We start from the raw sequence: 115,343 nt of genomic DNA on the forward strand, positions 1-115,343 counted from the left end.
GAGCAGCAACGAAGATTTGTTGATGGAAACTATGTCATCTACTGACTATCAAGACATTAAGCAGCAATCTAATGAGTCGAAAAATGCTCTCCATATCGGTATTGCTAGTCAAGACCATAGAGAGCAGATGAACAAATGGCAATACTCACCGCTACTACGGTTTTTTATTCATATGATGCTCATTACAGATGAAAAGCTATCTATTTTGAGTTAAGTTTCTTACATTAAAATCTTTTAAAATGAGCTTGGTTATCGGAATAAATAGATTTGCTAGTTTAAGGGAAAATATGAGCTTGCTGGATAGTGGTGATTTAGAAGAAAAACAGAAATTAGATAAGAAGCTAACACAGCAAAAAATACTACTGGGTGCTGTTCTTGTAGATGCTTTAGAGAAGGATTCATTAGACGGTTTAAGGGAATATACAGCCGATAATCTGTTGGATTTTTTGAGCAGACAAACGGATAAGGATTTAATGGCAGATTTGGTAAAAGGGCTTGATACTGAGTGAGACACTTAACAAGACGACTGAAGCAATTCAAAGTATTAACATTAACTAGAAAAGTTCAAATAGTCATTCTGCTATTAACTTGGATATCGCTAATAGCTTGGGCAATACTGAGTTGGCAAGGTAGAGACTTCCCTTTAGAGTCTGAGCTTAATTATAGTGAAGGTATTGTAGGTAGTTTGAATGTTGGTGAGGGAAATCACATTTTTATGTTATTAGATCTCAATGACCTTAACCGTAAAGAAGTATATGGGTGCAGCTATTCAGCTTTTGACACTGACTCCTCTTGTTTTGGCAAAAAATATTTAGAACCTATTGAAGGTAAAAAAGCCGTGATAGGGTGGTATATACAGAAAGATTTTCTAGGGTTTCATAATGGAATTAGACAGATGGTAAGTCTTAATGTGGAAGATGTCGAAGCTGAAATTAATGAGGTAATCACTTATCAGGGGACTTTAGACACTATAAAGGGTATGAATACGTATATGAATACGGGTTTTATTATATTTATAGCATTCTTTTATTACTGGGTTTGGCGTTTTATGGATTTTATAGAGTGAAAAGGATACAGTACCCTAGTGAGGACTTGAATCTTTGGCTGTGAGCTAATGGTATTAAGGTTTCAACTTGCTGAGATAGCCACAGTGTACTTCATGATGTACTTACCATAGATATTCTATCTATGATCGGTGCGCTAGTGAGGACTTGAAGAGACCATCCCCAAGTTGTTTAAAATCGTGGCTCATAAATATCGCAACCGTCGTCAGCGCTATGATCTTAGAATGAAGCTGTTTGCTGGTATCATTAATTCCGAGCTTAAATTATGACTTTTGCAAGAGGTCTATTAAGACAGTTAGAGGTGCTCTTGGAGCCGGATGTGTTTATGCCGCAAACCTATAAAGGTGTTTTTACGATTAGTGTGACCGATTATGCGACGCAGGCATTATTACCGCAGTTGTTTAATCTAACGCGCCGTGAAGCGCCTAACTTAAAATTGATAGTGCGAGATTTTGCCTCAGACAATATCAATCAGCTTATTGCGGCAGGCGAACTTGATTTACTACTTACCTTTCCAGAGTTTATCCCTGATAATTTATCTTATGTCACTTTGTTTGAAGAACAACATTTATGCATTACAGGTTATAAAAACGAGTTCGCAACAAAGGTGTTAACACTGGCACAAATTGCAGCACACCCGCAGCTGGTGGTATCGCCTTCGCGTGCCAACTTGCGCGGTTCTCATGATCAGTGGTTTGCCGAAAAAGGGCTTAAGCGAAACATTGTGATGTCAGTGCCTAGCTTTTCAGCTGTGCCAGATATTTTGCATACCACTGACATGATTGCCTTTTATCCCGCGCGACTACTGCCAAACAGTAAAGTTAAAACGCTTAAAGTAGAAGCCCTACCGCCTACCTTTAAGATAATAGCCGCTTGGCATCCACGTACCAATGACAGTGGCATTCACCGCTGGCTAATCGAGCAATTACGAGATTTATAATGGATAGGAGTAGTTAGTATAGTCAATCCCACTTAAAAATGGCGTAGAGAATATTGATCACATTCATTTTTGTCGTTAAATGGTGCTAGCAAATATAGATTTCATTACCCTGTCACGTAACACAAAAAAATAAGGTAAAATGCTCGACCAATCAGCGCCTAGTAAAATAAAATCATAACGACGCCACCTAACTGATCGACATTTTTGAAATAACGATCCATAAAAAATATATAGTTGATCCAATTTAAGAGCGGTACAAGGCAATCGAGTGCAGATGTATCTGTCATACTTCAAGCAAGGTTAACGCTGTAACGCTTTTATAGTGGATTGACTATAGACCATTAAAACCTGTCAAGGAAGCTTATATGAGTAACACTCTCGATACCAGTAATGATAACATTCTCTCCTCCGACAACACTCACTACTTACACCACAACTTTTTTGAGCCAAGTGACAAAAATGTTGCCATCAGCGCGACGCTATTGATTGTGCATGGGATGGCAGAGCACAGTGGTCGCTATGCAGATTTTGCACAGTTCTTGGCGGACAATGGCATCGCTGTCGCAACCTATGATCATCTTGGTCATGGTCAAACCATCAAAACCAAAGCAGATTTAGGGTTTTTTGGTGAAGAGCATCCCGTGCAGTCGCTGCTAAAAGATGTGATTGTCATGGCAGATAGCCTAAAAGTACGTCACCCCGATGTACCGCATTTTTTGATGGGCCACTCCATGGGCTCGTTTATCGTGCGTAACGTACTTAAGCATCATGCGCATAATTTTGCAGGCGCGATATTGATGGGTTCAGCAGACGTCAATCCATTGACCAAAGTTTTGCTACCTATTAATAAAGTATTGGCAAAAGTAGCACCTAGACAGCCGAACACCGTCCTTGCCAATACCATGAATAAGGTGTTGAACAGTCAACTAAAGGATCGCACCGCATCATCGAAGTTTGCTTGGTTGAGTGAAAATACTGCAAATATTGAAGCCTATGAAGCTGATCCAAAGACTGGTTTTGACTTTACCAATAATGGCTTTATGACATTATTTACTTTGATGGATACTGGACTAAACAAAGGCTGGGCTACCACCATTGCCAAAAACTTCCCAATGCTATTTATCAGCGGTGAAGATGATCCTATTGGTAACATGGGACGCGGTATTCGCCGCGTGGTCAAACGCCTACATAAACAAAAATTTAACCACGTTGACATTCAACTGTATCCCAATATGCGCCATGAAGTATTGCACGAAACAGACAATCAAACGGTTTACCAAGACATTTTAGCGTGGATAAAAAATACCACACCAGGCGCTTAAAGCACGATAAACAATTCATCTTGAGCAGTCTTGTGAGCGCTTCTTCTCGAGCACTGCCATAATGACATACTGAACTTGTTTGCTAAAAGTGGTCAAATTAGCGACAATATAGCAAGCAAGTTTTTTGGCCCAGTTATCTTGTACAATCGTCCATATTTTACAAGTATTGTATTTTAAGCCGGTCCGCCCAAGTTATGTCACTATAAATACGAGTCACCTCTCCCTTTTACTTATTTTAGGAATCTTTATGTCATTACAACAAACCATCGAACAAGCTTTTGAAAACCGCAACGAATACAGCCCAAGCAACATGCCACAAGACGTGCGTGACGCGATTGAGCAAGTACTCGAGCAGCTAGATAATGGCAGCCTACGCGTGGCCGAAAAGAAAGATGGCGAATGGGTCGTCAATCAGTGGGCCAAAAAAGCGGTACTACTATCGTTCCGTTTGAACGACAACTACGTTCAAGCAGCGGGCGAGCATGTGCAGTTCTATGACAAAGTGCCAACGAAATTTGCTAACTGGACTGAAGCACAGTTCAAAGAAGCAGGCGTCCGTGTGGTACCACCAGCCGTTGCTCGCAAAGGTTCATATATCGCAGCGGGTGCGGTATTGATGCCTTCTTATGTCAACATTGGCGCGTACGTCGATCAAGGCGCGATGGTTGATACGTGGGCGACCGTTGGCTCATGTGCGCAAATCGGCAAAAACGTGCATCTATCAGGCGGTGTTGGCATCGGCGGTGTTTTAGAGCCATTACAAGCCAACCCAACCATCATCGAAGACAACTGCTTTATCGGTGCGCGCTCTGAAATCGTTGAAGGCGTGATCGTCGAAGAAGGCGCTGTCATCTCTATGGGTGTCTATATCGGTCAATCTACACGCATCTATGACCGTGAGACTGGCGAGATCCATCGCGGCCGTGTACCAGCAGGCTCTGTTGTCGTACCAGGCAGCTTGCCATCAGAAGACGGCACTCACAGCTTGTACGCTGCAATCATCGTGAAAAAGGTAGACGCGCAAACTCGTGCAAAAACCGCTGTGAATGAGCTATTACGTTTAGACTAGTATTTTAATATTTATAGCCTCGTACCCGAACGGTACGGACGTCGATAAATCATAGTTACTAAAGACGCTGAAGAAAACTTCAGCGTCTTTTTTGCACCCTAATGCAGAGCGTTGCGTTATAATCCGTTTTTTGGTTTTGTTTTATCCAAACATAAAACGACAAATACCACACAGCCTGCCTTCTTCTTTATTACGATTGATAACCGCTCCATCGCCTTATCAACCTTTAACTGTATTTGACATATTATGAGTGAATCACTATTGCGCACCGCCGCTATCCCCGTCACTGACCCTGAAGCGGGGTTACGTTTGACTGAGATTTTCTATTCCCTACAAGGTGAGGCCCTGACTTCTGGCTTGCCGACGATATTTGTACGTCTAACGGGCTGTCCGCTGCGCTGCGTCTACTGTGATACCGAATATGCCTTTACGGGCGGCGAGCGTCAGTCATTAGAAACCATCATAGACACGATCAAAAGCTATCCATGTAAGCGCATTTGTCTGACTGGCGGTGAGCCATTAGCACAGCCAAATGCGATTGAGTTGATGAAACGCTTGCTCAGCGATGGCTATGAGATATCCCTTGAGACAGCGGGCGCGCTCTCGGTGCAAAATGTACCACCAGCCGTCAGCAAAGTGATGGATATCAAAACACCAAGCTCAGGCGAAGTGGACAAAAACTTATGGTCAAATCTCGAACATCTCACCGAGCACGATCAGATCAAGTTTGTCATCATGAACCGCACAGATTATGACTGGGCAAAAGAAAAATTAGTCGAGCATAAGTTAAATGAATTGGTCGGTACCGTTTGGTTTTCGCCGATGTTCAACGTGGCAGATGATGTCGATGAAGCGCTCAGCCCTGAGGTACCTGTGTTGGCAAGAGAGCTTGCTGAATGGATGCTGGCAGATGCCTTGCCCGTTCGTTTTCAGCTGCAACTACACAAAATTATTTGGGCAGATGCCAAAGGCAAATAAAAAGACAAACCATACGCTAGTCACTGATAGAACATCCATTTAGAACAATAAATATAAATACAAATACAGGCACGTACTTTCAAGGAGGAAACATGATTCGGCTGATCTTGCTAGGACTACTGTCAGGTGCGTTTTTTAGCTCAACCTTTGTATTAAATGAGCTGATGAGCGCTGCTGGTGGGCATTGGTTTTGGTCAGCGAGCTTGCGCTACGTATTTGTGCTACTACTACTGACGGCAATGATTGCTGTTCAACACGGTATGGGACGCATCGAAGAGCTTTGGGCGATTTTTAGTCAACATATAGGTTTCTGGTGCATTACTGGTAGTATTGGCTTCGGCGTGTTTTATACTGGCATCTGTTATGCAGGTGATCACGCCAGTGGTTGGGTTGTGGCGGCGACCTTTATGTTTACCGTCGTGACCAGTTTGCTTGTCTTACTGGCATTCGGACAACGCTTTGATAAAAAATTCATTTTTTATGCCCTGATTGTTTTTGTTGGCGTGGTACTGGTCAACGTCAGTGAAGGTTTGCACGCGCCTAGTGATGCCAATGCCATACCACTGACGCAAATGCTACTGTATGGCGCGCTGCCAGCACTGATCGCGGCGTTTAGCTATCCTATTGGCAATCAGTTGGTTTGGCAGGCCTCTTACAATGCGAAACAGCCTAAAGCTAGACACCAAGATAGGCATCAAGATAGTGAGCACCACTAGCAGCTGATGCGCGCCGAAACAGCATTATTGGCCAGCGCGCATGATACTGCTGATACGCATAGCGCTGACCGTGATACTGCGAACAACTCCACACTGCAAACCCTGATCAGACGTATTCCTGTTATCGAGACGGATCTGTTACAGAACGCCTTTAACAAAGTGTGGTTGATGACCGTCGGGAGTTTGCCATTTTGGCTCGTTTTAGGCATCATGGTGCGCCCTGAGTTACCTGGCAGCGCGCAGGTATTTAACACGCTACTGGTCGCCTTGTTATCAGGGGTGGCCGCGACCAGTCTGTTTTTATATGCGCGTGAGCACGCGGTGACCTCAAGTGAGGTCGCGGGCGTTGACTCGACCCAAGCCAGTGAAATCATTTTTGCTTTGATTGGTGGTATGATCCTGCTGGGAAATCCACTACCCTCAGCCTTAGGTCTGGTCGGTATTGTACTGATTATCATTGGCTTGATACTGTTTGCAAAAGATGGCTAAATGACGCTCTAACGATGCGCTGAGTTTTTTACATCAGCCAAAAATTCATTATTCAAAACAAAAACTCCATCATTTTGATGTTCAATATTTGGCAATATAACCATGGTTAATGATTTAATTTTTCCTGATATTCTATTATATTTATTGGACATGGTGGGTATCATCGCCTGCGCAATTGCAGGGACATTGCTCGCTCAGCACAAAGGCTTTGATATTGCTGGCTGCATCTTGGTTTCGATGGTCAATGCCATCGGCGGCGGTACGCTACGTGACATGGCACTAGATCGTCACCCACTATTTTGGATGATGGATCTCAACTATGTGATCGTCATTACCGTGACATCCCTTGTATTACAAATATTCTTTCATCTATATCACAAGATCGACAATGCGCTTAAGCTTTTCGATGCCATTGGTCTCGCGGCATTTAGCGTGATTGGCTTTAAGGTCGCATTGACCCAAGACATGTCACCTCTTATTGCTATCATGATGGGCGTCTGGACAGCCATTATTGGTGGGATGCTCCGTGATATTATCTGCAATGAGATACCATTAGTATTGCAGCGTGAGATTTATATCACGGCCAGTATCGCAGGATCTGTGACATATTTATGCCTGCAGTATGTCGGTGTCAGCGCTGGCATCAATGAGTTTATTATGTTGTTTGTCATCTTTGCGGTACGCATGCTGGCGCTCAGATTCGACTGGCATTTGCCCTCTATCCGTTTGGTTGCTTAAATAGCTGATCAAAAATGCAATGCTTTTTGTACATAAAAGCTGACAATCATCAAAAATAGTGAGAATGGCTTATGTTGGCTATCGTATTAGATCCTGCTGTCCTAATCACTACTTTTGATCCGCGCTCTTTGATCTATTTTTTTGATATGATTGGGATTATCGCCTGTAGCGTTTCAGGGACGATACTAGCCAAGCATAAGAACTTTGATGTCTTTGGTTGCTTGCTGGTGTCTATTGTCACAGCCATCGGTGGCGGCACCGTACGCGATGTGATTTTGGATCGTCATCCGCTGTTTTGGATGGTAGATATGAGCTATCTGACACTCATTACGATCTCTTCCCTAGCCATGCAGATATTTTTTCATCCAAACTCAAGACGCGTTGATAAGTTCCTCAAACTGTCCGATACCATCGGTCTATCCGCCTTTACGCTCATCGGTATCAAGGTCGCTGATAGTATGGGTACCAATGTGCCAGTGGCACTGTTGTTGGGGGTGATTACCATCATCGTTGGTGGCATCATTCGCGATATGATTTGTAATGAGATTCCACTGGTATTGCAGCAAGAGATTTATATCACTGCGGCGTTAACTGGGGGTATTCTATATTTTGCTCTAAAGAACTTAGGCGTTACCGATTGGGTTGCTGATATCTCTGCGATGAGTACGATTTTTACCTTGCGTATGCTGGCTATTCGTTATGATTGGCAGTTCCCCACTCTTGAGTGGAAGTACTGATGTTAAGTCAAAAAGTAGCAAATGCTATCAGCACACTCAAACTTGACTGTACTGATAGCATTTAAGCCTTAACCTTGCTCTACCACAGCCAAGTCTTTTACCATCAGCTGTAAGCTTTGTTTGCCATTCCATTCATTGATATCTAGCTGAAATAGTAAATGCACTTTTTTGGCACGGTAATCCCAAGCGTCATTGTCAAAGTTAAAACAGATTGCCTCGATTGGATATTGGACGTCTGGATAACGCAGCGATAGTTTAAGATGCTTGTCTTTTAATATCTTAAAACTCAATACCTCAAACACACCGTCAAATATCGGCGGTGCAAATCCATGACCCCAAATGCTAGCATCTGCTAAATGTTCAGCAAACCACAAGCTAAAATCTCCCGCTTGCAAAGGTCCATCAGTGAATTTCTGCTCTGCAAACACGTCATCATCCATTTGTGCCATCACCTCATTAAAGGCGTCGACAAATGGCTCAAAATTACGACGCTTTAGGGTCAGACCTGCTGCCATCGCGTGACCACCAAAATGACTGATGAGATCAGGCTGACGCTCGGCGACTTGCTCAATCGCATCACGAATATGCACGCCAGCAATTGACCGTGCTGATCCCTTAATCGCATCGTCTTCACCAGTCTGCTCTGTATCTGCTGGCGCAAAAACAATGCTAGGTAGGTAATGACTTTCTTTTAAACGTCCAGCGACAATACCAATCACGCCTTGATGCCAATCATCCTGATACAGAATGATACTACGAGTGTCTGTATGGCTTGTCTTATGAGTAGTGGCGAATTGAGTATTAACTTCTTGAGTAATGAGGTCATCGCCACTGTCGCTTGTATTTTCATCGACCTCAATATCAGTTTCAGTAGCCAATGTCTGTACGATACTATCTGCCTGCGCACGCATCTCGCCTTCTACGTGACGGCGTGTACGGTTTAGTTGCTCAAGCTCTTGCGCCAAACGCTGGGCGGTACTCCAGTCTTCGGTCAATAGGCACTCAATCCCGATACACATATTATCCATACGTCCAGCCGCATTGATACGTGGCCCTAACACAAAGCCAAAATCCTGTGCGTGTAATTGCTTGGGGTCACGGCCTGCTTGCTCAAGTAGCGCCAATATACCCATACAACAGCGACCTTGACGAATAGCAGATAGCCCGTGATGGACCAAGATACGATTGTTTTTATCGAGTACGCCGACATCTGCGATCGTACCAAGCGCTACCAAATCTAAATACTGACTGACCTGCACCGTAGACTTGCCAGCGTCGCGGCGCAGCTTTGCCAATCGTCCGAGCACATAAAACGCGACCCCTACCCCGACCAGTGCTTTACTGGTGAAATTGCAATCAAGCTGATTGGGATTGACGACGGCTTCAGCAGGTGGTGTCTCTTTAGTCGTGAGATGATGGTCGGTGATAATTACCGTAATACCATCCGCTTGGGCACGCGCCACACCTTCATGACTGGAGATACCGTTATCGACCGTCACGATCATGTCCGGCTGAAAGGTTTCGATGCCCAATTCGACAATCTCTGGCGTTAGCCCATAACCGTATTTGAAGCGATCGGGCACCAAAAAATCGACGACTGCCCCCATCTTTGTGAGTGCGCGCATCATCAGCGCGGTACTGGTTGCGCCATCACAGTCAAAGTCACCAACGATCAGGATACGCTGACCGTCATCGATAGCGATGTCCAATAGACGCACGGCTTCAGTGATACCGTGCAGCATGTCAGCAGGCAACAGACCAGACAAACCAGTCTCCAGCTCATCAGGTGCAGTGATACCTCGGCCTGCATATAAGCGAGCAAGCGTCAATGATTGGGCGGCAAGTGGTTGCAACGCGGCGGGCAACTCGTCAATGCGAGTGCTGGTATTACGGGGAGTTAAATTTAGCATGAGCGTATTTTACTGCCTTTAAGGCAGGGTCACAACGACAATTTATAACGTCTCTTTATAGCGTCTCTGTACACTAGCTAATATTGCATTTATTTACCAAAGATGTTGGCTTAAATGGTAATTTGGAAAAAGGATTTATTCAGTGAACACGTATCGCATGTGACTCTTCATTTACAAAAAGGATGCATAGTGACCGTAGTTTTCTGCATTTTGCTACAAAGCAATGATTGTATGGCACCTATAAATTCATAGAATAGTAGACAACTGAGAGACTTGCTAATTATTGACGGTTACATCATCAATATTTTAACTATTTATAAGGATACTTTATGAAAACCACACCAGCTGCTGAAAAATTACCAAATACGATCGATCCTAGCTTAGATCTTGATAAAGTCAAAAAAGAATGCCTCGACATGGTAAAAAAACGCGCCAGAATATCTGCTGGTGTTGCCATTGTTCCTGTACCGTTCTTTGATGTGGCGGTTGATGCTGGCATGCTGACGCAATTGATTCCTGAGATCAGCGAACGTTTTGGTTTGATTGAAGACCGTCAGTCAGCAATCGATCTTCAGTCACGCGAAGTGCATTGGAGCGCTGTCAAAGATCGCACTGTAGATTTTGCAGGATTGATGGCAACACGTGGTATCGTTAAGAAAACCATTCAAGGTTTTGGTGGTCGTATCGCAGCCAAACAAGTCACCAAATTTGTCCCATTAGGCGGTCAACTGGTTGCTGCGACCATGGGTTATACAATTTTTAAGAAAATCGCTACTGACCATATCAACGAATGCTATAAGCTTGCCAAAGACATTCAGCAAAAAGAACATGGTAAAAATGTTTAATAAACATTAGGCAACGCCATATTTACAAAGCCAGCTATGAGATTTTTTAGCTGGCTTTTTTGTGAGTAAGCGCATTGTAGACTGTCTCAGGCGACGGGTTAATGATGCCATTACTATATTTTACTGATAATATACCACTTTAGAGATTATCAAACACTTTCAAGGATTCACTTATGAAAAAACTTTTGGCATCGACCGTTATGCTGGCTACTGTCGCGCTAGCAGGCTGCACCACGACAGGTGCTACAAATGACGGCACAGGCACAGCAATTGGTACCGCAAATGAGATTGGCATGAATGTCTTTAAAGCGGCGATCGACAACCAATGCCGTAGCCAAATTGAAAAACAAACCGCTTGGCGTGTTGCAAGCGTCGCCATGACGGAAGCGCAGCAAGAGTCTGTTAAAAGTAACGTTTGTGGTTGCGTGAGTGAGCAAGCCCCGCAGCAAGTGACCATCGTTGAATTGGGTAATGCCGCTATCGATTCTCAGTATCGCGCTCAACTGGTCACTAGAGTTGTCGCCAAATCGCTTCAAAGCTGCTATGCCAGTTTTGTCAAATAGAGCACAATATTAATAAATAAAAAACGTCACAAAAAAAGGGGTGCGCTACCAATAGCACACCCCTTTTTTTGACGCTTTATACTATCTACCTACTTACTACCTACTTACGTTATCGCATTTGCCTAAAATTTGTTTGAATCAGCTGGGTTTTGGGATAGAGCAGCTGTAAAAGGCAATGTCTGGCTGCGCCGGAAATACTTAGAGGAGCCATCAATAATTTTATCCACCTCTTTTACTAATTCGGTAATAACATCATCATAAACACCATGATACAGCTCTTTTTCAAATGCGGTAAAAGGATGCTTGCGTGACGCTGAACCAACCTCAGTTACCCCTTCCTTGCTATAAAAAATATCTACACGCCCATCACTATTTAACACACAGTTTAATTGACCACCTTCAAGCTCCATCTCTACCCGCTCAGGCATAAAAATATAATCGTCCACGTTGATAAGCTTTTTTTCTACTTCCCGCTTAAAAAACGACTTGATATCAAACATAAGTACTTCCCTAACTTTATAATTATAAAATACAAGAGCATGCCTACTTCTATTGCTGTAATAAAGCTTTTATGTATATGCTGAGTAGATCATGCTTTATGAGGCTATTCTATAAGATAGAGAGCGATTTTTTAAGGTGCGATATGTAAAACTGCGTTTGATGTTGGTAAAAATAAAGAGCTTGCCTCAAGTCTTATCAAGACACTATCCTATTTATAGTGATTAAACCCAACCTTGTTCACGAAATGATTTGAGCACCTCAACGAATACTGCCATCTCATCAGGTCTGCCAAGCGTTATACGATTGAAACCTGTGATGGGCGCAAACTCGCGACCAACCGCAATACCATGCTCGTGCATTCTGTTGACATAGGTTTGTACGTCCCCCTTTACCTCATGAAATATAAAGCTGGCTTGTGAGGGTAGATATTGGTAAGCACCATAAACAATACGCCTAAATTGTGTCGATTCCAAAAACTCCGCTGCATATGGCAAACTACCGAACCCATCATGAGCCAATGCTTTGGAATGCTGTATGAATTATAAGATTGATACCGATATGGTAAGTGGCACTGGGTTCTATTCCAATCTTTGTCAGCGCCCTCTTATCGAATAGACCAAAAAAATGAGGTGCTCAGTGCGCACCCCATTTTTTATATTATTTAATACAGACAATCAGCTCAAATGTGCTTTAAGCTCCAGCACTTTATCGCGGGTCTTCGCCGCCTCTTCAAATTTCAAATCACGCGACATTTGCTGCATTTGCTTCTCAAGACGTTTGATTTCTTTGGCCAATAAATCAGGACTACGCAAGATATTGATATCGACATCAGGCAAATTGCTCTTGACTGGGATAGCCTGATTGTCATTGGCATCTAGGCTTTCGCCTGTATCAATCTTATCAGTGATGCTACGGCGCGCGCCTTTTGGCGTAATATTATGCTCAAGGTTAAAAGCAATCTGTTTGTCGCGGCGACGTTCTGTCTCATCTATCGCCTTCTGCATACTTGGAGTAATGCGATCTGCATAGAGAATGGCCTTGCCGTTCAAATGACGTGCTGCACGACCAATGGTCTGAATAAGTGAACGCTCAGAACGCAAAAACCCTTCTTTATCTGCGTCGAATATCGCCACCAATGAGACCTCAGGCATATCCAAACCTTCGCGCAGCAAGTTAATGCCGACCAACACATCATACTTACCAGTACGTAGCTCATGAATGATCTCCATACGCTCTACCGTGTCGATATCTGAATGCAGATAAGCGACCTTGACACCATATTCTTTTAGATAGCTGGTCAAGTCCTCTGACATGCGCTTAGTCAGGGTGGTAATCAATACGCGCTCGTCTTTTTCACGGCGTTTGGTAATCTCAGACAGCACATCATCGACCTGTGTCAAGACCGGACGTATCTCGATCTCAGGATCAATCAGACCCGTTGGACGTACAACCTGCTCTACCACCTGCTCACTATGTTCAAGCTCATACAGCGCTGGCGTGGCACTGACATAAATGGTTTTGGGCTTAATGCGCTCCCATTCTTCAAACTTCATCGGGCGGTTGTTCATCGCACTTGGCAGACGAAAGCCATAGTTGACCAAGTTCTCTTTGCGTGATCTATCCCCTTTATACATTGCACCGATCTGAGAGACGGTCACGTGTGACTCGTCGATGAACAGCAGAGCATCTTCTGGAATGTAATCAAACAACGTCGGCGGCGCTTCCCCTGATGGACGACCAGAGAGATGCTGTGAGTAGTTTTCGATACCATTACAGTAGCCAAGCTGCTGAATCATCTCAAGATCATACTGGGTACGCTCTTTGAGACGCTGTGCTTCAATCAGCTTGTTGTTTTCGCGAAAATACTCCAAACGCGACTCAAGCTCAGCGCGTATGGTTTCACTGGCCGCTTCTAACTTATTGCGCGGCGTCACATAATGTGATTTTGGATAAATGGTAATACGCGGCACACTACGTACGGTCTTGCCCGTTAACGGATCAAACCACGTGATTTTCTCCACTTCATTGTCAAACAAATGCACACGTACCGCCAGTTGCTCAGACTCAGCAGGATAGATATCTAGCAGTTCACCACGCAAACGATAAGTACCACGGCCAAAATCTAACTCGTTACGGGTGTATTGCATTTCAACCAAACGCTTAATAGTTGCGGTACGGTCTATCTGATCACCAACCACCACATGCAATAGCATTTTTAAATAACTTTCTGGATCACCCAAGCCATAAATACACGATACCGATGCAACGATAATCGCATCACGACGCTCAAGTAGTGCACGAGTGGCAGACAAACGCATCTGATCAATGTGATCATTGATGGCGCTGTCCTTTTCGATAAAGGTATCGCTAGCAGCGACATAGGCCTCTGGCTGATAGTAGTCATAATAACTGACAAAATACTCAACCGCATTGTTTGGGAAAAACGACTTAAACTCGCCATATAGCTGCGCGGCAAGGGTCTTATTATGCGCCATGATGATGGTTGGGCGCTGACATTCAGAGATGACCTTAGCCATGGTATAAGTTTTACCAGAGCCCGTCACACCTAGCAATAGCTGTTCATCCATACCAGAGTCAATACCTTTGACCAGCTTTTCGATGGCTTGCGGCTGATCGCCTGCTGGCTCAAAATCGGTGACCATCTCAAAGGCACGGCTGGATATTTTCGTTCCAGACGCATTGACACCACTGATTTCAGCTTCGCCTTGGAGCTGAGCGGCCAATTGGTTTAACTGACGCGATGAGCGCGGTTCAGGCATTCTCATAGTAATTTTCTTCTTATTAAAGTTTATAACAATATGGAGTCTGAGCAGCGGTTTTTAAAGGCTTTTTAACGGATAATGACGAGTCTTATCTTATACATATTGCCATATCGCGCTACACAAAATATAAGTCTGTAAAGATACTATTTATCGATAAATAAACCTGCCGTTGTTATAAAAAACGCACATAGACTTTGATAAATTTACAAAGATTTTCACGGTTAACAAACCCGTTACACGACCACCTAACAAAGCCTAACACTGAGGGGTTCCAACATCGATTCAAGCTGCTATTATCGATCATGAATTAACAAGCAGGTGACTTATCAGCCGGCAGATAGAGATATTTCTGATATTTATTTTGGATTGATTGTCATCAGGTAAGAGTAAAAGACTAATAACAATACATTGAGATTTTCATTCAATATAATAATTTTAAATAAATAACGGAGTAAAATATGAGAGAACGTTACGCAAGTGGAATTTCAGACGATACCGCAAAACAAATGATTGATTTGTTAAATGCTAACTTGGCAAACGTTATTGATCTAACCCTAGATGGCAAACAGTGTCATTGGAACCTACAAGGTACTGGTTTCATCGGTGTGCATCAGTTGTTAGACGAAACGTCAGATCGTATCCTTGAAGTATCAGATACTATTGCTGAGCGTATTGTGATTTTGGGTGGTCAACCAAACGGTCTGGCAAGTCGTGTGGTAAAAGAGTCTATTCTAGATGACTACCCAACTGATATTACTGAAGTAGATCAACACGTACGCGAGCTAACTAGCCGCTACAAAAAAGTAGCAGAGACATTAAGAGAAGCTATTGCTACTGCTGGCGACGCTGGTGATGAAGATACCGCTGACCTATTCACTGAAGCTAGTCGCATCGTCGATAAAGATGCTTGGTTCATCGGTGCGAATGCGCCAAAGAAATAAGTATCCGTGAATTAATGGGTATTTTAGACTCATAATTGCGAATAAAAAAAGCCGTCATTATTGACGGCTTTTTTGTGCCTTACACTTTTTTGTGTCTTACACAATGAATGACGTATCGAATATTTAACAATCTACCTGCTGCCAATAAATCCGTCCACTGTATTCTCTTTTATTGACTTGCTTTATAGCTCAAATATCTTCTAATTTCAGAATATCAGCATTCGGTGCCGATAGTGTCAAAATTGCCTCTTGGAATACAGGGTTATCTCGGAACAAGTTTTCAATCTCCTCAAACTTTTGAGCGACATGTTCTTCTTTCTGATTGCCTGCGATATCCACTGCGGCGACCATAAAGATCTTTTTAGGACCAACCCACTCTAGGTGTAGATAGGACACACTATCGATATCTGGATGATTGAGCAGTTCGCTCAACACATACTCGTGCATACGGTCAGTGACTCTATACCCCACCAAAAAATCACGGTTACGGCTAATCAAAAATATCGCGACCACCCCCAGTAATAAGCCTACAATGATAGAACCAAGCGCATCCCAATAAGCCTCTCCAGTATAGGCATGCATGCCCATAGCGGCGGCGGCAACCACCAAGCCAATAACGGCAGCTAAATCCTCAAAAAACACACCACGCAAAGTCGGATTAGAGGTATCTACCACATAGCCAAGCGCACTCACATCTAATGCTTCGCCGTGCTTTTTACTCTGTCTATAAGCCTGAACCAGCGAAAACCCCTCAAGCACAAAGGCGACTGCTAAAACGATAAAAGCAATCGTATAATTGGTCTCAGATTCAGTAGCGTTCCACTCCTTAATACCCGTATAAATAGACACAATCGAGCCTGCCGTAAATACACCAAAAGCAGCAATCATTGACCAGACATAGGATTCTTTGCCATAGCCTAATGGATGGCTCTTATCAGCAGGTTTAACAGATTTTTTTTCGGCGACAATGAGCAACGTACCATTGCACGCATCCGCCCATGAATGAGCTGCTTCAGCAATCATGGAAGCAGATCCTGTCAAAAAGGCAGCCACGGTTTTTGCAATCGCGATAATGACATTGGCACCAACGGCAATCAACACCGTAATGAGCGAGCCTGAGTGCTCATCGTTGGTTTCAGGACTTTGGTTAAGGGTATGCTTTAATTTAGGATCATTGAAGGTTGTCAGGTTGCCACCTCCACGCGCACGATGACTCGGCACTTTAGAAGAAGCTGACGAATGATGTTGGGGATTACCAACGGATGGCTTTAGACTCATACTAAACTCACTGGAATAACATGTTGATAGTGAATATATTCACCATGGACGAATGGCTTGAAATACCTATCAGCTTAAAGTAAGCGCTTTACAATATCAGTGTCTTTTTAGTGAGTCGTTGTAGCGTAAGGCCGTTATATCATCAACATCTGATAACCAGATCTAGTGACTCTATTTGGCAATATCTTCAGGCTCGCCAAAATTTTGATTCAAGCTTTCAATATCACAACTGGGACGATGTGCGCTTTCCATACGCAGTTTTTTTCGCTCTATCGCTGCATCTGCTCGGCATTGCTGTAATTTATTTTTGATGACAAGCGGAGGGACAGGAGTTGGCTTGCCATTATCATCGATAGCAACCATTGTAAAATAGCAGCTATTGGTATGGCGCACGGTACGAGCACGCACATCTTCTGCCTCAACACGAATGCCAATCTCCATTGAGGTATTTCCCACATGATTGACACTGGCTGCAAAGGTTACTAATTCGCCCACATAAATAGGCTCACGAAACATAACTTGGTCCACGGACAATGTCACGACATAGCTACCACTATAACGACTGGCACAAGCGTAAGCGACCTGATCGAGCATCTTTAGCAAATCACCGCCATGGACATTACCGATAAAATTTGCCATATCAGGCGTCATCAATATCGACATATATAGTTCATGATTCAGTGGGGCTTTTTTGGCAGTCGAGCTGGTATTGTATTGCGGCATAACGTTCCTTAAATGGTTTGACACTTATTTGTTGTGCCTACCATTTATACAGTAGGACACCAAATAGCGCAAACAGCCCTATGTCTCTAATCGGTCTAGGTTATGTAAATCAAAGCTATATAGGGCCAGCTTTTATGAATAAGGGCGATCTTGGTTAGCTCAACCAATGAAAACGATAAGCCAGCCAAGCGACAATCGCGCTGACTGACCCCGTTAAAACACCGCCCCATACAAAGTCAACGAGCGCTGTATCTAGCGTAAAGCCCTTATATAGTGCCAAGTTAGTAAAGTCATATGTACCGTAGGCCATTAGACCAATCAAACCACCAAGTAAGAAAATATGACCAACTGATGCACCTGCTTTGATTTGTGGATATAGAATCAATATGCAGAGTGCCAAGATATAAAACATATAAAAGATACCAGCTGCCATCATGTTAGGCTCATCCGCCAATAGATGACCGATGCGCGACTCATAAAAAGCCCCTTTCATGGTCGTCAGCCAAACAGCATCCACTCCTAGAAAGATAACCACCGCGGCAAGATAAATAAAAACGTAACCCATGATAATACCCCTTATAAAATGAATAAAAACGGATAAAACTTATAATGTCAGTCGTGGCTGAATAAAATCTAAAAATGCTAAAATACGCGATGATACGGCACTGTTTTTGTAATAGACCGCCTGTATGGATTCGCGATTGTTTGGTGTTACTATAGCCTCAGGCAACACCTCAACCAATCGTCCAGATTTCAAATCGTCACCAATCATAAAATTTGACAGTAAAGCGATACCTTGATGATTTAAACACAGCTGACGCAAAGTCTCGCCGCTACTGCCAGTCATATGAAAGTTCAGTTTCACTGGTGTTTTTAGTGGCCAGCTATTTAGCTTTGACGCATCGTTAAAGCCAATTAATTTATGAGTGCTTAAATCATTAATATGAGCTACTTCATTATGCTGATATAAATATTCAGGACTGACTACTAGCCGCAGCTGACTTTTACCCAATAGACGCGCATGCAAGTTTGAGTCTTTTAAATCGCCAATTCTGATAGCCAGATCCGTCTTATGCTCAAGCAAGTCGATGATATTGTCATGCGAGGTCAAATCAAGCGTAATATGCGGATACTGCTGCACAAACTCACCAACCAAAGGCGTCAGCTGATGCAATACAAACGGACTCGCAGCGTCAATTCGTAGATGCCCACTCGGCGCTTGTTTTAACAGCTTAATTGCCTCTTCACCGGTATATAACGTATTTAAACTCTCACGCGCATATCTAATAAAGACATGTCCTTCCTCCGTCAGCTCTAAGCGCCGTGTCGTTCTATTTAATAGCGTGCATTGCAGCGTATCTTCGAGTCTGGACACCGCACGAGACACTTTAGCGACTTGCTGATTCAGCAAGTTGGCAGCGCCAGTAAAACTGCCCGTATCCACTACGGTCAAAAATATCTCTATATCTTCTGTTTTAGCATGTCCCATCATCATGATGACCTTTACAAAATTAACAAAGGTATTTTGTCATTTGTGCTGTTTTTTGCAAACTATAAATCGGTCAAACTACGCGCATTATTTAATTATTAGGATGTCGTTATGCCACTCGCTTTATGGGCGCTTACTCTAAGCGCATTTGCAATTGGGACAACCGAATTTGTCATTGTTGGATTGGTACCAACTATTGCCACCGATTTGGGCGTGAGCTTGCCTTCAGCAGGGTTGCTCGTCAGCCTATATGCCGTTGGTGTCGCTATCGGTGCCCCTATCCTTACTGCACTCACTGGTCGCTGGAATCGTAAAATAGTACTGATGAGCCTAATGGGTCTGTTTGTCATCGGCAACTTGCTGGCTTGGCAAGCACCCAGTTATGAAACCTTAATACTTGCCCGTATCTTGACTGGTCTGGCACATGGTGTGTTTTTCTCTATTGGTTCCATGATAGCTACTAGCCTTGTCAGTAAAGAAAAAGAAGCCAGTGCAATTGCCATTATGTTTGCCGGACTCACTGTGGCGCTCGTCACTGGCGTCCCCCTTGGTACATGGATTGGACAGCATTTCGGTTGGCGCGCTACGTTTTTGGTCGTCTCAGCACTGGGTTTAATCGCTTCTTAGATTAACACACCAAGTGCAACGCTAATTAATATTATAGAACGCCTGCATAGGCGTTTTAAACCCTAATCGTTTTCTTGGTCTGTTGTTTAGTTTGTTCTCAATGTCCTGTATTTCATTATCTTTTCTTCTATTAAATAAGTAAAGTTACCGTTGTTACAACAATATTAAACCACAACAATGTATGGTTTATCCTTTTTCATTATCAAAGTCCAAATTAGTGTTATTACATGCAGTTCTACATGAGTATGCTCCAAGGGAACCAGCTATTTAACCCTTTGAACCTATTAATAGACTACTTAAAACAGACTGGTATAATGGAACCACTTATACCAGTCTGCTGAACTAACTCTTAATGTATCCAAAGTCATCGTACCTTGCATCATACTCTTTTTATTACATCGTCTACTTTTTACATGCGTTTTAGTATTTTGTAGTAGTCATTACCCTGTTTAAGTGTTTGCGCTGACATACTATAAAAGTGCTAAGCACTATTATCGCTTGGCACTAGTATGCTTCTATCCTACGTGACAACCTCCAAATTACTGACTAAATCATGACTGCTAACAACGTTTTGAACGTCAATAAAGGTACTTTTGCCTAACGCACCAAGGTTGTAGTTTGCAAACTCATGATATAAATTAACCACATCGCCCATAATCAATAGCGCAGGTGTTGGTAATTTTGCCTGAGCTTGCTGCTCGGCAATATTGCCAAGTGTACCGATAAGAAGCTGCTGCGTTGGCAAACTGGCATGACTAATCACAGCAAAAGGTGTATTACTGTCGCGCCCTGCGGCAATTAGCCCTTGAGTCATCTCATCTAGTCGATTCAACCCCATATAAAAGACAACCGTTTGCGTACTGTCTAAGAGTTCATCGTAGTCATTATTAGGTGCGCCCAACTTTTTGCAAGCGGTCACAAATTTTACGGCTTGCGCATGATCACGGTGTGTCAAGGGAATACCTGCTCTACTTGCGGCCGCACTAGCAGCAGTGATACCAGGAATGGATTCAAAATGAATACCATGACGCACCACTTCTTGCAGCTCCTCTCCACCGCGTCCAAATATAAAGGGGTCGCCACCTTTGAGCCTAACGACCGTTTTGCCTGCTAGCGCGTGTTTGACCAGTAGCTCATTGATACCTTCTTGTGGTAGTGCGTGATTGGCACGGCGCTTACCGACAAATATCTTCTCTGCCGTCAGCGCACACATATCTAAGATATCCTCTGAAACTAAACTATCATAGAGCACGACCTCTGCTTTTTGCATTACTCGTAATGCTTTTAACGTGAGTAGCTCAGGATCGCCAGAACCTGCACCAACCAAATGTACCGTGCCCGTTTTCACATTTTTTTCTATACCTGATGGCTCATCGCTCACTCTAATATGACAATTTATATTGGGTAAATTTTGTGAAGTTAATGCGGTAATGAAGGTAGATGAATCAGTCATGGTAATAACTCCTAATAACACTGTTAATAACGCGCAACTCTGCACCTAACAATGGCATACCTAAGAAAAGAAGAGCATATAAAATACGCTGCAAGCCCTATGCCATATTAACGATCAAACTTTGCAACAAGCACTACTTAAGACGCATACCTATCGATCAAGGCATTAATTTGACTCACACATGAACCGCAGTTAGTCCCTGCTCGGCATGCTTTTCCAACCGCGTGGGCACTCATACACTGCTGCTTGGTAATTGTTTCGATAATAATATTCTCTCCAACAGCCATACATGAACATACTAATGCACCTGGATCAACATACCCTGTCGCTGGACGACCTGCCAGCAACCACTTATAGCGTTGATTCTCTGGTATCGCATCAGTACTGGCAAAGCAATTGTTAAGCCAATGCATACTGGGTAGCTGCGCCACTTGCGGCGCAAAACAAATGCTGAGCAGTAGCTGATCGCTTGGTATGTCAGACTTTGACGTACTAATCGATGCCCGATCTATCACTTTATTATTTGCCTCTACCTGCGTCGAGACGAAGCGAAGCTGCTTTACTTGCTTGCTGCAAGTAAAGGCACTATTGATCGATTTATCGGTGAGAGATGCTTGATAGGTATTGATAAAGTTTTGCCAGTACTTAGGGTCAAGCAGTTTATTGATGACTTTGTCTACAGGACTGGCTAAAGTAATCAAGACGCTATTGGTTTGACGACTTAAACTCCATGTCAATGCGGGTAATGAGTTTGATCTTTCAGAAATTGTATTTGTATCAGAAGAAGGTATCAGCACTCCTTGATCCTCAGGCTCTTTCTCAAAATCCAATAAAGTCTCACGCAGATGCACTATTATGGTGTCTTGTAGATCAGGATGCACCAAAATCTTGCCATAAGTTTTCATCGGTACAGGCATCACGCTGATTGCAGAATTTTTTAATTCAGGCTGTCCTGAATGTGGATCAACGACTGTTGGGATCAGCGTGCCTACGCGAGCAAAACGAGCAAAGGCGTTGCTCCAATGCATCGGCATAAAGGCATCGCCTGCACTCATACTGTCGCTGATGGCAACTTGGGCGAGCACCTGACTGTCTGTAGTGGTGCTCGCGACCGTACGCGGCGGCTGGTTCTGTGTTGATAGATTTAGCTTCTCGCTTTTCTCGTAGCTGTTATCATAGCAGGGATGTAGCTGTACATAATCGCCTTGGTCAACACCGAGCTGCTTGGCATCATTTGGATGCACGGTGAGCGTTGGTACAGACTCGTGTTGGTTGAGCTGCGGTGCAAGTCCTGTGCGCGTCATCGTATGCCATTGATCGCGAAGCCTACCTGTAATCAGCCGTAGGTCTAATGCTCCTGAGCTATTCTGATGAAACGTATGACTGCCGTTATTTTTTTTACTATGAGCGCTTTTCGAGCTCAATCGTTGCGTATGCCTATGGGGTATACTGGCGTGACTGGGAGGCGTAATGGCAATAAATTTCGTTTTGCTAGGTGTAATACGTGCGCCGCCCCACTGAAACGGTGTCATGACATCATATGCGTCATGACTGAAAGAGAATACGTTTTTATTTCGCTGCTTAAGATGGTTTGGGCTTTCCTCTATCGACGCTATCGACCCTACTACCATTGGCGAAAGATCTTTTGCTAAATTAAGATGGCGCGGTTGATTGTTTTCTGATAGATCTTGGCTGGTATCATTTCTATAAGCTGTCAGAGCGATATGCTCATTAAATATATCCCTAGGATGCTGATAATCAAACCCTGTCAAACCCATGCGTTTAGCGACTTGCGACAGTATCCACCAGTCAGGCTTTGCTTGTCCGAGTGCAGGCATTAACGCCCGCTGGCGCGAGATGCGGCGCTCCGAATTGGTCACTGTGCCTGATTTCTCCCCCCAACCCTGTGCAGGCAAAACAATATCTGCACACTTAACCGTATCGCTGTCGACGGAGCAGTCAGATACAATCACCAAATCACAGGTAGCCAATGCGCGGCGAAACTTATCAGCCTCAGGCAAGCTGACGACAGGGTTGGTCGCCATAATCCAGATGGCTTTGATACGGCCATCTAGTATGGCATCAGCAGCATCGCAAGCTTTTACCCCAACTTCTGCGGCAAGCGGTTGCGGCGCTTGCCAAAAATCAGCCACCAAATGACGATGCTGCTCGTTGTCTAGGTCTAGATGCGCGGCAAGCAGGTTAGCTAATGCACCGACTTCGCGCCCGCCCATCGCATTTGGCTGACCGGTGAGTGAAAACGGACTTGCACCTACTCGGCCCACTCGCCCAGTATACAAGTGAGTATTGATAATGGCATTGACCTTGTCGGTACCACTTGCAGATTGGTTGACACCCATGCTAAATGCCGTGACGGTTTTATCATTTGCAGCAACCAGCGCATAAAACTCCTGTACCAGATCCGCACTGATACCACATGCCGTCGCCACTTTATCAATCGTCCATGTTTTTGCGGCCTCTAAGGCGGGCTTAACATCATGACACTGCTTAAGATAGTCTTTATCACCACAGCCTTCTTGCTCAAGATAATGCAGCAGTCCGTTATATAAGTGCGTATCCGTGCCAACAGCGATGGGTAAATGCAAATCAGCAAATTCACAAGAATCAGTACGACGCGGATCAATCACGATTAGTTTTTTATTAGGATCACGCTTTTTGGCGGCTAAAAACCGTCCGAATAAGATAGGATGACACCACGCCATATTGGAGCCCACCAGCACCAATAAATCACAAGACTCTAAATCTTCATAATTACTAGGCACTAAGTCTGCACCAAAAGCACGCTTATGCCCTGCAACCGCTGAGGACATACAAAGACGCGAATTGGAATCGATATTATTATTACCAATAAAGCCTTTAATGAACTTATTGGCAACGTAGTAATCCTCAGTAAGCAGCTGCCCTGACACATAAAACATTACGCTGTCACGCCCGTGTGTCACGATAGTGTTATTCAAACGACTGGCAATATCATCCAATACTGCCTCCCACGCGGCAGGCTGCGTATCTGTCGGTTGTCCTTTTGCTATTGTTCGCTGTTTGTTTTGATAATAAGGCTGAGTCAACCTGCGTTCAGTGCCCAATGTTTGTGCCAATGCACTGCCTTTTGAGCAGAGTTTCCCGAAGTTTGCTGGATGCTCAGGATCGCCTGTCACGCTGACTACACCTGCCTCATCGATGTTTGCTAGTACGCCGCAGCCTACGCCGCAGTAAGGACAAGTGGTACGAATAGGACTGATCAAATCCTCAGTGTAAGTTGTAATGCGAGAGGACGGTACGACACTGAGGGCTTGATCGTCATTTAAGATGGTGCTGCTCATGAGGCCTCTCCTATTAGGTGTGCGTCACTTGGCACGGCAGATTCGGGCTCAGCTGCTTCTATTTTCTCTACATCGCAATAGGCTTCGCCAAAGATAAGGTCTTCTTTTATCGAGGATATGTCACTGCCATCAGTGATCAGCTGACTATAAAACCCGCTTTCACTCACATCACCGTATAGTACCGTGCCAATAAGTTTGCTTGCTTTAATATAGAGACAAAGATAATGATCGAGGCTCGTTTGCTGATAAACCACGCGCTCTATCTGTGCCATTTCAATATCATCAAAAGCAATCTGACCTGCTGAAAAAGCGGCGATGCCAGATACTTTTAATTTTAAAGATAAAGGCTTGCTGATAAAGGGATGCCAGTGGTTTTTGTATTCGGTTATTCGTGAGTCACTACTAAGTCTCCTACTACTTGAGACGCTCGACTCTTTTAGGACAGAAACCAAAGTATCCACCTGTTGGTTGACAGGGGCTACCATACCGAACAGCTCACCATCCAGTTCTATACACTCACCAATCGCATAGACATGAGGACAGCTCGTATGCATAAAGTTATCTACAAGGATACCTCGGTTAACCTCAAGACCACTTTGCTGGGCCAGTGTCGTATTGGGGATGACACCAACGGCCATGACAATAAAGTCTGCTGGCAGTGTGCGGCCATCCTTTAACAACAGACCATTAACCTCGTGTTGATCATTGACCGTAATACATTCTGTGTTGGCTAACACCTCCAGCTTGACACTTCGACTGAAGAGCTCTGCTTGTAGCAGATGAGCGGCGGGCATATCAAGCTGTCGGTTGAGAACATGACTATCGACATGAACCACTGTCATATCTGCCCCTTGAGACGCCAAAGCACAAGCGGCTTCCAGACCCAGCACCCCGCCACCAATGACAAGACCCTTTTTTGCTTGGCGCGCGTACTCCGTCAATACCTGCACATCAGCAATCTCTCGAAATACATGAACCCCCTTAGCATCATGATTGGCAAAAGGGATGACGCGAGCTTGTGAGCCAGTAGCAAGCACCAGCTCGGTATAATCCAGGGTTTGTCCATCACTCAATTTGACACGCTGCTGATTGGTTTCGATTGCATCTACCGACGTGCCAGCCAATACCGTGATACCCAATTGCTCATATTCTGCTAGCTCGTATAAATATGTCTCTTCAAAAACCGACTCTCCTGAGAGTACGGGTGACAGCATGATACGGTTGTAGCCCACTTGCGGTTCTTTGCTAATCAGCGTGATGGGTAAATGAGCTGCGCCTTTTTCTTGGCTGCTTTGCTGCTGGGCACGTGCCAGCTCAATGGCAAAACGACTGCCTGCCATCCCAGCGCCTATAATAACGATGCCCGCAGTAGTCTGACGTCTAGAAGAAGAAGCATTGGTAGAGAAAGCAGTATGGTTTGGTTCTGGTGAATCAAGTGACATAGGAAAATCATTCCTTAGCCGCAACACGCAGCGTTGAGTAAAATGGCTTGTCGTACTATTTACGTTTAACAAGGTTTTATGAAAAATAAATCAGCAACGATATGATAATGACAAATTGAATAAAGCAAATGCTGTGCCAAACCAATAAGGGATGACGTATGATCAGCGGTTCAGGGTCTCTGGTATCGTTACTATTATCAGGATTAAAGTCTTGTAAGAACTCGCCAATCGCTTGATACCTTGCCTGCGTACTAGAATGTAGTGCACGCATCAACGCTTGCTGGCTGGTAGCGGGCACTCGGTTTTGACGCAGGCGTTCTGCAGGTACGATCAGTGAGGCGGATGGGTTCATCAACTCTTGCGAGCTAAATGGTAGCTCACCTGTAAGTAACTCATAACCAATCACGGCAATGGAAAACAAATCAGAATGCACGCCTTTTGGGGCATCGGTGTAATATTCTGGTGCAGCGTAGTGCAAATCGCCATTAGGAGGACGCGTACTGTCCTTTAGTATGGAGGAGCTAGCAGAGCCAAAGTCGATTAACTTGACCGCACCTGATTGAGTTAATAATATATTTTCAGGCTTGATATCTTGATGCAGTAGATAATTCCGATGCATCACACGGACCGCCATGCCGATCTTAGTGAGTAAATCGTAAGTTTGCCAAATATCACAAGGGGCTTGACGATCCATAAAAACTCGTAGGCTCTCCCCTTCGATATATTCCGTTAAATGATATAAATAAGTGCTACTGGCAGGCACTGGGTAGTAGCGCAAAAGCCCCGACGCATTAGACGCATTGAAAGTAGCATTCAGTTTTTTAGAGACATCACTGGTTAACAGCGGATCATGGGAGGATACGCTATTGGGGTTCACTTGATTGTAAGCGGGCTCACCAATACGTTTGTGCTTGGACAGGCTCAAACCGATTTTACGTTCCTTTAAAAACTCACGTAGATAATGCCCATCAGCAATGACATTGAGACTTGGCGATTTCAAAACAAATGCATGCTGGTCGTTATCCTCTACTAAATACACCTCACTGCGAGCCGTACGCGCGATGATTTTTTTGACCACAAAATTATCAATCTGTGCCCCTACTGCCAAGCCCGTTGGTAAGCGATAGTGATTGATATCCTGAGCGTGACTACTGTCGCTATCCACACCCTGATCAAGCGCAATGCCGTTATCTGTTTCTCGGTGCGTTTTACTCTTTATGATTTCATCGTTCATACCGAGCATGATTACACTGAGATTATCGTGGCTACCCTCGCTAAAGGCGTGCTCACATAAACGCTGGCTCATCTGAAGATGGTCGATGATTTGATTGGGACATGCCACTGATTGGTGCATGGCCTGTACCGCAGCACACAGCTCAAACTGTAACTCTGCTGGCGTAATTGACTCATAAACCCCATCGGTCATGAGCGCCAAACACTCGTTTTGGTGCAAAGTGAACACAGATTGTTGCAGCTCCACTCGTGTGTCAGCACCGATAGCAGCAGACAGGGCTCCTTTATCCCGTCCGTGGTGGATATGATGGTCTTTGGTCAATAGCACCATACTGTCGATACCGATACGATAGATACGAGAATCGCCCGTATGAAACAGATGAATACGGTCGCCTATGCAGAGCAATCCTGATAAAGTCGATAATAAAGCTGGCAGGCGCTCATACGCTTGCGGGAAATAAAGCGCATCATTGGCTTGGTGCACCGCCTCCTTAATCACGATGGCAACTTGATCGTCATCAAAGCGGTGTAGTAGATTTGGCGATTGCTCTTGAGATTCGTTTGATATCTCATTTGCTTGCACCCTATCTGTCTGTACCATCTCTGCAAGTTTTGAGGTGATATGGTGTGTCACCGTGTTTATCACTGACTGACTGGCTTGTTTGGGAAACTGGCAAGCACTGACTCCATCAGCCATCAGCACCAATAAAGGCGCTGTAAAAGAGGGATGAGCCCCATGAAACGCTGACGATGATAACGATGGAAACCCATAAGGTAGGCAGGTCGTTATGAGTAGGCTATCTTGATTATCAGCTTTGCGTCCTGCCATCGTAAAAAAATCAGGCAGCCACAATGCAACGTCCGCATCATGGCTGCTTACTTGATTTGTTTGTTTAGGCGCTTGTTTGACGCTCTCATGCATAATTTAGCTCACTTGTATTTGAGCAAAGCTGCCATCTGGCATCTCTTCAATGATGACGCCTTCAGGCTCTTTTAATAAAAACAGCGCCAAGAAGCCAACCACAGCCGTTGCAGCAATCACAAAGAAAAACACCTGATACGATACCAGACTCAGTACGGTCAAATAGATCACTGACCCGACGTTACCGTAGGCGCCTGTCATCCCTGCAAACTGCCCGGTCATACTACGTTTAATCAAAGGAATCACAGCAAACACCGCACCCTCACCCGCCTGTACAAAGAAAGAGCAGAACATAGTAATCAACAGCGCAAGCGCGATCGGCCATGAAGAGTCAACGATACCCATCAACAGATAACCAACAGCCAAACCTGCGGTGAGAATCAAAAGAGTGATTTTACGACCGAATTTATCACTCAACCAGCCACCGCCAGGACGCGACATCAGATTCATAAAGGCGTAGCTTGATGCCAAGACACCTGCCATGACAATCGATAAGTTAAAAGTCTCTTGATAAAAAAGCGGCAACATAGATACCACGGCCAACTCTGAGCCAAAAGTCGCAAAGTATAAAATATTCAAAATACCGACTTGCTTAAAGTCATATCGGTGAGCTTTTGGCACAGGTGTGGTAAATACTTCCTTATTAAAACGATAACTACTGATAAATTCATAAACATATAACACCACCAACGCAATATAGACAATGTTGACACTTGCCTGACTCAGCAAACTCACACCAGCTGGTGATAATTTCCACGCCAATAAGCCCAATGCCAAATACATAGGCAGTTTAAATACCATCATGAGCCAGAAGTCACCTGATGAAGTCACCATCATGGCACCCGATTTTTTAGGTTTGAAATATGTGGCGCCCTTAGGGGTATCACGTACCATCTTATAAAAAATCACACTATAGAGCAGCATAACCATCCCTGAGGTAGCCGTTGCATAACGCCAACCTTCCTCACCGCCAAAGACGGCAGCGGCCGCAATAGCGACTGTCGGTAGTAGCAGTGCCGCGGCGGCAGAGCCGAAATTTCCCCAGCCCCCATAGATACCTTCAGCTGTACCCAGCTCATTGGCAGGGAACCAGTCACTCATGAGACGAATGCCAACCACAAACCCTGCACCAACAAAACCCAATAAAAAGCGTGATAGGGCTAGCGTATTGTAGTCTTGTGCAAAAGCGAAGGTGAAACAGGGAATTGCCCCAATGGCTAAAATTGCAGTGTAAACAAGCCGAGGACCAAAGCGATCGGTCAACATACCAATGATGACCCGAGCTGGGATAGTCAAGGCAACATTTAATATCAATAAAGTTTTTACCTGGTCTTTGGTGAGGTTCAAACTCTCTCCAATCGCAGATAAGAATGGTGCATGGTTAAACCACACAAAAAAGGTGAAAAAAAACGCCATCCACCCAAGATGGAGAATTTTGTTTTTACCGCTAAAAGAAAAGATATTCAGGTTGTTTTTATTTGGCACATCAGGTTTCGATAAAGGCATAGACGATTTCCTCAAATGGCTAACATTAAAGTTATAAAAACACGTTATGAGTCAGAAACTTATCAGTTGCGACCATTAAGAGAGTGCAATGGATGTGCCAGCTGCAAATATAAAATTGACATAGATATAAAACATCATCTTTTTTAATAGGGCTACGCTTTGTACCAGATGGCTCTAAAGGCATCCCAATTAAATAATATTGCTTAGATAAAACTAAGTTACCTCTCGATTAAGTAAAGTAAGCGATGCACCTTTAAAGTGACAATCAAAACCAACTTGGTGCATTTTCGCAACTATTTTGGTGCATAGAATATAAATGATAGTTGCTAAAAAGATTATGTTAAGCAACTACTTATAACAGAAAATAGTATCGCCAAAAGTACTGGCATGACCTTATAAACTGGTAAGGCTACATATTTTTTAACTATATAAGGGTTCGATAATTGAATGTCATTGATTGTGTTTGGCACGATTATTGAGGGCTTAATAGTTATAGGCATCTAAGTATTAACGACTATCTATCATTGAACCATCTAAAAATTAACTTGCGACTTTTGGATGGGACATTAGATGAAAGTATTTAAGCAAACCCATTACTGAGGATAGGCATATGAGTAGCACTATAGTAAGTACGATGAATAAAGCTAAATTAGTGGTGATTGGTAACGGTATGGTGGGACATCACTTTATCGAGCGAGCCATAGAGCAAGGCTTACACGATCAGTTTGAGATTCACGTATTTGCTGAAGAGGATCGCCCAGCTTATGACCGGGTGTATCTATCGAGCTATTTTGAACATAAAGATGTGAGTAAACTAAACTTAGTGGACTTGAGCAGGTATGAGGATGCGCAGATTCAGTTGCATCTCAATCAGCGAATCACAAACATCGATGCCGCCAATCAATGTATCAGCACGGAAGACGGTACCCAGATAGACTATGCTGAATTGGTATTAGCAACAGGCTCCTATCCGTTTGTGCCGCCAATTCCAGGGCGCGAGCATCCGCACTGTCATGTCTATCGTACGATTAAAGATTTGGATGATATTCTCAGTACTGCTGAGAAGCCAAAAGTCAAAAAAGGTGTCGTGGTCGGGGGTGGCCTGCTTGGCCTTGAGGCAGCCAAGGCCCTAGTCACACTAGGATTAGAGACTTACGTAGTCGAGTTTGCGCCTCAGCTGATGGGTGTACAGCTCGATGCTGCTGGCGGTGATATTTTAAAGCGTAAAATTGAAGGCCTTGGCGTCAAAGTACTAACAGGTAAAAATACTAAGGCCATTATCGACAATACCCTATCGGATGAAGCATCGTGTCATTTAACCATGCAGTTCGCTGATGATACCTCATTAGATACCGACATGATCGTCTTTAGTGCGGGTATTCGTCCGCAAGATGGCATTATCAAAAGCAACCCTGAATGCGGTATTGAAATCGGCACCCGTGGCGGTATTCTGATTGATGAAGCCTGCCGTACCAATGCCCCGAATGTATATGCCATTGGAGAGTGCGCCGTATGGGACAACACCGTTTTTGGCTTGGTCGCGCCAGGTTATAGCATGGCCAGTATTTGCGCCGCTCAAATTGCAGGCGATCACGCTCAGACCTTTACAGGCGCTGACATGAGCACCAAGCTCAAATTGATGGGTGTAGATGTGGGCAGTATCGGCGATGCGCACGGTGCAACAGAAAACAGTTTGAGCTATTTATACCAAAACCCTGCTGAGGGTATCTATAAAAAACTGGTAACCACAGCGGATAATAAGCGGCTACTGGGCGCTGTATTGGTAGGTGACACTGAGGATTACAACAATCTCTTGCAGCTATTTCTAAACGATATTGACCTGCCTACCCATCCTGAAAGCCTGATCCTACCCAACGTAGAAAAACCCACCATGGGTATCGAGAACCTGCCCGATAGCGCCACGATTTGCTCTTGTTACAACGTCACCAAAGGTGCTATTTGTGCCGCCGTTGAAGACGGTGCCTATACCATGGCAGAGGTAAAATCATGTACCAGTGCCGGTACAGGCTGTGGTGGCTGTGCGCCCATGGTGAAAGACACATTAGGTTATCAACTAACCGCGCTTGGTTTTGAAGTCAATAATGATCTGTGTGAGCATTTTGCTTACTCGCGTCAGGAGTTGTATAGTTTGATTCGAGTACAAGGCATTAAGACATTTGATGCGCTATTAGATGAGCACGGTAGTGGTCATGGCTGCGAGATTTGCAAACCAACCGTTGCCTCTATTTTGGCGTCTTGCTGGAATGATTATGTACTCAAACCAGAACTCACGCCACTGCAAGACAGCAACGATTACTATCTAGGCAATATTCAAAAAGATGGCACTTATTCGGTCGTGCCGCGCGTGCCTGGCGGTGAAATCACTGCGGATAAACTCATCATACTCGGACAAGTCGCCAAAGAGTTCAATCTGTATACCAAAATCACTGGCGGTCAGCGCGTCGACTTATTTGGCGCACGTTTAGACCAACTGCCCGATATCTGGACCCAACTGGTAGATGCTGGGTTTGAGACAGGGCATGCTTACGGTAAATCTCTGCGTACAGTGAAATCTTGTGTGGGCAACAACTGGTGTCGCTACGGTGTCGATGACAGTGTGGGTTTAGCACTTAGACTAGAAGACCGCTACAAAGGAGTACGCTCACCACACAAAATAAAAATGGGCGTATCTGGATGTACCCGTGAGTGCGCTGAAGCGCAAAGCAAAGATTTTGGAATTATTGCCACTGAAAAAGGCTGGAATCTCTTTGTCTGCGGTAATGGTGGCATGACCCCGCGTCATGGCGAGCTATTCGCAACGGATCTTGATGCGGATACAGTTGTCAAATATATCGACCGTATTATCATGTTTTATATCAAGACCGCAGATAAGCTTCAACGTACCTCTAAATGGCGCGAGAGCCTTGAAGGTGGACTTGAGTATCTACAGGCCGTTATTATTGAGGACAGTTTAGGTATCGCTGAGGAGCTAGAGTCACAAATGCAACTACTCATCGACAACTATGTTTGTGAATGGAAAGCCACCATTACTGATAGTGAAAAGCTCAAACGTTTCCGTCATTTTGTTAATAGTGAACAAGGCGATGACAATGTGGTATTCGTCACTGAGCGAGAGCAGATTCGCCCTGCAACCGACATGGAAAAGACGCAAATAAAAGTGACCGAATTGGCGTAATCTTAACGTGTCGGCGTCTATTAATATTAGACGCTAAATAATATTTTTTGTTATTGGTCTCATTTATATTTTACTATTAAGGATCTTCTGATGGCTCAGCTCACTGTGTGCAAAATCAATGATATTATTCCCGAGACAGGTGTCTGTGCGCTCGTAAACGGAAAACAAGTGGCTATTTTTTGCACCAAGCAGGCACAGTTATTTGCGCTTGATAATTATGACCCGTTCAGTCAAGCCAACGTCTTGTCTAGAGGTCTGATTGGCGGCACGACTATTACCAACGAGGATGGCTCTGCTGAAAATGTGCTATATGTCGCCTCACCTATTTATAAGCAGCGCTTTAATCTTGTCACAGGTCAATGCTTAGATGATGAAAACATTATACTCGACACGTATAAAGTCGAGCTTGAGGGGAGCGATGTCATCGTAAAATATAACTAGGTATTTGTGTGTCTGGCACATGCTACCTTCTAGACTATTTAAGCAGCCTTTGGCTTTAAGAGTCGAAGGCCGTTTTATTCTTCATCAAACCTTTTGTCATTCCCTAATAAATTAATGAAACTGATATCTGCTAGGAAGTTATCGATATTAAACAAGACTAGAAAAGCTATTTGTGACCATTTATAGATAAACACTAAAATGATAATGCACATTTATCACATAGGAGTAAGACATCTTGCTTTATTTTCTACAACCAATAACTGCACAGTAGATGTATAACAAAGTCTAAGCGCTTTTATCAGCTTGGGCTCTATGTTGGTCCCCTGTACATACAAAGAAGATCTTGTAGATGCAACCCTCTCATAAAGTTAAGACTTCCTTATCGTATCGAATATTTTAGACCTTCATAATGGAACTACTCATATTATGTCACTGAATGGGTTGTCTCTATTACCGCTTATTTGTATACTTTATTGCTGCCATAGCAGACTTGAACAATATAGTTTTATCATAAAACCAACTCATAACTCGTACTGCGCCCTGATGCTACGGATTTTTGCATCATACCCTTCTCTATTAAATCATTAATATCTCTTAGTGCCGTGTCTATAGAACACTTAGTCATGGTCGCCCATTTTTTAGTGGTGAGTTTGCCATAAAAATCAGTCAGCAAAATATTTAACATCTTCACTTGCCTATTATTTAAAGCATGCTGTCGATGCGTCTGCCAAAAGCCTGCCTTATTGATAATTCTATCCGTGGTTTCTTGAGCTATAATGAGGGATTGCTCTAGCGTTTGCAAAAACCACACCAGCCAATCCGTGATATCTTTATCACCTTTTTGCGTACGTTCTAGTATTTTGTAATAGTCGTTGCGCTGTTTAAGAATTTGCGCTGACATACTATAAAAGCGTTGGGCACTGTTATCGCTTTTTACCAGCATTCGTTCTGTGAGTGCTCGTGCTAGTCGTCCGTTTCCATCATTAAATGGATGCAGAGTCACAAACCATAAATTGAGCAACACCTGCTTTTATGACCAAATCTATATCGTCTTGCTTATTTGACGAAGTATTAAACCATAATAGAAATTTGTCTAGCTCATCTGGCAACCTATCTGCACTGGGGGCAACAAAATGAACCTGCTCACGACCATACTCACCGGACACTACTTGCATTGGTCCTTTACTATCATCACGGATACTGCCTGCTTGAATACGATAAAGCCCACTATATCCATTTGGAAATAATGCTCGATGCCATCCGAGTAGATCATCTAATAATAACGGTTGTTGATAACGATAGGTGGCACTTAGCATCATCTCTACCACTGCATCGATCTCACGAGTAGTGGTTGGCATACTGGCATTATCCAGCCCTAAGTGCCGCGCAACTGAAGAACGAACCTGCTCATCATTTAGCATCTCACCTTCTATCTCAGAAGTTTTGATAATCTCTAAGGTCACCGCATCTAATTGCGCCTCAACATTCAGATCGAACCCTAGTGTTAGTAGCTTTCCTAATAAACGGCCTTGTAATATCCGCACACGACTGACGAGTGGCAATAGCTTCTTGTCCGACCATTGCCATTCAGTCCAATTTGAGTGCTCATGAATATAAGTAGTATGCTTCATACGTTCCCCAGAGATATGCAGAGATTAGAACAGTAATCTCCTTATGTTATGCAGAGAATAAGCAGTAGAAACAATACGTAGAAATTCAAAAACGACAATAGCAGACGTAATAAGAATAGATTCTCAACGAACAAACATAGTTTTTTTGTTCTGAGAATGGCTTGAGTAGAGGTAAAAACACTATGAAAATACAGTGCCCAAATACGAGTTAAATTTTATATAATAGTAATTTACTTCCTATTTTTTTACTAGTTTAATAGACTTCTTGCATAAGTCATCGTCAGCCCTTGTAACTCTGTCAGTGGAAGTCAATGAACTGGTACTTTTGCAAGAGATCTAATAACTATAGGTCAGTAAAATCAGTGTATGTAAGATAACGTCACTTCTTACATTTTCGTCGATCTACCTTGACATGGTAGAGGGTACTGCCTTTCATTCAAAATTTCAGGCAGCACCCTCATACATTTAAGCGTCGGTATGACCTGGTAGTTTACTAGCCAAAACATCTACTTTTTCAATAGACGGTGGCTCTGAAAATAGCTCATCGGCCTGATCCATCAAAGCAGCTGCAACCTTGCCAGATAAATGTGCTTCGCGACCCGCCTCATCAGGAAATGCATCAAAAATACCAAATGTTGTAGGTCCAAGACGTAGGCCAAACCACGCAACTGTCGCAGGTTCTTCCATTACAATAGGTAAACCGCCTTTAAGGAAAGCTTCCACTTCGTCTTCTTTACCCGGTTTAGCTTCAAGACGGACATATAAAGCTGTTTTAAGCATGACTAAAACTCCATAATTATTAGAATGAAAATTGATTTTGACATTCCTAATATATGCATGTCAGACAGTTTTGTTGTATAAAAGTTAAAAAAATTTCCCATAGCTGAGCCAAAATCTGGGTTTTTATTTCGACATAATGCTATTGTTGCAGAATTGCACCATATTCCACATTGTCTTCTAACGCTTTCTCAATCGCTTGCGTCGGACCTTTGATCTTTCTGACGCGTAGAAGAATCTTTTTTTGTCTTCAACCTCATTAGGCATCAGACCTCCTTATTTGCTAGCATTATTACTACAGTACCCATAGTATAAAAAAGCAATATTTTTTATAAACCTTAAAAATTTAGGTAGTGTTTCAAATGCAGTAATAAAATCATCCCATTGATTACTTGAAATTCGGGTATAGTGAATACTCAATTGTTTCAACTAACTACAAACCTGTTACACTTGTGTTTTGAATCTACTTTCTATATTTGAAGTGTCAACAAACTCTATACAAAATCTGAGAAATATATGAGTGCAGAAGCCACATCTATCAACCTTCTATCCCCTGTCATACTGCTCACAGCGGCAGTGATTTCAGTCCCCTTAATCAAGCGCCTAGGATTAAGCTCGGTATTGGGATATTTAATTGCAGGATTAATTATTGGTCCATTTGGACTAGCGTTTTTCTACGATTCTGCGTCTATTCTGCATGTTGCTGAGCTTGGTATTGTGATGTATCTGTTTGTGATTGGACTAGAAATGCGTCCATCGTATTTATGGAGTTTAAGAAAAGAAATTTTTGGATTAGGCACATTACAGATTAGTGCCTGTTCATTGGGGTTAATGGCGGTAGGCTTGGCCTATGGCTATTCTTGGCAGGTGAGTTTTGTATGTGCTGCAGGCTTTGTACTCACCTCGACTGCAATTGTGATGCAACTTTTGGGAGATCGTGGAGACATTGCTCAACCACGAGGACAAAAAATTGTCTCGATCTTGCTGTTTGAAGATTTATTGATTGTCCCTTTATTGGCAATTGTCGCTTTTATCGCACCGAATCATGTTGTTGAAAGTACTTCTGCGCGTTTGCAGAGCATTGGGATTGGTTTAATATCAATTGCAGGTTTAATCGCTGCAGGCTATTGGTTGCTTAACCCTTTATTTCGCTTATTAGCCGCAGCCAAAGCCCGTGAAGTCATGACTGCAGCAGCACTCTTAGTGGTACTCGGCGCAGCATTACTGATGCAAGTTAGTGGCTTATCGATGGCAATGGGGGCATTCCTTGCAGGGGTATTACTCTCCGAATCCACTTTTCGCCATGAGATTGAAGCAGATATTGAACCGTTTCGTGGCATATTGCTCGGATTATTTTTTCTAGGCGTAGGCATGTCATTAGACCTTAACGTCATAAAAAATAACTGGATGTTAATTTTAAGTGCTGTAATTCTGCTGATGTTTGTCAAAGCATCCATCATTTATCTGACTGCACGCCTGGCCGAAAGTTCACACTCTGAAGCACTTGATCGCGCACTACTAATGGCTCAAGGGGGGGGGAGTTTGCTTTTGTACTCTTTGCTGCCGCCTTGAGTGCTCAAATCATTAGTGCTGAGGAAAGCTCAAACCTGACTGCGATTGTAATCTTGTCGATGATTTTGACCCCGATTGTTGGCATTCTATTTAAACGTTTTACCCAAACTACAGAACAAACTTCTTTAGAAAATGTCCGTGTTGCTGAAGGACTTTCTGGAAAAGTACTGATGATTGGTTTCGGTCGTTTTGGACAAGTCTCCAGTCAATTGCTGCTTGCTCGAGGCATTGATGTGTCCATCATTGATAATGATATCGATATGATTCAAAACGCTGAAAGATTTGGATTTAAAATTTATTATGGCGATGGTTCTCGTTTAGATATTTTACATGCCTCTGGAGCAGATACGGCTGAAGCCATTGTTGTTTGCGTAGACCACAAAGAAACGACGAATAAAATTGTAGAGTTGGTGCAAAATGAATTTCCTATGGCCAAGTTACTGGTTCGCTCTTATGACCGTGAGCATGCGCTGCATTTAGTAAAACAAAATGTGGATTACATGATACGCGAAACCTTCGAGTCGGCAATGCTATTTGGCGGTGCAATTTTAGAAGAACTGGGTGTTGACCAGAGTGATGTTAAAGACATTAGCCAAGAAATCCGAGAACTAGACAAAGAACGTTTTGGAACTGAAACTGCAGCAGATGATGTCTATGCTGGTATCGGCTTGCAATATACAGGACCGCGTCCGACTGCACCTTTAATTAAACCAAAGCACACAGGGCAAATTCTAAATGAAGATGGCACTCAGCAATAATTTCACGTATTAAACCCAAATAAAAAAGAGGTCTGTGTAGATCTCTTTTTTGGTAAGCATCTGCTGAACCCTACTTCTTTAGTGAGCGGATAATATTTATTATTCATTATTTAGGAATTATTAAATCCTATAAATATCATTTATTGGATTAATTTACTTTGGTATTGTGCATATCATCCCCCAGTTAAGAATAAGGAACAACTATGAGTAAGATGATGAATGCGCTTATCCTAGAAAATTTTGGTGATCATGAATTTAAACGTGTAGAGCTCCCTATACCTCAGCCAGAGGCTGGGCAAGTTCTAGTACGTATTCATGCGAGTGGTGTAAACCCTATTGATTATAAAATTCGTCTTGGTGAAGCACCATATGCTATGCCAGAGCTTCCTGCCGTGTTGGGAACGGATATGGCTGGGGTTGTAACTGCTGTGGGTGAAGGTGTCACTCACTTCAACGTCGGAGATGAAGTTTACGGTCTGATTGGTGGCGTTCGTGGTCTTCAAGGATCTTTAGCAGAATATGTTGCAGTAGATGCTGATCTGATCGCATTAAAGCCACGCAATATCTCTATGCGCGAGGCAGCAGTACTACCATTGACGTTCCTCACCGCTTGGGAAGGTTTGGTGGATAATGCGAAGGTCCAACCAGGGCAAACTGTACTGGTTCAAGGTGGTGCTGGTGGCGTTGGTTATATGGCGGTTCAGCTTGCAAAAGCACTTGATGTAAATGTTTGGGCGACTGGTCGTACAGCTGATCAATCACTGATTTCAGAACTCGGTGCAACACCTCTCGATTACACAACAGCATCTTCCGATGACATTATTGCTGCAAGCCCTGAGGGTCAAGGTTTTAACATTGTTTATGACACTGTGGGTGGTCCAGTACTCGAAGCGTCACTTTCCATGACGACTCACTATGGCCACATCACCAGCTGTGCTGCATTTGGCAATCATAATTTAGCGAATTCATCTCTACGGAGTGCCACAGTGTCTGGCGTATTCGTCCTAATGCCGACGTTAACAGGCAATCGCCGTGCTCATCATGGTGATGTCCTTAAGACCGCGACTCGTCTCGTTGAGGAAGGTAAACTGCGTGCTATTGTTGATCCTCGTCATTTTACTCTAGACCAAGCGATTGAGGCTCATGATGCTGTTCAAGATCGCTCTGCCAATATTAAGGTAGTTATCGATGTCATTTAACGCACTTCAGGCCAAGACTTGGCGCTTCAATTGTATTGGAGATACAGATGTTCTGACATTAGAAACACTTCCTGTTGCTTTACCAGCCGCAGGAGAAGTTCTAATACAGATTAAAACGATCGGACTCAACCGAGCTGATGTAATGTTTCGGCGTGGTACTTATATTCAAAAGGCCGTATTCCCTTCTCGTCTGGGATATGAGGGAGCAGGCATAGTTCTTGCGGTAGGCGAAGGTGTACGCCAATTTTCTCCAGGAGATGCAGTATCGATTCTTCCGACTGACAATCTAGCCAAATATGGGACATATGCGGACAAGCTTCTGATTCCAGAAAATTTTTTAGTTCACAAACCCGATAGCTTAAGCTGGGAAGAAGCTTCTTCAATCTGGATGCAGTATTTGACGGCTTGGGGTGGTGTAATCCATGCTGGTGGATTATCAAAAGGAAAAACGATCTTGATCACAGCAGCTTCAAGTAGCGTAGGACTAGCTGCGATACAGATAGCTGAAGCAGCGGGTGCTAAGGTCATTGCAAGTACACAGACGATAGAGAAAAAGCAACGTTTACTGGATCTCGGTGTTAAAGATGTTATAGCCAGTGAAGATGAACCAGATTTGTATGAGGCGCTTGTTTCACGTTTGGGTGAAGAACATCTTGATGTCGCCTTCGATGCTGTAGGAGGGCCACATATTGAACAGATTGCAAAAGCGATGTCTGTGGCAGGAACTATGGTTATGCATGGTGCACTTAGCCCGGAGAACACACCATTTCCCCTTAAAATTGCATTACGCAAGAGCTTAACCATGCGAGGTTTTTTGTTCCTTGAGGTTCTCCATGACCCTGTTCTAAGGGAGCAAGCCAGACGATTTATTCTGAGCAGTATAGGTGCAGGATATCTTCGTCCAGTGATCGACCGTTGCTTTAACTTTGAGGACATGCATGACGCTCAGCGCTATCTTGAATCAAATCAGCAAATAGGAAAAATTGTAGTTACTCTAGGGCGTGTTGAACATTCGCAAATAGGCACTGCTGATTGCTAAAATTGTTCCAGACAAGGCACAAAGCGACGATAATGCAGATGCCTTAGCGAGATTTGTAACGCAGTATGGGGCAATTTTAGCATCAGCCCCAACGATAAAAGCAGGGGACAGGACTCTTTTTTGCCGCTTCATCGTTAAAAATAAGCGCTTAGAATGACTAAACTTATTATTTTTAACCTCGAATCGCCTAAAAAATAGTCGCTGTCAGTGCCATGGTCGAATGTTCTACACGCCCTAGATACATGATGGTCTTATCTGATTTAGGTTTCTATATGGCCCAGCACTTCTGCTAAGTAATCAAACAATGCTCGGATTCGCAAAGGTGTCGGGCCCCGCTGTGGACGATATAAATACAGGCGCCAAACGGGAGAGGTTTCCTCATGAAGTATATGAATGAGCTTACCACTCCTAAGCCACGGCAAAACTAGAAATCCAGGCATGTGTCCGAATCCAACGCCAGCGAGAATAGCTTGAAATTCAGCTTCTAGATCATCTGTAATAAAACGAGGCTTTGATGGCGTGAAGCTTCGACTTTCGGTGAATGTCCATGGCCAGTAACGCCCTGTTTTATGATCGAATAGTGCTGTTAGAGGGTATTTATCAAGGTCAATAATTTTTTTGGGCATTCCAACCTTATCAATTAACTCTGGCGTACCCACAGAATAAAATTTCACTTTAGCCAATTCCCTTGCCACATATCGATTGTCCGGCAAAAATCCAAATCTGATCCCGATATCTATCCGCTCATCAATCACATCCGAGTGTGAATCTGTTAGCACACAATCCACGACAATATCTGGATAACGTGTGGCAAATTCTGCTAGTGCAGGTACTACCAATTTACGCCCTAACACAGACGACACAGTAAGGCGGACAGTCCCACTCATTTCATCTCGTTTTTCCTTGGTGTCTTTTACAAGCAAAGCATCAATCGATTCCACCGCAAGACGTGCTTGCTTTGCCAGACGCTCACCATCAGCGGTAATTTTAATTTGTCGAGTACTCCTGTAGAACAGAATCTCTCCGCGCTGCTCTTCTAGCTCTTTTATTGCCCGTGTCACTACCTGTGGGGAAATACCCAGCTGAGTTGCTGCCTCTTTAAAATTTCGAGACTCTGCTGCGACACAAAAGATACGCATCATTTCTAATTTGTTCTGCATGTCCAAACCTGTGTTATGGTAATTATTCCGTAAATAGGAATTCTGAAAGATAATATTATTCATTTATTATACCTAGCAAGGCTGTAATACTTAACCCTCAAATATGATTGACAGATAGGTTAAAGGTTACTTGTATGAATAATATAGAAAATAAAGTTATTGTTATCACTGGTGCAAGTAGTGGTTTAGGTGAAGCTACTGCTCGCTTACTTGCTAAAAAAGGTGCAAAGGTTGTCATTGGTGCTAGACGTACTGAAAAATTAGAGGCTATTGTTCAAGACATTCGTGCTGAAGGTGGTCAAGCTGAATTTATTGGTGTGGATGTAACCAAGCCACATGAAGTGCAAGCACTTATTGAAAAGGCATTAAGCGCATTTGGTCAAATCGATGTATTGGTAAACAATGCTGGATTAATGTCTATTGCACCATTAAGTGAGCTAAAAGTTGATGAATGGGATCGTATGATCGACATTAATATTAAAGGTGTTCTTTATGGAATAGCAGCTGCCCTACCTGTTTTCCAAAAACAAAACTTTGGACACTTTATTAACCTCTCATCTGTTGCAGGGGTAAAAGTATTTAGTCCAGGAGGTACTGTTTATAGCGGTACTAAGTTTGCTGTAAGAGCCATCTCAGACGGCCTTCGTCATGAAGTTGGAGAAACAATTAGAACGACTACTATTGAGCCTGGTGCAATTGAGTCAGAACTAAAATTCGGTTCTTCTCATAAAGAAAGTTCAGAGTTTGTTACTGATTTCTACAAACAAGCCATACCATCTGACTCAGTCGCTCGAGCAATTGCTTATGCAATTGAACAGCCTGCGGATGTAGATATTAATGAAATTGTTTTACGCCCAACGAGCCAAGAGTTTTAATGATTGAATAATATAAAATGGGAGCACTTCGCTCCCATTTTTACTCTATTTTTTTAAAGCTGAGGACAAATCTATGAAAGCCGTATCGTATGTTATAAACAACCATGATGATTTTAAAAATTCATTGGTAGATATTGAAAAAGCGAAGCCTACGCTTAAAGAGCGTGATGTACTGGTAAAAGTTCAGACAATCTCTGTGAATCCAGTTGATACCAAAGTGAGAAAAAATTCGTCTGAAGCAAATAATCGTATTTTAGGTTGGGATGCCGTTGGGGAAATTATTGAAGTTGGCTCAAAAGTTACCTCGTTTAAAGTAGGAGACTCTGTTTGGTATGCTGGCGATTTAACCCGAGATGGTAGTAATGCTGAGTATCAAGCAGTCGATGAACGAATTATCAGTCTTAAACCAACTACAGTATCTAATGCAGAAGCAGCAGCATTGCCATTAACTGCAATAACGGCATGGGAAATGCTGTTTGATCGGCTTCAAATTTCAGAAACAGAAGCTGGCAGTATTTTAATTATTGGTGGTGCAGGCGGTGTAGGATCAATCGCTATCCAACTCCTAAAAGCAAAAACAAATCTGACCGTTATAGCAACAGCGTCACGTGAAGAAACGAAATCTTGGGTGGAATCACTTGGTGCCGACCATGTCATTGATCATAGCAAAGATTTAAATGCACAAATCGAGACACTAGGCATTGCAAAACCAAAATACGTATTCTCTACCAATCATACAGACACCTATATCGAGCAAATAGTTTCTCTGATTGCACCACAAGGCAAGCTTGGATTGATCGATGATCCACAAACCTTTGATATTATGCCGTTTAAGACTAAATCTATTTCTATCCATTGGGAGTTGATGTTCACTCGTTCAATGTATGAAACCGATGATATTGAAAAACAAGGTGATCTGTTGCAACAGGTTGCCCAATTGGTTGACCAGCAAAAAATTAGAAGTACGCTTAACCAAAATCTAGGCAAAATTAACGCTGCAAACTTGGAGAAGGCGCATAAGTTACTTGAATCAGGCAAGTCAAAAGGCAAAATTGTACTAGAAAACTTCTAGGGCGTGTCCCTAATTCAAACGTTTATGACTAAATGGGCTAAAAATGGCTAAATCTTTGGCAAACGGTGTCAAATAGCTGGCCAATATCTTGATATTACCTGCGCTATTTTCCTTGTTTGCCTTTAATTTATCTCATTTTTATCACCATTTTTAAAATAGGGACAAGCCCTAAAACAAATTCAAGGTGAAATAATGACTATTTCAATAGTTGCGAACTTTAAGGCAAAATCAGATCAAAAAGAGACGTTAGAAGCGCTTTTAAAAAGTGTAATAGAGCCTACGCTTCAAGAAGAAGGATGCTTGAAATATGAGCTTTATATTAGCGAAAATGACTCGAGTAGATATTTCTTCTTAGAAGAATGGCGTAGCAGAGAGGATTTAGATATCCATATGGCCACTGATTATATTCAAAGTTTATTTGGTAATGTCCAATCGCTCATTGAATCAAGTGATATTGTAGAAATCAAAAAAATATAGCTGTATATTCAATCCACTATAAAAGCGTTACAGCGTTAACCTTGCTTGAAGTATGACAGATACATCTGCACTCGGCTGCCTTGTACCACTCTCAAATTGGATTAACTATATTTGGACATTATGATGAAGTATTCTTCAAATTAACATAGAGACTTAGCAAGCTAACATAAAAATGGGAGCTATAAGCTCCTATTTTTTGAGTGAAACGCCCCGACTATATCGGAGAGTGGATTGCCTGAGTCAGTCAGCTTTGTCTGACTCACTAAGACTATCATAGTATCGTCTCTCAAACTAAAAAGGCGACACATAACCAATTTTACTATGCAAACGGGTTTTGTTAAACCAATCGACCCATTCAAGGGTTGCCAGTTCAACATCGTTCCCACCAGTCCAGTTTTACTTTAAATAATGAATCACCTCGGTTTTATACAGCCCGTTAACCTTTTCAGCCAACGCATTGTCGTATGAATCACCTTTGGTACCAACAGAGGCAATGACGCCAGAATCCGTCATCCTAGAAGTATAGCGAATGGATAAGTACTGAGTCCCGCGATCACTATGATGAATGACATCTTTAGGATGGTTTCTATCTGCTATTGCTTGATTTAATGCCGCCATTACCATATCAGTATTCATACGATTAGAGACATTCCAGCCCACAATAGCGCGGGCAAACACATCAATGATAAAAGCGGTATAGACCCAGCCGCACGTTGTTTTGATATAAGTAAAGTCAGCAACCCACAACTAGTTAAGACGATAAGCGCTAAAGTTGCGATTGACTAAGTCATCAGCGCGTTTTTGGTCGTCACGGCTGTTGGTGGTAATCTTGCCTTTGCCACGCCAGATGCCTTGTAGGCCATACTGCTTCATTAATCGCTCTACGGTACACCGAGCAACCTTTAACTCGTCAGCTTTCATCTGCTGCCAGACTTTACACGCACCGTAACGGCATTTGCTGTCCTGCCAAATACGTTTAGTCTCATTAAGGTAGAAATCGTCATGCTGACTACGCTGTGAACGTTTTTCAGGCGTTTCTCCTAGCTCTTTAGCCCGCTGATAGATAGGTTTGTCTGCGTCCACCGATACTACTGCTGACATATAAAGGGGAAACCAGCTCGATGCTGGCATAACGGATAAGCCATGCTGCGCCAATAGGATCTGAGATGGGGGTATTCATTATGAGTGGCTCAATCGATTATAGATAAGCCATTTTGCGTAAAAACAATTATGAATGCAATATAATGATTATAATGAGGCATTATTGCATTAAAACGATTTTTATATGACGTTGTGATGCCTTTAGATAAAGCCCAAAGGTCACGTTGAGTCGATATTTAAAACACCTCAGCTATTAACCTGCTTTAAGACACGATAAACGGTAGCTACGCCAACACCAACCGCCTTAGCGATCTCTTCTTTTGTCATATTGTTTTGACTGGCCAATGCTCTAATACGATTGTGTTTTGCGGTATTGGTTTTCTTACCAGTGGGTTTATAGCCACTGTTGGCCAATCCTTGTTTAATGCGCTCTCTACGCTTGTCATTATCAAGCTTTGCCATGGTCGCTAATAAATCGATCAGCATATCGTTAATCACTTTTAGGATCTCACCTGTCATACCGTCACTCATCGTATGAGTGGTTGGTAGATCAGCCACCACCAATCGTAAGCCTTTATCTTTAATACGCTGCTTTAGAATCGCAAAACCATCTTGAGATAGCCTGCTTAATCTATCCACGCTTTCAACCAATAAAATATCGCCTTGCTCGGCGTCCTTTAGCAACTTAGCTAAGATTGGTCTATCGAGCTTTGTACCACTGAAGTGCTCAACGTAATCAACATAGCTATCACCATAGCGGCTACTGAAGGCAACCAAATCTACTAATGCTCTAGTAGTAGCGTCTTGGTCCTTAGTGCTGGCTCTCACATAAATACGAACGGACATAATGCCCCTCTATTACTTAGACTTAATAATTGATGTTCATTGATAATAGCAAGATATTACTATCATTTAAGATCAAAAAAAGTCAAATGATAGATAGGTTATCGTTTAGAGGTTTTATGTTTTGGGTGTAGTGCAATGGGAAGATAGAACTAAGACAATTAAAGAGCTGATTAAAGAACTCCAAAGTTTTGGGTAACAAAACTTGATTGTTATGATAACTAATGATGAAGGTGAAACATTTAACTCGGTAAAGTTGGTTAGCAAAGGGTTTGTAGCTAATAAAGATGATCCTGATAAATATAAGAAAGTTTATTGTGCTTTACACTTCTAAGCTTTAAGACCATCTAAGACAGTTAGTTAGTTTTTTTAATCCCTAAACCCATGAAAATCGGTTGGGGAATGATTTTTTTGCCGTGTGCAGAGAAAAGCAAGTCAAAGATTTTTTTACTAGCTGCTTTAGCGATAACCATTATTTAAGACAATCTCGTTAAAGCAGCTATGACCTAATCTTTAAATGTTAAAAGTAAAGGGTAAATTTGAAAAATTAAGGAGTTAAAATGACTTTACGACATTCTTCTTCACGCTTTTCGAAAATTTCATAACCTTTAGCAGCGTCAGACAAATTCATACGGTGAGTAATAATAGCTTCAGGTGATAAATCACCATTTTCAATATACTCTAATAATTGTGGTAAATACTTGTGTACATGGGTTTGGCCCATTTTGAAAGTAAGCCCTTTATCAAAAGCGTCACCAAATAAGAAACCATGAATGGGTCCTGCATACACACCAGGAACACTAACGACCCCGCCACGACGCACAGCTGCAATACATTGACGTAAAGCTGCACCACTTGACCCTTCAATTTTCAAATTGGTCATTATTGTTTCTAGCATACTGCCCTTGGCTTCAAAGCCAATCGCATCAATAACTCCGTCAACGCCGCGATGTCCTTTGGTCTGTTCAATGATGAATTCAGCAGCATCTACCTTATCGAAATTAACCGGAATAGCCCCGTACGTATCTTTGGCATACTGCAAACGATAGTCATTATGATCTACCACGAAGATCTGCTCAGCGCCTAACATTTTGGCACAAGCGGCTGATAACAACCCCACAGGGCCCGCTCCATAAATAGCTACGGTTGAACCTTTAGTAATATTGGCATTAGTCACGGCCTGCCAAGCAGTTGGTAAAATATCTGATAAAAATAAAACCTTCTCATCTGACAGTGAGCCATTTACTTTGAACGGACCAAAATTACCTTTAGGAACCCGTACAAATTCTGCTTGTCCACCAGGAATCCCACCATATAAATGGCTAAAACCAAATAAAGCAGCCGGTGGCGGAATTATTTTTTTATTAATAGCAGCGCCTGGGCCTGTATTTGTAGTCTCACAAGCGGACATTAGGTCATGCTGACAGAAAAAGCAGTTACCACATGCAATAACAAAAGGAATAACAACTCTATCGCCTTTTTTAACAGCAGTGACTTCAGAGCCTACTTCTTCAACCACACCCATAAACTCATGACCGAAGATATCGCCTTCCTCGGTTGCAGGCATTTTGCCACGATATAAGTGTAAATCTGAGCCACAAATTGCAGTTGCAGTCACACGTAAAATAACATCATCTTTTTCTTGCAGTTTAGGTTCTGGGACATTGTCCACTCGCACATCTTTAGCACCGTGGTAAGTTAAAGCACGCATAATTTCTCCAGTTAAGTAAAGCTTGCAAAATCTCGATAAACAATAATCTGTGATAATACAAGATGAAAGTTATTAGAAACAATGGTTTATGTTATCTAAGTTAAGTATTACTCAATTATATTAGCACCTTGAAAAAAAGATTTATAATCAACGTGTGTTAAAAAGGTTGCGTGTTGTAAGTAAAAAATTGTAGTGGTCAACTAATTTAGGACACTAATAAAATTCAAACATACATCGCCATTCCTTATAACCCTAAGTCGAGAACGGATAATAATTATAAGCGTTGGGGCAACTGTTATGACCGCCAAGATCTTGTAGTGGCATAATTAAATCGGCCCATGTTTAAGAGGTTATACTATCCGAAAGAGGATAATTAGTATGACGACCAAACGCCGCGCATATACCCGAGAATTCAAGTTATAGTAGAACCTCAATAAAATTGATACAGCATAGGAAACGCGCTCGATTCAACGCTACTTTTCTTGCTTGCTGTGACTGCGTCTCCAGAGGCTGCGAAAAATAACGTTGAATCTTATTGTATCGATTTTATAGTAATCTAACTATATGGTATACGATCTAAGCCTATAGATATAAACTCGTTAAGTTAAAAGCCCTGATACGCCAGATATTCAACGATTCAAAGCAATCGGCTGGCGCTCGTACCATTATCGCCATACTGTGGAATGAACATGGATTCGGTTGACGCGCTACCTAGCGTCTAAGTTTATGAAAGGCATGGGACTAATGAGCTGTCAGCTCAAGACGCATAAATAACAGCAAGCTGATCAAGAACACAAAACCCATGACAATATCTTAGATCGCAACTTTAGCCCAAAAGCGCCTAATCAAGTCTGGACAGGTGATGAACCTATGTCGGTATCAAAGGCGGTTGGTGTTACTTGGCTGTCGTTCTAGACCTGTTTGCACGGCGCGTGGTGGGCTTTAGTGTCTCAGACTCTCCTGATAGCTTTTTGACTGCCAAAGCGCTACAGATGGCGTATCAGACTAGACTCAAGCCTAATGGAGTGCTGTTTCACTCTGATCAAGGCACGCATTATACCAGTCAGAAATTCGCTGAGTCAGTCGCAAGTTGTCATGGCATGGTTCAAAGTATGAGCCGAAAGGGAAATTGTTGGGATAACGCCCCAACTGAACGCTTCTTTAGAAGCTTTAAGACGCAGTGGATGCTAAAGGGCGGCTACGAAGAGATTGCTGAAGCATCAAGTGCTATCACTAACTATATTTGGGGCTATTATCAAGCTGTGAGACCGCACAGCTTCAACAACTCGCTAACACCATTAGAGACAGAGAGACGCTACTTTAATCAAAACCTCTTATTAGGTTTCCTAAATTAGTTGACCACTACAGTCTATATCCAAGAAATAGATTTAGAACGGCTTAAAAGTATATTTCCCTAGTATCGACTATATTTATAAACATTTTTTATCCCCTCGTTTTGTGTACTTATAGGTATACTTTGCGAGCGTCATTCGAGGTTTTCAATGCTTAAACAACATAGACAAGCACTGGTAGTTGAAGGCGGCGGCATGCGTGGCGCATTTAGCAGCGGTTTCTTAGACGCCTTTTTACAACAACAATTCAATCCTTTTGATCTTTGTGTGGGCGTCTCTTCAGGTTCAACTAACGTTGCTAACTATTTGGCCGCACAACAAGGCCGCACCCTGCATATTTACTTGGATCATTCCCTTCGATCTGAATTTATTCATTACGGTCGTTTCCTTAGAGGCGGTGACTTACTGGATCTAAAGTGGATGTGGGATATAGTGGAGCAAGAATATCCACTGGATCAGGCACAGTTATTTGCCAATCATGCTGAGTTTTACATGGTGTTAACACATGCTATTTCAGGACAGGCAACCTACATCAAAGCGGCTAAAGACAATATTTTGGATGGATTAAGGGCATCAAGCTCCATCCCAGTGCTGACCCGCCAAGCGGTCGAGATATTTGGTGAGCCTTATTTTGATGGTGGTGTGGCAGATGCTTTGCCCGTACAGTGGGCGGCTGGGCAAGAGAGTATTGATAAGCTCATGGTCATACGTACTCGCCCGCAAAACTACGCTAAAACAAGCAGTAAAGGCGATCAGCTATTGGCTAAATATTATACTAAGCAACGATATGGTTTTGCCCAAAGCTTGTTGACGCGAACCCAACGCTACAACGACTCGGTACAATTTTTACAGACGCCATCATCACAGAAAATTTTAGAGATTTGTCCACCCGACTTAAAAAACATGGCGAGTCGATTGTCCAAAAATAAAGCCAAAATCCGTTATAGCTATGATGTGGGATTAGAAGTTGGACACAAGGCGATTGAAGATTGGCATCAGCTTTAACCTTTTTATCTTGTAAAGAAGAGATATTAAATAGAAAACACGGGCTTCAAATATAAGAAATTGGCTTAAATAATCTTAGATAACCTTTGAATCACAAAGGTTAGTAACTAAGCTAAAATAAGATAAGTAATGATATAATGACCCGATAATTGATACTCTATGAAAGGTTTATACGATGGCTCGTACCGCTAGCGCATTGCACATTTTAGTCAAACAAAAAGAGTTGGCAGAAGATATTATTGCCAAGCTCAAAAAAGGCGCAGCATTTGATGTGCTGGCCAAACGATACTCAACCTGTCCATCAGGCAAAAAAGGCGGTCATTTAGGTGAGTTCGAAAAAGGTCAAATGGTAGGACCTTTTGATAAAATCTGCTTCAACGGTGAGCTTTTCACCCCTCATTTGGTAAAAACCAAATTTGGCTGGCATGTGGTCAAAGTGCTTTACAGAACGTAAGCGTTAGACTGTAAAAACGCAAGTCGCCGCTTTAATGACAAGACGACTGAACCATTCAATTTAGGCTTTTTTCTTAGCAAAAAAGCTTTTTATCAGGTAAAACGGTGCTTTATGTATAACAATTCCTCGACTCGTCTCAATAAATACATCAGCGAAAGTGGGATTTGTTCCAGACGCGATGCTGACCGCTTTGTTGAACAAGGTAATGTATACATCAATGGCAAGCGTGCATCGGTTGGTGATCAAGTGGCTGCTGGAGACGTAGTAAAAGTCAACGGACAGCTGATTGAGCCACGCGAGCCTGATGATTTTATTTTTATTGCCTTAAATAAGCCAGTGGGCATTGTCAGCACCACGGAAAGCTCTGAAAAAAACAACATTGTCGATTTTGTGAGACACTCGGTACGTATTTTCCCGATTGGGCGTTTGGACAAAGACTCTCAAGGATTGATTTTTTTGACCAATAATGGTGATCTGGTCAATAAAGTATTGCGTGCTGGCAATAACCACGAAAAAGAGTATCTCGTGACGGTAAATAAGCCAATCACGGATAGCTTTATTGAGGGTATGGCGAGTGGCGTGCCAATGCTTGGCAAGATGACAAAAAAATGTCCCGTTACTAAGGTAGCACCCAACGTCTTTAACATCACACTCATTCAAGGTTTGAACCGTCAAATCCGCCGTATGTGTGAGCATTTTGGTTATGAGGTCGTCAAGCTTGAGCGTACGCGGATTATGAATGTAAGCCTTAAGGGGCTTCCTGTCGGCGACTGGCGAGACCTGACACCAACAGAGCTGTCTGTCCTGCTTAAAGCTGTCGAAAAATCCTCGTCGCAAGACAATCATTCGGGCAAAAAATCGCGCAATGCACCACGAAAAAAACCGCATACTGACGCTCAATCAAAGTCAAAATCCTCTGCAAAATCAGCAGGTGCTGCAAAGGGGCGCAATAAGTACGCCAAGGATGATGCCAGAAAACCAGCAGGTTCTAAAGGTAGAGATGGGCGTCCTGCCAGTCGTGGCAAGAATGCTGCAGGCAATGGTAAACCTGCCACAAACGGCAGACGTCCTTCAAAAGGTCGAGGGTCTAAGCGATAATAATTGTCTAATTTCATCACATCGCTGTCATAGTGATCAAAACGATGAAGATACGACACTTTAAAAGAATTAGGGCGATATCCGTTGATAGATATCGCTCTTTTTTTCTTTGTTCAATCCAGTTTATGTGCACAAATCTATATACTACTGACCATCGTGTCAGGTGATAAAATCGCTGCAAGTTCCTCATCATTGAGCAGCTTTTCTTGTTTGACCAGCTCCGCCACGCCTGACCCACTCAGCAACGCATTTCCTGCGATACGACTGGCATTTTCATAACCGATATGTGGTACCAGTGCTGTCACGATACCGATACTGTTTTCGACATGCTGCGCACAGCGAGCTTTATTGGCGGTTATACCTTGAATACAGCGCCCATCGAGCATACGAATCGATTTTTCTAACAGGCGCGCATTGTTTAGTAGGTTATAAACAATCAGCGGCTCCATTGCATTGAGCTGCAGTTGCCCTGCTTCTGCTGCCATGGTAATCGTCATGTCCGTCCCCATTACCTGAAACGCAGCTTGGTTCATGGCCTCAGGAATCACAGGATTGACTTTACCCGGTATAATAGACGAGCCAGGTTGCATCGCTGGCAAGTTAATCTCGCCCAAGCCCGTACGCGGTCCACTCGACAGTAGACGTAAATCGTTGCTCAATTTAGACAGCTTAATAGCTAGGCGTTTGAGCGCACTCGAAAACGTAATAAACGCACCCATATCGGCACTGGCGGCGATCAAATCCTCAGAGAGCGTCACTGGCAGACCACTGATATCCGCGAGCTCACTAATCGCTAAGCGGGCATAACCTTTGGGCGCATTGATGCCCGTACCAATCGCCGTACCGCCCAAGTTCAACTCACATAACTGTAAACAAGCATCTTCGATTCGCGCCGTTTCACTGCCTAGATCACTGGCGAAAGCGTTAAACTCTTGCCCCAACGTCATCGGTACTGCGTCTTGCAATTGAGTACGACCCATTTTTAGAATGCTGCTAAATTCTTTACCTTTGATAGCTAAGCTGTTTTGTAGCTTGATAATGGCCTATTGCAGTGGTTTTGCCGCAAATACCATCGCCAAACGTGCCGCGCTTGGATAGACATCATTGGTCGACTGAGAGCGATTGACGTCATTGTTGGGATGGAGATGACTATACTGACCATACTCAAACCCCATCTTTTTTAAGCCAATATTGGCAATCACTTCATTGGCATTCATGTTGGTTGACGTGCCCGCCCCGCCTTGGATGAGATCAACAATAAACTGCTCATGATGCTCGCCTTGTATCAGATCGCTACACGCATCAGTGATGGCGCTAAGCTTCTCTTCACTGAGTAGACCGTGTTGATAATTGGCTTTGGCAGCAGCCGCTTTCACCATTGCCAGTGCTTTGATCAAATCAGGAAAATGGCTAATTGGCATGCCAGTAATATCAAAATTTTGCGCGGCGCGTTGGGTTTGGATTCCGTATAGTGCGGTTGCAGGAACGGCTTGCTCACCCAATAAATCTTTTTCAATGCGAGTATGGGCTTTATTATCGATAAGGTTATCTGTATTTTCCATATTTTTATAACTTCTTAGACATAAGAGAGATTTAAGAAGTAGGCCGACAAAAATGACTCTGTTAAGTGTTTTGTCTTGGCGCTACTCAATATGAGCGCCATCGTAACCGAGAATTTAGTACAAGAAAAACGCAAATATTTCGCTCTCAGCCCCAAAAATTTTGCTGCTTAATAAAAAATATGACAGATTAGGTTGTTCTATAAAAAAGAATGAGCACTTTTACAGTAGTTCTTTTGGAAAAAATTTATATGGCAAGAAAGATTTTATGAGAAAGCTTATTGGTTGAAAAAGTGGATTAATCGCTAATTATACGTGCCGAAAGTAAAAACCTAGCTTCAGTGACAAAGGTTTATAAGACTCTTGACTCACTTACAGCCCCAACACCTGCTTTAGAGCATTGATTTGTGGCTGCTGACGATCGGTATAACGATATGCCAATACAACCTCGCGCACCAAACTGTTATCCCCTAAATGGTGAATTTGAACGGGCGGCGTACTTCTAATCCATAGCCCAGCATACGGAATCAAAGCCACCCCCAGCCCCGACTCCACCATCCGAACGATCGCATCCAGATCATTAATCTCCATGATCGTATTTACCTTGATGTCCTGTTGTTTAAAGAACTTGTTTATCTTTGCGCCTGCTGAGGACTGTAAGGTGTAATGGATAAAAGGATGCTGCTCAAGCGTTTGTCTGAGGCTATGAAAGGGCCATTTTTTAGGGCTAATGAGCACGTAGGGTTCGGTCATAATGGACTGCGTCACAATATCTTTTGGCAAGGCAAATGCTGGCTGTATGGTAATTGCCGCATCTATCTCCCCAACTTCTAGTTTCTCAAATAACTCTACAGCACGCCCGGGGACAATTTCCGTCTGCATTAAGGGGGCAAGTAACGTAATCGCTTTTAGTGCCTCTGGCAAGATACCCACTTGCACGGAATTGATCGAGCCAATCCTAAGCTGCCCGTAATAGCTGGCAATATCGGTATCTGTGGACAACTGCATTGTTGAATAAAGCGCCAAAATCTCTTTGGCGATCGGTAATACGCGCGTGCCTTGCGGATTGAGCGTAATGGCACGAGCAGAGCGGGTAAATAAAGATAACCCTAGATTGTCTTCCAAGGTTTTTATTTGGGCGCTGACCGCAGACTGGGTCAAGTTGATGTGCCGAGCAGCGGCAGCAAAGCTGTCTAACTCGCAAACGGCCACAAAGGTTTTAAGCTCTCTTATCATTGATATCACCACACTTATAAGTTATGTCTGACATTTGAATACGGTCTAATTTATCTCAAAGTGGTTAGTATCTCTTCATTAAAAATGGACCATTACACCAGTACCGTGACTCTCAAGGTCTACTAGTTGACCTTTGTTTACTCCTCTGTTAGATTTTAAAATGATACATAATGTATCATTTTATTTGACCTAAGTTTGATTTAAGTAAGCCGTTATCTCTACGTGATTACCCTATCACTATACTTTTCTCATCACTCTTTTTCATCGTTGGACTGGTGATATTGAGTTCATGCTAAGGATAGCTATTATGAACAACCGTCTATTAGATTTTTCGTGGAGCAGGAGTTACCATCCAAAAACCACTATGAAAAGCATGGACTGTTAAAGGCCTAATTCTATCACCCAAATAAAGATTACAAAAACAGCCCATCGTTTTCATCGATGGATCAATACCTTTTTATAAAATGTCTTTTTATAAGAAGAATAATGAGCCGCAACCATTATAGTTCACCGCCTATTTTCCATGGAAGGAAATCAAAATCATGAGCATTTTTGCTATTTTGTTGTCTTTGTCCCTCTTAATGTATTTTGCCTATCGAGGCGTGAGCGTCTTAGTTTTGGCACCTCTACTCGCTATCTTGGCAGTGGTATTAAGTGGGCAGAGCAGCCAAACGATGGTGATCTATACTGAAGTCTTTATGCAAGGTCTTGGCGGCTTTGCTGTCAAATACTTCCCCCTATTTATCTTGGGGGCTATTTTTGGCAAATTGATGGAAGATTCTGGTTACGCCTGTAGCGTCGCCCGCAATTCTTAACGCACTAGAAAATTACTGGTTGTTATAGTGATGTAATAATAGAAGGTCTAGGATGGTTAGCAGATGTCATTGCTAAAAAATTCGATTATAGTAGATATTCCTTATAATAACTGCTACTTACAGTAGCTACTAATAGCATTCATCCACATAGACTGAGGGATTAAATCATGAAAACATTAGGATTATGTATTGCCGCAGGACTGGGCTTAAGCGCTTGTGCGAGCGGTGGAACGATGGGTAACACCAACCCAAACAACATAGTGACCGAGTACCCTGTTGAGACCGCCATGCTCAATATCTATACCAAACAACGTAGTGAAAATTTGGTTGCCACTATCGGCAATCAAACGGCCTCAGCAGATATTCAAGTCACGCCTAAAGGCAACATGGTTTTCAATAATAAAAAGGTACAAGGTACTGAGATCAACACGATCAATAAAGTGAACAATCAAATCACTAACCATTCAGTCGCTATCAATTACTTCACCTTGAACCCTTTGGTATTTCACGGTTTTACAGACAGCACAGGCAAATACTCAGTCTCAAATCAAACGACCACTATCCCCAAAATGGCGACGGTGGGCGACTCAAACAAATTGATTACTGAAAATGTCTATACGGACAGTCGTATGCGCCAAAAAATCGGCACCTATAACCAAAACTGGTCCCTAACGCGAGACAGCAATCAGACCGCATGGTTCTGTATCGAAACCTCAGACAACATGCTTGCTGGTGGCACCTCTGAAGGCAGCTCAAAAGAATGCTACAAAATCAATGCCAAAGGCGACATACTTGCGAGCAAAGTCACTATCGTACCGCCAGCTGGTAATGGCGGACAGACGATTACGTTTAACAGCCAGTAAGCAGTTCTATGTATCAACCATTTCTTTCATTGGTCGTTCATAGAGTCAGGTGATAAAAAGTATGAAAAAAGGAGCTGAATTATCAGCTCCTTTTTTATAGCTTATTGAGCATAACTTAACCACTGCCCTCGCTAATGGTGAAATGGCCAATGGTTAAATAATATTGACCTCATAACTAAATTTTTCTGCCAATCCATAAGATTCTCTATATTCGATAGGGTCCCCTTCTAGGTTTTTAGCAACGCGGCATACTTTTACCAAGTTTTCTTGTTCGGTATTGTCCAGATAAGGGTCTATATGATTGGAGATAAAAAACAGCATTTCTACGGCAGATGAGACAAACTGACCGCACTTTTTGTAATAAAAAGGATCCTGTGGGCTTTTTCATTGCCTTTATGAGCACGTTGGTGGGTGGCCTAGGTCCCATTCTTAACCCTTTTTATATGAACGCAGGTCTAGAAAAAGAGAATCTTATTGCGACCAAAACGGCGAATTCTTTTTTTGTCGGTATTGTGCAAGTCGTCAGCTACGCCTTTTTTGGCATACTCACAGTCAAGATCTGTGTGTATGGTCTGGTATTAGGACTGGGTGCCGTTATTGGCAACGTCATTGGCAAACACTTTTTGGCTGGCATCAGTATTAGTCAGTTTAGAATAATGCTGCTGATACTAATGGTGATGAGTGGTCTAATAATGATTATAAGAAACATAAACGTACTGTTTTAATAAGCCTATCACTCGATACCGTAATTATGTCACGCAAATTCTTATAAATACGGCTATTTATTCTTTATTAAAGATAATGCTCAATCATATGCTGACTTGATATAGCATCTTAATCAGAATACTTTACATCATCATGCGCCAGCCTCTAAACTTGGCAAAGAAACCCTTCAATCTTTCAGAAAAATTAAAAGTCTCAGCTTCTGGTACTTCTTCAACATGATGACGCGTTGCTAATATCGGCTGCTGTACCAGTCTTTCGTGATGCTCAAACGCGCGGTCCAGACTGATACTCATAATAGAGAAGTTGGTAGGACGTGGCAGACAGCGATATACCTGCCCTTTATTGATGAGATCAATCACCATGTGAGCGTCTTTAAATTCAGTCAACATCAGCACCATCAGATCGGGCTGGATATTTTTTAGAGCGTAGACAATAGGAGTAATATTTTCTTCGTTGAGCGTCGCATCCGTGATGGTGACACCAAACTTCTTTTTTTGTAGTAACTTCGCAGCCTGCTCGAGGTTGCTTGCCCAGCTCACTGTATAAGTACTTTTAAACTGATTTTTTATTTCTTGATAAATACTCTCATCATCATCTAATACCAGTATATTCCTTTTGCTACTAGCATTCATAAAACTCTGAGATTCATCACCTTGCTTCATATTTTGGGTAATATCTTGCGTTTGCTGAGCAATCTCTGTGGCTTTATTTACGATCTTTTTGAGCTCATCATTTTGCCAAGGCTTGGTGATATAACGGTAAATCTCTCCGTCATTGACCGAGTCAATCACCGCATTGAGATCCGCATAGCCTGTTAGCAAGATACGAATGGTATTGGGTGACGCTTCTTTAATATCACGCAAGACTTCCGTCCCTTGCTTATCAGGCATACGTTGGTCACTGATGACCACTTGTACATCGTGCTCGCTGACATATTTCATAAGCTCAGTGGCATCGGTGGTGGTAAATACATCGTGCGACTGGCGAAAATGCATTTTTAGACTGCGTAAAATGCGCGGCTCATCATCGATAAAGGCAATTTTTGGTTTTTGCATGAGGCTCTCTTTAGGTGAGTGGTGAGAAGTATTTCAACCTTCAAATAAGGCTTTGGAGGGTTTATTTTCATAAGTTTTTGACTGTATTGGCAGCATAATGGTAAAAGTTGTGCCCTCGCCGACGATTGAGCTCGCTGCAATACTGCCGCCATGCTGCTCAATAATTTGCGTGCTGATCGCCAGCCCTAAACCCGTTCCATCGCCTGCTTTTTTGGTGGTAAAAAACGGCTCAAAGATACGCTCTAAAGCCTGCTCGTTGATACCGATACCATTATCTGTGACCTGCACCACTACCTGCGACTGCGTCTCATCGACAGCTGATGTGATATGCAACTCGCCTTTTTGATCAGGCGCTATGGCTTGAGCGGCATTATTGAATAAATTTAATAGCACTTGATTGATTTGCGAGGGGTTACATTGAGTCAGCGGCAGTGTCGCTAGGTTGGTCGTAATATCTAGGGTTTTGAGGTTATTGCGCGCCATGACCAGCGAGGTGGTGATACAGTCATTGATATCGACGTCTTTTACTTTTGATTCATCAATTCTAGAAAAGTCGCGCAAACTTACCACCAACTCAGCTATCTGATCGACCCCGTACAAGCTGTCTTTGATCAAATCGGCCAAGTCCTCACTGACTTCATCTTCTTTGATCTCTTCACAGCATTGTAGAGTTTGAGCCGTCAATTGTGCTACTTGCGCTTGGTCAGCACTAGAGTCTTTTAGCGCCTGCAATAGCTGGTCAGTCTGGCTGATCAGCTCATCGAAACGCGTCAAGTTATCACCGACCAGTTCGATATTACTGCGTACATAGCCCAGTGGTGTGTTGACCTCGTGCGCCACGCCTGCCACCATTTGACCCAAGGTTGCCATTTTTTCGGAGCGCACTAATTGTACTTGTGAGGCTTTTAGCTCATCCATCGCTTGCTGTAGATCTTGGGTACGGGCAGCAACTTGTTTTTCTAGATGGACGTTGATCTCGGCAAGCGCGCCTTCGTTTTCGACGACACGATCAATCAGTTGGTTGGTCTGCTCACTGATGATCTGAATTTCGCTCACGCTTGAGCTGGGCAGCTTATGTGCGAGCAGTTTCTGATATTGTTTTTGTTCAATCAAAGCGCCCATCTCAGCCACCAAAAGCGACATACGTTGTAATGGACGAGTAAAATACTGACGGAACACCCATGCCGTTAATAATAAAATAGGGATAAAGCCCAGTAGCATGGCTTGAATCAGCTGGTTCGATAGCGCATTGGCAACACTGAGCAGATCACTATTGGGTTTGACGATCACCATTTTCCAGTAAGTAAATGGCATGCGAAAGACGAAGGCTGTGGCTGGCTGCTGCAAGACAAAATCATTGGGTACGTCGATGGTATCGACCAGATGGCTGTCGACTAAATTGAAAGTTTGATCGATATTTAATAACAGCAACGCCGAGAGTAGCTCAGACTCTTGCTCACTTATTTTGCCCAGATTGGTCGTACTCAAAATACTACGCGCCGCCAAGGTAAAACGGCTTTCATCTTTGGCAGTAGCATCATCAATGAGCGTATCGTTAATGCGACCCAAACTGTCCGCGATAGGCGCAAAACTCGGATTGATAGCCGCCAACTGACTGGCGTTCATCATCTCACCTTGTGGATTGTTGGCGGTGGTTTGAGTGACGAGCGACTGATCAGGAAAAGTTAGGAATCGATTGTCCAAGTCAACCAAAAAGACATAGCCGCCTATTTTTTCTTGCCACCTCTTCATGGCGGCATCAAGATTGTCCAATAATAAGTTAAAACTCACCACGCCATCAAACGCTTGATTAGTACTGTTGTACAATGCTTTAGCACAAGTCATCATCGGCTGATTGCTGGTGGGATCGATGTATGCCCGACTCCAGACGCAGTGATCATGATTGGCGTACAACGCTGGAATATACCACCAGTCTCGATAATAAGCATTGGGCGTTTGACTTACTTGGTCATAGCGCGTCACTGACTGCATGCTGCCTGTCTCATCGCGCGCCCATACAAACGACTGACGCTCTTGACCTTGGGCATACATATTTGGGTCAAACCATACCCCGCCACCCACGATTCTTTGATCCATTTGTTGCATGAGATTGCCAAAGGTTTCTTGGTAAAGTGCATCCTCTTTAGGTAGACCGCCCGCCATCGTACTGCTTGCTTTTGCCAGCCCATCGACATGGTTGATACTCACCATGATACTGTTGATGACTTCGTTACCTGTTTCAACCACAGTCTCTGATGTCATCTCCATAATGCGCGGCTTGCCTTGGGTTTCAATGACCAAGTACACCATGAGGATAATCAGCAAAAAAGCCAACGCTAAAATAATCAGCATACGGGTAGAGATACTACCAAGCCTGCCAGCAACGCTCATACACACACCTTTTATCTACGCATCAACTGCTATCAATGAATCTCTTAATGGATATCAATCTCTGTGACACACAGCAACTATTTATAATGGGCATAAGAATACGGCTCATTTATGAACATATGATGACAAAAAAATACAAGTTGATAGAGGCGGATTAATTTAAAAACCGGTGATAGCACACAAAGGGAATGAGGAGTCAAAATAAGACCCTGACAGATAGAATGCTTATAGGGAGGTAAAAACAGGAAACAAAAAAGCAGCGCATCAAACGATGTGCTGCTTTTTTTTGGTGCGACGGTTGTTGATGGCGTATAGATTGCAAACACTAGATAATAAACCTTACCTGAGCGTCTTTTATATACTCATACTGACCACGCTCTTGATGGTAATACTCACCTAACGCTGCCCATATGTAATCACTCCTCAAACGATGGGTCAGTACGGCGTAGCTTTCTTAATAAGGCAGGCCATGCGATATCACCATTCGCTCCTCTGGTCACCTGCTTCGATGCCGCTTGAATACCAGCCAATATTTGTGCTGGTATCGGCGTCAATGCGCTGCCACCGCTTTGCGCCTTGATTTGAATCTCGCAGGCGTTTTGTAAAATATACATATTCAAAAACGCATCAGCGACGGTGTCGGCACAAGTGAGCAGACCGTGATTGCGCAAGATCATAAAGTTAGCCTTGCCTAAATCAGCGACCAAGCGGACTTTTTCTTCTGGGTTAAGTGCAACGCCCTCGTAATCGTGATATGCCAAGTTAGATAACGGAAATAATGACTGCTGCGAGATGGGTAGTAGGCCTTGCTCTTGCGCCGAGACCGCTACGCCATCGCTAGTATGCAGATGAATCACGCAGTGCGCATCATCACGGGCTTCGTGTACGGCACTATGAATAATAAACCCGGCTGGATTGACATTGAACGCTGATGGCGAGACCTTTTCGCCCGCTTTGTTGACTTTGACTAGGCTGGAAGCGGTGATCTCTTCAAATAGCATGCCATAAGGATTGATTAAAAACTCATCTTCTGTCCCTGGTACGCGGGCTGAGATATGGGTAAATACCAGATCATCCCAGCCATAGGACGCAATCAAGCGATAACAAGCAGCAAGATTTACTCGCATCTGCCACTCTTGTTCGCTCATATTATGGTGTACACTCGATGTTGAATCAGTTTGTGTGGTCGTTTTTATCGCTGTTTGCATTGTATAGTCCTTTACAGTTGTGAATAGTCCGAATAATTACTCTACACCATTCTTCAAACCCAAATCTGTCAAAAACATGACACTTATGAATATCAATCATCATTTAAATAACGACCCTTGGTTTGCTGACTTGCCAACCGACGTGCAAGCGCTACTAGCGTATAACGCTGTGCTAAAGGTATACCAAAAAAGCCAAATGATTCATGCTATTGGTGACAATGATGATGCGGCGCTGCACTTTGTCGTATCGGGTACGATTAGAGTCTGCAATGTGAGCACTAGCGGCAATGCCATGACCCTCGCTCACCTATCTAGTGGCGAGTGGTTTGGTGAGATCTCTATCATAGATGATAATCCTCGCACCCACGATGCATGGACGATTAATAAGGTTACGTTGATTTCTATCCCCAGAAAGGTGGTAATTCAAACGGCGCAACAGTATCCAATTTTATACAAGCACCTCGCGCTCATCACTTGTGCGCGTATTCGTAGAGCCTTTGACTGGATTGATGACGCTACCTCGTTGAGTACATCGGCAAGACTGGCGAGTATGCTTGTAGGGCTGATTGGTAATTATGGCAAGCAGATGGATGGCGATATAAAGATAGATTTGCGCTTATTACAAGAAGAGCTTGGCTTTATGCTCGGTACCACCCGACAAACCATCAATAAAATCATTCAGTCTTGGCAAAAACAGGAATTCATAGATATGCACTATGGTTTTATTACTATAAAGAATCAGTCTGAGTTAAAAGCAATCATGAATCCTGAATAATTTGAATATCTATAAAATCTGTCCGTAAAATTTTATATAAACCACTCAACACCTCGCAAACTAGCATCAGCATCAAAGCTGCCACCTTAACATCTTCTTAACAGCACACTTGTTATGGTAAGGAATGACGTTTCCTACCATTCTGTTGAGAAGTATTTATATGTCCATATCTCAAACCGCCAAAATCGATGCGCCTAAAACCAATAAAAAAAACAGCTATCTGAGTAAGCTCTACGATCATGAGGTAAATCTCAATTATCTTATTATCATTGTTGCCTTATATTTGGTGGTGACTGCCAATATTGGCTTTTTTGAGCAGGTGCTAGATGTCTATCCATTTAGCAAAAACGTCGGCTTTATACTGTCTATTACTGGCTTGTTGTTTGGACTGATGTGGCTGGTATTACAACTGCTTTGCTATCGTCCGATTGCCAAACCAGTATTGATTGCGCTACTGATCACTGCTGCCATCTGCGGTTATTTTACCGATGCTTACGGGACGATATTTGACACCAACATGCTGATCAATAGTCTGGAGACCGATCAAGCAGAGGCGATGGGATTGTTTGCCCCTAGTATGGTCATTCGGGTGCTGCTACTGAGCGTGTTGCCAGCAGTTATCATTAGCAAAATTCGTCTAAAGCGCTTTACTTGGCAACGCAGTATTCTACAAAAGACAGCTACCTTGATATTGTCTATCGCAGTTATCGCGGCGTGTCTTTTACCCTTTGGTGACCAGTACGCCAGCTTCTTTCGTCAGCATAAAGAGGTGCGCTCTTATGCCAACCCAATCACGCCTATTTACTCTACGATCAAACTTGTCGAAAACTATGTCAATGAGCTGCGCCGTCCTGATACTTTCACCCTACATGCGACAGATGCAAAGCGCGTCGCTCCTACCAGTAGCACTACAAACAGCAGCACTGCAAAACCCAAGCTCATGGTGTTCGTCGTTGGTGAAACGGCTCGCGCTGATCACTTTGGTTTAAATGGCTATACACGCAATACCACGCCACTACTCGCAAAACAGTCCAACCTTTATAGTTTTAAAGATGCCGTCTCTTGTGGCACTTCGACTGCCTACTCAGTGCCCTGCATGTTCAGTTATGCAAATCGAGAAAAATATGATATCGATACCGCCAAGTACAATGAAAACGTACTCGATACGCTCAGCAAGCAAGGGGTCAATGTCGTTTGGCGAGACAACAACTCTAGCTCTAAAGGCGTAGCTGATCGTGTCACTTTTGAGGACTTCAAAACGGCTGATACCAATCCGAACTGCGATGTTGAATGCCGAGATATTGGTATGCTTGATGGTTTTGATAAACTGGTTAAGTCAGGCAGCTCACCGAAAGAGACGCCTAAAGACACGCTTATTTTGTTACACCAAATGGGTAATCATGGCCCCGCTTATTACCAGCGCTACCCTAAAGAATTTGAAACGTACAAACCTGTCTGTATGACCAATGAGCTGTCAAAATGTGATACCCAGTCTGTGATCAATGGCTATGACAATGCGATTCTGTACACCGACTACTTTTTGGATAACGTGATCGATACCCTAAAGACTTACGAACAAGATTATGATGTAGTCATGGTGTATATGAGCGATCATGGCGAGAGTCTGGGAGAAAACAATATTTACTTGCATGGTCTGCCCTATAAGTTTGCACCAGATACCCAAAAACACGTACCTGCAGTCATTTGGTCACCAGACAGTAATCACATCGATGCGGACAGTCTCTCTATTATGAGCAGTCAGCCCGTATCACACGATTTTATTACGCCGACGTTGCTTAGCTTTTTTGGCATCACAACCGATGAAGTCAAAGGCGCGCCAACCTTTTTTAAAGTGAATAACTAAATCTGTTTTTATATTGCTCCATCTTTTAGGTAGCCACTATTTTTTAGGTCAACACCATGTATAAGATACTCGTTATTGAAGACAACCCCGATATCGTGGCCAATATTTATGCGTTTTTTGAGCCAAAAGGCTTTGAGCTGGACAACGCACATAATGGCTATAGTGGGCTAACGCTCGCCGCAAGCAATCATTATGACGTCATATTGCTCGATGTCATGCTACCAGGTATGGATGGCACCAAGCTGTGTAAGAAACTCAGAGAAGAACTGCATGACAAAACGCCTGTGCTGATGCTCACTGCGCGCGATACGATTTTGGATAAAGTGGCAGGCTTTGATAGCGGTGCTGATGATTATTTGGTCAAGCCATTTTCATTGATTGAGCTAGAGTGCCGTATCAAAGCACTTATACGTCGTCATGAGGACGATCATTTTGTACACAGTATCGCTGTGGGCGCGCTATCGCTAAATAATAGTGAACATACTATTATGCGCGAAGGAAAGTCGATTAAGCTCACCCCAACTGGATTTAAGATATTACATATCCTGATGAGTGCCGCACCGCGAGTCGTCAGCAAGACAGAACTTGAAGAAAAGGTTTGGGGTCTGGATATACCCAGCAGTGATGCGCTACGCACTCATATTCATAGCGTGCGGGCGCAGGTCGACAAGCCTTTTGACAAAACCATGATAGTAACAGTGCCTGGTGTGGGTTACCAAATTATCGATCCCAATAAATCAGAACACGCGGTAGTATAACTGAGAGAGTAGCACCTCATACTGTCTATCATCGCTCACTATATCAATTACCTCCTTTGATTAAGCATCTCCATATTATGTTCAATATAGACTCGATAGCCAATAAGTTTCGATTATCCTACTTTATATTCGCGCTGTTATTATGCGGGGCTTTTGTCAGTATTTTTCTATACGCGGAGAGCAGAATAGAACAGGAGTTGGTTAAGGGTCGGCTGTTGCAGCAGCTTGATATCAGCCAAGAAAAGTACGGCGATCGCTCTATTTATACTGCCGACCCAGGCATCAAGATCTATCGCTACGATAGTGCCCCTACCAACCTGCAAACAACAGCAACGGCAACGGTGCAAGAGAAGTCTGTCACTATAGACGGTGAGTCTGGCAAAACCCACGGTAACCTTCATTTTTTCGCCTATCAACAAGGCAATCAGACTTACATTTTGACGTACTTGGAAGGGGTTGAGATGGTGATGAGCCACTACCCTGTACTAGAAATCTTCGAAAACTTAGAAGATATCTTTGCAGACACACTAAGAGTGGCGGTCATTTTGAGTTTGCTTATTGCCGCCATATTCTCTCATTTATCCTCTAAACAAATCATCAAGCCTTTACTCGATTTAAAAAAAGCCGTCGAAACGGATCATAGCAACCTAACGGAACTCACGCACTTGCCCTCTGAGGTGGGCGTATTGGCGCGAGCTATCGATGAAAAAAACCATAAACTTGAGCAGTATCTAAAGCGCGAGCAACTGTTTACTGGTGATGTCAGCCATGAGCTGCGCACGCCCTTAACCATCATCATGGGTGCCTTCGAAGTGCTAGCTTCGCAATTACCAGCAGACAGTCATCTAAACGAGTTTACCAATCGGATTGGCACTACCGCCCGTGAGACCTCTGAGATTATCACCGCCCTGCTCTTACTTTCGCGCGCCCCTGAAAAGCTAGATGCACCGCAAACTTCTATCAATAGCATTGCCTTAGCCGAGGTGCAGCGATTGACCTATTTGCTGCGCTATAAAACGGTCACGTGTGAAATAGTCGCTGAGCAAGAATATAGCGCCTATGTGCGTCCTGAGCTATTAAAAATGGCACTGGGCAATTTGATAAAAAATGCGTTTCAGTATACCGATGATGGCGAAGTCACCATCACTATCGATGACGAAAAAATCATGGTAACTGATACTGGTCTTGGTATTCCTGAGGCGATGATGCCGCTGCTGTATGAGCGCTTTGAGCGCCTAACTCATGACTATCAAGACGAGGGTACAGGCATAGCCTTGTCACCAGAAAATGATATCAATCACAAGGTTGAAGGCTCAGGTTTGGGACTGAGTATCGTACAACGCATCATGTCTCATATGGGCTGGCAGCTGACTCATCAAGCCAATCCGTCTGGCGGCAGCACTTTTATTATTTATTATAAATAACCGTACTTTGCTTACTATCACCACAATTTCTATTTAACCATTGCCCACTGAACTGGCGGGCAATGCCATTTGTGCCATTTGTCCGAATCATTCTTTATTCTCATTCCTGCTTACGCTCTTAACGTTTTCTTAATCTCGCTCGTCTTATACTTAGGATATATCGACTTTGCTTGACTGTTTTTTTGGTCACGCAAAACCGAAAGCGCATCTTGATATTAATAGATCATTAAGAATTCTATATGAATAAAATTACTCCTATTAATCTTGAAGACGAGTCAGCCGAGCATTGCTCTATCAAGCAGGCAGCACATCACAGTGCGCTCACGCCTGATAGCTTTGCAGAAAGCGCAAAAGGCAAAACGGGCTTTTACCGAATTATAAAAGCTGCTGGCTATTCAATGGACGGATTTAAGGCAGCATACAAATTTGAGGCGGCTTTTCGACAAGTCGTGTGGCTCAATGTTGTCCTGCTTGCCGCTGTCATTATGATGCCTTTTACGCTTGGTATAAAAATGATGCTAGTGCTCGCGTCTTTTTTATCTTTAATTGTTGAGCTGATTAACACGGGTATCGAAGCTTGCGTCGACCACACATCAACCGCCAAGCATCCACTCGCAAAAATCGCAAAAGATGTTGGCTCGGCGGCGCAGTTCGTGTCGTTATGTCTATTAACAATTTTATGGCTCATGGCGTTGTCTGTCTTTTTATAAAGACATCTATCACAGGCACTGATCAATAATCAAGCTAGAAGCTATCCTATTTATTATACGTTCTTACTTACTATACATTGCCAGAGGTATCCATGACTTTAGAAAACCACTCAATGGCTTGGGACTGGCTAAAATTACTGTGTTTGACCATCCTCGCTACGTTGGTGTTTGAACATAGTCAGTTAGACATACGCATCAGTGAGCTTTTTTATAGCCATGGACACTGGCTACTAGAAAAAGGTGCGCAGCCTTATGCGTTTATCTTTTATGATTTGCCCAAAGCCCTACTGATCCTACTGGCGGTCTACCTCATAGCAGTGTTAATTATAAAATATAGACAGCCTTTGCCGGATCTTGCCTCACAGCATCGCTGTAAATTCGATAAATTTCTGTTTCCTTTACCAATTCGGGAGATCGGCTATCTACTGCTGGTATTAGCGATTGTACCGGCTACCATTACCACATTAAAAGGCGTCACCCATGTGAGCTGCCCGAATGACTTGGCAATTTTTGGCGGTGAGTTGCCTTATCTAAATCTGTGGCAAAACATGGTTGCCGCAACGCCTGCCAGATGCTTCCCAGCGGCTCACGCCAGCGCAGGATTCTCCTTATATGGATTGGCTTTTTTGCCAACACTCAAAAAGCACCGTTATCAAATACTAAAAATAGTTACGCTCTTAGGCTGGAGCATGGGGCTGTATAAGATGCTATTTGGCGATCATTTTTTTAGTCATACTTTGGTCTCGATGCTGCTATCACTGACGATAGCGTGTGCGCTTGCGACGCTATTCTTTAAAGATTCGATAAAGGCAAAAGCCAAAAGCGCCAGTAAAAAATATGCCGACACAGCCACTAGCTTGCTTGGTACTGAAACCTCAAGCACTTAGAATGATAGTTATCACGTTGCGTTATTTTGCTAGACACGACTGGCGAACTGCAGGCATATTAGGATGAGGGATTAAGGATGATTTATCAGCACTATAAGGACGTTATGAAACCACTTTGTGCCGTTATGCCAGCATTGACATTGACATTGATATTTGGACTTAGCGTACTCTCTACCGCTGCGATGGCAGAGACGGTCAGTTTGCCAATGGACACTTTGCCTAACAGAATAACCCTACCAAATGTCAGCCCAGTCAATAGTGCGCTTGCCAACCGCGGCGCGTACCGCCGACTGTATGGCCTGCCACCGTGAAGACTATAGTGGCGGCATGCCGATTGATACGCCGATTGGCAATATCTACTCGACCAATATCACACCATCGACGCGCTATGGTATTGGCAACTATACTGAGGCCGATTTTAAAAAAGCCTTGCGCAAAGGTCGTGCGCCAAATCATCAGATCTATCCTGCGATGCCTTACCCGTCCTATCATGGCCTGACAGATGACGATGTCAGTGCATTATTTGCTTATTTTCAGACCGTCCCTATCGTAGACAAACCCCCTGAAAAAAACTACTCATTTGCCTTTCCCGTTGAATATCCGTAGCTTAATGCTGGCGTGGAATGTCATCAACGTGCCCTCTACTGAAAACCGCGCAGGACTCAAAAAACTCTATGACGACTCTTGTGCAGGTTGCTATATGCAAAAAGGTGACGGTGCATACGGCGCTGGCTACTATCCGCCGCTGGCCAACAACAGTAAAATGCAATTGAAGTACTATATTATTAGCGTAATAATCAATGGCCTGCGCGGGATGCCATCGTTCCATAGCATGATGAATGATGCGCAAATAGGCGCTGTCACCCAATACGTGCATAGTGATTTGAACAATTTCACTGACACGGTCACGACTGCTAATGTGGCGCAGCTACGCCATGACTTTCCACCAGGGTCAGACCCGAGCGAGTAGAAGACGCTCGCTATCTTATAACGTACCCAAGCGCTTACATAGCGTTTTAGATACGCTTGGGCGGTACAGAATAGGTGCCGACGACATGAGCCACGACATCGTCTGAGCCTTCTGAATACAGAGATACCTCGCCCACTATCAAGGCTCGCCCTACTTTGAGTAAGGTGCATTCAGCGATAATACGTGCATCTGCTGATGGTTTACGCAAAAAATTGATAGTCAGACTCGTCGTCACTGTCAATGGCACGATACCGATTTTCCCGAGTATCGCAACATAGATGGCGACGTCAGCGACGGCCATCATGACAGGTCCTGACACTGTGCCACCAGGGCGTAGCTCATCGATGCCAATCTCGTGTGATAAAGTCGCACCATTTTCACTGACTGCTTCGACGATACATTTGGTTTGTGGAAACTCTAACGCCATAAAGGCGCTGATTTCTTCTTTGGTTGCAGACATAACGCTTCCTTGAATTAAATTAAACTTTCCTTGTTATTTATTACTTCACTGAATACATTCCTTTAATGTATTACTGGCGTACCTTCTGTACTAAAGGCAAATCCTTTATTACTAAAATTCCCAATCATGACCGCTTCGATAACTGGTCTGACAGTTTCATCGACACCTTCGACCTCGATAATGAAGTTAGCACCCGACCCGCCTTTATCTTCTTCTTTTTCGACGATGTAGTTGAGCGTGGCCATCGCTGATAGCTCGATGGGTTTGCTTAGGTACGACTTTACCAATGCCCCATCCGTATCATAATAATCAATTTTATTAATATACAGTGATTTTTTCAGCGTGGTATTGCGCACACTCAGCGTTGCTGACAGTAGTACTTTGCGATTGTCTTTATCGGTATAGATGTCAGAGTAAATCGGTACATAAAAGGTTTCTTTATAGCTGAACTGACTGCGATCTACATCGGAGGTCACCTCTAACGCTTCAATCGGATCTTGTTGGTGCTCGGACAAGGTGACGTTTGGATCTTGCGCAGACGGATCACAGCCTGACAGCAACACGATAACAGCGACCAATAGAACGGATATACTACGCTTATTCATAAACTTCCCCTGTCCCTTTTCATGTCACTGCGATTGCAAGCCGTTATTTGATTTTCACACCCACACTACGTAAGAACTGGTTGATGTGTTTGTTTGCGCCATAAATGACCAATACATCACGGTCTTGCAATATTTGATCAGGCGTGGCCAGACCTTGCACGCTAGGTTTGGTCTGGGTACGACCAAAGCTGTCTTCATAATACTCATAGCGCAAGGTACTAAGCAATCGGATATTGAATTTTTGCTCCAACCGCAACTCCTCAACCGTCTTGCCGATCAACACATTTGGAATTTTAATCTCAACCATACTAAAGTTATCGCTTAACTCAAACGAATCAACAAAATGGCTTAGTGACAGTCGTTTGGCCCAGCGATTGGCTGCTTCTTTTTCAGGATAAATAATGTCATCGACACCAATGGCCTGCAAAACTTTTTTATGCAGCGGATTGATGCTACGGCTGATCAAACGTTTTGCTTTTAACGTCTTGAACAGCGCCGTTGCCATCACGTTGGCGCCTTGATCCTCTCCAATAGCGACAATGACGGTGTCGGTATCGACAATCGGCAATCCGCTCACGGTATACTCATCCGTGGCATCCATACAGAGCGTATGAGAGATGACCTCCTTATAGGCTTCTACTCGTTGCATGCTGCTGTCAATGGCAATCACTTCGTGACCTTGGCGGGTCAATGCTGCTCCCAGTGACGCACCAAAATTCCCCAACCCTACGATGATATATTTCATAACCTTAATGACCTTTTTTAGTATCTTTTACTCTAAGTTTCCCTGTTTTTGCACATAAAACCGTCTATTTATCACAAGTTAGTTAATCGTGATTTCCTCAGTCGGATAGCGATAATTGCGTTGGCGCATGTTTTTGAGTAGCGCAATAAATATCGTCAGCATACTGACCCGTCCAACAAACATGATGACCGACACCACCACTTTACTAAAATCCGATAAGTCTGCTGTCAGGTTTAAACTTAGCCCCACCGTGCTATAAGCTGAGAAACATTCAAATACCACTTTGATCAAATCAAGCTCTGGCTGATCATAACTAATCAGCGTCACACCCGTACCGATGACCAATAATGACAACCACATAATAGAGAACGCGCGGCGGACTGAAATCTCCGCAATCTGACGCTTGAAGACTTCTATCTTTGTTTGCCCACGGGCTAGACTCAGTGTATTTAATAGCGCAATCGCAAAGGTACTGGTCTTGATACCACCACCCGTTGAGTTGGGCGACGCCCCAATCCACATCAAAAATATCGTTAGCATGACCGTTGGAAAAGTCAGCTCACCCATATCAATGACATTGAACCCTGCGGTTCGCGGCGTGGCAGCCGTAAAAAACCCTGTGATAAGCTTGTCAAAGAAACCGGTATGGTCAGCGAGTACATTGTTGTATTCAAATACCATCACCCCAACCAGACCAGTCAACAATAACGCCCCAGTCGTAATCAAGGTAATACGGCTGTTGATATTCAGCAACCAAGGCTGATAAATATGGTGCCGGTCATTGCGATATATCAGTCGCTCAGCGCGATGACGCAAATACCGCAGCACATTGACCACAATGGTGAAGCCCATACCGCCAAAGATAAAGGTCATCGCAATGATAAGCTGCAATGGATAATTAAAACGTAGCGAATCGTCATACATGCCAGCACTAAAGGTAGAAAACCCAGCATTACAAAAAGCGGATATCGCATGAAAGACCGAAAAAAACAATTGCTCAGACCAGTTCATATCAGGCATATCATAAATGCTGATATAAATGAGTGCCGCCGCCACCGCCTCAACGGCGAATGTCACATATAAAATAGACTTAAGTGTCGACACCACATCACCCATGCCGCGCATATAAGACATCTCGCTAATACTCGCTTGCGTCTCGTAGCTGACGCCGCCCTTAAAGAAGTAACTAAAATAGGTCACGAACGTCAAAATACCTAGGCCGCCGATTTGTATCAGTCCCATAATAATGACTTGGCCAAACGTCGTAAAATAGGTTGCCGTATCCACGACAATAAGCCCAGTCACACAAACGGCACTAGTCGCGGTAAAGAGCGCATCAATAAAGGACAGCGGCTGCGTTGTCGCATTGGGCATCATTAGGAGCAAAGCACCAACCAGCACAACGGCTAAGAAACTTAAAATAAAAAACTGTGCAGGATGCAAAAAGGTGCGATTGAGATTGAAATTATGATCAGAGAGTTCACGGATAAAGGTGACAAACACGGCGATTTTTATCGCGACAAAACCATCAACGGCGGCGTCCAAGCCAGAACGCACCAAATCAGTGAAATGCGCGGTAAGTAAAATGACAATCGCGATACTGGTAAAAGCATCAAAAATAGCAACTTTATTGAGCGTTCGCGGTTTGTTTGTGTAGAGATAACGGCCAACCGTCACCACAAAGCTGAGCAAAATAACGACCAAGTAAAAAATATGAAACACTTGTTGCAGCCAAATGGGCAACGTAAAGCCACTATCCAATAAGACAATAGCTACCGCGATGACACTAATCAGAATCGTAACATTATTCAATAATCGATAACGTGCGGCTGCATTCATAGCTTGAACCCATGACAACAATAACCACGATACTTATACTCCTTTTTTGCCCTATTCACAAAAACTGATTTGAGAGAATCGTAACCAATTATTGAATCAATATAGATCCTAAGAGTCATTCAGATGAGATATCAAATACTTGCAAGATCATACAATACTGACTGACGTACTGACTCCTTTTTCCCACTTGCTAAGCCCCCACTTGCTAAGCTGTCTCTCATTCTTCTTTTGTTATTATTATCGCCATTTTTACGCCGCCCCATGTCACCAGCACCACGCCGATAGCTATCAAAGATGCCCCCAAAAACAACCCCTCAGGTGGACGCTCTCCCTGCAAAAATATCGCAATCGGTACACCAACGACAGCCCCAACCGCCCCTAGCAAACTGAGCAATACAGGCCCACCTGTTTTTTGCAAAAGAAATAATAAGAAAAACTGACCAGCAAACACCCACGCTTGTACGACTATCAATCCTAGCAGCAGCCAAGCATCCAAAGATATCGCGACAGAAAAATCAGAGAACGCACTAAACAAACCTAACAACAGCGCCGCCGCAACTAGCATGCCGGGTGCAATCGCACTAGATGAAGCATTGTCAGGCCAGCGTAATGTCCGATAGATATTACCAATGGCGAGTAGCACTGGCCCGCACAGCGCGATTAAAATCCAGAAGACACTAGATTCTGGTGCAGAAAGCTTATGAATAGCCAACACCCCTGCGCCAAGAAGCGCCGCCACTACGCCAAGCGCACGAATGAGATAAAAACGCTCCATACGTAGCAGCAGTGCGCCAAGATACGTTAGCAGTGGGGGTAAGGAAATAATGAGGGCAACAAACCCTGCCCCAACATGAGGAATGGCCGAAAAGAGCAGTAAATTGGCAGCCGCCACGCTAACAAAGGCGGCAACAAAATAATACTCGATACTACGGGCACTAATAGGCGGTATCTCTTGTTTGATAAGAGCAACGATTAGTAAAATAATGGCCGCGCCAGTGATCGACCAAAACAAAAACGCGAGTGGTGTTAGACCGATATTGACAGCATATTTTGCCAAGTTGGTCGAGATACCAGTAAGCGCACCCCCTGCTAATAGGCAAGCAACAGGCACTATCCACGTGTTTTTGTGAGTATTTTTATTGAGTAAGTCATTCATCCATTATCCTATTGGACAAGGTCGATCATTCAGTCACCAGTTTCGCAAGCAGCTCATCTATCTCAACCTTAAATTCTTTGTCTTCGATTTTGTTGGCTGCAACTTTGGCATTTTGTAGATGTTGGCGCTTAGAGTGACTAAACTTATTATTTTTAACATCGAATCGCCTAAAAAATAGTCGCTGTCAGTGCCATGGTCGAATATTCAACACGCCCTAGTATTGATCATTTTTTTCTCTATTTTTCGTGAGATAACAAAAAAATTGTGTCTCAATTTATGATTTGGCAGTTAAATTTTTAGTAGAGGCAAGCTTAGCACGGTTAGCGATAACGTTGAGCGTTTTCAGACGGTGGCAAAGAGATGTTTTGACTTTATATTGCTGTCCAATCATTGCTCTTGCCAGTGCAACCATAAACGCATATCTAATTCGAGCTGATGATACTCAGGTTCCATATGACAACACAGTTGATAAAACGCCTTGTTATGATCATGTTCTTTAAAATGCGCCAGCTCATGTACCACAATCATCCGTAAAAACTCTGGCGGTGCGTCTTTGAATAGACTGGCAACCGTGATACTGTTATGGGATTTAAGCTTGCTGCCTTGCACGCGAGACTGGGTAGTATGGATACCTAGCGCATGCTTTAGTACCTTTAACTTACTGCTATAGCTGACGCTTGATAGCGGGCCAATCTTGCGCATGTATTGGTTTTTTATCTCATTGACATAGTGATAAAGCGCCTTATCACTTTGCACTTGGTGCTGGGTGGGATATTTTTTATCCAAATACTCACCCATCCGACCGTCGCTTATCATTTGCGCCGCTTGCGTTTGAATCTGCTCTGAGTAATGCGCTATGTATTTTAATCTGCTCACAACGATATCCTTTGTCTATGTGTTAAAAGCTGTCCGCTTGTTTGATGGATTTTACCTTATATTGGCTATATGTTATCTCAGGCTTGTTCTACTTCCCATTTACCTTATTTGCCACAAAAAACCCCATAAGCGGTAGTCAACTTATGGGGTCATTGCTTATAACACTTTCTTATAAAGACGGTCACTTATCGGCTATCGTACATATAGATTGATAGCGCGATATAGCACGATAATCTAGACCATTAACGCTCTAAATGTAGATACTGCAAATGGCGCTCATACTGATGCAGAATATCGACCAGCACTTGCTCTTTGGTGTAGCCCACCAAGTCGTACTCCTGCGAGCCATCGCTTAAAAACACCTCAGCACGGTAGTAAAACTCAGCATGCTTGGTTGAGGTGTTTAAGGTAAAGTTTGGACGTTCAGCTTTGATCAAGTTAACTTCATAAACAAAGTCATCTTCATCACCATGACCGACGCGCAGTTTTAGACCGTCGACCTGAGCACTGTCTTGGCCCATGCCTGCATCGATATCTTCACCGATACTGGCAAGATTATGCGCATCTAAAGAGGTTTTGAGACCACCTGCTTTGAACTCTTTTTCGACCTCAGTCATCGCTGGCATCACCACCGTTTTTAAGAACTTTTCGACTTGCGCGTGACCTGGGAAGCTCACAATACGCTGCAAACGTGCTCTCCAGCTCTTACCGCTGTCGAGCACATTGGCAGTACCAATCGTGCTGGCTTTGCGCTTATTGCCCTCTTCTTTCAGTGACTTCCACATGGACATCATGTAGAGCACCAGAATCAAAGAGAACGGCAAACCTGCAATCACAGAGACCGATTGTAATGAGGCAAAACCGCCCGCAAACAATAATCCTAGTGTGATAAGACCTGTTGCCACCGCCCAAAACAAACGCAACCAAACCGGTGCATCCGTGTCATTAGTCATGCCTTTTGAGCTCAGATTGGCAAGTACCAACGCGCCTGAGTCCGCAGAGGTGACAAAGAACACCAGACCAATGATCACACCTGCAAATGAAAGCACTTCGCTATAGGGGAAATATTCAAATAGCGCAAACATGCCCATGGCGGCATCATTGACGGCAGTTTCACCAAGCGCCGTTGCGCCATTGGCAACCAGATCTATCGCAGTGTTACCAAAGATAGAGAACCATGCAAAAATAAAGCCCAATGGAATGAACATCACGCCAAAGACAAATTCACGTAGCGTACGGCCACGGCTGATACGCGCGATAAACAGACCAACAAACGGTGCCCAAGCCACCCACCATGCCCAGAAAAATATCGTCCAACCTGATTTCCAGTCGGCACCGGCAGTACCGTCATAGGCATAAACATCAAAGGTTTTATAGATAATGGTTTGGAAATATTGACCAATATTTTGCGTAAAGGTGTTTAATAAATAGACGGTATTACCCATCACGAGGATGGCAAGCAATAGCAATATTGACGACAACATATTGAATTCAGACAGACGACGTACGCCTTTTTCAACACCTGTCATCGCAGAGACAGCGGCAGCGACGACCACACCGACAATGATCAGCGCCTGAACCATCTTGCTAGATTCAATACCAAAGACATGGGTCAAGCCAGCATTGGCTTGTAGCACCCCAATACCTAGGCTCGTCGCAATACCCATCAACGTACAGACAACACCGAAAGTATCAATCCCATCACCTAGCCAGCCTTTGATCAAGCGTTCACCAAATATTGGCGTGAGCGGTGAGCGTAGCGCAAGTGGCATGTTTTTGCGGTAAGCAAAGTAAGCCAGTGCCATACCAATCAGCGCATAAATACCCCAGCCATGCAGACCCCAATGCAAAAAAGTCTGAGCAAGCGCTTGACGCATGGCCTCGGCGCTCGCAGGCTCTAGGCCAGTATGCGGCGTTAAATAATGCATCAATGGCTCTGATGCCCCAAAAAATAGCAGATCAATACCAATACCCGCTGAAAACAGCATGGCCGCCCACGCTAAAAACGGAAACTGCGCTTTTTCGTGGTCTTGACCCAGCTTAATATCGCCATATTTAGAAAAACCAACGAACAAAGCAAAAATACTATAAGCAGCAACCACCAACATATAGTACCAGCCAAACTTGTCTGATACCCACGCCATACTTGCACCAAGTAAGGTCTCACTATAATCTGGAAAAGCAATGGTCCAGATGATCAATAAAATAGAAATAATAGCCGAACCTAAAAACACAGTTTTGTTTAGGCTCAACGGTTTCGTCACCTCTTTTGATGGCGAACTGTACATAAAAGACCTCAAATAAGTAAATTAAACAGTGTCCGATATTGCTTTGTCCGGCATAGTATTATGACTTTTGACCACATAACGTATACTTAACCGCATGACGCACAAAGCAGTACCAATGAATAAAAGCGAATAAAATGATAAATAGCACCCATATATGACATACATTGCGCTCATATATTGACGCTGATAAAAAAGGCCTTTACGTTGAAAGGCCATTATTTTGGAGTTATCTGATATCGTTCTTTATTTAGCAGCATATTTTATGCTGACTTGTCATTTACACCGTTGAGAGATAATCGCGCATTGGCTCAGCGCGTAGCGGCGCTCCATTGGCCACATAATAATCTGCCGTAGAGCGCGGCAATTGTACGCCTTTCATTTTATCAACGATTTTTTCGGCCAGCATGATGGTGGTGGCGTTGAGATTACCACTAATGATATTTGGCATGATAGATGCATCGACGACTCGCAAGCCATCAATACCATGTACCAGCCCTTGACCATTGACGACCGAATCATTATCTTCGCCCATCGCACAGGTACATGAGGGATGGTAAGCCGTCTCGCCATGCTCGCGCACATAGTCATCTAGCTGCTGATCGGTCACCAAGTCTTCGGTGGGTGAGATGGCAGCACCGCGATAAGGGTCCAGCGCAGGTTGATGCATAATCTCACGAGTGATACGCATCGCCGCGCGGAACTCCTGCCAATCTTGCTCATGTGACATATAGTTAAATAAAATACTTGGATGCGCACTGGGGTCTTTTGAGGTCAGCTTGACGCGACCACGACTTGGCGAACGCAATGAACCGACGTGGGCTTGAAAACTGTGCGAATCACTGGCACTACGGCCATCGTAACGCACGGCAAGCGGTAAGAAATGATACTGGATATTTGGGTGAGTGAATGTCTCATCCGTACGGATAAAACCGCCACCTTCAAACTGGTTGGAGGCGCCAAGGCCTGTGCCATTGAACAACCACTCAGCTCCAATAGCAGGTTTATTCCACCACTTATTGGCAGGCGCAATCGAGACTGGCAGCTTACATTCGTACTGCATATACAGCTCTAAATGATCCTGCAAGTTATTGCCCACACCCGGTAAATCTAGTATTTCTGTCACGCCAGCGTCTTTTAGCCACTGACCAGGGCCAATACCTGAGCGCTGCAATAATTGCGGCGAAGCGATAGCACCTGATGAGACGATCACTTCACGAGCGGCATAGAATTTTTTGGTTTGACCCTCGTGCTCGACCTTGACCCCGACGGCACGCTTGCCATCAAATAAGATCACATCGGTGAGTGCCCCTGTCAAAATCGTGATATTGTCACGCGGCTTGGCACGATCTAGATAGCCTCGAGCCGTAGATGCGCGGCGACCATTAGGCGTCACAAAACGATCCATCGGACCAAAACCTTCTTGCTGATAGCCGTTCAAATCTTCGGTACGCGGATAGCCTGCTTGTACCCCAGCTTCAATCATGGCTTGAAACAGCGGATTCACCCCTGGTTTTGAGGTGGTCATCTCGACAGGACCACCGACGCCATGATAGTCGTTTTCGCCAACATCGCGGTTTTCTGACTTTTTAAAGTACGGCAAGCAGTCGAGATACGTCCAGTCTTCTAAGCCTTTTATCTTTGCCCAGTCGTCAAAATCGAGCGCATTGCCACGTATATAGCACATACCGTTGATAAGCGATGAACCGCCCAGCCCTTTACCGCGACCACAGTCCATGACACGGTTGTTCATATATGGCTCAGGATCTGTCTTGTAGCCCCAGTTATAGGTCGTTCCTTGCAGCGGCATTGCAAGCGCCGCTGGCATTTGGGTACGAAAATCCAATCGATAGTCTGGACGACCAGCTTCTAGTAGCAATACTTTTATATTGGCGTCTTCGGTCAGACGCGTGGCCAGCACATTACCTGCTGACCCTGCACCAACAATAATATAATCGTACTCAGGGGTGGTTGATGTCATAACATGCTCCATAATATGGAAAAATATAAATCACTTGGTAGCAGCAAGGTCAAATGCACAGCGTTATCAGGCCCAAACTGCGCTCACTTTCTCAATACCACTCGTTAAAAGACCGATTCAAACGCACCCAACTCTACTTGGATAGATTTGGTCTGAGTATAATGCTCAAGCGCCTCGATACCATTTTCACGGCCAACGCCTGAGTGCTTGTAGCCACCCACTGGCATCTGTGCCGCTGACTCACCCCACGTGTTCAACCAGCAAATACCCGCTTCGATCTGAGCAATGACGCGATGCGCACGCTTTAAATCAGTCGTCACCACTCCAGCTGCTAAGCCATAATCGGTGTCATTGGCGCGGCGGATGACTTCTTCTTCGCTCTCATAAGTCAATATTGACATGACTGGACCAAAGATTTCCTCACGGACGATGGTCATATCATCGCTACAATCTGTAAATACGGTCGGCTCAACAAAAGCACCATTAGCCAATGCGTCTGTTGTGACGCGTGCGCCGCCCGTTAGCAGACGCGCGCCACTCTCTTTCCCTTGCTCGATATAGCCAAGTACGCGCTCCATATGCGGGAAGCTGACCAATGGACCCATGTTGATGTTCTCGTCCATTGGATCACCCAGTTTGATACGATTAACACGCGTTAAGATGGCTTGCTCAAACTTGGCTTGTAGCGCTTTTGGGACAAATACTCTCGTGCCGTTGGTACATACCTGACCGGTACTATAAAAATTCGCCATCATAGCGATATCAGCCGCGGTATCAATATCAGCATCATCAAATATGATCAATGGTGACTTACCGCCAAGCTCTAAGGTCACATCTTTTAGCGATGAGCTTGCCGCGCTCGACATGACCTTTTTACCCGTCGGCACACCACCAGTGAATGATACCTTGGCGATATCTGGATGATTGGTCAGTGCTTGACCCACTTCGTAGTTGCCTTGCACGACATTGAACACACCATCTGGTAGTCCCGCTTCTGTCAGGATTTCTGCCAGTTTTAAGGCAGTCAACGGCGTGACTTCTGATGGTTTAAAGATCATCGCATTACCAGCAGCCAATGCAGGCGCGGCTTTCCACATCGCAATCTGAATCGGATAGTTCCATGCGCCAATACCTGCGACCACACCCAGCGGCTCGCGGCGAGTATAGACAAAGCTCGTGTCACGCAGTGGAATCTGACGACCTTCAATCATGGGCGCAAGTCCTGCATAGTACTCAACCACATCAGCACCCGTGACGATATCGACATACTTAGTCTCAGACAGCGCTTTGCCGGTGTCTTTGGTCTCAAGTAATGCGAGCACATCGTTGCGCGCGCGTAATATCTCAACAGCTTTTGAGAGAATACGACCACGCTCAACGGTGGTCATCGCCGCCCAGATTTTTTGACCTTTATGAGCCGCTTTGACCGCATCATCAATCTGCTCATTGGTGGTTTGCTGAATGGTTGCCAGCACTTCACCTGTCGCTGGATTGATATCTTCAAAAGTGGCGAGCGTGTCATCGACCGCTAAGTAGCGACCATTAATATAGGCAGTTTGCACTTGTTCTAAATCGATAATGTCTGTCAAATTGTTGATATTTGTCATAAATACTCCTTGAGAGGATTGATAAAAGCGGCAATAAAACGCCCTTTTACCAAATCATATCGTCATTGTTAAAATTCTAAAGTTGGATGGTTAGCAATCCGGATATTTATTGACCCGAACGATTGTCAAAGTCAGGTTGCGTCATTTTTATCAATCGATCATGTAGCGATTTTTTATCTGATATGTTGATACCTGAAAAGTCGGAGAGCCAAATTCCATCAGCGACCAGACGAGCCATACATAGGGTTTCAGTATCGTCAGTGGCGGCATGTTTTTCTAACTGCGTGTTGGCCCATTTGGCCCACAGCTCACGTAGCTCACTATCACCTAGCATCAATACATATAAGGTGGCTTGGTTGTCGTATTCTTCTTGCGCTTTTTCGCCCAGACTGATGGTGGCATCGATATAAGCACGGGTAAAAGCGCCATGACTCACAGGATCTTTTGCCATAGCGGCCTCGACTTCTGCCTCAAATTTCGCCATGGCATCATCGAACACTTCAAGCACAAGGGCATTTTTTGTTGCAAAATGATGCATCACACCGCCCTTTGTCACGCCTGCCGCATCAGCGACTGCCTGAAACGTCACTTTAGATAGCCCTTGCTCAAGCGTGATCCGTGCTGCTTGATCGAGCAGAGCACGGCGAACCACTTCTGGCTGTTTTTTACGCTTATAAGGATTTTCTATTTCTACACTCATATCAATGCACCACAGAATTAGACAATAAATTCATTACAACGACACCGCCAACGATCATGGCAATGCCAACCACTGCTGCCGTATCAAGGGTCTGCTTAAATAGCACCAAACCTGCAAGCGATGTGAGCACAATGCCCAACCCGCCCCATAACGCATAAGCAATGCCTAGCGGTATCACCTTGAGTGTCTGTGCCAATAAATAAAATGAGAGTGCATACAGCGCCCCCATCATCAGCGTCGGCCCTAAACGGGTAAACTGCTCTGATTTCACCAAAAATGTCGTCCCTACCACCTCACATATAATGGCAATGGTTAGGCAACCGTAGGCAATCGTCGTAGAACTCATCTTTTGCGCACCGCCTTTATTTAAGCAACTGCTAATAAAACATAGCAAAGAAACCACATGGTCGGTATTTTATAGAGTTCTGTTACCAATGTGAAGGGCTGTCCTGCAACTTTATTGTGTCAAAGCATGTCGTAATGGCTTTTATTTCAAGATAGAACTGTTTTTATTACCTGCTGTGTCTTACGATCTAAATACTCGCGTGCGCTTTTTGCGCATTCTTCTACGTAACGTCTTTTATTTTTATAAGTGTACGTATCATTGTGAGCAAATCGGCCTATTTACGCCCCTATTGAACGAGCAGAGGCGCTGAAACGTCCTATCTGATAAGGGATAAACGCCTATTTATAATAATTGCGATAATATTTATAATTTATCTCAGAATAAGGTTGACAGCCTTTAACGACTTGGCTAAAATGTGCCCCACATAACGCGAACAAGCCAAGTAATGACTGTTTTATAAAGCTTGAAACACTTGCAGTTATGACAGCTTATTCTCCAATAGCTCAGTTGGTAGAGCAACGGACTGTTAATCCGTGTGTCCCTGGTTCGAGCCCAGGTTGGAGAGCCATATACTAAAAACCTTCATCACTATTTGATGAAGGTTTTTTTATTGTTGCCGTTTTCATATTGACTGATCATAATATTCGCATGGCAGCGGTGTTCTTTTTGGCATTTTTGTTGTATGGTAAGATTAGTTTTGATTGGGTTCGTTTTTGTCTGAGTGTTTTACCCCTACTCACTAAAAATAATGGTTTATTATGATACCTGCACGTGTAAAAAATAAGTTCTCTGATCATCCGCAAAAAATCATGCGCCCGATCAGTATTCGGTTGTCTGAAGAAATGATTGCCCTATTAGAAACAACCTCCTCAGAATTGGGTTTTAAGCGCATTCAAGGGCTTATCCGTCTTTATATTCGTCAAGGACTCGATCGTGACCATCAAGATTATACGCTCGCTCATGACGAAGTATTTATTGAGACGTTACGTAAGCGCGGTGTGAGCCAGCGCATCATCGATGAGGCAATCGTTGTGACCTATAACAACAATATCTCTCACTCTTTATCTGAATTGCAAGACAGCGATCAATAATATCCTTCATCAGTCGTATTAATCATAACGATCTGGCTGAGATTGACTGAGACTCTAAAACGTTGTCACTATTTTTATCAAAAAGACCAAGTCTGCTCACGCAAGCTTGGTCTTTTTTGTGGCTATGATAAAAGTGAGATTGCAATTTGTAGATTAACCTTGCTCTCTGAACTCTTTTTTGCCTCATACCGATACGCATTTACTCTTTGACCTTATCGTACGTTTGCGACTGTGGTTAGCGATAACTAAACAAAACCTGCTCCCAAACACGGTATATTAAGAAAATAGTCGCAATGATTGGGGTGCATCCTCAATTTCAATATGAGGATGAAAATGTATAAGGAGAGGTACGATGATGGGGTTACAGCAGCATTTTTATAAAACGTTGTGTCTGACTATGGCAGTCGCCATGCTAGCGATAGCACCGGGTTGCTCGTCGCCGCAAACGGATCCAGACCAAAAAACCATACCGACTGACTCTGATCAATGGCAAAAAAAACTGGGACAGACTTTTGAGCAATTACCTGCCGACGATCAGCAGCTACTTAGTCGATATATGCTACGCATGAAGCTTAGCGATGCGTATGAATCGGGCGCCATGCCGCGTACCACTATCAAGCAGGCCCTCATACAACAGCGTGAGTACGAGCGGCTGCATCCTAATAATCCAACAGGCAAGAAAAGTCCTATTGTGACAGGTCAAACAGCAAATGCGACGGCACAGACGTATCCTGTCGCTCTCCTACCGATTAAGACCAGTGATAGCGATAGCTTAAACCAAGTCAAAATGCAGTTTATGCTATCCAACCATGGAGACGTTGCAATACAAAGTTTTAAAGGCACACTAACGATGAAAGACGCCAACCTGAAACAAGGCAAAGACTTCAATGTTCCTCTCATACAATTTGATCCAGCCATCGAGCCAGAACAATCTGGCAAGATCATTATCGAGAGTAGTATTGAAGACATCAATGTCATGCGTGCCATTAAAAACACGAAGGATATGACGATCGAGATTAAAGAAGGCACACTTATATTGGCAGATGATCAAAGCATTGAGTTTGGCAATTCATTAGCTAAATAGTGGGACTGCGCATCATTTGATCTTTTTGTGAGTTAGTACTTTATATTGCACTAGATAAGTAGTGGGACTAGATGGGATGAGTTGGGTTGAAGTGGGATAGAAGCTATTAGTTATGGGGCATTCAGTCGCAGCTGGTTAGGTTTTATCTGATGATCTGAATTGAGAGCGTTTATAAGTTATTCTGCACTAAATAGGTGGTGCGAATTAAGTTACGATGATAATTGTAAGTTATTCTGCACTAAATGGGCACTACGACAATATAGTATAGACTTACCTATTAGGATTATTGTGTATCTACACTATATTGCGTTATTGCTTTGAGTGATTATCTATTTAAGAAGGCTATGGCGAGGTCTAACAGTTCAGCGGCATTGGCAGTATTGCAGTTTATACTCACCGTTTTACCCGTCGCATCAGTCAAGGTAACACTGGTAGATGGGTTGGGATGGACATGGTTGCTTAATAACGCGGCTATGTCCTTTTTTTGTGCCTGTAGATCCCTTGTATCACCCTGCTGGCTTGGCTTTGGGAATGCTAAAGTCTTCATATATTCCTGCTCCTTATCGTTGATGGCAGGGCTATCTTACGCGCTAGCATGACTATCGACAATAGTATTTTAAAACCAAAGCGACAATATATGTCGCGCTATACAGCAAGCTTTAGCATGGCGGTAATGGTACTACCTGCCTCTGGGCTTTTACACAGTAAATCGTAAATACTGACGACTAATTCGGCCTTTTTGTCGCTGTCCATACGCTTGTTATGCTCTGCCAGATAGCTATCTACGATGGTCAGGGCTTCTATCATTATTGCCATATCAATATTGGCAGCGTCTGCTGTTTCTTTAATCTGCTCTCTCTCCTTCTCTGTACTTACCTGCTGCTCTGCGACACTGTACGGCTCACCAATCCCTTTATGTAACCAGTCGACGTCTACTCCTGTGGCGTCGGCTATTTTTTTGGCTGTACTTCGGTGAATGCTAGTACTGCCTTTTGTCCATATGCCGTGGAAAGTCGAGCTACTTATCCCAGCGCGAGTGGCAAATGAGAATGGTTGTTCTTTTTCTTCATCGGTCATTAATTGTGAGAGTCGTTTTTTAAGTGGCGTATCCACTGCCATATTATTTTTGGTTGATTGCGCAGTCATGCCAGAACCTCCTTTAAATTGCGTAATTTATAAGTTGTTGATATTTATGAATAAAATAAAATACTTCAGTTTTATTGCGCAATTTTTATTGCGAAGCCTTTACAACTCGTAAATTACGAATTATGATGTTTACAAATCAAGTTTACGAAGTCTAAACTTAAACGATTAAAAATAAACCAGCAGGGCTGATTGGAGTTACTACTATGTTGAGCTTTGAGCATTATCCGCTGTTTCGTCAGCTTGAGCGTCTGCCTGATGGTAGCTGGCACACCGAAGATATCAAGTCTGTTATCCGTAAGCGCGGTGTGACGTTGGCCGAGCTATGCACGCAGATGGGTGTGCCAAAAAGTTCTGCTAGTAAAGCCTTAGCTGAGCCATTTACGCAAGGGGAGCTGGCTATTGCTCAATATCTTGATGTACCTGTGCAGCTACTATTCCCTACCCGCTGGACGGTGGACAAAAAGCGCGTTAGACCACGGTATGCCGCTAAATATACCACGGTTGCGGAGCTATTGTCATGAAAAATCAATTCGCAATTTCGGAAATTACGAAGCTATCTATAGAAGGACTTCCTAAATCGCGCCGTGCTATTGAGATGTATGTGGCAAGGAATGGTTGGCAGTACGTAGAAGTTCCTAGCTCAGGTCGTGGCGGTGTACGCCGTGAGTATGTTTTACCTGAGGCTTTATTTGAAGATGTGAAACTACAAGCGTTGGCGACACTAGCTCACGATGCGGATATTAGCGATGTGGCTCAAACCTCATCTACTGAATTGGCGACCACTAATAATAACGTCGTTGCTAGCGCGGCAGTGCTTGCCGACTGGCAACGGGATTGTGCTATTGCCCGTATCGCTGTGGTGCGCTATGTACTAAAAGCCGCTGAGCTGACGGGTAAAACCAAAGCCATAGAGGCGTTTGCAAAAGCCAGTAAAGAGAAGCGTTTAGACGAGACGCTTATCGCCACTATTAAACGTGCCAATTCTAAAAGTGGGGCTAAAAGCGGCGTTAAAGAGGGTCGCGGTAATGTGAGTCGTCGTACCTTGTTTGATTGGGTAAAAGCGTTTGAGACTAGCGAGGCGGATGCCAATGCCAGCGCTGTCGCATTACTAGCGCCAAAAGCCCGCACGACTGAAATACCGCCGTGGGCTGGGATACTGCTAAAACTGTGGAGCGACCCTGCTAAGCCTGAGCTTGCCGAAGTCATGCGCCGTATTGAAACGGCTTACGCTGATAGTGATGTCGAGATGCCAAGCTATCATCAGGCACGATACTTTTTAGAAACACATATCGGTAATGTCGAGCGTGAGCGCGGGCGTATGGGTAGTCGTGAGATTAAGAATATCAAGCCGTTTGTGCGCCGTGACGCCAGTGTGTTGCTGCCCACCGATGTGTATACCGCTGATGGCCATACGTTCGATGCTGAGGTGGCACACCCTGATACTGGCAAGCCGTTTCGCCCTGAGATCACCACTGTATTGGATGTACATACTCGTATGGTGGTGGGCTATAGCATTGATTTGGCAGAATCTGGCCTTGCCGTACTGGACGCGATATCCAGCGCAGCAAGTGATTACGGTATACCTGCCATATTCTATGTGGACAACGGATCAGGCTATAAAAATACGATGATGAAAGATGAGTCAACGGGTCTGATGACACGTATGGGTGTCGAGGTTAAACACTCTATCGCCTATAACTCACAAGCACGCGGGACTATCGAGCGTGTGCATCAAACAATTTGGATACGGCTTGCCAAAAAACTGCCTACTTATATAGGTGACGATATGGACAGCCAAGCTAAGCAAGCGGTGTTTAAGAAAACACGCAAAGATATTAAGACGTTTGGTGAGTCAAAAGCCTTAATCGGCTGGAATGAGTTTTTGCAAATCGCAAGTGATGCAGTCATGGCTTATAACAATGAGCCGCACACTGGTCTGCCCCGCCGCTACAACCAAACCACAGGACGCCGTGAGCACCTGACGCCACAAAAAATGTGGGATGAGCAAGTTGACGCTATGACCAAAGCTGGCACTGGGTTGGTTGTGGTATCAGATGCTGAGCGCGACGACTTGTATCGACCTTATGTACAGCGTAAATGTCTGCGCGGTGAGATCAATTTGTTTAGTAATAAGTACTTTAGTACGGACTTAACACAATATCACGGCGAGACCATGCTGGTCGGTTATGACATCCATGACGGCTCTAAGGTCTGGGTACGTGACCTCACCCATCGACTGATCTGTATCGCTGAGTTTGAGGCGAATAAGAAAGGCTACTTTGCTCAATCTGCGCTGGGCGATGCGAGAGAAAAACGTGCTCAAGGTCAAGTGAAACGGGCGAAAGTGCATGTTGATGCGGCGCTTGAAAATATGAGACCGCACCGCGTACTAGAGCATGTGCAAGATCAGATGATGCCAAGTGCTGATATTAAGCGGGCGCAAAACTTACTCAATGAGCGGTTGGCTAAAGATGCAGTCACAGTGGAGAGTCAAGCGACTGATATGACTGCTATGCAAGCCACGTTTGACAAGCTAAATAGCATAAATAATGACAATAAAGAACTAAGGACTTTCGCATCGCCGCAAGCGGTCGTCATCCCACAGCCTAAAAGCAATACGGATATGACACAAGATGAGAAGTTTGAGCGATGGCTGGGTCTGTATGAGCAAGTCAAAGCTGGCAATGAGCTGGACGCTGGCGACCAAGATTTTTATGAGCTGTACCCAGAGTCGAAAATATTTGGAATAAAAATGAAGGCGTATCAAGCCGCTCATGAGGAGCAGCACGGTACTAAAGTATTTTTTAAGTGGGGTTAGCTACTTAGGTAGCCCTAAAAAGGTGGCGGTAGTCACTGCGATGACTACCGCCTGATCAAGTACGCATACTCAATCATAGGAGATTAAATCATGCGTGAAGTAATGAACAATGTCAATACGCCTACGGCGGTGGGAGTGGCGCAAGTCACGAACGTGGCGGTGTGCTTTGAGGCAATAGAACGCATACAGAGCCGCCATCCAAGCTTGCCAGGAATCGGGGTTTTTTATGGTCGAAGCGGCGATGGTAAGTCCTCGGCTGCCAGCTATATCGCTAACAGACTCAATGCCTATTACGTGCAGGCGACTAGTATTGCGACGAAAAAGAGCTTCCTTGAGTCGGTGCTACGTGAGATGACCATCCCAGCTTACAAAACGGCTGCTGAGATGCTCGGTCAAATCGCGGAGGAGCTGGCAAAAAGTGGCCGCCCGTTAATCGTTGATGAAGCAGATCATCTGGTAAAAGGGAACAAAATCGAGATGATACGGGATATCTACGAGTCATCACAAGGGACGATACTGATCATCGGCGAGGAGATGCTACCCAAAAAACTTGAACGCTGGGAGCGTTTTCATGGTCGGGTACATAGCTGGGTGCCCGCGCAGCCTGCGACGGCGAATGATGCAGCACTACTGGCAAAAGTCTATGCGCCAAAAATCACTATTGAGGATCAAGTACTTAAGCAGTTGGTCGGTGCAGTACGTGGCTCAACACGCCGTACTTGCACAAACATTGAGATGCTAGGACAGCGCGCTCTGGAATGCGGTATGCGCTCTGTGACGATGGATGATCTCGAGCAGCTACTACCTAATGGCTTTATCACTGGTCAATCACCCAAACCACGTTCATTTTAGGAGATATTTTATGTGTTGTCGTTGTCAAAACTCACTCGAAAGTAACTGTCAAAACCATACGTGTCAAAACAGCCACTCTAAAAAAAGTAACTGTCAAAACGGTATGACTATCCATTCAAACCCACTACTCTCTGTCTCAAATCCGCGTCCTATCGTGCGCAGCGATTATGAACAACTATGGGACATGCTGCGCGCATCCACTGATGGTGTGACCATCCGTGATGTGCCACGCACGATACCTAGTATCAATTATGGTAAAGCTAAGGCATGGCTTGGTGCGTTAAACAGCGCAGGCTATGTCTCACGTGAGCAAATTAGCCTCACGCGCAATCTACCAACCTACCGCTATCAGCTAATACGTGATATCGGTCAAAAGCCACCACGTATTGACAGTAAAGGCGCACCAAAGCCACCCTCTGTCAATGAGGCCATCTGGCGTACCATCCGCATCCTAAGAACATTTAATGCTAATCAAATCATTGCTAGTGGTTCAACACCTGAGCTGGTACTGAATGTCGCCAGTGTGCGCCAGTACCTGCGTCATCTGCATAGCGCGGGGTATTTACAAGTACGCCAAGCGGGACAAGCCAAGCAACTGGCTATTTATCAGCTCATACATAATACGGGACCAAAAGCGCCTGAAATACAACGTGGCAAAAAAGTCTATGACGGTAATTTGGGGTTGGTCGTATACGACCCCGCCAAGCCATTACCGCCCTCACATGAAGCCGAAAAAAATAACTCTAAACACGCTAAAAAGGGAGCGAGTCATGTCTAATCAATCACTGTTTGATACCGTCAAAGCCGATGCCGTCGCGGCAGACAAAACCGCTGCTCACTATCTGACGCAAGCACGTCAACGCGCTGCTCTGACTCGTTTGCCGACTTTTGAGAAAACGACTACTGATGACATAGAGCAGTTGCGTAAAGCAGTTGGTAGCTTACACCGCCTTATATTGCTTGTCATGGTAATCCTACTCGCTATCGCAGTACTAGGAGGTGCGCTATGTCTACTATAAAGACTACAACCATTGATACCGCTGCTGACGCTCAAAATCCGCAAGACTGGAAACATTATCCAGTGACGGCTGCTAACTGGATCGATGCCTGTCACGAGGAAAAAGAAAAGCTCGGTATCTCGTACGCTGAAATTGCAAGGCGTATCAAATACGCGCGCCCTAGCCTGTCACTGGCACTCTCGGGCAACTATACGGGTAATACAAAGACTATCGCTGATGCGTATGTCACGTACCGCAAGCAGGTCGCGTGTCCTTATGCCGCTGAGACAGTCAGCCGCCAGTACTGCACGGAGCACGCTCTTGCTGATGCCCCGACGCATAACCCTGCGGCTCTGCGCCACTGGCGCGCTTGTCAAGGCTGCGCGTATAAGCCTGATAGTGAGAAAGGAGGACAGCCGTGAAGTCAGCTAATACTGAGGCAATCGCAAAAGAGCTACGCGAAATAGATTTGAGTGTTGATAGCTCAAATGATGTGCCACCAGATGACACCCTAAAACAGCAATATCAGAAAAATATGCTTGAGCGCTATCCAGACTTTGAAGCGCAAACGGCGTCTGATATTGCTGAGCTAAAACACGAGGTCAGCCGTCTTTCTGATATGAATAAGGTGATGGTGTGGCTGGTGTTAGGTCTGATAGTGATGCTAACAATTACTCAAACAAACTGATTAAAAAAGGACTAATGGTTATGACAAAAAATAAAAATAGTAAGACTTTAGGCGCTGTCATGGGTGGGCGCAGTGCAGATCAAATATCGCCAGACGAGGCCATGATTTTTGCGCTAGCGTCAAACATGATGGCAATTGCGCTTGCTGATGTACCTGATGCCAAAGAGCGTGTCATGCGCGCTCGACATCAGCTACTACTTAGACAATCAAACATCACTATAGGTAAGAGACGACAAATAGAAGATGTGGAGAGCTATGTGCTCGATGCTATTAAGCACATGCAATCAAACGCTCCGACTGTTCACTAAATACAAGACAAATAATCAAAAGGAATCTAATTATGAGTAATCAAACCCAAACCATTACCGATTGTACCGTACCTGAAGGCTATGTCCAAAACGCGAAAGGTCATCTAATCCCCATCGACAAAGTTAAACCCGTCGATAAATTGCGTGACGAAGTTGTCAAAGACATGATCGCTACTGCTTGCGATGTCCGTGCTGTCATGCGTACGGCTAAAAATAAGCTATTTGATAGCTTTAATGATTTTGTCGCACTGTCTGCTCAAGAGTATGACGTGCAGCTGGGCGGAAAAAAAGGTAATACGACTTTGATGAGCTACGACGGCAAATATAAAGTACAAGTCGCCGTCTCTGAAAATATTGTGTTTGATGAGCGTCTACAAGTAGCCAAAAAGCTGATTGATGAATGTCTCACAGATTGGACACAAGATAGCAACGCCAACATCAAAGCGCTGATTAATCAAGCGTTTCAGGTCGATAAAGAAGGTAAGGTTTCGACTGGCCGCGTGCTTGCTCTGCGTAGTCTAGATATCAACGATGCGAAATGGGATCGTGCGATGGATGCCATCAGTGACGCTATTCAAGTGACGGACACCAAAGAGTATATCCGCTTTTATGAGCGTGATGAAAAAGGCGCTTATCATCAAATCTCGCTTGATTTTAGTAATGTCTAGGAGGGCAAAGATTATGGGTAAGTTAAATAAAGAGCAGATTAAGACGTTGAGTAATAAGGAGTTTGTATTAGGTTGTCTCAAGCTTAAATGCGATGGCTACATCATCACTTTGCGAGACGGAATATACAAACGGAGAGTTAGAACAGAACTGTCGGTTAATGGATGGCTTAAGGGGGAATGGCTTATTGAGCCAGATGTACACCCTGAAAGTAAGTTTTATATGCCTTTTGTTCGATACGTGAAAAAAAGTCCACGCAGTAAGAAGAAAGAGAAAGTCGATCTAGGTATGCGTAGACCTGACTTTGCTAGTATCGGTCAAGCACTGCGTCATCTAAACAAAGTCTGTGACAATGTGAGTATAGTTGAAGAAGACTAGAGCACTTAGCCCAATGTATTAAAACCCGCTAATAGATGACTATTAGCGGGTTTTTTATTGCGTCTCATTGTTTAAACTGTGTTCTCAGTATGTGCAATAATACTAGTCAACTATTAGGGGATGCTTATGCAAGAGTTACTACAGTTACCACTACAAGTACAAGCCACGCTTGTTGCTGGTTATATAGGCTATGCCTTACTTAGGCGCGACCATAGGAAAACTGAAAAGCTAGTCGATGTGTGGATGCTTATACTAGTACTGGGTCTGCCAACTGCTCTAACAATTCAGCTATGGGATTCACCATACGCTTATTTTGTCATACCTTCAGGGCTGTTGATTGCATACTTATGGCTGACATGGGGTGAAGAAAAGTGGAGAGATTTTTTATATAAAAGAAATTTGAGTAACACTCTAAGTTTAGGAGACGTATGGAAAACGCTATCTTCACATAAAAAAGTAGGGGCTCTACAAATCAAGCTATACCATAAAGATGGCACTTGTTATGCCTGTAACAACACAGTTGATTTTTCAGGTGAGCCATTTGCACCCTTTACTATGGATGACGATGGAATTGCCTTTTATGTAACGCATATTGCAAAAAAAGATGAAGATTGGGTAGAAGAGGATGATGTCAAGCTAGCAGATGATCTTGGTAGTATGGTTACTTACTTCCCTAGAGAGGACATCAAACTCTTAGAAATGCGCTATGTTAAAACAGCTTAAAAGTATTATTTTTTTGGTTTTTTAAGGGGTGGTAGCGCGCTGGTTGGCGGGGCTGGTCTTTGTCCAATCGCCGCATCCCCTAAAGGTCTGCCAATAGAACCTCCTCGATCAGATTTTATTTTGCGGTCTGAATCAGAACTATTATTACTTGAATTGCCCATAGTTTTGTCCTATTAGTTTTAATGAGTTTATAATAATAGCTAAGTTTACTACTAGTAATGTAAGTACCCTATTTTTTAGGTTTTTTAAGTTTTGGCATTTCACTAGAAGGAGGCGGTGGTTGCTGTCCCTTATTGCTTAATGGCCACGAACCTTTGTCAGATCTAATCTCACGATTTGGGTTATTTTTGTTTTCATCACTCATAGTAAGTCCTATTGGTCAATAAAATTAAATGTTAGCCATGCGAGACACTTCATACTTAATTTAGGTTATAAGCTACTGAATGTAAAGACTTAACTTACGCCTACTACATAAACATAAGCACCCGCTATCACGCACCTGATAGCGGTTTTTTTGTGTTTAGAACTAATGTTTAAAATAATTTTGCCTCATAACTCTAAACACGCCCTTTTGGATATAATGACAAATATCTAATAAATCATGTGCTTATGTGAGGTCTGCGATGGCATACTCTCCCCAAAAAAAGAAGATGATGCAGCTCGTGCATATCGGTAAAAATAAGCTGGGGCTGGATGACGGCACATATCGCGAGATGCTGTATCAAGTGACAGGTAAAAATTCAAGCAAAGACTGCACAGCAGCGGCGCTACGTAAGGTCGTTGATCACATGGAGCAGCACGGCTTTACCGTGACACCCGCCAAAAAACATCAGGCCAAAAAGCCAGACGCAGCAGCTGCCAAAAAAGCATTGGTAGATAAGATTGAAGCGTTACTGACAGATGGCGCTAAACCGTGGGAATATGCTGAGTCAATGGCAAAACATATGTACAAAGTTGATGCGCTGACGTTTTGTACACCCCGTCAGCTGCGCGGTATCATCACGGCTTTGACCAAGCACAATCAAAAAATGGCTAAGCTTACGGAGGTGCAAGCTGATGCCTGATCGTCATCATACTAAAACTTATCAGGAACTAGCAATGCTGCTCGGCCAAGAGACTGCTGATCAACTGGTGACAGCGTACCGTGGTCAAGAGTTGCATATTCCTCCCATAAAAAAACTAACAAATAATCATAGGTTAGTGCTGCTGCTAGGTGATGATGTTGCTCGCCGCTTATGCCATTACTGGGGTAACACTACTTTAACGCTACCGATGCAGCTAACGAAAAAAATTAAGCAGCGCAATGCAAGCATTGTAGAGAAGTATAAAGCAGGAGCAACTAGTAATCAGTTGGCGGCAAGGTATTCTATTACAAGTCGTCATGTACGTAAGATTGTGCAACAGCATAATGATGCGCAAGCTAAAGAAGCGTATGCCCGTAGGCAGTACAAGCTGTTTGATTGCTAATATAAGTTACTACCCTGCCGTTAGGGCTGCTATGCAGAGAAGACGGACAGCGTCAGACCAGCGGTGCGCTGCATATAAAAAACACTGGCAGTCGTTGCGTGACAAGCTTCCAAGCTGATCTCCATCACGTGAGATGACCGAGTAGAGCACGAGACGCTTAGAAAAAGCCGTTAGATATTGGCGTATCTAACGGCTTTTTTGTGTCTGCAAATAATTAAAAAACTCGGAACTATTACCCCCGTGTTTTGGGCACTGGCTTTGAGATGATAGGGATATTGCATAACTTTATCTATTATTAATCTGATGAGCTGACTATGACTGAGACTAGACTAACCGAAAAAGCGTTCTTTGATTGGATGCGCTCGCAACAAGATGATGGGCGCTTGAGTCAAACCGAAGTTAATGGTGCTAATGAGTTGCTCGCACTGATCGAACCTGATGAGTTAAAAGCGGTGCTAATCAAAGTTAATGGCTGGTCAGATGGCAAAGAGATGCAGCTATCTGAGGCAGGTATGGCGCTGCTCAATGAGTTTGAGGGTTTTCGGTCTAAGCCGTACCGCGACTCTGTCGGTAAACCAACTATCGGTTGGGGCACGACTTATTACCCCGATGGTACGCCTGTGCGCATGAGTGATAAGCCTGTGACTCGTAAAGAGGCTGCACGTATCAAGCAGGCGGTACTTAACCAAGACTTTAGCCCGGCGGTGAATATGATGTTTGCTGATGAGATTGAGCGCGGGGAAATCACGCAAAATATGTTCGATGCGCTTATCTCACTGGTCTATAACATCGGGGTGATGGGACTAAAAGCCTCAAGCATCTATCGCAATATCAAAGCGGGTCGATTTGAGGCGGCGGCTGATAGCTTCCTCTTGTATAACAAAGGTCGTATCAATGGCAAGTTGGAATATATCCCCGGACTGCATGCCCGTCGTCATAAAGAGCGGGCGCGGTTTTTGGCGTAATACTATGAGCTGTTTTAAGAAACTTAAAAATGTGCTGGCGGTGATTAAGTGGTTTATCAAGCTGCTGGTGCGTTTGGTCAAACTAAATAGAGATAAATCATGATTGATAACTACGAGCAGTATCCGCCGCGCCACTTTGGGACAGATGAGGCAAGCGGCGCAGATGAGAGCCATGTATTAACTATCGATGATCTGCCTAAGCATGATAATGGCTACAAGTCTTTTGATATGACTAAGTTTTTGTCAGATTCGGATTACGGCTCGACCCCGCCAGAAAAGCACTGGTACGAATCAAAGGTCATTTGGTTTAACGCCATTGTCATCGCGGTGGGGCTAGCAACCTCGGCAACGCCTGCGCTTGAACAGTATATGAGTGCTGAGATGTACGGCGTGATTGCTACGTTTGTCGCTTTTATCAATGCGGTGCTAAGGCTAGTCACTGGGCAGCCTATTAAGTCAGGCGGTGTGTAAGTGGGCGATATCATAGACCATGCCAACAAAGCGGCGGCGGTGCATCTGAACGCGGCGCTATCGCATATTAAGACTAAAGCGGCTAATAGCATTACGGTCTGTATCGACTGCGGCGATGCTATCGGCGCCGTGCGTAAAAAGGCTGCGCCGTACGCTATGCGCTGCGCTGAGTGCCAAGGCTACTATGATAAGGACAAAAGATGATAATCGAACTAGAAGCTTATCAAGCGATTGGGCTATTGCTAACGGTGGTAGGGTCAATTTGGGGCGCGGGAAAGGCGTTTTTTGCCCGTTTTGATGCGGCCTTACGTGAGCGTGATGACTCGTTAGAATTATCAATCAGTAATGTGGCAAAACAGGTGCAGCAACAAACCAATGAAGTGCGGCAGATTGAAAGAGACTTTTTGATGTTAAAAGCGGAGCTGCCTGAAAAGTATCTGACCCGCATGGATTTTAACCGTACCTTTACGGTTATCGATGCCAAGCTTGATCGACTATACGCGCTGAACAATCAGCAAAAATAAGGAATAACAATGCCTATTGATATTGAAAAGAGCCGCCGCGAAGGTATGCGCTGGTATCTGTTGGTTGCTATGAACCGTGCTGAACCGCTCGGCTGTGCTGATGCGATGCTAAAGACCATCATGGATGATATCTATGGTGAGGTAACACCAAGCGAGCTACACCAGCAGCTTAGCTATTTAGAAAAGCGCAAGATGGTAGAAATTACTAAAAAACCTGATGGGCATTGGCACGGGCGCTGTACAGCACTTGGTATCGATATCGTTGACTATACCGTGGAATGCCGCGCTGGTATCGCTCGCCCTACTAAATACTGGAGCTAAGCTATGGCACGTGAAAGCGCAGTAGATCAGCTAAGTCCTGAGCATTTGGAACTATTAAAAGTACGCCTTGAGGATTCAGGATTTCAAGACTATCAGCAGCTAACAGACTGGCTGACAGAGCTTGGCTATCAGATCAGCAAATCGTCTGTGCACCGCTTTGGCAAAAAGCATGAGCAAAAGATGCAAGCCGTGTCACTGTCTACGCAAGCCGCCATCTATATGGCTGAGCGCAATCCTGATGATGCGGGAGCGCTATCGTCTACCGTTATTACCATGATGCAGTCAGAGTTTTTTAACGCATTGGTACAACTGCAAAGTTTAGATGATACCGATACTGACCCGATGGTGCGCATGGGTATGTTGTCTAAAATTAGTAAAGGTGTCGCTGAGCTGTCCAAAGCAACGGTCAATCAAAAAAAGCATCAGATTGAAGTACGTGACAAAGCCAATGCTGCTGCTGACAAGGTTGAGCAGCTAGCAAGTAAAGGTGGTCTGAGTGGCAAGGCGGTACAAGAAATACGTAAAGCGATACTAGGGATTGCAGACTGATGACCAAAAAAGAGACGCCGCCATTACTTGATGCCAATACTGATCTGGAAGCACCAGCAGTACTGCTACCGTATCAGCAAAAATGGATAGCAGACGAGTCACAACTTAAGATCGCTGAGAAATCACGGCGTATTGGCCTTACGTGGGCAGAGGCTGCGGACTGTGCTTTGGTTGCGGCATCTGATAAAAAGTCTGGTGGGCAAAATGTCTACTATGTCGGCTATAACCAAGACATGACGATGGAGTTTGTCGAAGCCTGTGCGATGTGGGCGCGCTCGTTTAACTATGCTGCAAGCGAAATTGAGGAAGGTATCTTTGTCGATGAAGATGGCGATAAAGAAATCAAAACTTATACGATCCGATTCCCAAAAGCCAAAAACCGCATCACTGCCCTATCCTCTCGCCCATCTAACTTACGTGGTAAGCAAGGCGTGGTTGTCATCGATGAGGCAGCATTCCATGAAGACTTGGCAGGACTCATCAAAGCGGCACTGGCACTACTCATCTGGGGCGGTAAGGTTCGCATTATCTCAACACATAACGGTGATGAGAATGCTTTTAATGATCTAATCCAAGAAGTACGTGCGCTCAAACGTAGCGGTACGGTGCATAAGACCACGTTTGCGGAGGCGGTCGAGCAAGGGCTGTATAAGCGCGTGTGTCTGCGCTTGGGTCGTGAGTATGATGCTGCTGAGGAAGCCGCGTGGGTAAGCGAGGTCTATAAATTCTATGGCGACGATGCCGAGGAAGAGCTGGACGTTATCCCAGCGCAAGGCTCAGGTCGTTGGCTAACCATGGGACAGCTTGAGAAGCTACAAAATAAAGACAGTAAGGTCATCCGCTTTATCGCGCCTAAAGGCTTTGAGCTGTGGACTGAGGACGCCCGCAACACCCATGTAGATAAGTGGTTAGAAGAAGTTGCCGACCCTGTATTGCTAACGCTTGATAAGACACACCCGCATTACTATGGACTTGATTTTGCGCGTAAACGCGATGCCAGCTCGATGTGGTGGCAGGCGGAGCGCTTGAATATGAGCCGCTACTGTCCGTACGTACTTGAGATGGAAAAGACGCCATACAATCAACAAAAACGCATCTGCATCCATGTGATTGAGCGCACGCCGCGATTTAGCAAGGGCGCTAATGATGCGACGGGTAACGGTGGCTTCTTAGCTGAACAGCTACAAATCAAATTTGGGGCGCATCGTATTGATGCTGTCAATATGTCTGAAGGTTGGTACGCCGAGCATACGCCGCATTTCGGTAAGTGCTTAACGGATGGGACGATTGAGGATATGCCCGCTGATCGTGATATCCGTGACGATCATTTATTGTTTAAGAAAATCAAAGGCGTGGCACGGATACCAGCGGAGCGTACTACCAGTAGTACAGGCAGTAAGCGCCACGGTGATAGTGGTATTGCTCATTTACTCTGTGACTATGCCAGTAAATTTCCTACGCCTGAGCTGGATTGGACACCAGTGCCAATTGATAAATCAGATATGCCACGCGGAATGCGTGACGTGTTTGACAAGCTTGCATCGCTTAGTGGGTTTTTAAGTGCTGGTGGCTGGTAGGTTTTGGTTAACAATATTATTTTAAGGACTTTTAATGTCATTTTATTCAGCACTAAAACAAGCCGCGCCCATCGCCCAAAAGCAGATCAAGCGGCTGCTCGGCTCACAAGTGCAAGCAGCTGACGACCGCGCCCATGTATGGGAGCGTCCAGAGTTGACGCACCCAGCGGTGGGACTAACGCCTGCTAAGTTGCATCAACTATTGACTGGTGCAGAGTCAGGCAATATGAATGATATGTTGGCGCTGTTTGAAGATATGGAAGAGCGTGACGCTCATATCTTTGCTGAGTTGGATAAGCGTAAGCGTAGCCTCCTGTCGCTTGATTGGTACATCAAACCGCCTGAAGGTGCAACGACAGCGGAAAAAGAGCAAGCGGCGACTATTCAGACGCTTATGAGTGCCATTGATAATTTTGATGATGTGATTAAAGATGCACTTGACGCTATCGGTAAGGGTTTCTCCGGTCAAGAGATCAATTGGGTGCGTGATGGGTCAACATGGTACGCCGAGTCCTTGGACTTTGTAATCCCGCAAAAGTTTGTCATCGGTGCAGATCAAAAAACCATCATGCTCGGTAACGGTATCAATGACCCTGAGCCGCTGTGGGATCATGCGTTTTTGATGCACACGCACAAAGCTAAGAGCGGTTATCTGGTACGTGGTGGACTGCATCGAATACTTGCGTGGCCATATGTATTTAAAAATTACTCAGTGCGTGATTTGGCTGAATTTTTAGAAATTTACGGACTGCCAATGCGTCTGGGAACGTATCCTGCTGGCGCTACCGAATCTGAGAAGTTTACCTTGTTACGCGCAGTAATGGAGATCGGACACCGCGCGGCAGGTATCGTGCCAGAAGGTATGAAGATCGACTTTAAAGAAGCCGCGAAAGGCAATAGTGATCCGTTTGAGTCAATGATTAAGTGGTGTGAGCTGTCACAGTCTAAAGCGATCCTGGGCGGTACGCTGACCACTCAAAGCGATGGTAAATCTAGCACCAATGCACTTGGCAATATTCACGAAGTGGCGCGAATTGAAATACGAGATAGTGATGCTAAGCAGCTCGCAGCGTCTATCAGCCGCGATATCGTAGCATCAATGATGCGGTTAAATTATCCGAGCGTCCATCCACGCCGCTACCCTAAGTTTGCGTTTGATCTATCTGAGCCTGAAGATATCACAACATTCAGTGAAGCAATCCCTAAACTGGCTGGTATTAACGGTATGCGGATTGGTGCTGAATGGCTGCACACTAAGCTAAGTATCCCGATGGCTGGTGATGATGAGGCGATCTTAAGCGTGGGTAGTAATGCCACCCCTACCGCCCTTACTGCTGCACTAGCTGCGCATCGAGCTGTACTAGCTGCGCAAGCTGACCCTGTCAAACGTGAGCACGCAAATATTGATACAGCAGAGCGCGGGATCGATAAGGCCACTACGGGTGACGACTGGGACAATAATATTGCTGATATGAGTGCCAAGCTGGGACAAGCGATGGTCGATAAACTATCGGCTGCAACAAGTTATGACGAAGCGCTGGCGCTACTGTCCAATGCTGAGCCAAATCAGGCGGTCGATGAGTTGGCAGCCAATCTTGAACAATACCTATGTGCCGCTGGTCTCTGGGGTAAGTTGCACGCGCAGCCGTTAGAATTGCCCGCTGGGGATGTATAAATGCCTGATTCTAACGCTGCCTCTAATAATATTAATCTGCAAAGCCTGTTTAATCGCCGTCCTGATGATGCTATCCAGTATCTACAAGACAAAAAGCCTCGTGCCAGTATTGATTATCTAGAAGTACAGGGGCGTGCGCACGATCACGCCTTTGTCGTTGCTAAGATGACTGACATGGATATGCTAAAGCAAGTGCAGCAGTCACTGGTCGAAGCCATGGAAGGTGATATGTCATTTAAGCAATGGCAAGCATCTATCGAGCCGATGCTTAAGGAAAAAGGCTGGTGGGGTAAAAAAGATATGACGCTACCTGATGGTAGTGTCAAACCTGTACAGCTGGGTAGTGACTACCGTCTAAAGCGTATTTATGAAACCAATATCAATCAAGCGTATCACAAAGCACGCCGCCACGATGGTGACTACGATATATACCCCTATGCGATGTGGGTATCACGTGGCGATAACCGCGTGCGTCCAAGTCATCAATCACTCAATGGGCAAATATTTCGCCGCGATGACCCTTACTATCAGTCTATTCGTCCGCGCTGTGCTTACGGCTGCCGCTGTGATGAGATATTACTGACTGCTGAGCAAGCCGCGCAGTACGGTGCGCTTGACGGCTATACGATATACGACGATATCAGCCAGTATGTGACCACTGAATCTGTCATCGTACAGGGTACTTATGGGGCTTACACTGCCCCTGTCAATGTCATGCGCTTGCCTAATATGCCTGTATACCGCACAGACGCGGGCTGGGTACATACAGGTGATGCGCTACCGATGCAGCCAATGCTCGATAAAGCAGGTCAAGTACCTGCTTTGCTGGGCGCTAACAGTATGCAAGCTGTACTTGGACGCGCGTCAGTGCTTAGCCGATTTAATGACGATGTAAAAACATGGGTCGATAGTGTTGACCCGACTAGACCAAAGGGTGAGTTTCGACACGTTGGCGTAGTACGTCCTGAGTTTGTACAAAAACTGGCATTTGATAAAGGATTGGCGCTAGAAAACGCGGTTATTACTCTGCATGATCGTATTACGTTGCAGCATTTGGATCGGGCACATAAACGGCATGATCCCAGCTGGGTTGCTAATATTGTGCAGCACTTAAACGCGCCGCATAGCCTCTATTGGGACAATAACAAGCAATCGCCTGTACTGGTCTTTGATGTCGCGCTGGACAAGTACAAGTTGATTGTACATTTGAATGAGCGCATTAAAGGGCGCGACGTGATTGATGCTAAGCAAAACTTTGTGGGCAATGTCATACGCACAATCACTGTAGATACAGCCAATAACCTCAATAATGGCAATAACTATACAAAGCTATTAGACACTGTACTAAATGATTAGGGGCATTGGGTGGGAATTGAACCCACTACACACGGCTTGGTGATTATGCTGATAATCACTAATGCAACCGTCCTCGTACCATTATGAGTACCAATGCTATTGCTAGCGTAACGTCAATCGCTGTCAATATCAACAACTTAGAGCGATATATGACAATATCAACGATATTAATTACAGATGAGCTACAACGGGTACTCAACCAAGCAGCTCGGCAAACCAGCAATACTGCACCGCTGATGCGGACTATACGCGCGCAAATGCTCAGTCAGACGCAGCAAAACTTTCGGATGCAAGGGCGACCAAAGTGGCCTGCCCTATCTCAGGTAACAATTAAAAACTATGAGCGCTTGGGTATTAGTACAGCGGGACTACTTAGGCGCTCTGATTCGCTATACAACAGCATACAGACTTTTAGCGATGCAACGAGCGCGACGATCAGTGCGGGCGGTGGTAACCAATCAGGCGCGTATGCTGCTATACAGCAATGGGGTGGCATGGCAGGCCGTGGCCGCAAAGTTAAGATACCAGCACGTCCTTACATACCGATTGATATCAATGGCTACTTGCAGCCTGAAGCAGAAACGGGCGTCAATCAGGTGCTGATGGCACATTTACGTCGTAGTTTCAGATAGTGCATCAAACATATAGCAATTGAATAGCGTTAGAGGGTCGTTAGATTTACGACTGTCAGGCGCAAAGGATAAAACGCGGTGATTGCTCTACTTATAAATTGAACGCTCCTAAGAGGGCGTTTTTTTGTGCCCACTCAAAAACTCGGAACTGTATCCCCTGAGAAATCAGATATTAATTTGCGATGATAAGACTTTAAGACAACGGCGCTAAAAAAGTAGTACTTTTTTAAACGCGCCTCAGGAGGCGTTATGTAGTGCCGTCATCATCTAAAAACGACTGAGATTAATTAAGACAAACAAAGAATGGAACACTATGTCAAAAACAGCCCCGCCATATATCGCCGCACTATCACTGACTATTGCCAGCGCTACTGGTACGCCTGATGGTTACTTTTTAGTATTCCCTGAAGGGGAGACGAGAAGCGGCGATGGCAGCGGGCGACCACACGAGTGTGATAGCTGGAAATTGAACAGCACGTCTGGTCGCGTTTTGGCACAGATGCTAAACGCGCGCCCGACTGATATGGTCATCGACTATGAGCATCAGACGTTATACACCGAAAAAAATGGTCAGCCAGCACCTGCTGCTGGGTGGTTGGCTGCGGGACAGTTTGAATATGTGGATGGCGTTGGACTGTGCAACCGCGCACCAAATTGGACGACCAGAGCGACACAAGCGATCGCTGGTCGTGAGTACCGCTATAAATCACCAGTCATTGCTTACGATACGGACGGTAATGTCACAAACGTAATGAACGTCGCTATCACCAATCAACCCGCACTGTTAACACTCGATGAGCTGACTGCACTGTCTGCCAAATTTACCCCAAAACAAGATCAGGACAAACCTATGAACCCTTTACTTGCTTATGTTATTGCTGCGCTTGGACTCAAAGAGTCAACGACTGAAGATGAAGCCGTGACTGCCCTATCCGCGCAAGTCGACGACTTTAAAAATAAAGCGACTGATGCCAAAGTCACCATCGATGCGGACAAGCCACTCGCGGCATTGTCTAGTGTGTTTACTAACGTTGCTGAGCCTGACCCAGCTAAGTATGTGCCAGTTAAGACGATGACTGAAACCGTCGCAGCGCTCAATGCACAAATTACCGAGCTGCAAGGTAATCAAGTTGACCCTACTGCTGAGCTATTGACCGCTGCGCTGTCTGATGGGCGTTTATTGCCTGCACAAGAAAAATGGGCACAGTCATATGCCGCATCTGATCCTGCTGGCTTTAAAGCGTTTTTAGATAACGCGCCTGTCATCGCTGCACTTAATCAAAAGCAAACAACTGGCAAACCTGATCCTGTCGCGGGTGGCAAGATCACGGCACTATCCGCTGAGCAAATCGAAGTTGCAAACGGTATGGGTATCTCGCACGCCGATATGATTGCGGAGCTTAACGCTTAAGTAGTTATTCCAAATTGCTAACTTAATTTATTAAAAGGACAAATCATGCTAAATACACCATACCGCGATGGTATCTCATTGCCCTTAATGATTGCTGCTATCACCACTATCACTGAGGGTGAGCTGGTAGCGGTTAATAGTACGGGAGAGGCAGTGCCTGCGACTGATGCAGATGCCAAATACTTGATGGGTCGATCTGAAACGACTGCTAGCCCTGAAGCACCAGCGTCCAATAATACAATCGTGATCACGCGTAATCGTCAGTTTTTACTAAGTAACGATGCGACAAATCCAGTCACTGCCGCTGATATCGGTACTACTGTGGTGCTGACCGCAAAAAATACCGTTGGCAAATTTACTGATGGTGATCCTGCGGCATTGGGTGTCGGTACGCTGATGGGTGTCGATTATAGCGGTAAGGCGTGGGTCGAGATTGGCGGTGCGCCTGTGGGTATACTCGGCGCTTAATCCACACCGCGATACGAATGAATCAAATTAATACTAACATCAAGGACACACTATGAACGTCAATGCACAAACGCTAAATGCTATCGCGGCTGGGCTTAAGAAAGTCTATAACGATACGTTTAATAAGACTGAGAGCTTTCACAAGAAAGTGGCAATGGTCGTGCCAAGCTCTAACTCACAAGAGACCTATGCGTGGCTACAAAATATGCCGCGTATGCGTAAATGGGTCGGCGACAAAGTCATCAATAAATTGTCCAAGCAAGGCTATAGCATCGTCAATGATGACTTTGAAGTAACAGTCGAAGTCAAACGTAATGATATCGAAGACGACAATATTGGTCAGTATAACAATATGAGCCAGCAAGCAGGCTGGTCTGCCAAGCAGTTGCCTGATGAGCTAACCTCTGAGTTAATCAATCAAGGTCAAACCAGTCTATGTTATGACGGCAAGCCGTTCTTTTCGAGTGCTCATCCTGTCACTGTAAACGGTCAAGAAAAAACCATGAGTAACGTACATAACAAAGCGCTGTCTGCTGAGTCTGCTGCTGCTGCAAAAGCCAGCTATGGTATTGGTCGTACTAAGATGCGTTCGCTTACAGATTATGAAGGCCGCAATTTAAAGGTTAAACCAAACCTGCTGATTGTCGGACCTGACCTTGAAGATACTGCGCGCACCTTGCTCACTGCCGATAAATTAGAAAACGGTGATCAAAATATCTACAAAAACACGGCTGAATTGCTGGTCATTGATGATTTAAAAGCTGGTACTTGGTATTTAGAAGACACTTCTATGCCCGTCAAGGCTCTGATTATTCAAGAGCGTAAGAAGCCTGTATTTGTTTCTCAAACTGATTTGAACGCGCCTGATGTATTTTCGCGTGCTGTCTATAAGTTTGGGGCTGAGGCTCGCTACGGCGCGGGTTATGGTTTTTGGCAGCTGATGTTAAAAGGCTACGCGTAAACGCCGAATGTAAAAATCTAACGCCGCTATACAAGGGCTGGCGTTAGACATCGGTATTAATCTAATAACAGGTGATGTAATGGGCAGTTATGCAACGATAGACGCGATGGTTACGCGCTTTGGGCGTGAGGACTTGGTAGAGATTACCGATACCGAAGTGCCCTACACGGGCGAAATCAATGAGTCAAAGCTACAAGCGGCCATTGTCTCTGCCAATTCAGAAGTAGATGCCTACCTTGCTAAGCAAATGAACGTACCTACGGTGCTAGGCTCACCCTTTGTCCAAATGATGGCGTGCGATGTCGCGCGCTATCACGTGGCACTAGGTAATGCACGGGTCAGCGAGCGCGATGAAAAGCGTTATGACTTGGCGGTAAAAAACCTAAAAGCCGTCAACGACGGCAAGATTGGTATTGGCGCTAGCACAAACGAGGTCAACGCAGCACCGAGTATTAATCTTGCACAGATGACCAGCGGACGTCCAAGTGTGTTTGGTAATGGTCTGTACTAAGGAAAATTATGCTGTCTCAAATAGAACAGGCGATCAAAGACACGCTACACGCCTATAACAAGGCGCATGGCGGTGGGTTTGTGCGTGGTATTAAGAGCTACGCGGGCGATTTTGATGCTGAGTCACCTGATGAGTTTGCGCAAGTCGTTGCCTCGTTCCCTGCGATCTGGGTAACGTTCAAATCCTCATCCAAACCTAAAAAGCTGGGCGCAAAAAAGCGAGAGCGTGATTATGTCTTTACGGTGCTTGTCGCTGCTAATTCTGGACGACGTGAGGAAACGAGTCGTCAGGGCGCATTTAAGGCTGATGGGACAATGCTTAATATTGGCAGCTATCAACTTATTGAGCTGGTCGAAAATGCGCTGCTGGGCAACCGTATGGGGCTGGCTATTGATCCGCTGGATGGTGGCGAAATTACGTCACTGTTTAATGCTAAGACCAGTAATCAAGTGGTTAGTGTCTTGGCGTATGACTGGCATACGAGCACCACCGTCTCAGACCCAGACCGTGATGCCGATGTGCCATACATAGAAACGATCAATATGGACTACATTTATTTTGATAAGAACGGCAATGCAGCTGATGACCCTCGTGTACTAGCGTCTGACCAAATTGATTTAACCCCTTTAAATTTAAGAGCTTAAGGAATAACTATGAAAACGCCTGGTATCTATACCGACATCAATACGCAGACGCAGCGGACGGGTCTGCCAACGCAAGATCATCGCATTGTTTTTGTCACTGGCGACACTGCTGCGCCTTCAAATCCCACACCTATTTACGATACAGCATCAGCGGATATTGTGAGCGGTGCTGACTCTAAAGCGGGTCGTATGATGGCGGCTGCTTTGAGTATATCGCAGGGGGTGCGTGTTGAGACGGTGGGAAAGTAACACGGCGGCTATGGGCAAGTAAGCCATACCCAGCTTTGGTTGAAAAAGAAGATGCTTATCAGCCCACAGTTAAGCCGTTAAACATCTCGATTAGACGGATATTAAAAGACACAACGATTGGCAGTGATGCGTATGAATCAACCGTCAAGCCATTAGATATTACCTTTAGAGCACTGTTGCAGAGTAAATTTTTTGACGGTAAAGAATCTTATATAAGTAATGCAAAGCCTTTAAGCGTAGAAATGAAGTCATTGTTAAGAAGCCTTATTATAGAAGATAACAGCACCTACGAAGCCATTGTTAAACCTTTAACGATTAATATCAAAAAAACTTTAATCAGTTACAGCACTGAAAAAGATACCGTTTATACAACTGAAGCTAAACCTCTAAGCATTAAATTAAATTAAGGAGTTATAAATGTTAGCTCAAATGGCAGGTGAGTTTCGCTGCATTGTTAAAAACGCTGATGGGACTACAAAGTTAGACACAGGTTTTCAAAAAAACTTAATACTCAACCAAGGATTAGATTACTTTGGGGGTGGAAATGGCACTGATATGCGTGCTCATTGTTTATTGGGTTCTGGGAATAGTATCCCTGCACCAACTCAAACCTCTTTGGATGATTTCATTGCTGCAAACAATAGTATATTGGCTGTTACTAACTCTCACGACTACGATGCCGATAGAGATGGTGACTTATATAAAAACAGCTCTACTTACACTTATCAATTTTTGAATTTAGAAAGTGTAAATATCTCAGAGATTGGTCTTGCTAGTCAATATGGCAGTGCTACTGAATATTATCTATGCACAAGAGCTTTGATAAAAGATGCAAATGGCGCACCGACTACCATATCAATAAATGAAGGTGAAACTTTACAAGTCCAATATAAAATATGGCGAGTGTTTTCTCTTATTGATAAAACTGGAAAAATCAATCTCACCGATGGGGACGGGGTTTCTACTGAGTACAACTATACAGTTAGGATGGCAGGTGTTGGTGGCACCAGCTTAGGTGGTAGTAATTCATATAAAAATGATGTTGGTCAAGTCATGCGTACCAATGCAGGCAATGCTGGACATGCAATATACAACGGGTCATTAGGTGATTTCACAGCTGGACCTAATGGGTCAAGTATTTGGTATGCAGGCGACTCACGAACGCTGCCAATAGATAACTATGTACAAGGCAGTTATAAGGCCGTTATACGTTGCGCCTTACCTCTTGATGCCGCAAACGGGATTATAAAGACGTTTCTACTGTTAACCAGCATGGGATTCTTCCAAATTGAATACAGTAAAGTCTCAGATAATTCGGGAATTTCAAAAAACAACACTCAAGTTGCTGAGTTGGTATTTGAAGTTAGCTGGGGTCGTTACGAGGGCGAATTGTAATGTTGCCCGACAACACACTGACTGAGCTTGATAGTGCCTCGTTTTTGCCACCTCGCAATAAGTCACAGACAGCGACAAAGTGTTGGGAGCTTGGCGGTATCGCACTATCTGATACCAGTGAACCTATGCAGTACTACTGGTATGGCTATGTCAAAGGCAAAGGTATCTATCTACAGCGTAGCGGTGCTGAGCCAGTCGCAGTCTTAGCGTTTGCAGGTGATGTCACTGAGATGAGCTTTAGCTTTGATCAGAACATGCGTCCAACGATTGCATACGTCGAAAATGGCGTAGCTAAGCTGTATTGGTACGACGCAAGCGCTGCTAAAAACGTGCTGACACTATACCCGAATATCACCAATCCGCGCTTGTCGCTTGATGATAAGCGTAAATTTAATATCGGTAACAGCGACATTATTTTTGCTTATGTGACTGATCACAATCGTCTGTGCTACCGCTTACAGCGCGAGCGTTATGGTGCTGAGCATGTACTTTTAACTGACACAACAAAGTCAGATGATGAACCTTTAAAGCTGAACGTAATCGGTATGAGCACTGCAAATCGATTTTTATTCCTAACCAATTAATAAGGGAAAATTATGGCTGCAATAGAAAACCTAGCCCCACACGGGCACTCAATCATTGCGTTAGATAGCCCAATCATAGACGAAGCGACAGCAAATGCATGGGTTGAACACTTAGATTTTGTATCATCAAAAACTGAGCAAAACGATGCCATTCTTATCGTGCCGTTTGATGATGTAGACGCGGCCACCGCTTTTGCGGCTTATCCTGCGGTTGCGAGCTGCTACCGCATCATTGCAGTCTGCTATCACGGTGCGATTGGCTTTGAGCCTGAGCTGGCAGCCAGTATCGCTGCGACTATCGCAAGCGAGGCTGATCCCGCCCTCCCCTTTAACGGCTGCAAACTGCCCGCGCTGCCTGTGGTCGATGGCAGTCTACGTTTAACCAAAACGCGCATCGAGCAAGCTTTAAATGACGGTGTGGCGATGGTCAACGTCGGTCATGACAGCAAGCCTGAGATTGTGCGATTAATCAGTACGTACCGCACCAATCCAGTGACTGGTCAAGCGGATGATCTCCTGCTGGATATTAATGGTGCGTTGGTGCTGCGCTACGTACGCCGTGACCTACGTGCAGCAGTAGCAGCAAATCCACGCCGCAAAAATACTGATGCGTCTCGTCGGGATTTACGCAGCCTATTTCTTGACCGTTGTCTAAAGATGGATGATGCTGAAATACTTGAGCACGTGGCCGCTACCAAAAATGAGCTGACTGTTATGCAAAGCACTACTGATAAAACAGCGGTAGATGCTCGTATTCCGTCGCATTGGGTGCGCGGTATGCACGTTATTAACACGACATTGGACGTGTACTAAATTCACGCGCTTGGAAATCCTATTTAAAGGATTTCCCTTGCGGAGCTAAAAAAGCAATGCTTTTTTTAAACGCTCCTCAGGTACGCGGTATGCACGTTATTAACACTACGCTAGACGTTTATTAATTTAAGGATAACCCATGAGTGAAGCAGATGTAGTCGGCACAATCGTGCTCACAGTCGACGGTAGAGAGTTTGACTGTGCGAGTGTCAGCCCTAAGTTTGTGACGGGTAAGAAGCCTGTCGCAACAATGAACCGTCAAGGCCGCACCCGCAAAAAAACCAAAACGACAAGCTCTATCACGCTATCAGTAGAAGTCATCATCCCCGAATCAGGTGATATCAATTGGGCAAATATTGAAGACGGTCGTATCACGATTGAGTCGCTGGACGGTGGTCACCGCACGACTTACACAGGCTGTGAGGCAACGGACGTATCAGAGAGTTATAAGCTTGACGGTGAAGCAATGCGCTCAATTGAGATGTTCGCGATGGATAAAATCACTGAGGGCGCGGCGTAAGCGCTGGTCTAAACGTTAATAAAATCAAGGATAAATCATGTCAGCAGAAAAAGAAACTCAGTCCGCGACCACTTTGTGTGAGTTTGTCAAACTGCCTGTCGGCATCCTAGTCGATGGCAAGCGTTATCACGATATTGAGCTAACACCTATCACCGTCGGACAAAGCTATGCGGCGTCTATGAATGCTCGTGAGACAGACTTACAAGTGCTGGTCGATCTCGCCACAATGACACACGTACCTGCGCTGGGTCGTGCGCTCACATATGATGAGCTGGATAGCGCCAGCCGTCAAGACGGACAGCGATTGGAAATTGCGCGCATAGCACTGGAAAAAAAAGAGCGCGAGCAAGCAACCAAGTCCGCCTAGTCGGGCTACTGGTCAAAATGGGCGTGCCCTACGATCAAGCGTGGGGTATGCCCGTCGATATGGCGTTAGATATGCTCGGATTATCGCCTAATGTCACTAAGTCTAAACAACCAGCAAACAATCTAGCGAATCCTGTGTCCACACCACCACCGCCTCCTGCATCCAATGCCGCACCACGTAAATTGGTTGCTGCTCGTCGTAAATCAAAAACCACTACATAGGGCGTTTTTATGTCTACTCAAACCGTTAGTTTACGATTATTGCTGACTGGTAATGCGGCGGGTGAGCTGGGGCGTATTGCCGCGCAGCAGCGCCGTGACACGCGCACGATTAATGATATGCAGCGCATGGGATTGCGTACACAGCAACAAATACGCGATGAGATACGCAATCAAGAGCGCGCTTATCGGCGCTTGCGCACGTCGGGCACAGCATCAGCTAATGACATTCGCCGAGCACACCAACGGATGCGCGAGGAAGTGCGCAGGCTTAATGGTGAGCTGCGCACGTCATCGACATTGATGGGTAAGATGCAGACAGCAGGCGCGGTGGTCGGCGGTGCTGTCGCGGCGGGCGCTATCGTTAATAGTCAAATTAAGCCTGCACGCACGTATGATGAGCAGCTTGCACGTACCTCAGGTACTGCTACCTATGGCAAAGGTATGACGGTGGCAGATCGCAAGCTGGTCAAGGTTGAGCTGGACAAAACCGTGATGTCCGCCGTACGCAGCGGTGGTGGTACACGTGAGGGCGCACTTGAGGCGGCAGATACGCTTATCGCAAGCGGTGCGTATGATTTGGCATCAGTCAAACAAGTGCTGGGTGTCACACAACGTGCGTCGTTTGTATCGGGTGCGACCGCGCCAGACGCTGCCGCTGTGACTTTACAGCTCAAAAACTTTGGATTAGACCCTAATCAGATATCGCTTGGACAAGATATCGCTGTGGCTGGTGGACAATTGGGTGGGTTTGAGTATGACACTATGGCGCAGTACCTCAGCCGCCAATTACCGCTTGCTAAGGCTGCGGGTTATGGGGGAGTTGATGGTCTAAAAAAGATTGTAGCGCTTAATCAGGTTGCTATCAATACGGCTGGTAATCAAGATGAGGCAGGTAACAATGTCGTTAATCTATTGCAGAAAATAAGCTCGCGTGAATTTAGTAAGCAAATAAATAAGCAAATTGAACCACAGGCTGGTGACCCACAACTACCAAAATCACAAGGCGGAGGACTCGACTGGTCGGCGTACGCACGCCAGCAAAAATTACAAGGTGTGGACCAGATTGATGCGTTTGTCAGCTTACTTGAACGCCAACTGGCTGGCGACTCGCAATATCAAGCGCTTAAGAAGCAAGCGGGTAATGCAAAAGGGCAAGAAGCTAAAGCGCTCTATGAACAGATGAGCACAATGCTGGAAGGCTCAAATTTAGGTGAGGTCATCGCTGATAGACAGGCACTAATGGCAGCGCTTGCGATCAGTACTAACGGCTCAGAGAATGAACGTATTAAGTCTGGCTTAGATAACGCAGGTGGTACAGTTGATGGGCTTCATGAACTGTTTAAAGGTGATGAGTGGGCAACGGCAATGGATCGCCAGCAAGAGCAGCTTAATATCAACTATGGTTTATATAAACAGGTCAATGAGCAGCTAAGCGGTTTTAACCAATTGCTTGGCGGCTTTATGGAAAAGCATGAAGGACTAGCGACAGCCGCCTATGGTGCAGGTCTTGCACTAGCGGCGATTGGGGCTGCTGGTACGGTAGGCGGTGCATTGGGAATGGCAGGCGGTGGTGGCGTGGCTGGTGGCCTTGCTGGAGCGGCTAAATTTGCAAAAGTCGGCGGAGCTGTTGCTGCCGCTGGGGCTGTGGGTTATGCGGCTGGCACGGGTATCAATGAGACATTCATTGAGGGCACTGTCGTCGCTGATAAAATAGGAGCGGCTATCGCTCATGTATTAGCAGCAGCTGGTAATAACGAGGCACAGGCGGCTATTGATGCCAATGCTAAATACGATCAGATGATCGCTGAGCAGCAGCAGACAAAACAAAAGCAAGAGCAAATGGTCAATGAGCAAGCACAAACTAAGCAAATACAATCGCAAATGTCTACGCAGCTAGGAATTATGACTGCTCATTTATCTAACATCGCCGCTAAACCTGTACCGACCTTTAACCCAACGATCACTATTGGTGGGCACAGCACCGCCATGAATATGATGGATGAGATTGGTAAGCAAACCAAGCGCGGTAAGTTTGGACCTTATCGTTAAAGCTCTGAGCTGGATTGGATGTTATCTTCACACAAGCCTAACCAGTATTCATAGTCTTTTTCATGGTTTGCTATCGTCTCTAAATTATGACCGTCTTGATGTATAGATTCGCCTCGGTAGTAATGATTTAGAGAAACTAAAGACTGGTAAGCTTGGTCACAACCCATAAAATAGCGCATCTCAGAAGGGTATTCATATTCATTGGCATTCATAGCGTCTATTAACTCACCGCGAATACTAAGTAAGCCTTGAGCGTCTTTATCTTGATAAAGCGCTGCATTTTTGGCGTAATCACTCTTCAAACTAACTAAACGATTATTTGCATAATTGAGTGCCATTTTTGGGTCTGTATGGATGGTGGGGATTGTAGCGGGCGCAGGTTCTTTCGCCACAGACTCTACGACTGCTGCGCTAACTGGCTCTACTGGTAACGTTTGTTCTGTTTGAAAATATCCTGCAACTAACATCCAAACTATCAGAAAAGGCAAACTGATTAACCAACCCATACCTATCGGCTGTTTAGCCTTAATTTTATTTTTTGCTATCCACCATCCACCGATCCAAAGTACCAACCAAATTCCTAAAAGTACATATATGTTCATCTTTAATCCTATTTAGGTGCTGATAAATCATCTAGCTTTTGAAAAATTTGAGCTGCCATGCTCTTTCCTAACTCAGTATCAGCACCTTGGACTCTACCACCATTGCTAATTTTTTCTGCAAAATTGCCAAGTTTATCAGCGTGTTTCTTATTCCATTGAAATTCATACTGGGCAATATAAGACACTTCATCAGCTGAATAAATCACGCCTCGCTCTACCATAGCTTTTAGTAAACCTTTGGCGCTAGCTTCGTCTAAGGGATGACTCAAACCAGCTCTATCAGCGCCCTTCGCTAAGCGCAAAGATAATTTAGCTACAGTCTGTCTTACTACTTCTTGATGATCGTATTGTTCAATTGACATATTTACGCTCTCTTTAACAGATAATTGTTTATCCTACCGCATCAACCCCAAACTATAAAACAAAAAACTAGGTTTCTCGGAACTTTGTCACCTATAAGCCCCTGCTCCGTTGTTCCATAATAAACTTACTTTCTGACAAGTATTGCGAGCGCATAAATGGCATGGCAAGAAAATTTATATGACGCATCCTTTCGCGGTGTCGAGTTTGAATATTTTGGCGTTGATGACAGCCAAGATAAGGCGCTGGCGACTCATCAAGCACCGTATGCCAATGATGCCGATATTTTTGATATGGGTAATAACCCTAAAAACGTAAGTATGACTGCCATCATAGACGGCACGGACTATGAGCAAGCGTTAGAAAACTTACTCAACGCGCTGGATGCCAAAGGCAACGGTGAACTAATACATCCAGTATTTGGCGCACAAGAGGCTATTTGCGCAAGTTATAGAGTCAAGCACGATAGTGACATCGTAGACGGCTGTACGATTGAGCTACAGTTTATTGTAAGTGGCTCAAAACGGAATATTCAGCACTTCACCCCTGAACCAATGCCCGCCCCTAGCCAAGCAGCGGACAGTATTATCTTGTCAGCGCCAGCGGAGGAGCTGGCTATTTATCAAGAGCAGCTTGATGCTATTGGCACTGAGGCGGCTATTGCGCAATCTCGTAGTATCCCTGAAACCATACGTAGCAAACTGCGTGAGGTACGGACGAATCTTGGCACAAATCTGGTACGTGTAGATGATTTACTTAATCCGCCAGTATGGCTAGGCGGTATCGTAGGTGATGTGGACGGTATCGTTAAGATGTTACCGCTGGACTATGATCCAATGAATAACTGGCGTCGTCTGTTTAACCGTATCAAAGCTATTGGCGATGTGTTTGGTGACAGTGATGTGCCACCGCTACGCAGAACAGGGCAAGTACTACCAGCTGCAATGACTAGTCGCGGTGTCATTGAAATACTAAAGGAAGAACAGCGCAACCCTACCCTAACGCCAAGTGATTTGATTGCAATCAATGATGAGGCGCGCCAACAGATACAAGAGGCAATCGATCAGGTGCGCGCTGATGATAGTACACAAAATGACCAATCGTTGCCTGTCGTTAATAAAGATATTACACCTATCATTCGTGACTTAAAAAAAGCAGCCGCCCAACTGCAAGCATTGACTGACGCTACGATTAATAGTCGTCCGCCACTAACTAAGCACACAGTCACAGTGCCGTGTACTTGGCGTCTATTGGCTCATCTACTATACGCTGACCATACGCGCGCGGATGAGCTGTCGCGGCTCAATCGTGGACTGGTTGATGCATCTGTCATTGACGCAGGCATACAGGTGTCATGCTATGCCCGATAACGACACAGAAAAAATGGCACTACATATCGACGGCGTGGTGTGTTCGACATGGGACGATCTAAGTGTCGATAGTGATATTGGTGTGCCTGCTGATGCGTTTAGTTTTAGTTGGTTTGATGCTGAGCAAGACGTACTACCTGACTATGTCAAAGGTGGGTCTAACTGCACGGTGAGCTGTAACGGTGAAACGGTATTAACAGGCATCTTAGACCGAATTGGTCAGCGTATTGGTCGTAATGGACTTAGCACAAATCTATCAGGGCGTGACCTAGCAGGACAGCTGATTGATTGTCACGCACCCATCGATGCCGCTGCTAATCTTAGTCTGTCAGAGCTAATAAAACGCTATGTGACAGGCGGTGATTTGGCAAATTTGCCTATCACTATTGGCAAGGTGCAACAGGACTGGCTCAAAGGTAAAACAGGTGTGGATATTGGCGAGTCTGTATGGGACGTGCTAACAGCGGCGGCACAAGCAAGTGGTCAGTATGTTTGGCTATCAGCTGATGGTCAGTTGATGATCGGCAATCCATTTGATGTGCCACAGCCAGCCGTTAAGCCTAAATTTTATCTGTACAACGACGATAGATACGAGCAAAACAACGTACTCGATGCTGACTATCAATATGACATCTCAAACGCATTCAGCACAATTGAGATCGTAGGTCAAAATGACAAGGGCAAAAACTTTAAAGCAAAAGTGACAAGTGACCGCATGGCGCTCAAACGCCACCGCATCATTAACGATAGTCGCTCAGACACACAAGCCGAAGCGGAGAAATTCGCTGCTAAAGCAATGGCTGATGCTTGGCTGGATGCGACGGACTTAACGCTACCAGTATCAGGTTGGACGCACAACGGTCAGCCGTGGCAAACAGGGTGGGAAGTAAGCTTTGATAGTAATGTTCTGACGCGCGCTGTTGGCGACTGGGTAATTTATGGGCGTACATTACAGTTGTCACGCGCCAATGGCAAAACTACTGAGCTGCGGCTCAAACGCACGGATGACTGGATGCAACCAGTCAAGTACGCTGATCTGATTAAAAAGTGAGTAAGGCATGAACCCATTTAAACAAGCACCAATCGTCCGTCAGGCAATTATTGGTACGATCAAGCGTACTGGTAATAAAGCGTTGCAGGTGCTTGGCTTGAGCGGTGAACTGGTCGATGATGTACCGCTGTATCAGCAGGTAGGGTTTGCCAGTTGGCTACCTGAAGATGCTGAGGTGGTCATGCTACCAATGCAAGGTCGCGCGCGTAATTTTGTGATTGTTGCTGGCAATGATGCTGTGGCGATTGAGCTGAATGATGGCGAAA

General features: G+C 44.4%; 117 protein-coding genes, 2 tRNA genes and 10 pseudogenes (2 of these 129 cut by a window edge). 82 read left to right on the top strand and 47 right to left on the bottom strand.

Annotated features, from left to right (window positions below):
• The 11 genes and pseudogenes from HL061_RS04385 to HL061_RS04435 form a co-directional block, all read left to right on the top strand.
• Positions 1–214, top strand: the 3' portion of a protein-coding gene (locus tag HL061_RS04385) for a tyrosine-type recombinase/integrase (RefSeq protein WP_252962552.1). 3,125 nt of this gene lie to the left of the window's left edge; only the last 214 of its 3,339 coding nucleotides appear in the window; the start codon falls outside the window, past its left edge; it ends in the stop codon at positions 212–214.
• A gap of 73 nt (positions 215–287) precedes the next feature.
• Positions 288–509, top strand: a complete 222-nt coding sequence (locus tag HL061_RS04390) for a hypothetical protein (RefSeq protein ID WP_071002014.1) — start codon at positions 288–290, stop codon at positions 507–509.
• The gene (locus HL061_RS04395) at positions 506–1,066 is read left to right on the top strand and encodes a hypothetical protein (protein ID WP_071002015.1); all 561 of its coding nucleotides are present in this window, start codon (positions 506–508) and stop codon (positions 1,064–1,066) included. The genes HL061_RS04390 and HL061_RS04395 overlap by 4 nt, the downstream gene beginning before the upstream one ends.
• Positions 1,067–1,228: 162 nt before the next feature.
• Positions 1,229–1,333 (top strand): annotated as a pseudogene (locus HL061_RS04400) (IS5/IS1182 family transposase); the annotation flags it as partial.
• Positions 1,330–2,004 carry a LysR substrate-binding domain-containing protein gene (locus HL061_RS04405; RefSeq protein WP_240366177.1) on the top strand — a complete coding sequence of 225 codons (675 nt, stop codon included), beginning with the start codon at positions 1,330–1,332 and terminating at the stop codon, positions 2,002–2,004. The pseudogene HL061_RS04400 and the gene HL061_RS04405, both read left to right, overlap by 4 nt.
• Positions 2,005–2,369: 365 nt before the next feature.
• Entirely contained in the window at positions 2,370–3,326 is a 957-nt protein-coding gene (locus HL061_RS04410; RefSeq protein WP_252962553.1) for an alpha/beta fold hydrolase, read from the top strand.
• Positions 3,327–3,573: 247 nt separating this feature from the next.
• Positions 3,574–4,395: a 2,3,4,5-tetrahydropyridine-2,6-dicarboxylate N-succinyltransferase gene (dapD, locus tag HL061_RS04415; protein ID WP_071001928.1), complete on the top strand. Its 822-nt coding sequence runs from the start codon at positions 3,574–3,576 to the stop codon at positions 4,393–4,395.
• Between the two features lie 246 nt (positions 4,396–4,641).
• A complete protein-coding gene (gene queE / locus HL061_RS04420; RefSeq protein WP_240366176.1) occupies positions 4,642–5,373 on the top strand; it encodes a 7-carboxy-7-deazaguanine synthase QueE in 732 nt (243 codons plus the stop codon).
• A 92-nt stretch (positions 5,374–5,465) separates the two neighbouring features.
• Positions 5,466–6,578 (top strand): annotated as a pseudogene (locus HL061_RS04425) (multidrug resistance efflux transporter family protein).
• Positions 6,579–6,680: 102 nt separating this feature from the next.
• A complete protein-coding gene (locus HL061_RS04430; RefSeq protein ID WP_240366174.1) occupies positions 6,681–7,316 on the top strand; it encodes a trimeric intracellular cation channel family protein in 636 nt (211 codons plus the stop codon).
• Positions 7,317–7,387: 71 nt separating this feature from the next.
• Positions 7,388–8,053, top strand: coding sequence for a trimeric intracellular cation channel family protein (locus tag HL061_RS04435; protein WP_071001932.1), 666 nt, complete (start codon positions 7,388–7,390; stop codon positions 8,051–8,053).
• 68 nt (positions 8,054–8,121) lie between these two features.
• Here the strand turns inward: HL061_RS04435 and recJ are convergent, their stop codons facing one another.
• A complete protein-coding gene (gene recJ, locus HL061_RS04440) occupies positions 8,122–9,963 on the bottom strand; it encodes a single-stranded-DNA-specific exonuclease RecJ (protein ID WP_252962554.1) in 1,842 nt (613 codons plus the stop codon).
• A gap of 329 nt (positions 9,964–10,292) precedes the next feature.
• On the opposite strand from recJ, the gene HL061_RS04445 reads away from it, so the two are divergent.
• Positions 10,293–10,808, top strand: a complete 516-nt coding sequence (locus tag HL061_RS04445; protein WP_071001934.1) for a hypothetical protein — start codon at positions 10,293–10,295, stop codon at positions 10,806–10,808.
• Positions 10,809–10,981: 173 nt separating this feature from the next.
• Entirely contained in the window at positions 10,982–11,371 is a 390-nt protein-coding gene (locus HL061_RS04450; protein ID WP_071001935.1) for a hypothetical protein, read from the top strand.
• 122 nt (positions 11,372–11,493) lie between these two features.
• Here the strand turns inward: HL061_RS04450 and HL061_RS04455 are convergent, their stop codons facing one another.
• The 3 genes from HL061_RS04455 to uvrB form a co-directional block, all read right to left on the bottom strand.
• Complete coding sequence (locus tag HL061_RS04455; protein ID WP_071001936.1) at positions 11,494–11,871, bottom strand: hypothetical protein; 378 nt, start codon at positions 11,869–11,871, stop codon at positions 11,494–11,496.
• Between the two features lie 222 nt (positions 11,872–12,093).
• On the bottom strand, positions 12,094–12,366 hold the full coding sequence (locus HL061_RS04460; protein ID WP_143007408.1) for a hypothetical protein: 273 nt from the start codon (positions 12,364–12,366) through the stop codon (positions 12,094–12,096).
• 180 nt (positions 12,367–12,546) lie between these two features.
• A complete protein-coding gene (gene uvrB / locus HL061_RS04465; RefSeq protein WP_252962555.1) occupies positions 12,547–14,658 on the bottom strand; it encodes an excinuclease ABC subunit UvrB in 2,112 nt (703 codons plus the stop codon).
• Between the two features lie 455 nt (positions 14,659–15,113).
• Between uvrB and dps the strand changes: the two genes are divergently transcribed.
• Positions 15,114–15,596 (top strand): DNA starvation/stationary phase protection protein Dps, encoded by a 483-nt coding sequence (dps, locus tag HL061_RS04470; protein WP_252962556.1) that lies wholly within the window; start codon positions 15,114–15,116, stop codon positions 15,594–15,596.
• A gap of 189 nt (positions 15,597–15,785) precedes the next feature.
• On the opposite strand, the gene HL061_RS04475 is transcribed toward dps, so the two are convergent.
• From HL061_RS04475 to HL061_RS04490, 4 genes are all read right to left on the bottom strand, one after another.
• Positions 15,786–16,874, bottom strand: a complete 1,089-nt coding sequence (locus HL061_RS04475) for a cation diffusion facilitator family transporter (RefSeq protein ID WP_083328842.1) — start codon at positions 16,872–16,874, stop codon at positions 15,786–15,788.
• A 171-nt stretch (positions 16,875–17,045) separates the two neighbouring features.
• A complete protein-coding gene (locus HL061_RS04480; protein ID WP_071001939.1) occupies positions 17,046–17,597 on the bottom strand; it encodes an acyl-CoA thioesterase in 552 nt (183 codons plus the stop codon).
• Between the two features lie 154 nt (positions 17,598–17,751).
• On the bottom strand, positions 17,752–18,162 hold the full coding sequence (locus HL061_RS04485) for a DUF2177 family protein (protein WP_071001940.1): 411 nt from the start codon (positions 18,160–18,162) through the stop codon (positions 17,752–17,754).
• Positions 18,163–18,201: 39 nt separating this feature from the next.
• On the bottom strand, positions 18,202–19,089 hold the full coding sequence (locus tag HL061_RS04490) for a LysR family transcriptional regulator (RefSeq protein ID WP_071001941.1): 888 nt from the start codon (positions 19,087–19,089) through the stop codon (positions 18,202–18,204).
• 108 nt (positions 19,090–19,197) lie between these two features.
• On the opposite strand from HL061_RS04490, the pseudogene HL061_RS04495 reads away from it, so the two are divergent.
• Positions 19,198–19,707, top strand: a pseudogene (locus tag HL061_RS04495) (MFS transporter); the annotation flags it as partial.
• A gap of 526 nt (positions 19,708–20,233) precedes the next feature.
• On the opposite strand, the gene cobA reads toward HL061_RS04495, so the two are convergent.
• The 5 genes from cobA to HL061_RS04520 all read right to left on the bottom strand — a co-directional run bounded on the left by cobA (position 20,234) and on the right by HL061_RS04520 (position 29,610).
• Positions 20,234–21,166 carry a uroporphyrinogen-III C-methyltransferase gene (cobA, locus tag HL061_RS04500; protein WP_071002017.1) on the bottom strand — a complete coding sequence of 311 codons (933 nt, stop codon included), beginning with the start codon at positions 21,164–21,166 and terminating at the stop codon, positions 20,234–20,236.
• 137 nt (positions 21,167–21,303) lie between these two features.
• Complete coding sequence (locus HL061_RS04505; RefSeq protein ID WP_071002018.1) at positions 21,304–24,507, bottom strand: nitrate reductase; 3,204 nt, start codon at positions 24,505–24,507, stop codon at positions 21,304–21,306.
• Complete coding sequence (locus HL061_RS04510) at positions 24,504–25,949, bottom strand: FAD-dependent oxidoreductase (protein ID WP_252962557.1); 1,446 nt, start codon at positions 25,947–25,949, stop codon at positions 24,504–24,506. Before HL061_RS04510 ends, HL061_RS04505 begins: the two co-directional genes overlap by 4 nt.
• A gap of 76 nt (positions 25,950–26,025) precedes the next feature.
• Positions 26,026–28,104, bottom strand: coding sequence for a bifunctional protein-serine/threonine kinase/phosphatase (locus HL061_RS04515; RefSeq protein ID WP_252962558.1), 2,079 nt, complete (start codon positions 28,102–28,104; stop codon positions 26,026–26,028).
• A 3-nt stretch (positions 28,105–28,107) separates the two neighbouring features.
• Positions 28,108–29,610 carry a NarK family nitrate/nitrite MFS transporter gene (locus HL061_RS04520; RefSeq protein WP_212564301.1) on the bottom strand — a complete coding sequence of 501 codons (1,503 nt, stop codon included), beginning with the start codon at positions 29,608–29,610 and terminating at the stop codon, positions 28,108–28,110.
• 610 nt (positions 29,611–30,220) lie between these two features.
• Here HL061_RS04520 and nirB point away from each other — a divergent pair.
• A complete protein-coding gene (gene nirB / locus HL061_RS04525; protein ID WP_290127439.1) occupies positions 30,221–32,806 on the top strand; it encodes a nitrite reductase large subunit NirB in 2,586 nt (861 codons plus the stop codon).
• Positions 32,807–32,896: 90 nt separating this feature from the next.
• Positions 32,897–33,247 carry a nitrite reductase small subunit NirD gene (gene nirD / locus HL061_RS04530; RefSeq protein WP_071002022.1) on the top strand — a complete coding sequence of 117 codons (351 nt, stop codon included), beginning with the start codon at positions 32,897–32,899 and terminating at the stop codon, positions 33,245–33,247.
• 508 nt (positions 33,248–33,755) lie between these two features.
• Here nirD and HL061_RS04535 read toward each other — a convergent pair.
• The 5 genes and pseudogenes from HL061_RS04535 to HL061_RS04555 all read right to left on the bottom strand — a co-directional run.
• Entirely contained in the window at positions 33,756–34,148 is a 393-nt protein-coding gene (locus HL061_RS04535) for a hypothetical protein (RefSeq protein WP_237182813.1), read from the bottom strand.
• Between the two features lie 82 nt (positions 34,149–34,230).
• A complete protein-coding gene (locus tag HL061_RS04540; RefSeq protein ID WP_252962559.1) occupies positions 34,231–34,878 on the bottom strand; it encodes a DUF4172 domain-containing protein in 648 nt (215 codons plus the stop codon).
• Between the two features lie 465 nt (positions 34,879–35,343).
• Positions 35,344–35,658, bottom strand: a complete 315-nt coding sequence (locus HL061_RS04545; protein ID WP_071002023.1) for an antibiotic biosynthesis monooxygenase — start codon at positions 35,656–35,658, stop codon at positions 35,344–35,346.
• A gap of 142 nt (positions 35,659–35,800) precedes the next feature.
• A pseudogene (locus HL061_RS04550) lies at positions 35,801–35,922 on the bottom strand (metal-sensing transcriptional repressor); the annotation flags it as partial.
• A 90-nt stretch (positions 35,923–36,012) separates the two neighbouring features.
• Positions 36,013–36,105, bottom strand: a pseudogene (locus HL061_RS04555) (IS1 family transposase); the annotation flags it as partial.
• A gap of 66 nt (positions 36,106–36,171) precedes the next feature.
• On the opposite strand from HL061_RS04555, the pseudogene HL061_RS04560 reads away from it, so the two are divergent.
• From HL061_RS04560 to HL061_RS04570, 3 genes and pseudogenes are all read left to right on the top strand, one after another.
• Positions 36,172–37,985: pseudogene (locus HL061_RS04560) on the top strand (monovalent cation:proton antiporter-2 (CPA2) family protein).
• Positions 37,986–38,188: 203 nt separating this feature from the next.
• A complete protein-coding gene (locus HL061_RS04565) occupies positions 38,189–39,184 on the top strand; it encodes a zinc-dependent alcohol dehydrogenase family protein (RefSeq protein ID WP_252962560.1) in 996 nt (331 codons plus the stop codon).
• Positions 39,174–40,223, top strand: a complete 1,050-nt coding sequence (locus tag HL061_RS04570; protein ID WP_252962561.1) for a zinc-dependent alcohol dehydrogenase family protein — start codon at positions 39,174–39,176, stop codon at positions 40,221–40,223. The genes HL061_RS04565 and HL061_RS04570 overlap by 11 nt, the downstream gene beginning before the upstream one ends.
• A gap of 260 nt (positions 40,224–40,483) precedes the next feature.
• Here HL061_RS04570 and HL061_RS04575 read toward each other — a convergent pair whose 3' ends face one another.
• Positions 40,484–41,383 (bottom strand): LysR family transcriptional regulator, encoded by a 900-nt coding sequence (locus HL061_RS04575; RefSeq protein WP_252962624.1) that lies wholly within the window; start codon positions 41,381–41,383, stop codon positions 40,484–40,486.
• 134 nt (positions 41,384–41,517) lie between these two features.
• On the opposite strand from HL061_RS04575, the gene HL061_RS04580 reads away from it, so the two are divergent.
• The 3 genes from HL061_RS04580 (at position 41,518) to HL061_RS04590 (ending at position 43,807) form a co-directional block, all read left to right on the top strand.
• Positions 41,518–42,258: an SDR family oxidoreductase gene (locus HL061_RS04580; protein ID WP_071002027.1), complete on the top strand. Its 741-nt coding sequence runs from the start codon at positions 41,518–41,520 to the stop codon at positions 42,256–42,258.
• 73 nt (positions 42,259–42,331) lie between these two features.
• Positions 42,332–43,330, top strand: a complete 999-nt coding sequence (locus HL061_RS04585) for a zinc-binding alcohol dehydrogenase family protein (protein ID WP_252962562.1) — start codon at positions 42,332–42,334, stop codon at positions 43,328–43,330.
• A 192-nt stretch (positions 43,331–43,522) separates the two neighbouring features.
• Positions 43,523–43,807, top strand: a complete 285-nt coding sequence (locus HL061_RS04590) for a putative quinol monooxygenase (protein ID WP_071002029.1) — start codon at positions 43,523–43,525, stop codon at positions 43,805–43,807.
• A gap of 291 nt (positions 43,808–44,098) precedes the next feature.
• Here HL061_RS04590 and HL061_RS04595 read toward each other — a convergent pair.
• The 4 genes and pseudogenes from HL061_RS04595 to HL061_RS04605 form a co-directional block, all read right to left on the bottom strand.
• A pseudogene (locus HL061_RS04595) lies at positions 44,099–44,854 on the bottom strand (IS3 family transposase); the annotation flags it as partial.
• Between the two features lies 1 nt (position 44,855).
• Positions 44,856–44,987, bottom strand: a complete 132-nt coding sequence (locus HL061_RS13970; RefSeq protein WP_257785221.1) for a hypothetical protein — start codon at positions 44,985–44,987, stop codon at positions 44,856–44,858.
• Between the two features lie 167 nt (positions 44,988–45,154).
• Positions 45,155–45,754, bottom strand: coding sequence for a recombinase family protein (locus tag HL061_RS04600; protein WP_071002030.1), 600 nt, complete (start codon positions 45,752–45,754; stop codon positions 45,155–45,157).
• Between the two features lie 544 nt (positions 45,755–46,298).
• Positions 46,299–47,462, bottom strand: a complete 1,164-nt coding sequence (locus HL061_RS04605; protein ID WP_071002031.1) for a zinc-dependent alcohol dehydrogenase — start codon at positions 47,460–47,462, stop codon at positions 46,299–46,301.
• 878 nt (positions 47,463–48,340) lie between these two features.
• On the opposite strand from HL061_RS04605, the gene HL061_RS04610 reads away from it, so the two are divergent.
• The 4 genes from HL061_RS04610 (at position 48,341) to rluF (ending at position 51,371) form a co-directional block, all read left to right on the top strand.
• On the top strand, positions 48,341–48,817 hold the full coding sequence (locus tag HL061_RS04610) for an IS3 family transposase (protein ID WP_289116391.1): 477 nt from the start codon (positions 48,341–48,343) through the stop codon (positions 48,815–48,817).
• 147 nt (positions 48,818–48,964) lie between these two features.
• The gene (locus tag HL061_RS04615) at positions 48,965–49,819 is read left to right on the top strand and encodes a patatin family protein (RefSeq protein ID WP_252962563.1); all 855 of its coding nucleotides are present in this window, start codon (positions 48,965–48,967) and stop codon (positions 49,817–49,819) included.
• 175 nt (positions 49,820–49,994) lie between these two features.
• On the top strand, positions 49,995–50,273 hold the full coding sequence (locus tag HL061_RS04620) for a peptidylprolyl isomerase (protein WP_252962564.1): 279 nt from the start codon (positions 49,995–49,997) through the stop codon (positions 50,271–50,273).
• A 111-nt stretch (positions 50,274–50,384) separates the two neighbouring features.
• Positions 50,385–51,371, top strand: coding sequence for a 23S rRNA pseudouridine(2604) synthase RluF (gene rluF, locus HL061_RS04625; protein WP_252962565.1), 987 nt, complete (start codon positions 50,385–50,387; stop codon positions 51,369–51,371).
• Between the two features lie 137 nt (positions 51,372–51,508).
• Here the strand turns inward: rluF and HL061_RS04630 are convergent.
• Positions 51,509–52,933: pseudogene (locus HL061_RS04630) on the bottom strand (aspartate ammonia-lyase).
• A gap of 369 nt (positions 52,934–53,302) precedes the next feature.
• Positions 53,303–54,166, bottom strand: coding sequence for a LysR substrate-binding domain-containing protein (locus HL061_RS04635; RefSeq protein ID WP_071002036.1), 864 nt, complete (start codon positions 54,164–54,166; stop codon positions 53,303–53,305).
• Between the two features lie 542 nt (positions 54,167–54,708).
• On the opposite strand from HL061_RS04635, the gene HL061_RS04640 reads away from it, so the two are divergent.
• Together HL061_RS04640 and HL061_RS04645 are read left to right on the top strand one after the other, a co-directional pair.
• Positions 54,709–54,981: a hypothetical protein gene (locus tag HL061_RS04640; protein ID WP_071002037.1), complete on the top strand. Its 273-nt coding sequence runs from the start codon at positions 54,709–54,711 to the stop codon at positions 54,979–54,981.
• Positions 54,982–55,148: 167 nt separating this feature from the next.
• Entirely contained in the window at positions 55,149–55,844 is a 696-nt protein-coding gene (locus HL061_RS04645) for a hypothetical protein (RefSeq protein WP_071002038.1), read from the top strand.
• A 153-nt stretch (positions 55,845–55,997) separates the two neighbouring features.
• Here HL061_RS04645 and HL061_RS04650 read toward each other — a convergent pair.
• Positions 55,998–56,213 (bottom strand): annotated as a pseudogene (locus HL061_RS04650) (GntR family transcriptional regulator); the annotation flags it as partial.
• Positions 56,214–56,218: 5 nt separating this feature from the next.
• Here HL061_RS04650 and HL061_RS04655 point away from each other — a divergent pair.
• On the top strand, positions 56,219–56,569 hold the full coding sequence (locus tag HL061_RS04655) for a TSUP family transporter (RefSeq protein WP_237182789.1): 351 nt from the start codon (positions 56,219–56,221) through the stop codon (positions 56,567–56,569).
• Between the two features lie 123 nt (positions 56,570–56,692).
• Here HL061_RS04655 and HL061_RS04660 read toward each other — a convergent pair whose 3' ends face one another.
• The 3 genes from HL061_RS04660 to HL061_RS04670 form a co-directional block, all read right to left on the bottom strand.
• The gene (locus tag HL061_RS04660; protein WP_071002039.1) at positions 56,693–57,625 is read right to left on the bottom strand and encodes a response regulator; all 933 of its coding nucleotides are present in this window, start codon (positions 57,623–57,625) and stop codon (positions 56,693–56,695) included.
• 33 nt (positions 57,626–57,658) lie between these two features.
• Entirely contained in the window at positions 57,659–60,016 is a 2,358-nt protein-coding gene (locus HL061_RS04665) for a PAS domain-containing sensor histidine kinase (protein WP_071002040.1), read from the bottom strand.
• Between the two features lie 416 nt (positions 60,017–60,432).
• Complete coding sequence (locus HL061_RS04670; RefSeq protein ID WP_071002041.1) at positions 60,433–61,224, bottom strand: class II aldolase/adducin family protein; 792 nt, start codon at positions 61,222–61,224, stop codon at positions 60,433–60,435.
• Between the two features lie 85 nt (positions 61,225–61,309).
• Between HL061_RS04670 and HL061_RS04675 the strand changes: the two genes are divergently transcribed.
• From HL061_RS04675 to HL061_RS04715, 9 genes and pseudogenes are all read left to right on the top strand, one after another.
• Complete coding sequence (locus HL061_RS04675) at positions 61,310–61,999, top strand: Crp/Fnr family transcriptional regulator (protein ID WP_212564292.1); 690 nt, start codon at positions 61,310–61,312, stop codon at positions 61,997–61,999.
• Between the two features lie 160 nt (positions 62,000–62,159).
• Positions 62,160–63,863, top strand: a complete 1,704-nt coding sequence (locus tag HL061_RS04680; protein WP_252962566.1) for a phosphoethanolamine--lipid A transferase — start codon at positions 62,160–62,162, stop codon at positions 63,861–63,863.
• 56 nt (positions 63,864–63,919) lie between these two features.
• Positions 63,920–64,621, top strand: a complete 702-nt coding sequence (locus tag HL061_RS04685; protein ID WP_240366099.1) for a response regulator transcription factor — start codon at positions 63,920–63,922, stop codon at positions 64,619–64,621.
• A gap of 77 nt (positions 64,622–64,698) precedes the next feature.
• Positions 64,699–66,045 carry a HAMP domain-containing sensor histidine kinase gene (locus HL061_RS04690; protein ID WP_212564289.1) on the top strand — a complete coding sequence of 449 codons (1,347 nt, stop codon included), beginning with the start codon at positions 64,699–64,701 and terminating at the stop codon, positions 66,043–66,045.
• A gap of 239 nt (positions 66,046–66,284) precedes the next feature.
• On the top strand, positions 66,285–66,755 hold the full coding sequence (locus tag HL061_RS04695) for a diacylglycerol kinase (protein ID WP_083328856.1): 471 nt from the start codon (positions 66,285–66,287) through the stop codon (positions 66,753–66,755).
• A 92-nt stretch (positions 66,756–66,847) separates the two neighbouring features.
• On the top strand, positions 66,848–67,642 hold the full coding sequence (locus tag HL061_RS04700) for a PAP2 family lipid A phosphatase (protein ID WP_252962567.1): 795 nt from the start codon (positions 66,848–66,850) through the stop codon (positions 67,640–67,642).
• Between the two features lie 104 nt (positions 67,643–67,746).
• Positions 67,747–67,953 (top strand): hypothetical protein, encoded by a 207-nt coding sequence (locus tag HL061_RS04705; RefSeq protein ID WP_240366094.1) that lies wholly within the window; start codon positions 67,747–67,749, stop codon positions 67,951–67,953.
• The gene (locus tag HL061_RS04710; protein ID WP_252962568.1) at positions 67,883–68,248 is read left to right on the top strand and encodes a cytochrome c; all 366 of its coding nucleotides are present in this window, start codon (positions 67,883–67,885) and stop codon (positions 68,246–68,248) included. The genes HL061_RS04705 and HL061_RS04710 overlap by 71 nt, the downstream gene beginning before the upstream one ends.
• Before the next feature lie 58 nt (positions 68,249–68,306).
• Positions 68,307–68,612, top strand: a pseudogene (locus HL061_RS04715) (cytochrome c); the annotation flags it as partial.
• Positions 68,613–68,658: 46 nt separating this feature from the next.
• On the opposite strand, the gene HL061_RS04720 reads toward HL061_RS04715, so the two are convergent.
• The 11 genes from HL061_RS04720 to HL061_RS04770 all read right to left on the bottom strand — a co-directional run bounded on the left by HL061_RS04720 (position 68,659) and on the right by HL061_RS04770 (position 81,212).
• Positions 68,659–69,072 (bottom strand): PaaI family thioesterase, encoded by a 414-nt coding sequence (locus HL061_RS04720; RefSeq protein WP_058023760.1) that lies wholly within the window; start codon positions 69,070–69,072, stop codon positions 68,659–68,661.
• A 62-nt stretch (positions 69,073–69,134) separates the two neighbouring features.
• Positions 69,135–69,677, bottom strand: a complete 543-nt coding sequence (locus HL061_RS04725; protein ID WP_252962569.1) for a DUF3124 domain-containing protein — start codon at positions 69,675–69,677, stop codon at positions 69,135–69,137.
• A 43-nt stretch (positions 69,678–69,720) separates the two neighbouring features.
• The gene (locus HL061_RS04730; RefSeq protein WP_252962570.1) at positions 69,721–70,422 is read right to left on the bottom strand and encodes a TrkA family potassium uptake protein; all 702 of its coding nucleotides are present in this window, start codon (positions 70,420–70,422) and stop codon (positions 69,721–69,723) included.
• A gap of 78 nt (positions 70,423–70,500) precedes the next feature.
• The gene (locus tag HL061_RS04735; protein ID WP_071002048.1) at positions 70,501–72,261 is read right to left on the bottom strand and encodes a potassium transporter TrkG; all 1,761 of its coding nucleotides are present in this window, start codon (positions 72,259–72,261) and stop codon (positions 70,501–70,503) included.
• A 217-nt stretch (positions 72,262–72,478) separates the two neighbouring features.
• Complete coding sequence (locus tag HL061_RS04740; protein WP_071002049.1) at positions 72,479–73,417, bottom strand: DMT family transporter; 939 nt, start codon at positions 73,415–73,417, stop codon at positions 72,479–72,481.
• 387 nt (positions 73,418–73,804) lie between these two features.
• The gene (locus HL061_RS04745; RefSeq protein WP_058023766.1) at positions 73,805–74,293 is read right to left on the bottom strand and encodes a M48 family metallopeptidase; all 489 of its coding nucleotides are present in this window, start codon (positions 74,291–74,293) and stop codon (positions 73,805–73,807) included.
• Positions 74,294–74,535: 242 nt separating this feature from the next.
• Complete coding sequence (gene betT, locus HL061_RS04750; RefSeq protein WP_071002050.1) at positions 74,536–76,581, bottom strand: choline BCCT transporter BetT; 2,046 nt, start codon at positions 76,579–76,581, stop codon at positions 74,536–74,538.
• A gap of 277 nt (positions 76,582–76,858) precedes the next feature.
• On the bottom strand, positions 76,859–78,559 hold the full coding sequence (gene betA / locus HL061_RS04755; RefSeq protein ID WP_212564288.1) for a choline dehydrogenase: 1,701 nt from the start codon (positions 78,557–78,559) through the stop codon (positions 76,859–76,861).
• A 104-nt stretch (positions 78,560–78,663) separates the two neighbouring features.
• Entirely contained in the window at positions 78,664–80,166 is a 1,503-nt protein-coding gene (gene betB / locus HL061_RS04760; RefSeq protein ID WP_212564287.1) for a betaine-aldehyde dehydrogenase, read from the bottom strand.
• 106 nt (positions 80,167–80,272) lie between these two features.
• Entirely contained in the window at positions 80,273–80,866 is a 594-nt protein-coding gene (locus tag HL061_RS04765) for a TetR/AcrR family transcriptional regulator (protein ID WP_058023770.1), read from the bottom strand.
• A gap of 1 nt (position 80,867) precedes the next feature.
• Entirely contained in the window at positions 80,868–81,212 is a 345-nt protein-coding gene (locus tag HL061_RS04770; protein ID WP_071002053.1) for a multidrug efflux SMR transporter, read from the bottom strand.
• A 492-nt stretch (positions 81,213–81,704) separates the two neighbouring features.
• Between HL061_RS04770 and HL061_RS04775 the strand changes: the two genes are divergently transcribed.
• The 3 genes from HL061_RS04775 to HL061_RS04785 all read left to right on the top strand — a co-directional run bounded on the left by HL061_RS04775 (position 81,705) and on the right by HL061_RS04785 (position 83,387).
• Positions 81,705–81,780 (top strand) — tRNA-Asn (locus HL061_RS04775).
• 190 nt (positions 81,781–81,970) lie between these two features.
• Positions 81,971–82,303 (top strand): CopG family transcriptional regulator, encoded by a 333-nt coding sequence (locus HL061_RS04780; protein WP_212564286.1) that lies wholly within the window; start codon positions 81,971–81,973, stop codon positions 82,301–82,303.
• A gap of 352 nt (positions 82,304–82,655) precedes the next feature.
• Complete coding sequence (locus HL061_RS04785) at positions 82,656–83,387, top strand: hypothetical protein (protein ID WP_227517185.1); 732 nt, start codon at positions 82,656–82,658, stop codon at positions 83,385–83,387.
• Positions 83,388–83,712: 325 nt separating this feature from the next.
• Here HL061_RS04785 and HL061_RS04790 read toward each other — a convergent pair whose 3' ends face one another.
• Together HL061_RS04790 and HL061_RS04795 are read right to left on the bottom strand one after the other, a co-directional pair.
• On the bottom strand, positions 83,713–83,934 hold the full coding sequence (locus HL061_RS04790; RefSeq protein WP_071002055.1) for a hypothetical protein: 222 nt from the start codon (positions 83,932–83,934) through the stop codon (positions 83,713–83,715).
• 98 nt (positions 83,935–84,032) lie between these two features.
• Positions 84,033–84,533 carry a helix-turn-helix transcriptional regulator gene (locus HL061_RS04795; RefSeq protein ID WP_252962571.1) on the bottom strand — a complete coding sequence of 167 codons (501 nt, stop codon included), beginning with the start codon at positions 84,531–84,533 and terminating at the stop codon, positions 84,033–84,035.
• 203 nt (positions 84,534–84,736) lie between these two features.
• Here HL061_RS04795 and HL061_RS04800 point away from each other — a divergent pair, with 203 nt between their 5' ends.
• The 11 genes from HL061_RS04800 to HL061_RS04850 all read left to right on the top strand — a co-directional run bounded on the left by HL061_RS04800 (position 84,737) and on the right by HL061_RS04850 (position 91,964).
• Positions 84,737–85,054 (top strand): helix-turn-helix domain-containing protein, encoded by a 318-nt coding sequence (locus tag HL061_RS04800; protein ID WP_252962572.1) that lies wholly within the window; start codon positions 84,737–84,739, stop codon positions 85,052–85,054.
• Positions 85,051–87,351, top strand: coding sequence for a transposase family protein (locus HL061_RS04805; protein WP_252962573.1), 2,301 nt, complete (start codon positions 85,051–85,053; stop codon positions 87,349–87,351). The genes HL061_RS04800 and HL061_RS04805 overlap by 4 nt, the downstream gene beginning before the upstream one ends.
• A 90-nt stretch (positions 87,352–87,441) precedes the next feature.
• A complete protein-coding gene (locus HL061_RS04810; protein WP_071002058.1) occupies positions 87,442–88,203 on the top strand; it encodes an ATP-binding protein in 762 nt (253 codons plus the stop codon).
• 103 nt (positions 88,204–88,306) lie between these two features.
• Positions 88,307–88,981, top strand: a complete 675-nt coding sequence (locus tag HL061_RS04815; protein WP_156770972.1) for a hypothetical protein — start codon at positions 88,307–88,309, stop codon at positions 88,979–88,981.
• Positions 88,974–89,222 carry a hypothetical protein gene (locus HL061_RS04820; RefSeq protein WP_071002060.1) on the top strand — a complete coding sequence of 83 codons (249 nt, stop codon included), beginning with the start codon at positions 88,974–88,976 and terminating at the stop codon, positions 89,220–89,222. The genes HL061_RS04815 and HL061_RS04820 overlap by 8 nt, the downstream gene beginning before the upstream one ends.
• Positions 89,210–89,623 carry a hypothetical protein gene (locus tag HL061_RS04825; protein WP_083328858.1) on the top strand — a complete coding sequence of 138 codons (414 nt, stop codon included), beginning with the start codon at positions 89,210–89,212 and terminating at the stop codon, positions 89,621–89,623. The genes HL061_RS04820 and HL061_RS04825 overlap by 13 nt, the downstream gene beginning before the upstream one ends.
• The gene (locus tag HL061_RS04830) at positions 89,620–89,889 is read left to right on the top strand and encodes a hypothetical protein (protein ID WP_071002061.1); all 270 of its coding nucleotides are present in this window, start codon (positions 89,620–89,622) and stop codon (positions 89,887–89,889) included. The genes HL061_RS04825 and HL061_RS04830 overlap by 4 nt, the downstream gene beginning before the upstream one ends.
• Positions 89,890–89,909: 20 nt before the next feature.
• Positions 89,910–90,197, top strand: a complete 288-nt coding sequence (locus HL061_RS04835) for a hypothetical protein (RefSeq protein ID WP_071002062.1) — start codon at positions 89,910–89,912, stop codon at positions 90,195–90,197.
• Positions 90,198–90,229: 32 nt separating this feature from the next.
• The gene (locus HL061_RS04840; RefSeq protein ID WP_240366077.1) at positions 90,230–90,865 is read left to right on the top strand and encodes a DUF3164 family protein; all 636 of its coding nucleotides are present in this window, start codon (positions 90,230–90,232) and stop codon (positions 90,863–90,865) included.
• A 13-nt stretch (positions 90,866–90,878) separates the two neighbouring features.
• The gene (locus HL061_RS04845; protein ID WP_071002064.1) at positions 90,879–91,241 is read left to right on the top strand and encodes a hypothetical protein; all 363 of its coding nucleotides are present in this window, start codon (positions 90,879–90,881) and stop codon (positions 91,239–91,241) included.
• Between the two features lie 126 nt (positions 91,242–91,367).
• The gene (locus HL061_RS04850) at positions 91,368–91,964 is read left to right on the top strand and encodes a hypothetical protein (protein ID WP_071002065.1); all 597 of its coding nucleotides are present in this window, start codon (positions 91,368–91,370) and stop codon (positions 91,962–91,964) included.
• A 5-nt stretch (positions 91,965–91,969) separates the two neighbouring features.
• On the opposite strand, the gene HL061_RS04855 is transcribed toward HL061_RS04850, so the two are convergent.
• A complete protein-coding gene (locus tag HL061_RS04855) occupies positions 91,970–92,125 on the bottom strand; it encodes a hypothetical protein (RefSeq protein WP_156770973.1) in 156 nt (51 codons plus the stop codon).
• Between the two features lie 68 nt (positions 92,126–92,193).
• Positions 92,194–92,328 (bottom strand): hypothetical protein, encoded by a 135-nt coding sequence (locus tag HL061_RS13975; RefSeq protein ID WP_257785222.1) that lies wholly within the window; start codon positions 92,326–92,328, stop codon positions 92,194–92,196.
• A gap of 259 nt (positions 92,329–92,587) precedes the next feature.
• On the opposite strand from HL061_RS13975, the gene HL061_RS04860 reads away from it, so the two are divergent.
• From HL061_RS04860 to HL061_RS04910, 11 genes are all read left to right on the top strand, one after another.
• A complete protein-coding gene (locus HL061_RS04860) occupies positions 92,588–93,028 on the top strand; it encodes a regulatory protein GemA (RefSeq protein ID WP_071002066.1) in 441 nt (146 codons plus the stop codon).
• A complete protein-coding gene (locus HL061_RS04865; RefSeq protein ID WP_071002067.1) occupies positions 93,021–93,431 on the top strand; it encodes a Mor transcription activator family protein in 411 nt (136 codons plus the stop codon). Before HL061_RS04860 ends, HL061_RS04865 begins: the two co-directional genes overlap by 8 nt.
• Positions 93,432–93,745: 314 nt before the next feature.
• Positions 93,746–94,396, top strand: coding sequence for a lysozyme (locus tag HL061_RS04870; protein WP_240366070.1), 651 nt, complete (start codon positions 93,746–93,748; stop codon positions 94,394–94,396).
• A gap of 99 nt (positions 94,397–94,495) precedes the next feature.
• The gene (locus HL061_RS04875; protein WP_071002069.1) at positions 94,496–94,867 is read left to right on the top strand and encodes a hypothetical protein; all 372 of its coding nucleotides are present in this window, start codon (positions 94,496–94,498) and stop codon (positions 94,865–94,867) included.
• On the top strand, positions 94,868–95,071 hold the full coding sequence (locus HL061_RS04880; protein WP_252962574.1) for a TraR/DksA C4-type zinc finger protein: 204 nt from the start codon (positions 94,868–94,870) through the stop codon (positions 95,069–95,071). It begins immediately after the preceding gene.
• Positions 95,068–95,391, top strand: coding sequence for a hypothetical protein (locus tag HL061_RS04885; RefSeq protein ID WP_240366069.1), 324 nt, complete (start codon positions 95,068–95,070; stop codon positions 95,389–95,391). Before HL061_RS04880 ends, HL061_RS04885 begins: the two co-directional genes overlap by 4 nt.
• 9 nt (positions 95,392–95,400) lie before the next feature.
• Positions 95,401–95,712 carry a hypothetical protein gene (locus HL061_RS04890; protein ID WP_071002072.1) on the top strand — a complete coding sequence of 104 codons (312 nt, stop codon included), beginning with the start codon at positions 95,401–95,403 and terminating at the stop codon, positions 95,710–95,712.
• 3 nt (positions 95,713–95,715) lie between these two features.
• Positions 95,716–96,261, top strand: coding sequence for a phage protein Gp27 family protein (locus HL061_RS04895; protein WP_071002073.1), 546 nt, complete (start codon positions 95,716–95,718; stop codon positions 96,259–96,261).
• Positions 96,261–97,838 (top strand): hypothetical protein, encoded by a 1,578-nt coding sequence (locus HL061_RS04900; protein ID WP_252962575.1) that lies wholly within the window; start codon positions 96,261–96,263, stop codon positions 97,836–97,838. Before HL061_RS04895 ends, HL061_RS04900 begins: the two co-directional genes overlap by 1 nt.
• Before the next feature lie 34 nt (positions 97,839–97,872).
• Positions 97,873–99,513, top strand: a complete 1,641-nt coding sequence (locus HL061_RS04905; RefSeq protein WP_252962576.1) for a DUF935 domain-containing protein — start codon at positions 97,873–97,875, stop codon at positions 99,511–99,513.
• Positions 99,514–100,869: a phage minor head protein gene (locus HL061_RS04910; protein ID WP_071002076.1), complete on the top strand. Its 1,356-nt coding sequence runs from the start codon at positions 99,514–99,516 to the stop codon at positions 100,867–100,869. It begins immediately after the preceding gene.
• A gap of 1 nt (position 100,870) precedes the next feature.
• On the opposite strand, the gene HL061_RS04915 is transcribed toward HL061_RS04910, so the two are convergent.
• Positions 100,871–100,966, bottom strand: a tRNA-OTHER gene (locus HL061_RS04915).
• Between the two features lie 52 nt (positions 100,967–101,018).
• On the opposite strand from HL061_RS04915, the gene HL061_RS04920 reads away from it, so the two are divergent.
• From HL061_RS04920 to HL061_RS04990, 15 genes are all read left to right on the top strand, one after another.
• The gene (locus HL061_RS04920; RefSeq protein WP_240366060.1) at positions 101,019–101,501 is read left to right on the top strand and encodes a phage virion morphogenesis protein; all 483 of its coding nucleotides are present in this window, start codon (positions 101,019–101,021) and stop codon (positions 101,499–101,501) included.
• Positions 101,502–101,814: 313 nt separating this feature from the next.
• Positions 101,815–102,912 (top strand): phage protease, encoded by a 1,098-nt coding sequence (locus tag HL061_RS04925; RefSeq protein ID WP_252962577.1) that lies wholly within the window; start codon positions 101,815–101,817, stop codon positions 102,910–102,912.
• Positions 102,913–102,957: 45 nt separating this feature from the next.
• Positions 102,958–103,380: a hypothetical protein gene (locus HL061_RS04930; RefSeq protein WP_240366056.1), complete on the top strand. Its 423-nt coding sequence runs from the start codon at positions 102,958–102,960 to the stop codon at positions 103,378–103,380.
• Between the two features lie 52 nt (positions 103,381–103,432).
• The gene (locus HL061_RS04935; RefSeq protein ID WP_071002079.1) at positions 103,433–104,341 is read left to right on the top strand and encodes a Mu-like prophage major head subunit gpT family protein; all 909 of its coding nucleotides are present in this window, start codon (positions 103,433–103,435) and stop codon (positions 104,339–104,341) included.
• Positions 104,342–104,420: 79 nt separating this feature from the next.
• Complete coding sequence (locus HL061_RS04940) at positions 104,421–104,852, top strand: DUF1320 domain-containing protein (protein WP_240366055.1); 432 nt, start codon at positions 104,421–104,423, stop codon at positions 104,850–104,852.
• Between the two features lie 8 nt (positions 104,853–104,860).
• Positions 104,861–105,496 carry a phage protein Gp37 gene (locus HL061_RS04945; RefSeq protein ID WP_252962578.1) on the top strand — a complete coding sequence of 212 codons (636 nt, stop codon included), beginning with the start codon at positions 104,861–104,863 and terminating at the stop codon, positions 105,494–105,496.
• 9 nt (positions 105,497–105,505) lie between these two features.
• Positions 105,506–105,745 carry a hypothetical protein gene (locus HL061_RS04950; protein WP_240366054.1) on the top strand — a complete coding sequence of 80 codons (240 nt, stop codon included), beginning with the start codon at positions 105,506–105,508 and terminating at the stop codon, positions 105,743–105,745.
• A gap of 35 nt (positions 105,746–105,780) precedes the next feature.
• Positions 105,781–106,152, top strand: coding sequence for a hypothetical protein (locus HL061_RS04955; protein WP_252962579.1), 372 nt, complete (start codon positions 105,781–105,783; stop codon positions 106,150–106,152).
• Positions 106,153–106,162: 10 nt separating this feature from the next.
• Positions 106,163–107,140 carry a hypothetical protein gene (locus tag HL061_RS04960; protein WP_252962580.1) on the top strand — a complete coding sequence of 326 codons (978 nt, stop codon included), beginning with the start codon at positions 106,163–106,165 and terminating at the stop codon, positions 107,138–107,140.
• Complete coding sequence (locus tag HL061_RS04965) at positions 107,140–107,724, top strand: hypothetical protein (protein ID WP_240366052.1); 585 nt, start codon at positions 107,140–107,142, stop codon at positions 107,722–107,724. The genes HL061_RS04960 and HL061_RS04965 overlap by 1 nt, the downstream gene beginning before the upstream one ends.
• A gap of 12 nt (positions 107,725–107,736) precedes the next feature.
• Positions 107,737–108,537 (top strand): phage tail protein, encoded by an 801-nt coding sequence (locus HL061_RS04970; protein WP_252962581.1) that lies wholly within the window; start codon positions 107,737–107,739, stop codon positions 108,535–108,537.
• Positions 108,538–108,676: 139 nt separating this feature from the next.
• Positions 108,677–109,057 (top strand): hypothetical protein, encoded by a 381-nt coding sequence (locus HL061_RS04975; protein WP_071002085.1) that lies wholly within the window; start codon positions 108,677–108,679, stop codon positions 109,055–109,057.
• A 37-nt stretch (positions 109,058–109,094) separates the two neighbouring features.
• A complete protein-coding gene (locus HL061_RS04980; RefSeq protein WP_071002086.1) occupies positions 109,095–109,424 on the top strand; it encodes a hypothetical protein in 330 nt (109 codons plus the stop codon).
• Positions 109,425–109,441: 17 nt separating this feature from the next.
• A complete protein-coding gene (locus HL061_RS04985; protein WP_071002087.1) occupies positions 109,442–109,645 on the top strand; it encodes a hypothetical protein in 204 nt (67 codons plus the stop codon).
• Between the two features lie 9 nt (positions 109,646–109,654).
• A complete protein-coding gene (locus HL061_RS04990; protein ID WP_252962582.1) occupies positions 109,655–111,694 on the top strand; it encodes a phage tail tape measure protein in 2,040 nt (679 codons plus the stop codon).
• Here the strand turns inward: HL061_RS04990 and HL061_RS04995 are convergent.
• Together HL061_RS04995 and HL061_RS05000 are read right to left on the bottom strand one after the other, a co-directional pair.
• Positions 111,691–112,296: a hypothetical protein gene (locus HL061_RS04995; RefSeq protein WP_240366049.1), complete on the bottom strand. Its 606-nt coding sequence runs from the start codon at positions 112,294–112,296 to the stop codon at positions 111,691–111,693. The two genes, HL061_RS04990 and HL061_RS04995, sit on opposite strands and share 4 nt — an antisense overlap.
• Before the next feature lie 8 nt (positions 112,297–112,304).
• The gene (locus HL061_RS05000; RefSeq protein WP_252962583.1) at positions 112,305–112,658 is read right to left on the bottom strand and encodes a DUF1889 family protein; all 354 of its coding nucleotides are present in this window, start codon (positions 112,656–112,658) and stop codon (positions 112,305–112,307) included.
• A gap of 156 nt (positions 112,659–112,814) precedes the next feature.
• Here HL061_RS05000 and HL061_RS05005 point away from each other — a divergent pair, with 156 nt between their 5' ends.
• The 3 genes in view from HL061_RS05005 to HL061_RS05015 are tightly spaced (at most 7 nt apart) and all read left to right on the top strand, a layout consistent with a single transcriptional unit that may run on beyond the window.
• Entirely contained in the window at positions 112,815–114,026 is a 1,212-nt protein-coding gene (locus HL061_RS05005) for a DNA circularization N-terminal domain-containing protein (protein WP_240366047.1), read from the top strand.
• Positions 114,016–115,077: a phage baseplate assembly protein gene (locus tag HL061_RS05010; protein ID WP_252962584.1), complete on the top strand. Its 1,062-nt coding sequence runs from the start codon at positions 114,016–114,018 to the stop codon at positions 115,075–115,077. The genes HL061_RS05005 and HL061_RS05010 overlap by 11 nt, the downstream gene beginning before the upstream one ends.
• A 7-nt stretch (positions 115,078–115,084) precedes the next feature.
• A protein-coding gene (locus HL061_RS05015; RefSeq protein WP_252962585.1) for a phage baseplate assembly protein crosses the window boundary here: on the top strand, positions 115,085–115,343 show its 5' portion. Its footprint extends 221 nt past the window's final position; 259 of the gene's 480 nt are visible here — the first part of the coding sequence; it begins with the start codon at positions 115,085–115,087; the stop codon falls past the right edge of the window.

It is taken from the genome of Psychrobacter sp. PSP, assembly GCF_024085615.1.
Classification (GTDB): domain Bacteria; phylum Pseudomonadota; class Gammaproteobacteria; order Pseudomonadales; family Moraxellaceae; genus Psychrobacter; species Psychrobacter pacificensis.

Coding starts and splice junctions, on each gene's coding strand:
- HL061_RS04390 (WP_071002014.1), top strand. CDS start 288: ATGAGCTTGCTGGATAGTGGTGATTTAGAAGAAAAACAGAAATTAGAT.
- HL061_RS04405 (WP_240366177.1), top strand. CDS start 1,330: ATGACTTTTGCAAGAGGTCTATTAAGACAGTTAGAGGTGCTCTTGGAG.
- HL061_RS04410 (WP_252962553.1), top strand. CDS start 2,370: ATGAGTAACACTCTCGATACCAGTAATGATAACATTCTCTCCTCCGAC.
- dapD (WP_071001928.1), top strand. CDS start 3,574: ATGTCATTACAACAAACCATCGAACAAGCTTTTGAAAACCGCAACGAA.
- queE (WP_240366176.1), top strand. CDS start 4,642: ATGAGTGAATCACTATTGCGCACCGCCGCTATCCCCGTCACTGACCCT.
- HL061_RS04430 (WP_240366174.1), top strand. CDS start 6,681: ATGGTTAATGATTTAATTTTTCCTGATATTCTATTATATTTATTGGAC.
- HL061_RS04435 (WP_071001932.1), top strand. CDS start 7,388: ATGTTGGCTATCGTATTAGATCCTGCTGTCCTAATCACTACTTTTGAT.
- recJ (WP_252962554.1), bottom strand. CDS start 9,963: ATGCTAAATTTAACTCCCCGTAATACCAGCACTCGCATTGACGAGTTG.
- HL061_RS04445 (WP_071001934.1), top strand. CDS start 10,293: ATGAAAACCACACCAGCTGCTGAAAAATTACCAAATACGATCGATCCT.
- HL061_RS04450 (WP_071001935.1), top strand. CDS start 10,982: ATGAAAAAACTTTTGGCATCGACCGTTATGCTGGCTACTGTCGCGCTA.
- HL061_RS04455 (WP_071001936.1), bottom strand. CDS start 11,871: ATGTTTGATATCAAGTCGTTTTTTAAGCGGGAAGTAGAAAAAAAGCTT.
- uvrB (WP_252962555.1), bottom strand. CDS start 14,658: ATGAGAATGCCTGAACCGCGCTCATCGCGTCAGTTAAACCAATTGGCC.
- dps (WP_252962556.1), top strand. CDS start 15,114: ATGAGAGAACGTTACGCAAGTGGAATTTCAGACGATACCGCAAAACAA.
- HL061_RS04475 (WP_083328842.1), bottom strand. CDS start 16,874: ATGAGTCTAAAGCCATCCGTTGGTAATCCCCAACATCATTCGTCAGCT.
- HL061_RS04480 (WP_071001939.1), bottom strand. CDS start 17,597: ATGCCGCAATACAATACCAGCTCGACTGCCAAAAAAGCCCCACTGAAT.
- HL061_RS04485 (WP_071001940.1), bottom strand. CDS start 18,162: ATGGGTTACGTTTTTATTTATCTTGCCGCGGTGGTTATCTTTCTAGGA.
- HL061_RS04490 (WP_071001941.1), bottom strand. CDS start 19,089: ATGATGGGACATGCTAAAACAGAAGATATAGAGATATTTTTGACCGTA.
- cobA (WP_071002017.1), bottom strand. CDS start 21,166: ATGACTGATTCATCTACCTTCATTACCGCATTAACTTCACAAAATTTA.
- HL061_RS04505 (WP_071002018.1), bottom strand. CDS start 24,507: ATGAGCAGCACCATCTTAAATGACGATCAAGCCCTCAGTGTCGTACCG.
- HL061_RS04510 (WP_252962557.1), bottom strand. CDS start 25,949: ATGTCACTTGATTCACCAGAACCAAACCATACTGCTTTCTCTACCAAT.
- HL061_RS04515 (WP_252962558.1), bottom strand. CDS start 28,104: ATGCATGAGAGCGTCAAACAAGCGCCTAAACAAACAAATCAAGTAAGC.
- HL061_RS04520 (WP_212564301.1), bottom strand. CDS start 29,610: ATGCCTTTATCGAAACCTGATGTGCCAAATAAAAACAACCTGAATATC.
- nirB (WP_290127439.1), top strand. CDS start 30,221: ATGAGTAGCACTATAGTAAGTACGATGAATAAAGCTAAATTAGTGGTG.
- nirD (WP_071002022.1), top strand. CDS start 32,897: ATGGCTCAGCTCACTGTGTGCAAAATCAATGATATTATTCCCGAGACA.
- HL061_RS04535 (WP_237182813.1), bottom strand. CDS start 34,148: ATGTCAGCGCAAATTCTTAAACAGCGCAACGACTATTACAAAATACTA.
- HL061_RS04540 (WP_252962559.1), bottom strand. CDS start 34,878: ATGAAGCATACTACTTATATTCATGAGCACTCAAATTGGACTGAATGG.
- HL061_RS04545 (WP_071002023.1), bottom strand. CDS start 35,658: ATGCTTAAAACAGCTTTATATGTCCGTCTTGAAGCTAAACCGGGTAAA.
- HL061_RS04565 (WP_252962560.1), top strand. CDS start 38,189: ATGAGTAAGATGATGAATGCGCTTATCCTAGAAAATTTTGGTGATCAT.
- HL061_RS04570 (WP_252962561.1), top strand. CDS start 39,174: ATGTCATTTAACGCACTTCAGGCCAAGACTTGGCGCTTCAATTGTATT.
- HL061_RS04575 (WP_252962624.1), bottom strand. CDS start 41,383: ATGCAGAACAAATTAGAAATGATGCGTATCTTTTGTGTCGCAGCAGAG.
- HL061_RS04580 (WP_071002027.1), top strand. CDS start 41,518: ATGAATAATATAGAAAATAAAGTTATTGTTATCACTGGTGCAAGTAGT.
- HL061_RS04585 (WP_252962562.1), top strand. CDS start 42,332: ATGAAAGCCGTATCGTATGTTATAAACAACCATGATGATTTTAAAAAT.
- HL061_RS04590 (WP_071002029.1), top strand. CDS start 43,523: ATGACTATTTCAATAGTTGCGAACTTTAAGGCAAAATCAGATCAAAAA.
- HL061_RS13970 (WP_257785221.1), bottom strand. CDS start 44,987: ATGAATACCCCCATCTCAGATCCTATTGGCGCAGCATGGCTTATCCGT.
- HL061_RS04600 (WP_071002030.1), bottom strand. CDS start 45,754: ATGTCCGTTCGTATTTATGTGAGAGCCAGCACTAAGGACCAAGACGCT.
- HL061_RS04605 (WP_071002031.1), bottom strand. CDS start 47,462: ATGCGTGCTTTAACTTACCACGGTGCTAAAGATGTGCGAGTGGACAAT.
- HL061_RS04615 (WP_252962563.1), top strand. CDS start 48,965: ATGCTTAAACAACATAGACAAGCACTGGTAGTTGAAGGCGGCGGCATG.
- HL061_RS04620 (WP_252962564.1), top strand. CDS start 49,995: ATGGCTCGTACCGCTAGCGCATTGCACATTTTAGTCAAACAAAAAGAG.
- rluF (WP_252962565.1), top strand. CDS start 50,385: ATGTATAACAATTCCTCGACTCGTCTCAATAAATACATCAGCGAAAGT.
- HL061_RS04635 (WP_071002036.1), bottom strand. CDS start 54,166: ATGATAAGAGAGCTTAAAACCTTTGTGGCCGTTTGCGAGTTAGACAGC.
- HL061_RS04640 (WP_071002037.1), top strand. CDS start 54,709: ATGAGCATTTTTGCTATTTTGTTGTCTTTGTCCCTCTTAATGTATTTT.
- HL061_RS04645 (WP_071002038.1), top strand. CDS start 55,149: ATGAAAACATTAGGATTATGTATTGCCGCAGGACTGGGCTTAAGCGCT.
- HL061_RS04660 (WP_071002039.1), bottom strand. CDS start 57,625: ATGCAAAAACCAAAAATTGCCTTTATCGATGATGAGCCGCGCATTTTA.
- HL061_RS04665 (WP_071002040.1), bottom strand. CDS start 60,016: ATGAGCGTTGCTGGCAGGCTTGGTAGTATCTCTACCCGTATGCTGATT.
- HL061_RS04670 (WP_071002041.1), bottom strand. CDS start 61,224: ATGCAAACAGCGATAAAAACGACCACACAAACTGATTCAACATCGAGT.
- HL061_RS04675 (WP_212564292.1), top strand. CDS start 61,310: ATGAATATCAATCATCATTTAAATAACGACCCTTGGTTTGCTGACTTG.
- HL061_RS04680 (WP_252962566.1), top strand. CDS start 62,160: ATGTCCATATCTCAAACCGCCAAAATCGATGCGCCTAAAACCAATAAA.
- HL061_RS04685 (WP_240366099.1), top strand. CDS start 63,920: ATGTATAAGATACTCGTTATTGAAGACAACCCCGATATCGTGGCCAAT.
- HL061_RS04690 (WP_212564289.1), top strand. CDS start 64,699: ATGTTCAATATAGACTCGATAGCCAATAAGTTTCGATTATCCTACTTT.
- HL061_RS04695 (WP_083328856.1), top strand. CDS start 66,285: ATGAATAAAATTACTCCTATTAATCTTGAAGACGAGTCAGCCGAGCAT.
- HL061_RS04700 (WP_252962567.1), top strand. CDS start 66,848: ATGACTTTAGAAAACCACTCAATGGCTTGGGACTGGCTAAAATTACTG.
- HL061_RS04705 (WP_240366094.1), top strand. CDS start 67,747: ATGAAACCACTTTGTGCCGTTATGCCAGCATTGACATTGACATTGATA.
- HL061_RS04710 (WP_252962568.1), top strand. CDS start 67,883: ATGTCAGCCCAGTCAATAGTGCGCTTGCCAACCGCGGCGCGTACCGCC.
- HL061_RS04720 (WP_058023760.1), bottom strand. CDS start 69,072: ATGTCTGCAACCAAAGAAGAAATCAGCGCCTTTATGGCGTTAGAGTTT.
- HL061_RS04725 (WP_252962569.1), bottom strand. CDS start 69,677: ATGAATAAGCGTAGTATATCCGTTCTATTGGTCGCTGTTATCGTGTTG.
- HL061_RS04730 (WP_252962570.1), bottom strand. CDS start 70,422: ATGAAATATATCATCGTAGGGTTGGGGAATTTTGGTGCGTCACTGGGA.
- HL061_RS04735 (WP_071002048.1), bottom strand. CDS start 72,261: ATGAATGCAGCCGCACGTTATCGATTATTGAATAATGTTACGATTCTG.
- HL061_RS04740 (WP_071002049.1), bottom strand. CDS start 73,417: ATGAATGACTTACTCAATAAAAATACTCACAAAAACACGTGGATAGTG.
- betT (WP_071002050.1), bottom strand. CDS start 76,581: ATGTACAGTTCGCCATCAAAAGAGGTGACGAAACCGTTGAGCCTAAAC.
- betA (WP_212564288.1), bottom strand. CDS start 78,559: ATGACATCAACCACCCCTGAGTACGATTATATTATTGTTGGTGCAGGG.
- betB (WP_212564287.1), bottom strand. CDS start 80,166: ATGACAAATATCAACAATTTGACAGACATTATCGATTTAGAACAAGTG.
- HL061_RS04765 (WP_058023770.1), bottom strand. CDS start 80,866: ATGAGTGTAGAAATAGAAAATCCTTATAAGCGTAAAAAACAGCCAGAA.
- HL061_RS04770 (WP_071002053.1), bottom strand. CDS start 81,212: ATGAGTTCTACGACGATTGCCTACGGTTGCCTAACCATTGCCATTATA.
- HL061_RS04780 (WP_212564286.1), top strand. CDS start 81,971: ATGATACCTGCACGTGTAAAAAATAAGTTCTCTGATCATCCGCAAAAA.
- HL061_RS04785 (WP_227517185.1), top strand. CDS start 82,656: ATGATGGGGTTACAGCAGCATTTTTATAAAACGTTGTGTCTGACTATG.
- HL061_RS04790 (WP_071002055.1), bottom strand. CDS start 83,934: ATGAAGACTTTAGCATTCCCAAAGCCAAGCCAGCAGGGTGATACAAGG.
- HL061_RS04795 (WP_252962571.1), bottom strand. CDS start 84,533: ATGACTGCGCAATCAACCAAAAATAATATGGCAGTGGATACGCCACTT.
- HL061_RS04800 (WP_252962572.1), top strand. CDS start 84,737: ATGTTGAGCTTTGAGCATTATCCGCTGTTTCGTCAGCTTGAGCGTCTG.
- HL061_RS04805 (WP_252962573.1), top strand. CDS start 85,051: ATGAAAAATCAATTCGCAATTTCGGAAATTACGAAGCTATCTATAGAA.
- HL061_RS04810 (WP_071002058.1), top strand. CDS start 87,442: ATGCGTGAAGTAATGAACAATGTCAATACGCCTACGGCGGTGGGAGTG.
- HL061_RS04815 (WP_156770972.1), top strand. CDS start 88,307: ATGACTATCCATTCAAACCCACTACTCTCTGTCTCAAATCCGCGTCCT.
- HL061_RS04820 (WP_071002060.1), top strand. CDS start 88,974: ATGTCTAATCAATCACTGTTTGATACCGTCAAAGCCGATGCCGTCGCG.
- HL061_RS04825 (WP_083328858.1), top strand. CDS start 89,210: ATGTCTACTATAAAGACTACAACCATTGATACCGCTGCTGACGCTCAA.
- HL061_RS04835 (WP_071002062.1), top strand. CDS start 89,910: ATGACAAAAAATAAAAATAGTAAGACTTTAGGCGCTGTCATGGGTGGG.
- HL061_RS04840 (WP_240366077.1), top strand. CDS start 90,230: ATGAGTAATCAAACCCAAACCATTACCGATTGTACCGTACCTGAAGGC.
- HL061_RS04845 (WP_071002064.1), top strand. CDS start 90,879: ATGGGTAAGTTAAATAAAGAGCAGATTAAGACGTTGAGTAATAAGGAG.
- HL061_RS04850 (WP_071002065.1), top strand. CDS start 91,368: ATGCAAGAGTTACTACAGTTACCACTACAAGTACAAGCCACGCTTGTT.
- HL061_RS04855 (WP_156770973.1), bottom strand. CDS start 92,125: ATGGGCAATTCAAGTAATAATAGTTCTGATTCAGACCGCAAAATAAAA.
- HL061_RS13975 (WP_257785222.1), bottom strand. CDS start 92,328: ATGAGTGATGAAAACAAAAATAACCCAAATCGTGAGATTAGATCTGAC.
- HL061_RS04860 (WP_071002066.1), top strand. CDS start 92,588: ATGGCATACTCTCCCCAAAAAAAGAAGATGATGCAGCTCGTGCATATC.
- HL061_RS04865 (WP_071002067.1), top strand. CDS start 93,021: ATGCCTGATCGTCATCATACTAAAACTTATCAGGAACTAGCAATGCTG.
- HL061_RS04870 (WP_240366070.1), top strand. CDS start 93,746: ATGACTGAGACTAGACTAACCGAAAAAGCGTTCTTTGATTGGATGCGC.
- HL061_RS04875 (WP_071002069.1), top strand. CDS start 94,496: ATGATTGATAACTACGAGCAGTATCCGCCGCGCCACTTTGGGACAGAT.
- HL061_RS04885 (WP_240366069.1), top strand. CDS start 95,068: ATGATAATCGAACTAGAAGCTTATCAAGCGATTGGGCTATTGCTAACG.
- HL061_RS04890 (WP_071002072.1), top strand. CDS start 95,401: ATGCCTATTGATATTGAAAAGAGCCGCCGCGAAGGTATGCGCTGGTAT.
- HL061_RS04895 (WP_071002073.1), top strand. CDS start 95,716: ATGGCACGTGAAAGCGCAGTAGATCAGCTAAGTCCTGAGCATTTGGAA.
- HL061_RS04900 (WP_252962575.1), top strand. CDS start 96,261: ATGACCAAAAAAGAGACGCCGCCATTACTTGATGCCAATACTGATCTG.
- HL061_RS04905 (WP_252962576.1), top strand. CDS start 97,873: ATGTCATTTTATTCAGCACTAAAACAAGCCGCGCCCATCGCCCAAAAG.
- HL061_RS04910 (WP_071002076.1), top strand. CDS start 99,514: ATGCCTGATTCTAACGCTGCCTCTAATAATATTAATCTGCAAAGCCTG.
- HL061_RS04920 (WP_240366060.1), top strand. CDS start 101,019: ATGACAATATCAACGATATTAATTACAGATGAGCTACAACGGGTACTC.
- HL061_RS04925 (WP_252962577.1), top strand. CDS start 101,815: ATGTCAAAAACAGCCCCGCCATATATCGCCGCACTATCACTGACTATT.
- HL061_RS04930 (WP_240366056.1), top strand. CDS start 102,958: ATGCTAAATACACCATACCGCGATGGTATCTCATTGCCCTTAATGATT.
- HL061_RS04935 (WP_071002079.1), top strand. CDS start 103,433: ATGAACGTCAATGCACAAACGCTAAATGCTATCGCGGCTGGGCTTAAG.
- HL061_RS04940 (WP_240366055.1), top strand. CDS start 104,421: ATGGGCAGTTATGCAACGATAGACGCGATGGTTACGCGCTTTGGGCGT.
- HL061_RS04945 (WP_252962578.1), top strand. CDS start 104,861: ATGCTGTCTCAAATAGAACAGGCGATCAAAGACACGCTACACGCCTAT.
- HL061_RS04950 (WP_240366054.1), top strand. CDS start 105,506: ATGAAAACGCCTGGTATCTATACCGACATCAATACGCAGACGCAGCGG.
- HL061_RS04960 (WP_252962580.1), top strand. CDS start 106,163: ATGTTAGCTCAAATGGCAGGTGAGTTTCGCTGCATTGTTAAAAACGCT.
- HL061_RS04965 (WP_240366052.1), top strand. CDS start 107,140: ATGTTGCCCGACAACACACTGACTGAGCTTGATAGTGCCTCGTTTTTG.
- HL061_RS04970 (WP_252962581.1), top strand. CDS start 107,737: ATGGCTGCAATAGAAAACCTAGCCCCACACGGGCACTCAATCATTGCG.
- HL061_RS04975 (WP_071002085.1), top strand. CDS start 108,677: ATGAGTGAAGCAGATGTAGTCGGCACAATCGTGCTCACAGTCGACGGT.
- HL061_RS04980 (WP_071002086.1), top strand. CDS start 109,095: ATGTCAGCAGAAAAAGAAACTCAGTCCGCGACCACTTTGTGTGAGTTT.
- HL061_RS04985 (WP_071002087.1), top strand. CDS start 109,442: ATGGGCGTGCCCTACGATCAAGCGTGGGGTATGCCCGTCGATATGGCG.
- HL061_RS04990 (WP_252962582.1), top strand. CDS start 109,655: ATGTCTACTCAAACCGTTAGTTTACGATTATTGCTGACTGGTAATGCG.
- HL061_RS04995 (WP_240366049.1), bottom strand. CDS start 112,296: ATGAACATATATGTACTTTTAGGAATTTGGTTGGTACTTTGGATCGGT.
- HL061_RS05000 (WP_252962583.1), bottom strand. CDS start 112,658: ATGTCAATTGAACAATACGATCATCAAGAAGTAGTAAGACAGACTGTA.
- HL061_RS05005 (WP_240366047.1), top strand. CDS start 112,815: ATGGCATGGCAAGAAAATTTATATGACGCATCCTTTCGCGGTGTCGAG.
- HL061_RS05010 (WP_252962584.1), top strand. CDS start 114,016: ATGCCCGATAACGACACAGAAAAAATGGCACTACATATCGACGGCGTG.